This is a genomic window from Gemmatimonadota bacterium (assembly GCA_041390125.1).
Taxonomy (GTDB): Bacteria; Gemmatimonadota; Gemmatimonadetes; order Longimicrobiales; family Gaopeijiaceae; genus JAGQIF01.
The window spans coordinates 113,192-227,931 of the sequence record JAWKQN010000009.1 but is presented as its reverse complement, the minus strand read 5'-3'; the positions used below and the strand labels follow the sequence as shown (position 1 = coordinate 227,931).

General features: G+C 70.4%; 106 protein-coding genes and 2 tRNA genes (2 of these 108 running past the window's edge). 37 read left to right on the top strand and 71 right to left on the bottom strand.

What is annotated here, in order from left to right; genetic code table 11:
* The 3 genes from uvrC to R3E98_11555 form a co-directional block, all read left to right on the top strand.
* On the top strand, positions 1-576 hold the final stretch of the coding sequence (uvrC, locus tag R3E98_11565) for an excinuclease ABC subunit UvrC (protein MEZ4424043.1). Its footprint begins 1,263 nt before the window's first position; 576 of the gene's 1,839 nt are visible here — the last part of the coding sequence; its start codon lies beyond the left edge, outside the window; its stop codon occupies positions 574-576.
* A gap of 231 nt (positions 577-807) precedes the next feature.
* Positions 808-2,241 carry a tetratricopeptide repeat protein gene (locus R3E98_11560; GenBank protein ID MEZ4424042.1) on the top strand — a complete coding sequence of 478 codons (1,434 nt, stop codon included), beginning with the start codon at positions 808-810 and terminating at the stop codon, positions 2,239-2,241.
* A gap of 143 nt (positions 2,242-2,384) precedes the next feature.
* Positions 2,385-2,457: transfer RNA gene (locus R3E98_11555), tRNA-Gly, on the top strand.
* 222 nt (positions 2,458-2,679) lie between these two features.
* On the opposite strand, the gene R3E98_11550 is transcribed toward R3E98_11555, so the two are convergent.
* A complete protein-coding gene (locus R3E98_11550; protein ID MEZ4424041.1) occupies positions 2,680-2,844 on the bottom strand; it encodes a lasso RiPP family leader peptide-containing protein in 165 nt (54 codons plus the stop codon).
* A gap of 251 nt (positions 2,845-3,095) precedes the next feature.
* Between R3E98_11550 and R3E98_11545 the strand changes: the two genes are divergently transcribed.
* Positions 3,096-3,737, top strand: a complete 642-nt coding sequence (locus tag R3E98_11545; protein ID MEZ4424040.1) for a porin family protein — start codon at positions 3,096-3,098, stop codon at positions 3,735-3,737.
* A gap of 91 nt (positions 3,738-3,828) precedes the next feature.
* On the opposite strand, the gene R3E98_11540 is transcribed toward R3E98_11545, so the two are convergent.
* The gene (locus R3E98_11540; GenBank protein MEZ4424039.1) at positions 3,829-5,148 is read right to left on the bottom strand and encodes a peptidoglycan DD-metalloendopeptidase family protein; all 1,320 of its coding nucleotides are present in this window, start codon (positions 5,146-5,148) and stop codon (positions 3,829-3,831) included.
* Positions 5,149-5,312: 164 nt separating this feature from the next.
* Positions 5,313-5,447: a hypothetical protein gene (locus R3E98_11535; GenBank protein ID MEZ4424038.1), complete on the bottom strand. Its 135-nt coding sequence runs from the start codon at positions 5,445-5,447 to the stop codon at positions 5,313-5,315.
* Between R3E98_11535 and R3E98_11530 the strand changes: the two genes are divergently transcribed.
* Both R3E98_11530 and R3E98_11525 read left to right on the top strand, forming a co-directional pair.
* Positions 5,446-6,036 (top strand): gluconate 2-dehydrogenase subunit 3 family protein, encoded by a 591-nt coding sequence (locus R3E98_11530; GenBank protein ID MEZ4424037.1) that lies wholly within the window; start codon positions 5,446-5,448, stop codon positions 6,034-6,036. The genes R3E98_11535 and R3E98_11530 overlap by 2 nt on opposite strands.
* On the top strand, positions 6,033-7,700 hold the full coding sequence (locus R3E98_11525; GenBank protein MEZ4424036.1) for a GMC family oxidoreductase: 1,668 nt from the start codon (positions 6,033-6,035) through the stop codon (positions 7,698-7,700). Before R3E98_11530 ends, R3E98_11525 begins: the two co-directional genes overlap by 4 nt.
* A gap of 63 nt (positions 7,701-7,763) precedes the next feature.
* On the opposite strand, the gene R3E98_11520 is transcribed toward R3E98_11525, so the two are convergent.
* A complete protein-coding gene (locus R3E98_11520; protein MEZ4424035.1) occupies positions 7,764-8,216 on the bottom strand; it encodes a hypothetical protein in 453 nt (150 codons plus the stop codon).
* A 62-nt stretch (positions 8,217-8,278) separates the two neighbouring features.
* Between R3E98_11520 and R3E98_11515 the strand changes: the two genes are divergently transcribed.
* The 18 genes from R3E98_11515 to R3E98_11430 all read left to right on the top strand — a co-directional run bounded on the left by R3E98_11515 (position 8,279) and on the right by R3E98_11430 (position 25,730).
* Positions 8,279-9,277, top strand: coding sequence for a tetratricopeptide repeat protein (locus R3E98_11515; protein MEZ4424034.1), 999 nt, complete (start codon positions 8,279-8,281; stop codon positions 9,275-9,277).
* Positions 9,278-9,352: 75 nt separating this feature from the next.
* Positions 9,353-10,624: a DUF512 domain-containing protein gene (locus R3E98_11510; GenBank protein ID MEZ4424033.1), complete on the top strand. Its 1,272-nt coding sequence runs from the start codon at positions 9,353-9,355 to the stop codon at positions 10,622-10,624.
* 14 nt (positions 10,625-10,638) lie between these two features.
* Entirely contained in the window at positions 10,639-11,943 is a 1,305-nt protein-coding gene (gene der, locus R3E98_11505) for a ribosome biogenesis GTPase Der (protein MEZ4424032.1), read from the top strand.
* Complete coding sequence (gene plsY / locus R3E98_11500; GenBank protein ID MEZ4424031.1) at positions 11,940-12,560, top strand: glycerol-3-phosphate 1-O-acyltransferase PlsY; 621 nt, start codon at positions 11,940-11,942, stop codon at positions 12,558-12,560. Before der ends, plsY begins: the two co-directional genes overlap by 4 nt.
* Positions 12,557-13,573, top strand: a complete 1,017-nt coding sequence (locus tag R3E98_11495) for an NAD(P)H-dependent glycerol-3-phosphate dehydrogenase (GenBank protein MEZ4424030.1) — start codon at positions 12,557-12,559, stop codon at positions 13,571-13,573. Before plsY ends, R3E98_11495 begins: the two co-directional genes overlap by 4 nt.
* Positions 13,570-13,956, top strand: a complete 387-nt coding sequence (locus tag R3E98_11490) for a MerR family transcriptional regulator (GenBank protein ID MEZ4424029.1) — start codon at positions 13,570-13,572, stop codon at positions 13,954-13,956. The genes R3E98_11495 and R3E98_11490 overlap by 4 nt, the downstream gene beginning before the upstream one ends.
* On the top strand, positions 13,953-14,702 hold the full coding sequence (surE, locus tag R3E98_11485) for a 5'/3'-nucleotidase SurE (GenBank protein ID MEZ4424028.1): 750 nt from the start codon (positions 13,953-13,955) through the stop codon (positions 14,700-14,702). Before R3E98_11490 ends, surE begins: the two co-directional genes overlap by 4 nt.
* Positions 14,684-15,361 carry a protein-L-isoaspartate(D-aspartate) O-methyltransferase gene (locus tag R3E98_11480; GenBank protein ID MEZ4424027.1) on the top strand — a complete coding sequence of 226 codons (678 nt, stop codon included), beginning with the start codon at positions 14,684-14,686 and terminating at the stop codon, positions 15,359-15,361. The genes surE and R3E98_11480 overlap by 19 nt, the downstream gene beginning before the upstream one ends.
* Complete coding sequence (locus R3E98_11475) at positions 15,358-15,987, top strand: YqaA family protein (protein MEZ4424026.1); 630 nt, start codon at positions 15,358-15,360, stop codon at positions 15,985-15,987. The genes R3E98_11480 and R3E98_11475 overlap by 4 nt, the downstream gene beginning before the upstream one ends.
* Before the next feature lie 83 nt (positions 15,988-16,070).
* The gene (locus tag R3E98_11470; GenBank protein MEZ4424025.1) at positions 16,071-19,832 is read left to right on the top strand and encodes an ATP-binding protein; all 3,762 of its coding nucleotides are present in this window, start codon (positions 16,071-16,073) and stop codon (positions 19,830-19,832) included.
* Between the two features lie 108 nt (positions 19,833-19,940).
* Positions 19,941-20,014, top strand: a tRNA-Arg gene (locus R3E98_11465).
* Between the two features lie 93 nt (positions 20,015-20,107).
* Positions 20,108-20,560: a type II secretion system protein gene (locus R3E98_11460; GenBank protein ID MEZ4424024.1), complete on the top strand. Its 453-nt coding sequence runs from the start codon at positions 20,108-20,110 to the stop codon at positions 20,558-20,560.
* Positions 20,557-20,943 (top strand): prepilin-type N-terminal cleavage/methylation domain-containing protein, encoded by a 387-nt coding sequence (locus tag R3E98_11455; protein MEZ4424023.1) that lies wholly within the window; start codon positions 20,557-20,559, stop codon positions 20,941-20,943. The genes R3E98_11460 and R3E98_11455 overlap by 4 nt, the downstream gene beginning before the upstream one ends.
* Positions 20,940-21,782 (top strand): prepilin-type N-terminal cleavage/methylation domain-containing protein, encoded by an 843-nt coding sequence (locus tag R3E98_11450; protein ID MEZ4424022.1) that lies wholly within the window; start codon positions 20,940-20,942, stop codon positions 21,780-21,782. The genes R3E98_11455 and R3E98_11450 overlap by 4 nt, the downstream gene beginning before the upstream one ends.
* A gap of 70 nt (positions 21,783-21,852) precedes the next feature.
* Positions 21,853-22,962, top strand: coding sequence for a hypothetical protein (locus R3E98_11445; GenBank protein ID MEZ4424021.1), 1,110 nt, complete (start codon positions 21,853-21,855; stop codon positions 22,960-22,962).
* Positions 22,963-23,014: 52 nt separating this feature from the next.
* Positions 23,015-23,371 carry a hypothetical protein gene (locus R3E98_11440; GenBank protein ID MEZ4424020.1) on the top strand — a complete coding sequence of 119 codons (357 nt, stop codon included), beginning with the start codon at positions 23,015-23,017 and terminating at the stop codon, positions 23,369-23,371.
* Between the two features lie 24 nt (positions 23,372-23,395).
* Entirely contained in the window at positions 23,396-23,797 is a 402-nt protein-coding gene (locus tag R3E98_11435; GenBank protein MEZ4424019.1) for a hypothetical protein, read from the top strand.
* A 7-nt stretch (positions 23,798-23,804) separates the two neighbouring features.
* Positions 23,805-25,730 (top strand): hypothetical protein, encoded by a 1,926-nt coding sequence (locus tag R3E98_11430; protein MEZ4424018.1) that lies wholly within the window; start codon positions 23,805-23,807, stop codon positions 25,728-25,730.
* A gap of 172 nt (positions 25,731-25,902) precedes the next feature.
* Here R3E98_11430 and R3E98_11425 read toward each other — a convergent pair whose 3' ends face one another.
* The gene (locus R3E98_11425) at positions 25,903-28,485 is read right to left on the bottom strand and encodes a putative Ig domain-containing protein (protein MEZ4424017.1); all 2,583 of its coding nucleotides are present in this window, start codon (positions 28,483-28,485) and stop codon (positions 25,903-25,905) included.
* Between the two features lie 161 nt (positions 28,486-28,646).
* On the opposite strand from R3E98_11425, the gene R3E98_11420 reads away from it, so the two are divergent.
* The 8 genes from R3E98_11420 to R3E98_11385 all read left to right on the top strand — a co-directional run bounded on the left by R3E98_11420 (position 28,647) and on the right by R3E98_11385 (position 37,367).
* Positions 28,647-30,971: an aminotransferase class III-fold pyridoxal phosphate-dependent enzyme gene (locus R3E98_11420; protein ID MEZ4424016.1), complete on the top strand. Its 2,325-nt coding sequence runs from the start codon at positions 28,647-28,649 to the stop codon at positions 30,969-30,971.
* A 134-nt stretch (positions 30,972-31,105) separates the two neighbouring features.
* The gene (locus R3E98_11415) at positions 31,106-31,591 is read left to right on the top strand and encodes a hypothetical protein (GenBank protein ID MEZ4424015.1); all 486 of its coding nucleotides are present in this window, start codon (positions 31,106-31,108) and stop codon (positions 31,589-31,591) included.
* The gene (locus R3E98_11410) at positions 31,588-32,655 is read left to right on the top strand and encodes a hypothetical protein (protein MEZ4424014.1); all 1,068 of its coding nucleotides are present in this window, start codon (positions 31,588-31,590) and stop codon (positions 32,653-32,655) included. The genes R3E98_11415 and R3E98_11410 overlap by 4 nt, the downstream gene beginning before the upstream one ends.
* Complete coding sequence (argC, locus tag R3E98_11405) at positions 32,648-33,721, top strand: N-acetyl-gamma-glutamyl-phosphate reductase (GenBank protein MEZ4424013.1); 1,074 nt, start codon at positions 32,648-32,650, stop codon at positions 33,719-33,721. Before R3E98_11410 ends, argC begins: the two co-directional genes overlap by 8 nt.
* Entirely contained in the window at positions 33,712-34,860 is a 1,149-nt protein-coding gene (locus R3E98_11400; GenBank protein MEZ4424012.1) for an aminotransferase class III-fold pyridoxal phosphate-dependent enzyme, read from the top strand. Before argC ends, R3E98_11400 begins: the two co-directional genes overlap by 10 nt.
* A 23-nt stretch (positions 34,861-34,883) precedes the next feature.
* Positions 34,884-35,894 (top strand): N-acetylornithine carbamoyltransferase, encoded by a 1,011-nt coding sequence (locus tag R3E98_11395; GenBank protein MEZ4424011.1) that lies wholly within the window; start codon positions 34,884-34,886, stop codon positions 35,892-35,894.
* Positions 35,891-36,817 carry an acetylglutamate kinase gene (gene argB / locus R3E98_11390; protein ID MEZ4424010.1) on the top strand — a complete coding sequence of 309 codons (927 nt, stop codon included), beginning with the start codon at positions 35,891-35,893 and terminating at the stop codon, positions 36,815-36,817. The genes R3E98_11395 and argB overlap by 4 nt, the downstream gene beginning before the upstream one ends.
* Positions 36,818-36,935: 118 nt before the next feature.
* Positions 36,936-37,367, top strand: coding sequence for a hypothetical protein (locus R3E98_11385; protein ID MEZ4424009.1), 432 nt, complete (start codon positions 36,936-36,938; stop codon positions 37,365-37,367).
* 76 nt (positions 37,368-37,443) lie between these two features.
* On the opposite strand, the gene R3E98_11380 is transcribed toward R3E98_11385, so the two are convergent.
* Positions 37,444-37,851: a DUF423 domain-containing protein gene (locus R3E98_11380; protein ID MEZ4424008.1), complete on the bottom strand. Its 408-nt coding sequence runs from the start codon at positions 37,849-37,851 to the stop codon at positions 37,444-37,446.
* Positions 37,852-37,877: 26 nt separating this feature from the next.
* Entirely contained in the window at positions 37,878-39,623 is a 1,746-nt protein-coding gene (gene ggt / locus R3E98_11375) for a gamma-glutamyltransferase (protein MEZ4424007.1), read from the bottom strand.
* A 191-nt stretch (positions 39,624-39,814) separates the two neighbouring features.
* Between ggt and R3E98_11370 the strand changes: the two genes are divergently transcribed.
* Together R3E98_11370 and R3E98_11365 are read left to right on the top strand one after the other, a co-directional pair.
* Positions 39,815-41,026: an MFS transporter gene (locus R3E98_11370; GenBank protein MEZ4424006.1), complete on the top strand. Its 1,212-nt coding sequence runs from the start codon at positions 39,815-39,817 to the stop codon at positions 41,024-41,026.
* 139 nt (positions 41,027-41,165) lie between these two features.
* Positions 41,166-41,852, top strand: coding sequence for a tetratricopeptide repeat protein (locus tag R3E98_11365; GenBank protein MEZ4424005.1), 687 nt, complete (start codon positions 41,166-41,168; stop codon positions 41,850-41,852).
* Between the two features lie 24 nt (positions 41,853-41,876).
* On the opposite strand, the gene R3E98_11360 is transcribed toward R3E98_11365, so the two are convergent.
* The 23 genes from R3E98_11360 to R3E98_11250 form a co-directional block, all read right to left on the bottom strand.
* Positions 41,877-42,743 (bottom strand): class I SAM-dependent methyltransferase, encoded by an 867-nt coding sequence (locus tag R3E98_11360; GenBank protein MEZ4424004.1) that lies wholly within the window; start codon positions 42,741-42,743, stop codon positions 41,877-41,879.
* A 237-nt stretch (positions 42,744-42,980) separates the two neighbouring features.
* On the bottom strand, positions 42,981-43,556 hold the full coding sequence (locus R3E98_11355) for a hypothetical protein (protein MEZ4424003.1): 576 nt from the start codon (positions 43,554-43,556) through the stop codon (positions 42,981-42,983).
* 188 nt (positions 43,557-43,744) lie between these two features.
* Positions 43,745-44,611, bottom strand: coding sequence for a hypothetical protein (locus R3E98_11350; protein ID MEZ4424002.1), 867 nt, complete (start codon positions 44,609-44,611; stop codon positions 43,745-43,747).
* A gap of 119 nt (positions 44,612-44,730) precedes the next feature.
* The gene (locus tag R3E98_11345) at positions 44,731-46,992 is read right to left on the bottom strand and encodes a S9 family peptidase (protein ID MEZ4424001.1); all 2,262 of its coding nucleotides are present in this window, start codon (positions 46,990-46,992) and stop codon (positions 44,731-44,733) included.
* 142 nt (positions 46,993-47,134) lie between these two features.
* Entirely contained in the window at positions 47,135-47,848 is a 714-nt protein-coding gene (locus R3E98_11340) for a methyltransferase domain-containing protein (protein ID MEZ4424000.1), read from the bottom strand.
* Positions 47,845-48,570: a lysophospholipid acyltransferase family protein gene (locus R3E98_11335; protein MEZ4423999.1), complete on the bottom strand. Its 726-nt coding sequence runs from the start codon at positions 48,568-48,570 to the stop codon at positions 47,845-47,847. The genes R3E98_11340 and R3E98_11335 overlap by 4 nt, the downstream gene beginning before the upstream one ends.
* Positions 48,567-49,184: a hypothetical protein gene (locus tag R3E98_11330; GenBank protein MEZ4423998.1), complete on the bottom strand. Its 618-nt coding sequence runs from the start codon at positions 49,182-49,184 to the stop codon at positions 48,567-48,569. The genes R3E98_11335 and R3E98_11330 overlap by 4 nt, the downstream gene beginning before the upstream one ends.
* A gap of 32 nt (positions 49,185-49,216) precedes the next feature.
* On the bottom strand, positions 49,217-49,969 hold the full coding sequence (locus tag R3E98_11325; GenBank protein MEZ4423997.1) for a polyprenol monophosphomannose synthase: 753 nt from the start codon (positions 49,967-49,969) through the stop codon (positions 49,217-49,219).
* A complete protein-coding gene (locus R3E98_11320) occupies positions 49,966-50,934 on the bottom strand; it encodes a lysylphosphatidylglycerol synthase domain-containing protein (protein ID MEZ4423996.1) in 969 nt (322 codons plus the stop codon). The genes R3E98_11325 and R3E98_11320 overlap by 4 nt, the downstream gene beginning before the upstream one ends.
* Positions 50,931-53,393, bottom strand: a complete 2,463-nt coding sequence (locus R3E98_11315; protein ID MEZ4423995.1) for a hypothetical protein — start codon at positions 53,391-53,393, stop codon at positions 50,931-50,933. The genes R3E98_11320 and R3E98_11315 overlap by 4 nt, the downstream gene beginning before the upstream one ends.
* 13 nt (positions 53,394-53,406) lie before the next feature.
* On the bottom strand, positions 53,407-54,543 hold the full coding sequence (locus tag R3E98_11310; GenBank protein ID MEZ4423994.1) for a glycosyltransferase family 4 protein: 1,137 nt from the start codon (positions 54,541-54,543) through the stop codon (positions 53,407-53,409).
* Positions 54,540-55,700 carry a UDP-N-acetylglucosamine 2-epimerase (non-hydrolyzing) gene (gene wecB, locus R3E98_11305; protein MEZ4423993.1) on the bottom strand — a complete coding sequence of 387 codons (1,161 nt, stop codon included), beginning with the start codon at positions 55,698-55,700 and terminating at the stop codon, positions 54,540-54,542. Before wecB ends, R3E98_11310 begins: the two co-directional genes overlap by 4 nt.
* Positions 55,697-56,644: a glycosyltransferase gene (locus R3E98_11300; protein MEZ4423992.1), complete on the bottom strand. Its 948-nt coding sequence runs from the start codon at positions 56,642-56,644 to the stop codon at positions 55,697-55,699. The genes wecB and R3E98_11300 overlap by 4 nt, the downstream gene beginning before the upstream one ends.
* Before the next feature lie 8 nt (positions 56,645-56,652).
* Positions 56,653-58,161: an RNA polymerase factor sigma-54 gene (rpoN, locus tag R3E98_11295; protein ID MEZ4423991.1), complete on the bottom strand. Its 1,509-nt coding sequence runs from the start codon at positions 58,159-58,161 to the stop codon at positions 56,653-56,655.
* 26 nt (positions 58,162-58,187) lie between these two features.
* Entirely contained in the window at positions 58,188-59,039 is an 852-nt protein-coding gene (gene lptB, locus R3E98_11290; GenBank protein MEZ4423990.1) for an LPS export ABC transporter ATP-binding protein, read from the bottom strand.
* Entirely contained in the window at positions 59,036-60,886 is a 1,851-nt protein-coding gene (locus tag R3E98_11285) for a hypothetical protein (protein MEZ4423989.1), read from the bottom strand. The genes lptB and R3E98_11285 overlap by 4 nt, the downstream gene beginning before the upstream one ends.
* Positions 60,887-60,921: 35 nt before the next feature.
* Positions 60,922-61,467, bottom strand: coding sequence for an LPS export ABC transporter periplasmic protein LptC (gene lptC, locus R3E98_11280; GenBank protein ID MEZ4423988.1), 546 nt, complete (start codon positions 61,465-61,467; stop codon positions 60,922-60,924).
* Positions 61,464-62,507 (bottom strand): KpsF/GutQ family sugar-phosphate isomerase, encoded by a 1,044-nt coding sequence (locus tag R3E98_11275; protein ID MEZ4423987.1) that lies wholly within the window; start codon positions 62,505-62,507, stop codon positions 61,464-61,466. Before R3E98_11275 ends, lptC begins: the two co-directional genes overlap by 4 nt.
* Positions 62,494-63,090 carry an HAD-IIIA family hydrolase gene (locus tag R3E98_11270; protein MEZ4423986.1) on the bottom strand — a complete coding sequence of 199 codons (597 nt, stop codon included), beginning with the start codon at positions 63,088-63,090 and terminating at the stop codon, positions 62,494-62,496. Before R3E98_11270 ends, R3E98_11275 begins: the two co-directional genes overlap by 14 nt.
* Entirely contained in the window at positions 63,087-63,884 is a 798-nt protein-coding gene (kdsA, locus tag R3E98_11265) for a 3-deoxy-8-phosphooctulonate synthase (GenBank protein MEZ4423985.1), read from the bottom strand. Before kdsA ends, R3E98_11270 begins: the two co-directional genes overlap by 4 nt.
* Before the next feature lies 1 nt (position 63,885).
* Positions 63,886-65,586 (bottom strand): CTP synthase, encoded by a 1,701-nt coding sequence (locus R3E98_11260; GenBank protein MEZ4423984.1) that lies wholly within the window; start codon positions 65,584-65,586, stop codon positions 63,886-63,888.
* 51 nt (positions 65,587-65,637) lie between these two features.
* Complete coding sequence (gene kdsB, locus R3E98_11255; protein MEZ4423983.1) at positions 65,638-66,405, bottom strand: 3-deoxy-manno-octulosonate cytidylyltransferase; 768 nt, start codon at positions 66,403-66,405, stop codon at positions 65,638-65,640.
* A gap of 238 nt (positions 66,406-66,643) precedes the next feature.
* The gene (locus tag R3E98_11250) at positions 66,644-68,872 is read right to left on the bottom strand and encodes a S9 family peptidase (protein MEZ4423982.1); all 2,229 of its coding nucleotides are present in this window, start codon (positions 68,870-68,872) and stop codon (positions 66,644-66,646) included.
* A 145-nt stretch (positions 68,873-69,017) separates the two neighbouring features.
* On the opposite strand from R3E98_11250, the gene R3E98_11245 reads away from it, so the two are divergent.
* Complete coding sequence (locus R3E98_11245; GenBank protein ID MEZ4423981.1) at positions 69,018-70,046, top strand: hypothetical protein; 1,029 nt, start codon at positions 69,018-69,020, stop codon at positions 70,044-70,046.
* A 52-nt stretch (positions 70,047-70,098) separates the two neighbouring features.
* Here the strand turns inward: R3E98_11245 and nadE are convergent, their stop codons facing one another.
* Positions 70,099-71,877 (bottom strand): NAD(+) synthase, encoded by a 1,779-nt coding sequence (nadE, locus tag R3E98_11240; GenBank protein MEZ4423980.1) that lies wholly within the window; start codon positions 71,875-71,877, stop codon positions 70,099-70,101.
* Between the two features lie 124 nt (positions 71,878-72,001).
* On the opposite strand from nadE, the gene R3E98_11235 reads away from it, so the two are divergent.
* A complete protein-coding gene (locus R3E98_11235) occupies positions 72,002-73,639 on the top strand; it encodes a S41 family peptidase (GenBank protein ID MEZ4423979.1) in 1,638 nt (545 codons plus the stop codon).
* Between the two features lie 102 nt (positions 73,640-73,741).
* On the opposite strand, the gene xerD is transcribed toward R3E98_11235, so the two are convergent.
* The 31 genes from xerD to R3E98_11080 form a co-directional block, all read right to left on the bottom strand.
* Positions 73,742-74,653: a site-specific tyrosine recombinase XerD gene (gene xerD, locus R3E98_11230; protein ID MEZ4423978.1), complete on the bottom strand. Its 912-nt coding sequence runs from the start codon at positions 74,651-74,653 to the stop codon at positions 73,742-73,744.
* Positions 74,650-75,357 (bottom strand): DedA family protein, encoded by a 708-nt coding sequence (locus R3E98_11225; protein ID MEZ4423977.1) that lies wholly within the window; start codon positions 75,355-75,357, stop codon positions 74,650-74,652. The genes xerD and R3E98_11225 overlap by 4 nt, the downstream gene beginning before the upstream one ends.
* Before the next feature lie 27 nt (positions 75,358-75,384).
* Positions 75,385-75,858 (bottom strand): 2-C-methyl-D-erythritol 2,4-cyclodiphosphate synthase, encoded by a 474-nt coding sequence (gene ispF / locus R3E98_11220; GenBank protein ID MEZ4423976.1) that lies wholly within the window; start codon positions 75,856-75,858, stop codon positions 75,385-75,387.
* Positions 75,859-75,874: 16 nt separating this feature from the next.
* On the bottom strand, positions 75,875-77,134 hold the full coding sequence (fabF, locus tag R3E98_11215) for a beta-ketoacyl-ACP synthase II (protein ID MEZ4423975.1): 1,260 nt from the start codon (positions 77,132-77,134) through the stop codon (positions 75,875-75,877).
* Between the two features lie 20 nt (positions 77,135-77,154).
* Positions 77,155-77,403, bottom strand: a complete 249-nt coding sequence (locus R3E98_11210; GenBank protein ID MEZ4423974.1) for an acyl carrier protein — start codon at positions 77,401-77,403, stop codon at positions 77,155-77,157.
* Positions 77,404-77,461: 58 nt separating this feature from the next.
* The gene (gene fabG, locus R3E98_11205) at positions 77,462-78,202 is read right to left on the bottom strand and encodes a 3-oxoacyl-[acyl-carrier-protein] reductase (GenBank protein MEZ4423973.1); all 741 of its coding nucleotides are present in this window, start codon (positions 78,200-78,202) and stop codon (positions 77,462-77,464) included.
* A complete protein-coding gene (fabD, locus tag R3E98_11200; protein MEZ4423972.1) occupies positions 78,199-79,134 on the bottom strand; it encodes an ACP S-malonyltransferase in 936 nt (311 codons plus the stop codon). The genes fabG and fabD overlap by 4 nt, the downstream gene beginning before the upstream one ends.
* Positions 79,135-79,141: 7 nt before the next feature.
* Complete coding sequence (locus R3E98_11195) at positions 79,142-80,134, bottom strand: beta-ketoacyl-ACP synthase III (GenBank protein ID MEZ4423971.1); 993 nt, start codon at positions 80,132-80,134, stop codon at positions 79,142-79,144.
* The gene (gene plsX, locus R3E98_11190; GenBank protein ID MEZ4423970.1) at positions 80,131-81,126 is read right to left on the bottom strand and encodes a phosphate acyltransferase PlsX; all 996 of its coding nucleotides are present in this window, start codon (positions 81,124-81,126) and stop codon (positions 80,131-80,133) included. The genes R3E98_11195 and plsX overlap by 4 nt, the downstream gene beginning before the upstream one ends.
* A gap of 16 nt (positions 81,127-81,142) precedes the next feature.
* On the bottom strand, positions 81,143-81,325 hold the full coding sequence (gene rpmF / locus R3E98_11185) for a 50S ribosomal protein L32 (GenBank protein MEZ4423969.1): 183 nt from the start codon (positions 81,323-81,325) through the stop codon (positions 81,143-81,145).
* A gap of 7 nt (positions 81,326-81,332) precedes the next feature.
* Positions 81,333-81,833 carry a DUF177 domain-containing protein gene (locus tag R3E98_11180; GenBank protein ID MEZ4423968.1) on the bottom strand — a complete coding sequence of 167 codons (501 nt, stop codon included), beginning with the start codon at positions 81,831-81,833 and terminating at the stop codon, positions 81,333-81,335.
* A gap of 74 nt (positions 81,834-81,907) precedes the next feature.
* Entirely contained in the window at positions 81,908-82,333 is a 426-nt protein-coding gene (gene ndk / locus R3E98_11175; protein ID MEZ4423967.1) for a nucleoside-diphosphate kinase, read from the bottom strand.
* A 67-nt stretch (positions 82,334-82,400) separates the two neighbouring features.
* Positions 82,401-83,267, bottom strand: coding sequence for a CBS domain-containing protein (locus R3E98_11170; protein MEZ4423966.1), 867 nt, complete (start codon positions 83,265-83,267; stop codon positions 82,401-82,403).
* A 19-nt stretch (positions 83,268-83,286) separates the two neighbouring features.
* Complete coding sequence (sucD, locus tag R3E98_11165; protein MEZ4423965.1) at positions 83,287-84,174, bottom strand: succinate--CoA ligase subunit alpha; 888 nt, start codon at positions 84,172-84,174, stop codon at positions 83,287-83,289.
* 8 nt (positions 84,175-84,182) lie between these two features.
* Positions 84,183-85,316 carry an ADP-forming succinate--CoA ligase subunit beta gene (sucC, locus tag R3E98_11160; protein MEZ4423964.1) on the bottom strand — a complete coding sequence of 378 codons (1,134 nt, stop codon included), beginning with the start codon at positions 85,314-85,316 and terminating at the stop codon, positions 84,183-84,185.
* A 152-nt stretch (positions 85,317-85,468) separates the two neighbouring features.
* Positions 85,469-88,225 (bottom strand): UPF0182 family protein, encoded by a 2,757-nt coding sequence (locus tag R3E98_11155; protein ID MEZ4423963.1) that lies wholly within the window; start codon positions 88,223-88,225, stop codon positions 85,469-85,471.
* Complete coding sequence (locus R3E98_11150; protein MEZ4423962.1) at positions 88,203-89,567, bottom strand: phosphomannomutase/phosphoglucomutase; 1,365 nt, start codon at positions 89,565-89,567, stop codon at positions 88,203-88,205. The genes R3E98_11155 and R3E98_11150 overlap by 23 nt, the downstream gene beginning before the upstream one ends.
* 81 nt (positions 89,568-89,648) lie before the next feature.
* On the bottom strand, positions 89,649-91,157 hold the full coding sequence (locus R3E98_11145; GenBank protein ID MEZ4423961.1) for an NADH-quinone oxidoreductase subunit N: 1,509 nt from the start codon (positions 91,155-91,157) through the stop codon (positions 89,649-89,651).
* Position 91,158: 1 nt separating this feature from the next.
* Positions 91,159-92,853, bottom strand: coding sequence for an NADH-quinone oxidoreductase subunit M (locus R3E98_11140; GenBank protein MEZ4423960.1), 1,695 nt, complete (start codon positions 92,851-92,853; stop codon positions 91,159-91,161).
* 6 nt (positions 92,854-92,859) lie between these two features.
* Positions 92,860-95,001 carry an NADH-quinone oxidoreductase subunit L gene (gene nuoL / locus R3E98_11135; GenBank protein MEZ4423959.1) on the bottom strand — a complete coding sequence of 714 codons (2,142 nt, stop codon included), beginning with the start codon at positions 94,999-95,001 and terminating at the stop codon, positions 92,860-92,862.
* Positions 95,002-95,005: 4 nt separating this feature from the next.
* A complete protein-coding gene (gene nuoK / locus R3E98_11130) occupies positions 95,006-95,299 on the bottom strand; it encodes an NADH-quinone oxidoreductase subunit NuoK (GenBank protein ID MEZ4423958.1) in 294 nt (97 codons plus the stop codon).
* A 1-nt stretch (position 95,300) separates the two neighbouring features.
* Complete coding sequence (locus R3E98_11125; GenBank protein MEZ4423957.1) at positions 95,301-95,819, bottom strand: NADH-quinone oxidoreductase subunit J; 519 nt, start codon at positions 95,817-95,819, stop codon at positions 95,301-95,303.
* An 11-nt stretch (positions 95,820-95,830) separates the two neighbouring features.
* Entirely contained in the window at positions 95,831-96,331 is a 501-nt protein-coding gene (locus R3E98_11120; protein ID MEZ4423956.1) for an NADH-quinone oxidoreductase subunit I, read from the bottom strand.
* Complete coding sequence (gene nuoH / locus R3E98_11115; protein MEZ4423955.1) at positions 96,322-97,614, bottom strand: NADH-quinone oxidoreductase subunit NuoH; 1,293 nt, start codon at positions 97,612-97,614, stop codon at positions 96,322-96,324. Before nuoH ends, R3E98_11120 begins: the two co-directional genes overlap by 10 nt.
* The gene (locus R3E98_11110) at positions 97,615-99,222 is read right to left on the bottom strand and encodes a 2Fe-2S iron-sulfur cluster-binding protein (GenBank protein MEZ4423954.1); all 1,608 of its coding nucleotides are present in this window, start codon (positions 99,220-99,222) and stop codon (positions 97,615-97,617) included.
* Between the two features lie 19 nt (positions 99,223-99,241).
* Positions 99,242-100,534, bottom strand: coding sequence for an NADH-quinone oxidoreductase subunit NuoF (gene nuoF, locus R3E98_11105; protein MEZ4423953.1), 1,293 nt, complete (start codon positions 100,532-100,534; stop codon positions 99,242-99,244).
* 3 nt (positions 100,535-100,537) lie between these two features.
* Entirely contained in the window at positions 100,538-101,200 is a 663-nt protein-coding gene (nuoE, locus tag R3E98_11100) for an NADH-quinone oxidoreductase subunit NuoE (protein ID MEZ4423952.1), read from the bottom strand.
* Positions 101,197-102,474, bottom strand: coding sequence for an NADH dehydrogenase (quinone) subunit D (gene nuoD / locus R3E98_11095; GenBank protein ID MEZ4423951.1), 1,278 nt, complete (start codon positions 102,472-102,474; stop codon positions 101,197-101,199). Before nuoD ends, nuoE begins: the two co-directional genes overlap by 4 nt.
* Positions 102,471-103,163 carry an NADH-quinone oxidoreductase subunit C gene (locus tag R3E98_11090; protein ID MEZ4423950.1) on the bottom strand — a complete coding sequence of 231 codons (693 nt, stop codon included), beginning with the start codon at positions 103,161-103,163 and terminating at the stop codon, positions 102,471-102,473. Before R3E98_11090 ends, nuoD begins: the two co-directional genes overlap by 4 nt.
* 16 nt (positions 103,164-103,179) lie before the next feature.
* Complete coding sequence (locus tag R3E98_11085; GenBank protein ID MEZ4423949.1) at positions 103,180-103,848, bottom strand: NADH-quinone oxidoreductase subunit B; 669 nt, start codon at positions 103,846-103,848, stop codon at positions 103,180-103,182.
* Positions 103,839-104,078 carry an NADH-quinone oxidoreductase subunit A gene (locus R3E98_11080; protein ID MEZ4423948.1) on the bottom strand — a complete coding sequence of 80 codons (240 nt, stop codon included), beginning with the start codon at positions 104,076-104,078 and terminating at the stop codon, positions 103,839-103,841. The genes R3E98_11085 and R3E98_11080 overlap by 10 nt, the downstream gene beginning before the upstream one ends.
* A 398-nt stretch (positions 104,079-104,476) precedes the next feature.
* On the opposite strand from R3E98_11080, the gene dcd reads away from it, so the two are divergent.
* Positions 104,477-105,031 (top strand): dCTP deaminase, encoded by a 555-nt coding sequence (gene dcd, locus R3E98_11075; GenBank protein ID MEZ4423947.1) that lies wholly within the window; start codon positions 104,477-104,479, stop codon positions 105,029-105,031.
* 227 nt (positions 105,032-105,258) lie between these two features.
* Here dcd and R3E98_11070 read toward each other — a convergent pair whose 3' ends face one another.
* From R3E98_11070 to R3E98_11030, 9 genes are all read right to left on the bottom strand, one after another.
* On the bottom strand, positions 105,259-105,732 hold the full coding sequence (locus R3E98_11070) for an FKBP-type peptidyl-prolyl cis-trans isomerase (protein ID MEZ4423946.1): 474 nt from the start codon (positions 105,730-105,732) through the stop codon (positions 105,259-105,261).
* Positions 105,733-105,740: 8 nt separating this feature from the next.
* Positions 105,741-107,468 carry an amidohydrolase gene (locus R3E98_11065; protein MEZ4423945.1) on the bottom strand — a complete coding sequence of 576 codons (1,728 nt, stop codon included), beginning with the start codon at positions 107,466-107,468 and terminating at the stop codon, positions 105,741-105,743.
* Between the two features lie 302 nt (positions 107,469-107,770).
* A complete protein-coding gene (locus R3E98_11060; GenBank protein MEZ4423944.1) occupies positions 107,771-108,523 on the bottom strand; it encodes a succinate dehydrogenase/fumarate reductase iron-sulfur subunit in 753 nt (250 codons plus the stop codon).
* Positions 108,523-110,436, bottom strand: coding sequence for a fumarate reductase/succinate dehydrogenase flavoprotein subunit (locus R3E98_11055; GenBank protein MEZ4423943.1), 1,914 nt, complete (start codon positions 110,434-110,436; stop codon positions 108,523-108,525). The genes R3E98_11060 and R3E98_11055 overlap by 1 nt, the downstream gene beginning before the upstream one ends.
* A 5-nt stretch (positions 110,437-110,441) precedes the next feature.
* Positions 110,442-111,119 (bottom strand): succinate dehydrogenase cytochrome b subunit, encoded by a 678-nt coding sequence (locus R3E98_11050; GenBank protein MEZ4423942.1) that lies wholly within the window; start codon positions 111,117-111,119, stop codon positions 110,442-110,444.
* Positions 111,120-111,165: 46 nt separating this feature from the next.
* Positions 111,166-112,095, bottom strand: a complete 930-nt coding sequence (mdh, locus tag R3E98_11045; GenBank protein MEZ4423941.1) for a malate dehydrogenase — start codon at positions 112,093-112,095, stop codon at positions 111,166-111,168.
* A gap of 96 nt (positions 112,096-112,191) precedes the next feature.
* Positions 112,192-113,190: a GTP 3',8-cyclase MoaA gene (gene moaA, locus R3E98_11040; protein MEZ4423940.1), complete on the bottom strand. Its 999-nt coding sequence runs from the start codon at positions 113,188-113,190 to the stop codon at positions 112,192-112,194.
* Positions 113,187-113,609: a molybdenum cofactor biosynthesis protein MoaE gene (locus R3E98_11035; GenBank protein MEZ4423939.1), complete on the bottom strand. Its 423-nt coding sequence runs from the start codon at positions 113,607-113,609 to the stop codon at positions 113,187-113,189. The genes moaA and R3E98_11035 overlap by 4 nt, the downstream gene beginning before the upstream one ends.
* Positions 113,606-114,740, bottom strand: partial view of a glycosyltransferase family 9 protein gene (locus R3E98_11030; protein ID MEZ4423938.1) — the 3' portion only. It continues 14 nt past the right edge of the window; 1,135 of the gene's 1,149 nt are visible here — the last part of the coding sequence; its start codon lies off the right edge, out of view; the stop codon is at positions 113,606-113,608. The genes R3E98_11035 and R3E98_11030 overlap by 4 nt, the downstream gene beginning before the upstream one ends.

The following is a 114,740-nucleotide window of genomic DNA, read 5'->3' as shown; positions in this document are numbered from 1 at the left end:
AGCGCCGTCGTCTTCGAGAACGGGGCGCCCAAGAAATCGGACTACCGCCGCATGCGCATCCGCGGCGAGTGGGGCAACGACGACTTCCTGTCGATGGAGGAGGCGGTCCGGCGCTGGTTCCGCCGCCGCCAGGACGAGGAGCAGCCGCTGCCGGACCTGGCCCTGATCGATGGCGGGAAGGGACAGCTCGGCGCGGCGCGGCGTGCCCTGGAGGAGATGGGGTTCGGGGACCTGCCGGTGGCCGCCCTGGCCAAGCGCGAGGAGGAGGTCTTCCTGCCGGGACGGACCGAGCCCGTCCGCCTGGACCCCCGCCAGCGGGCGCTCCACCTCTTGCAGCGGATCCGGAACGAGGCGCACCGGTTCGCGATCTCCTACAACCGCAAGCTCCGGAGGCGGCGCACCCTGACCAGCGAGCTCCGCGACGTCCCCGGGATCGGAGAGCGGCGCCAGCGGGCGCTGCTGGAGCGCTTCGGCTCGATCCGGGGCCTCAAGAACGCCTCCGAGGAGGAGATCGCCCGCGTGCCCGGGATGAGTCGGGCGCTGGCCTCGCGGGTGCTGACCTGGCTGGCCCGGTGAGGCCCGGGGGGACCCTGACGTCCGTCGGGCTGGTAGGGTGTCCGGGGCTGCGCGCCGGTTTGACCCGGGGGCGGGCCGCCCTCTAGGTTTCCCGGCTTGGCCCCGTTCGATCGTCGGCGGGGTACCCTGACAAACGATGGACACGGACCGTCCGGTGCCTCCTCGCGAAGCCCCGGGGCCCCGATGCGTAGGGGGGCCGGTCCCACGATACGCACACAGGAGGCACTGGGGATGAGGTTCCGGTTCAAGCTCGGCGCGCTGGCCTTCATGGCGTCCCTCGCGGCGTGCGCGTCCGGCGGTGGCGGTGGCTCCACGCCCAGCCCGACCGAAGGGATGGAGGAGGGCACGCGCCCGTCCGAGAACAGCTCCACGCAGAACGCGCAGCTCATGCTGCTGCAGGCACAGGGACAGGAGGGCCCGCAGTCGGAGGCTCGCTATCGCGACGCGCTGACCGCCGCGCAGGCGAGCATCCAGACCGAGCCCGGCAATCCGCTCGGCTACTTCCTCGCCGGCCAGGCCATGATCGGCCTGGGCGACTACATGGCCGCCGACACCATGCTCGATCGCGCGGTCGAGCTCTACCCGGCCTACAGCCTGGAGACCCCGTCCATCCGCGAGGGGGCCTGGGTCGAGACGTACAACGCCGGGATCGGGCTGTTGCAGGGTGGCGATCCGCAGGCCGCGCTGACCGAGTTCGAGAAGGCGGGTGTGATCTACCGCGACCGGCCGGAAGCGCTCCTGCAGGTGGGCTCGCTCGCTTCGCAGCTCGGAGACAACGGGAAGGCCGCCGAGGCGTACGCCGGCTGCCTCGAGATCGTCCAGGGTCCCGGATACGGCGAGCAGACGCCGGAGACGCAAACCGACTGGGACGAGTGGGAGGAGATCTGCGCGCTCAACATGGCGCAGGCCTACCGGATGGACGAGAACTACGACCGTGCGGCGGACGCATACGCGACGTACCTCGAGGTCAACCCCGAGAGCGTGAACGCCGCCACGCAGCTGGCCAACGCCCTCATGCTGCAGGCGGGCGGAGCGGGGGCGGATTCGACGATGCTGGCGGATTCCGCCATGGCCATCTACGACGGACTGCTCGGTCGCACGAACCTCAACTCGCGCGAGATGTTCGTGGTGGGCATCGGCCTGTACCAGATTGACGCCTTCGAGCGGGCCGCGCGCGCCTTCGCCCGCTCGTCCGAGCTGAATCCCAGGAGCCGGGACGCCGCCTACAACTGGGCGCAGACGCTCTTCCTGGCCGAGTCGTACGACAACCTGCCCACCGCGGCGCGCCAGCTCATCGAGCTGGATCCGCAGAACTCCAACGCGTATCGCCTGCTGGCACAGGGGCTGTTGCAGACGGAGAGCTCCGAGGTGGCCATGGAAGTGATGGAGCAGATGGAGGCCCTGAGCTTCGAGGTGGTCGATCCGCTGTTCCAGCCGGTGCAGGGTGGGGGAGCCCGCCTCGACGGCGCCGTGCAGAACAACACGTTGAGCCCCGGCACGCCGGTGACGCTGCGCGTGCACTTCACGACGGCGGACGGGATGGAGGCCGGCACGCAGGACGTGACGGTCAATGCCCCGGCCGCGGAGTCGACGACGGACTTCTCGATCGACTTCGACTCCACCGAGGAGGTCGTGGGCTTCTGGTACGAGGTGGTGGCTCCGTGATCTGAAGGTGGGCCGTCCCTGACGGTCCGGAGGCCGGGTCCCCACGGGGGGCCCGGCCTCGTTTTCTTTTGGGGGGCGTCGCGCTGCTGGCCCCGAGCCCGGCGCTTGATTCCCGGCCGCCGCGGGGTAGATTCAGCGTCCTCGCGGGAGTAGCTCAGTTGGTAGAGCATCAGCTTCCCAAGCTGAGGGTCGCCGGTTCGAGCCCGGTCTCCCGCTCTGAGGCAAAGCACGGCCCCTCAACGGCTTCGGCGGTTGGGGGGCCGCGGTGCTTCACCCCGCCCCCACGTTTCCGCTGAAACGTCGGGGCACCCTCTGTTCCGTCCAACGACGGAGCCCCCCGGATCCTGCGGATCCGGGGGGCCTGTTTCCAGCGGGCACCGATGCAAGCCGACGATGTCGCGGGGGACGCTCGGCGATCGGCGCCGAAGCCTTCTAGGGTCAGCTGCGAGCGTTCCCGCCCGGGCAGGGCAGGTCACACGCGCCGTTGGGGTCTCCGATGACCGACATGCCGTCGAAGTTCTGCCCCGTTCCGACACGGGTGAGCTCGCGCAGGGTTCCGATGCGGCGAAGCTCGGGTCTGCGATAGGGCGAATGCATGTTCATCCCCTCGTTGATGGAACACTTCGTCAGGTTATAAACAGATGGAGCCGGCAGGGTCCGCTCTAGCAGGATCCTGCTAGGTGGCCTGTCATCACGTAGATCGCTCGACCTGGGGCTGCGAGGATCGACCGCGGGTCCGGGACTTCTCCCACCGTGCCATCGAATCGATCCTGACGGATCCGCGCCGCTCGCTGTGTGAGATTGCAGCCGGAGGCGGTCATGACCGGTTCGCCATGCTGCACGGAGGCGCGCCAATGAAGACGACCTGGAAGGGGGCGCTCATCGCGCTCCTGGTGGGCACTTCGCCCCTGTCGGCCCAGCAGCCCCGCATGGCGGTGGGCATCCTGGGTGGTTACTCGGCCGGCGACGTGAGGACGGACGACCCCGAGCTCGGCACGACGTCGCGCCGGGACGCCGGCGCCGCGGGCTTCTTCCTCGAGTTCCGCGCGAACGACCGGATCTCGGTCCGTCCGAACCTCCTCTATCAGCAGCAGGGCTTCCTGACCCGCGACGCCACCACCGACGCGACGGTCGCGCTGGAGTACGTGACGCTGCCGCTCCTGCTCCAGGTGCACCTGCTGAAGGAGGGCCGCGTGCGGCCGCGGGTGTTCGCGGGTCCGTCGATCGGCTTCGAGGCCGTGTGCACGGTGACGGGCACGGTGGACGGTGAAGACGACGAGTTCGACTGCGACGAGGAGGAGATCGACGTCGCCACCGCCAGCACCGTCTATGCGGCGGTGTTCGGGGCCGGTGTCGATGTCGGCACCGGGCGCTGGCTGCTGGGCGTCGAGGGTCGCTACGACTGGGGTCTGACCGACCTGGACGTGGACCCGGGGCCGTTCGAGCTCGAAGCCCGCACCTACTCGATCCTGGTGAGCCTGGGCGTGGCCTTCTGATCCACGGCCCGAATCGGGGAGGTGACGCTTCGCGACCGATGAGGGAAGGCGCTGCCGCGGCCCGACGGGTCGCGGCCATCCTGCGCCGCGATCAACTGCCCGCCATGGGCACCCAGCCCTCGGCGCCGCGTTCGTCCAGCACCAGGCCGTAGCGCTCGAAGAGCCCGACAACGGGCAGCGACTCCCCGTCCGTGACGCGCCGTCGGAGGGGTGCTTCGTCCGACGGAAGCACCCGGATGGGGATCCCCGGCTCCGAAGCGAGCATCACCAGCGCGTCGGTCGCGGGCTGCAGGCTGCGCTGGGGCGCGTAGCCTTCGCGGCCGTCCGGCATCCGCACGCGGTAGAAGGTCTCGCTGGCCGCGAGGACCTGCAGCGCGGCGCCGCGCTCCACCCGCTCGATGGTCTCGCCCCGGGTGGAGGGAGAGCCTCGCACGACGACGTCGTCCACGCGCGCACGCGCCCAGGCGCCCACCAGCGAGCGCGCCAGGGAATCGGCGGGCGTGACGTTCGTGCGTTGAGGTTCCACGAACCAGTACGGATCCAGCGCGCCCTCACCCCTGCGGTATACGCCGAAATGCAGGTGCGGTGGCGTCGTGCGGGCGTTGCCGGTGTTGCCGACGAGGCCCAACGTGTCGCCGGGGCGCACGCGCTGACCTTCGGTCACGAGCTGGCGGTCGAGGTGCGCGTAGTAGAGGCGATGCCCACCCCGTTCTTCGGTCATCCAGACCACGTACCCACCCAGATTGGTGGTATCGACGCGGGTGACCCGCCCCGCCTCGGCGGCGAGGACCGGAGTCCCGCGCGGCGCGAAGATATCCACGCCGCGATGCTGACGGCGGCCTCCATCGCGCTCGGCCCCGAAGCGGCTGAGGATCGCACCCTGGTCCCTGCCTTCGACCGGGAAGGCGAGGGTGGGGAGCACGCGCAGCTCGAGCGCGAACGCGCCACCGCGCAGGAGCTCGGGCTGCACGCGCAGCAGGTAGTCACCCGTGCGCGGAGCGTCGAACTCCAGGGTGGACGAATCGGGAGGTAGATCCAACTCGTGGAAGAGCTCGCTCGTGGAATCACCAGGGATGCGGAAGAGATCGACGAAGAGCCGTCCGGGCCGCACCTCGTCCCTCACCAGGTCCAGCCGCAGCCGCTGTCCCCGCCGGAGTGGGAAGCGGTACCCGAGCGCGGTCGGGGTGACCGGGTCCAGGTATCCGTCTTCCCGGTGGGGCAGGTCGACCGCGAGCGGTGCGGCCAGCGCGCGCCGACCCTCCCCGATCCAGTCTCCGCCGGCGGCCGTGGAGTCCAGCCCGGCCTGGGCCAGGGACGCCGCGTAGCGCTCATGGGACGTCGGATCGCGGAAGACCTCCTGGATCTGATCCGGGACGTCGCAGCCCGCGAGGAGGAGCAGGAGCCCGACCACGGGAGTCCGCCATGCGCCCCGGGTCCGTGGGGCCGTGTCCGTTGAGCCCAGCGCCGGAGCCCCGGGCGAGCCAGACTCCGCGACCGCCGCCCGCTCGACAGCGGCCGGGGCCGCGGCGTATGCTCGGACTCTGCGGAGGGAGGGGATCCGTGGCCGAAGTCGTCTCATGCGTCGTCGTGGCGCGGGGGGTGATGATCGAGATCGGCCGGGAAGGCCCACTCCAGGACGTACCCGACAGACGCCGGGAGGATCGTCTCCACCGGCCGGGCGTCCTCCGCCCACCCCGGGAGCGAGAGCATGGTCGTGGATCCCGTCTGGAGTCGGCGTCGGTTCATGGAGGCCAGCGGCGCAGGGTTGAGCGCGCTGTGGCTGTTGGGCCTGTCGGCCTGCGGACCGATGGCGGAGGAGGCCGGGCGGGCGGCGGCCCGGGGGGACGCGTTCACGACCTTCGAACCGCAGGAGGGGGCGCAGCTCGAAGAGATCGCCGCGCTCATCCTGCCTTCCGACGACGGACCCGGCGCCCGGGAAGCGGGAGCGGCCCACTTCATCGATCGCGCGTTCGGCGCCGAGCAGGCCGACAGCCTGGGCTTCTTCCGGAGCGGGCTCGCCGACGTGGGGGAGCGGGCGCGTTCGTCGGGCGCTCCCAGCGGCCAGCTGGCGGAGCTGCCGGCCGCAGCCCGCATCGAGGTCCTTCGCGCGGTGGAAGCCGAGAACGCTGACTTCTTCGGCTACGTCCATTTCCTGGTGCTGCTCGGGACGTTCAGCCATCCCGACTGGGGGGGCAACCGCGATCACGTGGGCTGGGCGATGGTCGGCCTGGAGCACGCCGACACCTACGCGCCCCCGTACGGCTTCTATGACGCCGAGGCGAACGGAGGCGCATCGTGAGTTCGCGCCAGGAGAGCGTACGCTACGGCAACGACGACGAGGTCGACTTCGTCGTCGTCGGAGCCGGCTCCGCCGGAGGAATCCTCGCCAAGGAGCTGTCGAGCGCCGGGCACCGGGTGGTGGTGCTGGAGCAGGGACCGTACCGGCGCGCGAGCGAGTTCCGGCACGACGAGTACGGCGTATGGTTGCAGGGTGAGCTGCTGGGCGCGCAGGATGCCGGCGCCACCTTCCGCGCCACCGAGGACGTGGAGGCGGGTCCTCCGCCCGACATCTTCCCGCCGGCCGTCTACGCACGCGGTGTCGGCGGGTCGTCCGTCCATTTCACCGCCAACTTCTGGCGCTTCCGTCCGCTGGACTTCCAGGAGCGCTCGTTGCTCGGCCCCATCGCGGGCACGGGCTTCGCAGACTGGCCGCTCACGTACGACGAGCTCGAGCCGTACTACACGAAGGTGGATTGGGACATCGGGGTCTCGGGCGCCCCCGGTCCCAACGATCCTCCGCGCTCGCGCCCGTATCCGATGCCGCCTCTGCCGGTGAAGAGCTCCGGAGTGCTGCTCGAGCGCGGTGCTCGGGCGCTCGGATGGGCGGCGCACCCGGCGCCCATGGCCATCCTCTCGCAGCCGCACAACGGACGGGGCGCCTGTCAGAACTGCGGGTGGTGCATCGGCTATGGCTGCGAGTTCGGCGCCAAGTCCTCCACGCTGGCCGCCATGATCCCGCTCGCCGAGGCGACCGGCCGCTGCGAGATCCGGCCGCTGTCCACGGTCTTCCGGATCGTGACGGACGACGCGGGCCGCGTGCGCGAGGTGCTGTATTTCGACGCCGATGGTCGTGAGCAACGCCAGCGCGCGCGGGCCGTGGTGCTGTCCGCCAACGGTGCCGAATCGGCGCGTTTGCTGCTCCTCTCCGAATCCAGCCGCTTCCCGCAGGGTCTGGCCAACTCCAGCGGCCTGGTGGGGAAGTACCTGATGTTCAACGGGAACGGACAGGTCTCCGGCGTCTTCCCCGAACCGTTGAACGAATACAAGGGCGCGCTCGTGACCCGGCTGGTCACGGATCCGTTCTACGCATCCGATCCGGCACGGGGGTTCTACGGCGGCGGCGCGCTGGACGGTCGCTTCGGCCCCGGTCCTCTGATCTACGCGCTGGGCGGTCTGCCGGACGGCTCACCGCGTTGGGGCCCGGAGTTCAAGGCCATGCTGGCCGACTACTTCCCGCGCACGATGGACGTGTTCTGCCACGGGACGTCGCTGCCTCTCGAGTCGAACAACATCACCCTCGATCCGACCGCGAAGGATCGGTACGGTCTGCCCTCGCTCCGGGTCACCTACCAGGACCACCCGGACGACCTGGCGCAGATCCGCTTCCTCCAGGAGCGGGCCGTCGAGCTGCTGGAGGCGGCCGGCGCCCGGCGCACCTGGTACCGGCCGGCGATGGCCCAGACGGCCGGCTTCCATCTCCTCGGAACGGCGCGCATGGGGGACGACCCTCGGACCTCGGTGGTGGACCGCTACCACCGCGCGCACGACGTGCCCAACCTGTTCATCTGCGACGGGAGCAGCCTGGTGTCGGCCGGCCGGGGCCAACCGACCATGACCATCATGGCGTTGGCGTTCCGGGCGGCGGAGCATCTCGACGGGTTCGCGCGGCGGGGCGAGGTCTAGGGCAGAGCCGGATGCAGGGCAGGTACACGACCGGGGGCGGCCGCCCGCCCCCGGTCGCGTGGCTCAACGCAGGTCCTCGACGTCCACCAGGGTGGCGCCCCAGGGGCAGTAGCGCCCGATCTGGAGGAAGTCGGCCAGATGCGCCTCCACGTACGAGGGCTGGCCGTCACACACCTCGATGGTGTTCTCCGCCATCTGGATGTCCTGCGGATCCAGGTGCCAGCTCCACGGCGCGTTGTGGCTCGCCAGGCCGGAACCCTGCTTGATGGCCCCGTTGGGGATGTTCGCGAGCGACGTGCCGCTCTCCAGGGCCAGCAGCGACGCCACCGCCGCGGAGTCCACCGTCCACACCTTGAACTGCTCCGTCCCCACCCGGAAGGTGGCGAGCACGCCGCCCTCCAGACCCAGGTCCGCATCGACCGGATCCTCGTCACAAGCCACGATCCCCCCGCCGAGCACGAGCGCTGCCGCCAGCCACACCCCGCCGTCCCGGAACCCCCTTCGCCTCATCATCATCCCTTGTCCTATACTTGAAGGACGTGTCGTCCGTGATCGCCTCGTCACCCAGGAGTACACCGATGCCGAATCGTCGCACCGTGGCCTTCCTCAGCCTCGTGAGCCTCCTGTGGGTGGGGAACGCCTGTGCCGGTCCGGATGCGACACCCGACGCCGCGCCGCAGGAGGCGGCGGAGCGGGACCAGGCCCTCACGGCGGAGACCGAGGCCACGTCCCTCCTGGGCGAGCCGCTCTCCCGGCCCGAGGCCCCGGCGGAGGTGGAGGCCGAACGGCGGCAGCAGCTGGAGGAGGCCGAAGCCACGCTGGCGGCCGACTCCTCCAGCCTGGACGCCTGGATCTGGGCGGGGCGGCGCCAGGCCTACCCGGGCCACTTCCGGCAGGCCATCGCCACCTACTCGGCGGCCCTGGAGCGCTTCCCGGACGAGCCCCACCTGCTCCGCCACCGGGGACACCGCTACATCACGGTCCGCGAGCTGGACGAGGCGGTTGCCGACCTGTCGCGGGCGGCCGAGGTCGTGGCCGGCACGGAGGACGAGGTCGAGCCCGACGGACAACCGAACGCGCTCGGGATCCCCACCAGCACGCTGCAGTTCAACATCTGGTACCACCTGGGTCTGGCCCACTACCTCCAGGGCGATTTCGAGGCCGCGCTGGAGGCCTACCGGAACTGCATGGCGGTCTCCCGGCACGACGACTCGGTGGTGGCCACGGCCCACTGGCTCTACATGACGCTGCGGCGCCTCGGTCGGGAGCAGGAGGCGGCCCAGGTCCTGGCGGACCTGCCCGAGAACCCGGACGTCATCGAAAGCACGGCCTACCTGGACCTGCTGCGGATGTACCAGGGCCGTCGCACGCCGGAGGACCTCCTGGGGCCGGGGGGCGAGGACGCCACGTTGACCGGCACCACCGCGGCCTACGGGGTGGGGAACTGGTACCTCTACAACGGGGACGCGACGCGTGCCCGCAGCGTCTTCGAGCGCATCCTGACCGGACGGTCCCAGTGGCCGGCGTTCGGGTACGTGGCCGCCGAGGCCGAGTTGGCCCGTATGGGAGATCGTTGAGCAGGATCCCGCCCGCGGCTAACTTTCAAGGCTCCGTCGCAGGCGCCCCACACCCCGAGCCCAGGCCGTCCGCCCGTGGTCCGCATCGCCCAGATCGAAGCCGGCAGCATCGCCGAGGCGCTCGAGCTGCGCATCGGCACGCGGGTCGTGCGTATCAACGGCCAGCGGGTCCGTGACGGGATCGACCTGACGTTCCTGCTGGCCGACACCGACCTGGAGATCGAGACGCTCACCCCCGAAGGGGACGAGGAGCTCTACGAGATCCAGCGTTCGCCGGGGGAGCCGCTCGGCATCGTGCCCCAACCGGACACGGTGCGGGAGTGCGCGAACAAGTGTGTCTTCTGCTTCATCGACGGGAACCCGCCGGGGGTGCGCGACGCGCTCTGGCTGCGTGACGACGACTTCCGGCTCTCGTTCACGTACGGCAGCTACGTCACGCTCACCAACCTGGGGCCCAAGGGCTTCCAGCGCCTGGTGGATCAGCGCATCTCGCCGCTGTACGTCAGCGTGCACGCCACCGAGCCCGACGTGCGGGAGCGTCTGTTGGTCAATGCGCGCGCGGGCGAGATCCTCGATCGGCTGCGGACGCTGACGGAGGCGGGGCTCGAAGTGCACACGCAGGTCGTGCTGTGTCCGGAATGGAACGACGGCATCCACCTCGAGCGCACCATCGAGGACCTCTGGGCCCTCGGGCCGCGGGTGCGGACGCTCTCCGTGGTGCCGGTGGGTCTCACCCGCTACAACCTCGATCGTCCGGTGCGGCTCCTCCGGCCCGACGAGGCCGCAACGGCCGTCGCGCAGGTCGAACGCGCCCGCGCCCGCGCCCACGCGCAGCGGGGAACGGGGTGGGCCTACGCAGCCGACGAGATGTTCCTCACGGCCGGCCAGCCCCTCCCGGCGCGCGCCTACTACGACGACCTCGAGCTCATCGAGAACGGCGTGGGCGCGGTGCGGCACCTCGTCGACGAGCTCGACGCAGGGCTCGCGCGTCTGCCCGAGCTGCGCGGGCGGCGGCTCCGGATCTTCACCGGCACCTCGATGGCGCCCTTCTTCGAGTCACGACGCGCCGCGTTGGCCTCCCGTACGGGCGCGGCGGTCGAGGTGCACGCCGTCGTCAACCGCTTCTTCGGCGAGACCGTCACCATCGCCGGGCTGATGGCGGGACAGGATCTGCTGGACGCCGCCTCCGATCCCCGGCCGGAGGACGTGATCCTCTGCCCGGCGGAAGCCCTCAACGGCGACGGGCTGTTCATCGACAGCGTGCCGTTCGCAGAGGTCGCGCGGAGGCTCGCGCCCGCGCGGGTGGTCGCAGCGAAGAGCCTCACCCGCGCCCTGCACGGCCTGTGACCGAGCGCCTTCCCGTGGTCGCCGTCGTCGGGCGGCCCAACGTGGGCAAGTCCACGTTCTTCAACCGGGTGCTGGGCGCTCGGGTCGCGATCGTCGACGATCGTCCCGGCGTCACCCGCGACCGCAACTTCGCGCGTGCGGAATGGGCCGGGCACCGGTTCCAGATCGTCGACACGGGAGGCATCGTCGAGGGTTCGGACGAGCCGATGGACCGGCAGATCCGCGCGCAGGCCCTGCACGCGGTGGACGAAGCCGACGTCATCGTGTTCATGGTGGACACCAAGGTGGGGATCCACCCCCTGGACGAGCGCCTGGCCGAGGTGCTGCGCACGGCCGGGCGTCCCGTGGTGCTGGTGGCCAACAAGGCGGACGAGCTTCCGGCGGTGACCTCGCACCACGAGTTCTGGTCGCTCGGCCTGGGCGAGCCCGTTCCGGTCAGCTCCAACTCGGGGAAGGGATCGGGAGATCTGCTGGACCGCATCGTGGCGCTGTTCGCCGGACGCGATGACGACCCCGCCGCGGAGGCCGCGGTGCGCATCGCCGTCATCGGGAAGCCCAACGTGGGCAAGTCCAGCCTGGTCAACCGGCTCTTCGGCGAGGACCGGGTCGTCGTCAGCGACGTGCCGGGAACCACGCGCGACCCGGTGGACTCCTCGCTGCGCTATCACGGGCATACGCTGACCTTCGTCGACACCGCCGGGCTGCGGCGTCATGCCCGCATCAAGGACTCGGTCGAGTTCTACTCCGCGCTGCGCACGGACCGCGTCATCCGCGAAGCCGACGTCTGCGTGCTGGTCGTCGACGCCACCGAGGGGATGGGGGTCCAGGACCTGAAGATCGGCGAGGCGGCCTGGAACGCCGGGTGCGGTCTGGTGATCCTGATCAACAAGTGGGATCTGGTGGAGAAGGAGACGCAGACCGCCGCCACGTTCGAACGTGAGTTCAAGCGGCGCGCGCCTTCGCTCGAACCGGTGCCGGTCTTGTTCGTCTCCGCGCTGACCGGACAGCGTGTACACAAGCTGCTGGACCTGGTGGTCGAGGTCTGGGAGCAGCGCCGCCACCGCGTCTCCACACCCGAGGCCAACGAGGTGCTGGAGCTGGCGGTGCGCCGTCAGCCACCCCCCCATCACCGGGGGCGGCCGGTCAAGCTCAAATACATGACCCAGATGGCGATCGAGCCACCCACCTTCGTCGTCTTCGCCAACTATCCCGACGCCGTTCCCGAGCACTACATTCGCTACATGCACCACGCGATCCGCAACCGCTGGCCCTTCACGGGCGTGCCGATCCGCATCCGGATGCGCGGGAGCAGCGAGTGATTCCCTGGCTCCTCTGCCTGGCGGCGTACGGGCTCGGGGCCACCCCCACGTCCTTCTGGGTGGGAAAGGCGCGCGGCGTCGACCTGCGCAACGAGGGCAGCGGGAATCTGGGCGCCACCAACGCGTTCCGTGTCCTGGGCTGGCAGGCCGCCCTGGTGGTGATGGTCGTCGACGTGCTCAAGGGCTGGTTCCCCGTGTGGTACTTCCCGCGTCTGGACGGCGGGGCGGCGTGGGGTTGGACGCTGGCCTACGGGGCCGCCGCCATCGTCGGGCACGTCTTCTCCTTCTGGGTCCGCTTCCGCGGAGGGAAGGGAGTAGCCACGAGCGGCGGGGTGTTCATCGCGTTGGCCCCGCTGGCCGCGCTGGGAGGCTTCGTGGTCTGGCTGGGGATGGTGGCGCTCACCCGGATCGTCTCCGTGGGCTCCATCGCGGCCGCCCTGGCGTTGCCCGTCCTGGTGGCCGTGACCGTCCCCACGGCCGGCACCGGTCTGGTGGCCTTCACGGTCGGGCTGTCCGCGTTCGTGATCTGGAAGCACCGCTCCAACCTGACGCGCCTGTTCCGGGGGGAGGAGCCCCGGATCGGACAGAAGCGGCCCGCCGCCCGGGCGGCCTCGTGAGCGCTCCCGACCGCATCGCGGTCCTGGGCGGGGGCAGCTGGGGCACCGCCCTGGCCGGGCTGCTCGCCGGCAAGGGTCGGCAGGTCCATCTGTGGGCGCGTGAGCCCCAGGTGGTCGAAGCCATTCGCGCCACCCGGACCAACCCGGTCTTCCTCCCGGGGCGCACCCTGCCGGAGGGAGTCGAGGCGAGCACGGACCTGGAGTCCGTGGTGCGGGATGCGGACCTCGTGGTGTCGGTCACGCCGGCTCAGCACGTGCGGGCCGTGGTGCAGGCGTGTGCGCCTGTGCTGCGCCCGGACGTCCACATCGTCAGCGCCTCCAAGGGCATCGAGATCCGCAGCCTGGAGCGCATGGACGGCGTGTTCGCGTCCCTCGTCGGTCCGGAGCGGATGCGGCGCTTCACCGTGTTGTCGGGTCCGAGCTTCGCCGCGGAGGTCGCCGCCGGCGAGCCCACCGCGGTCGTCGTGGCCAGCGCCGACACGCAAGCGGCGCTCGACGCGCAGTCCGTCTTCCAGACGGAGACCTTCCGCGTCTACACGTCGGGCGACGTCGTCGGCGTGGAGCTGGCGGGCGCGCTCAAGAACGTGATCGCGCTCGCCAGCGGCGTGGTCGCCGGCCTGGGCTTCGGGCACAACACGCGCGCGGCGGTGATGACGCGGGGTCTGGCCGAGATCGCACGGCTGGGCCTGCGGCTCGGCGCGCAACCGGGTACCTTCGCCGGGCTGGCCGGGATGGGAGACCTCGTGCTGACCTGCACGGGGGAGTTGAGCCGGAACCGCACCGTAGGCTACCGTCTGGGTCGGGGCGAAGCGCTCGACGCCATTCTGGGCGAGATGACGTCGGTGGCCGAAGGGGTGGCCACCGTACAGGCCGTCGTGGCGCTCGCGGGCCGCGAAGGCGTCGACATGCCGATCGCCAGCGAGGTGCACGCGATCCTGACGGAGGGCCGTCCGCCCCAGGAGGCCATCCGCCGTCTGATGAGCCGAGACCCGAAACCCGAGGAGTGGTCGTGAGCCAGCTCGACGAACCCATCGCCAAGAAGGCCTACTACTCGATCGGCGATGTCTGCGAGCTGACGGGGCTGAAGCCCCACGTGCTGCGCTACTGGGAGACCCAGTTCGAGCCGTTGCGCCCGACCAAGAACCGCGCCGGCAACCGCGTGTTCAAACCCGCCGACATCGAGCTGGTGCTGCTCATCAAGCATCTGCTCTACGATCAGAAGTACACGATCAACGGCGCGCGCCGGCACCTGAAGCAGACGAGACGCAGCGCCGAGATGGCGGAGGAACGCAAGCAGGTGGTCACGCCGAGCCTCATGGAGGAGATCCGTACCGAGCTGGACGGCCTGCTGGAGATCCTGACTCCGGCCGCCTCGGGTGGAAGCTCGAACGGATGAACATCCTCTGCACGAACGACGACGGATACCTGGCCGAAGGGCTGCACGTTCTCGCCGAGGCGGCCCGGAGCATCGGAGCGGTGACCGTGGTCGCTCCCGACCGGGAGCAGAGCGCCACGTCCCATTCGCTCACGCTGCATCACCCATTGCGCGTACGCCGCGCCACGGACGGCACGCACATCGTCGACGGCACGCCCACGGACTGCGTCCTGCTCGCCCTGAACGAGCTCGTGGATGGCACGCCGGACTTCTGTCTCTCCGGCGTGAACCATGGCCCCAACATGGGCGAGGACGTGCTGTACTCCGGCACCGTGGCCGCCGCGATGGAGGCGACCGTGCTGGGGATCCGCTCGGTGGCCGTGTCCTACACGGGCGAGCACTTCGAGGAGATCGAGCTGTGGACGGAGACGCTCGCGCGCCTCTTCCAGAGCCTGGCGCGCAACGAGCGCTTTCCGGATCACACCCTGCTCAACGTGAACCTGCCCGCCATCGACCCCGCGCGGCTGAACGGGGTGCGGATCACGAGCCTGGGACGGCGCCGCTACCAGGACTCCATCACCCGCGCCCAGGATCCGCGCGGACGCGAGTACTTCTGGATCGGCGGCGGCGTGGCGAGCTGGGAGGGCGGTGACGACTCCGACTTCCGCGCGGTGCAGGAGGGCTGGATCTCCGTCACGCCGATCCACCTGGACCTGACCAACTATGCGCTCATGGAGGAGCTCCGCTCGTGGGAGCTGAGCCGGTAGACGGGTTCCGTTTCGTCGGGCAGCGCCGGCGGCTGATCGAGCGGATCCGCGCGGCCGGGATCGACGATCTGGCGCTGCTGGAGCTGTTCGACCGCATCCCCCGGCACCTGTTCCTGCCGGAGGGGGTGGTGAACCGCGCCTACGAGGACGCGCCGGTGCCCATCGGATTCGGGCAGACCGCGTCGCAACCGTCCCTGCAGGCACTCACACTGCGCGTGCTGGATCCCCGACCGACCGACAAGGTGCTGGAGATCGGCACGGGCAGTGGCTACCTGACGGCGCTGCTCTCCCGGATGGCGGAGCGCGTCTATTCGGTCGAGCGCGAGCGGGCCCTGTCCCAGCGGGCGCGGGCGGCGCTCGATCAGTTGGAGATCCGCAACGTGGCGTTGCTCGTAGGCGACGGCACCATCGGCTGGCGCAAGTACGCGCCCTTCGACGTCATCGTCGTCTCGGCCGGCGCGCCGGCCGTCCCCGAGGCCCTGAGCGACCAGTTGGCGGAAGGGGGACGCATGTTGATCCCGGTCGGGGACCGCGAGGAACAGCGCCTGGTCCTGGTCCGGCGGCAGGGGGGCCGGATCTTGCAGGAGGACGCCGAGATCCCCTGCCGGTTCGTCCCCCTGGTGGGCAAGTTCGGATGGAGCAAGGAGCTCGACACGTGACGCGTTCGGCGCCCGAAGTCACCCCCGCCCGCAAGGGTCCGGTCCGCCGCCTGTACGACTGGATGCTGCACTGGGCGGAGACGCCCCACGGTCCGGTCGCGCTGGCCGGCCTGTCGGCCGCCGAGTCTTCCTTCTTTCCGATCCCCCCCGATCCACTCCTGGTCGCGCTGGCGCTCGGGGCGAGCAAGAAGGCGCTCCGTTTCGCGGCCATCTGCACGGCCGCATCCGTCGTGGGCGGTCTGATCGGCTACCTGATCGGCGCCGGCCTCTGGGGCGCCCTGGCCGAGCCCTTCTTCCGGTACGTGCCGGGGGTCACCCCCGAGGCCTTCGAGCGCGTCCGATCACTCTACGATCGCTACGATTTCTGGGCCATCTTCCTGGCCGGCCTCACGCCCTTGCCCTACAAGGTGTTCACGATCTCCGCGGGCGTCTTCGGCGTGAACCTGGGCATCTTCGTGGTCGCGAGCATCCTCTCGCGCGGCCTGCGCTTCTTCCTGGTCGCGGGCCTGATCTACCGCTTCGGCCCGCCGGTGAAGGAGTTCATCGATCGGCATTTCAATACGCTGACCTGGGCGTTCGGGGTGCTGTTGATCCTCGGCTTCGTGGTGATCGAGCTGGTGTTGTAGGACGCGAGGGGAAGTGACCGCCATTGTCCCCCGGGCGGATCGCTGTGAGTGTTCGACGGTCCGGAAACGCTGGAGGGGGCAGGATGGATGACCACGGCGTCGGAGCGGCGCGTTCCTGGTTCGCCCATGGGGGCGACATGGCCGCCCGGATCGAACGCTTCGATTGGACCCAGACGCCGCTCGGCCCTCTCTCGAGCTGGCCGGCGAGCCTCGTCACCGCGGTCCGCCTTCTGCTGGCCTCCCGCTATCCGATGTTCTTGTGGTGGGGAGACCACCTGGTCAACCTCTACAACGACGCCTACGTGCCCATCCTGGGTGCGCGGCACCCGGAGGCGTTGGGAGCAAGCGCGCCGCAGATCTGGCCGGACGTGTGGCCGGTCGTGGGTCCCCAGGCCCATCGCGTCCTACGCCACGGTGAGGCCTCCTGGAACGAGGAGTTGTTGCTGGTCATGGACCGCAACGGCTTCCCGGAGGAGACCTACTTCACCTTCTCGTACAGCCCCGCGCCCGACGACGGCGGTGGGATCGGTGGCGTGTTCTGCACCTGCACCGAAGACACGCGTCGAGTGCTGGGCCAGCGTCGCCTTCGCGTGCTGCGCGAGCTTTCGGAGCGGTCCGCCCGGGCGACGACGGTGCTCGATGCGTGCGAGGCCGCAGGAAGCGTGCTTGCAGACGAACCGCGCGACATCGCGTTCGCCCTCATCTATCTGTTGGAGGCGGATCAGGACTCCGCGCACCTGGCGGCGGTCGCGGGGATCGAGCCGGAGCAGACCGCGCGGCTGCGGCAGGTCGCCGTCGACGACGCATCGGCGGCCTGGCCGTTGCGTACGGACCCCGAGGGCGGGCCCACGCCGGTGGCGGACCTCGAGCGTCGCTTCGGGCACCTGCCCCGCGGTGTGTGGCCCGAGCCGCCGGAGCGCGCGATCGTGCTGCCCCTCCTGCCGACCGGCGAGAGCCGGCCCGATGGGTTTCTCGTCATCGGCCTGAGTCCCCGACTGGTCTTCGACGACGACTACGGGGGCTTCGCCACCCTGCTGGCGACCCATGTGGAGACGGCGATCACCCAGGCGCGGGCGTTCCAGCAGGAGCAGCGCCGGGCCCAGGCCCTTGCCGAGCTGGATCGGGCCAAGACCACGTTCTTCAGCAACGTCAGTCACGAGTTCCGGACTCCGCTCACACTGATGCTGGGGCCGCTCGAGGACCTGTTGGACGATCGCGAAGGGCCGTTGGCGCCGGAGATCCGGTCCCAGGTGGAGCGTGTGCATCGGAACAGCGTGAGGCTGCTCAAGCTCGTCAACACCATGCTGTCGTTCTCACGCGTCGAGGCCGGCCGCGCGGACGCGCGCTTCGAACGCACCGACATCGCCGCCCTCACGCGCGATCTCGCGAGTGTGTTCCGCTCGACCGTGGAGGCGGGCGGCCTCTTCCTCCACGTGGACTGTCCCCCCGTGACGGCGCCCGTCCATGTCGACCGCGACCTCTGGGAGAAGATCGTCCTCAACCTCGTCTCGAACGCCTTCAAGTTCACGTTCGAAGGCGGGATCACGGTCCGCCTGAAGGAAACCGCTTCCGAGGTGCAGCTGGAGGTGGAGGACACCGGCGTGGGAATCTCCGACGCCGAGTTGCCACGCGTCTTCGAACGCTTCCATCGGATCGAGGGTGCCCGAAGGCGATCCCACGAAGGCACCGGCATCGGGCTGGCCCTGGTGGATGCGCTGGCGCGGGTGCACGGTGGCCAGGTGCAGGTCCGCAGCCGCGAAGGGCAGGGGAGTACGTTCACGGTCTCGATCCCCCTTGGAGCGGATCACCTCCCCCCGGACCGGCTGGTGACCACGGACGCGCCGCCGCGCGTCGACGATGCTCGCGGGTACGTGGAGGAGGCGCTGCGCTGGCTCCCACCCGCTCCGTCGTCCGACGGCGAGCAGGACAGCGAGGTGCACCGGGGCGTGCGCGGCAGCGGCCCGACCGCCCGCCCGCGCGTGCTCTGGGCGGACGACAACGCCGACCTGCGCGCCTATGTGACCGAGCTGCTCTCGCCCCGCTTCGACGTCGAGGCGGCCGCGGACGGCGAGGCGGCGTTGAGCGCGGCGCGGCAAAGGCGGCCCGACCTCGTGCTGGCGGACGTCATGATGCCCGGGTTGAACGGCTTCGAGCTCCTCGCCGCGCTGCGCGCCGACCCCGACCTCGGTGACGTGCCGGTGATCCTCCTCTCCGCTCGAGCGGGCGAGGAGGCACGGCTCGGTGCCGCGGAAGCGGGAGCCGACGACTACCTGACCAAGCCGTTCAGCGCGCGTGAGCTGGTGGTGCGTGTAGGTGCGCAGCTCGAGCTGGCGAGCGTGCGTCGGGAAGCGCAGCGTGCCATTGCCGAGAGTGAGCAGCGGTTCCGGGTCATGGCCCACACCGCACCCGCCATGCTGTGGATGACCGATCCAACGGGTGCCTGCGTCTTCCTCTCGCGGGGATGGCACACCTTCACCGGCCAGAGGGAGGAGGAGAGCCTGGGATTCGGATGGCTCGAGGCCGTCCACCCGGACGACCGGCGGCGATCGGAGCGGATCTTCCTGGAGAGCAACGCGCGGCGCGAGGCCTTCCAGCTGGACTACCGGATCCGTCGTGCGGACGGTGCCTACCGTTGGGCCATCGACGCAGGCGCTCCGCGCTTCGGAGCCGATGGTGCGTTCGAGGGCTTCAGTGGCTCCGTGATCGACGTGCACGAGCGCAAGGTGGCGGAGGAAGCGCTGCGCGAGGGGGACCGTCGGAAGGACGAGTTCCTGGCCACGCTGGCGCACGAGCTGCGGAATCCGCTCGCCCCGATCCGCAGCGCCGTGGAGATCCTCAACACCCTGGGGCCGGAGGATCCGAGCCTCCAACGCGCGCGGGACGTCATCGGACGCCAGGTCGGGCACATGGTGCGCCTGATCGACGACCTTCTCGATCTCTCGCGCCTCAGCCGCGGCACGGTCGTCCTGCGCCGCACCCGGGTCGATCTGCGCGCGGTCGTGACCCACGCCGTCGAGAACGCCCGGTCCGCCGTGGAACGTGGAGGCCACACGCTGACGCTACGGATGCCGGAGACGCCGGTATGGGTGTGGGGAGACGACGTGCGGCTGGTGCAGGTCGTGACCAACCTGCTCGACAACGCGGCCAAGTACACGCCACAGGGGGGACGCGTGACTCTGCACGTCGGGATGGACGACGCGAGGGCGCACGTATCCGTCCACGACGACGGGCGGGGAATCGCAGCCGACATGGCCGAGCGCATCTTCGACATGTTCACACAGGGACAGGGGAGTGGCGCGACCGGGCTGGGGATCGGTCTTTCCCTGGTACGCACCCTCGTGGAGATGCATGGGGGCGCGGTCCGCGTGGACAGCCCGGGCGTGGGTGAGGGAAGCACGTTCACGGTCACGCTCCCCCTCGATTCGGGGCACCACACTCCCGTGGGCGAGGAGACCGTGGACACCCGTCAGGCGACCGCCGCAGGCCACCGACGGATCCTGGTCGTCGACGACAACGCCGACGCGGGTCAGACCCTGGCAACCCTGCTCGGGCTCCGCGGTCATGTCACGCAGAGTGTGGCGGACGGGACCGACGCGCTGCGCGTGGTGGATTCCTTTCGGCCGGACGTCGTGCTGCTGGACCTCGGCATGCCCGGGATGGACGGCTTGGAGGTGGCCCGCCGGCTACGGGCGGCCCGGCAAGGGCACGACCTCCTGCTGGTCGCCCTCACCGGCTGGGGTCAGGACGAGGATCGTCGACGGAGCCGAGCCGCCGGGTTCGACGCCCACCTGGTCAAGCCGGTGGACGTGACGGACCTGGAAGCCGTGTTGCGCGGCGCCGTCTGAGACGCGCTCGAGCCGACGGCTGTCGTCCGGTTGGACGCCGCTGCGCCAACCCCTACCTTTCCCCCCGGCGTCACCCGGACGGAACCCCCGTCGCCCGGACCGCCTGCGGTCCCCGTAGCTCAGGTGGATAGAGCGATTGCCTCCTAAGCAATAGGTCGCGCGTTCGAGTCGCGCCGGGGACATGAAGAGGGCCGGGGAGGACCCGGCCGACGACCCCGGGCCCGGCCGGACCGACTCCGGCCGGGTCGGTTGACGCGCAAAGGGGGATACCGGCGATGCGGGACCGCCGCGGCTTCACCCTGCTCGAGATCACGCTCGTCGTGGCCCTCTCGGCGACCCTCCTCGGAGTGGCCTGGGCGGCCATGGGCAGGGCCCGCGCTTCCTACGCCGTGCGGGCCTCCCGGACCGCGTTCGCCGGGTTGGCGGCGCGCGCCCGGGCCACCGCAGTGGAGCGGGGCCACCGGATACGACTGGAGCTGGACGCCGATGGAGACAGCGCCTGGGTGGTGGACGGCACGGAGGTGATCGAAGTCCTGCGCTTCGGCGTCACCGCGGACGTGGAGGTCGAGCCCACGTTGGTGCAGTGCTTCGGTCCGCGGGGCGTGGCCACACCGCCGTGCGGCTCGGTCCCCGACCCGGTGGTCGTGCGCTTCACCCGCGACGGGCGATGGGCGGAGGGGATGCTCCTCCCGCTCGGGCAGTTCCTTCCAGGGCCGCAGGGGTCGTGAGGTCCCCGAGCTCCGAGGCCGGCTTCACCCTGGTGGAGCTGGTGGTGGCGGTCGTGATCCTGGCCGTCGGGATCCTCGGCTTCCTGGGCACGTCGGCGTTGTTGGTGCGCCAGGGCGCGGACGCGGATCTGCGCACCGAGCGCGCGGCAGCCCGCCAGAGCGCCATCGAGCGACTGCGAGCGGCTCCGTACGACTCCGTGATCGACGGGGCGGCACTCCTGGGCCGCTTCGACGTGCGCTGGGTCGTGGAGGACTTCCCGCGGGTCAAGAACATCCGGGTGATCACGGTGGGGCCCGGCCTGGCCGCGCCCGCCCCGGGGGAGGTTCCCACCCTGATGCCCGCGGTGGCGGATACGGCGTTCTACCGGATCCCGCGTCCGTGAGGCGAGGCGTGCCCGGGCGCCACCGGGCGGGAGTGCCGGGGAGCGGACGCGCCGGCTTCACGCTGGTGGAGCTGGTCCTGGCGACCGCGCTGGGCGCGTTGCTGCTGCTCGCCATCTACCAGGTCGTGCTGGTCAACGAGCGCACCTTCTCCCGCACGGCGGCGCGTCTGACGACGCAACAGACCGTCCGGGCCGCCGCGGACGTGCTGACGGCGACGCTGCGCGAGGCCAGCGCGGCGGCGGGAGACCTCATCGGCTTCGGCCCCGACAGCGTGCGGGTGCGCAGCGCCATGGCGTTCCGGATCGCCTGCGACGTGGGCGCGGCGCCCAGCGTGGTCTTCGAGCCCTACGCGGGCACGGTGGCGCCGGGCGACTCCGTGATGGTGTGGGCCGAGAACGACCCGGCCAGCGCCCACGACGACCGGTGGCTGATCGGGGTCGCAGGCCCCGTGGACACCACCGTCGGGTGTCCGGGCGGGGGCGCCGGGGAGCGGGTCGAGCTCCTGGCCCTGTCGCCGACGCTCGGGACCAACACCCTCGCGGTGGGCGCTCCCCTCCGGACCTTCCGGGTCGACACGTACGGGCTCCGCCCCCTCCTGGATGGGTGGTATCTGGCGCGTTGGACCGCGGGCACGGCACCGGTCCCCCTGGTGGGGCCGTTGGACCCGACCGGCTCCGGCCTGGAGCTCCGGTTCCTGGACGGGCTCGGGCACACGGTGGCGGATCCCCTTCTCGTCGCGCAGATTGAGCTGACTGTACGGACGTCGTCACCCGTGCTGGACACCGATGGGTCCCCGATCGCCGATTCCCTCACCACACGCGTCTCGCTGCGCAACTGACCCGCCCGGGTCGGGTGCGGGCGGTCCTGCAGGTGGACCCGAAGCGGCTCGATGGCCGGACGAGCGGGGAGTGGCGTTCCTGCTGGCGCTGGTCGCGCTTTCGATCCTCGGGCTCGTGGTGACCGGCGGCTTCTACGCTGCGCGGCAGGAGACGCGGATCTCCATGGCCAGCGACCGCGCCCAGCGCGCGCTGGACGTCGCCGAGACCGGCATCGCCGAGGTGCTGTCCAACTGGCAGGGGGAGCGCTTCGGACTGCTTCCCCCGGGCCAGACGGACCAGATCACCAGCCTGGCCCGGGAGGGCAGCGCCACCATCGACGTGCGCCGGGTCTCCGAGCGCCTGTACCTGCTGGACAGTCGGGGCGGCCTCTTCGCCGATCCCGGCATCGAACACCGCATCGCAGTCCTCACGCGCCTGAACAGCCCCCTGTTCACCGCCGGCTCTGCCGCGCTCAGTCTGTCGGGCCTCGCGTTGGAGGGCGACGTGGGCGTGACGGGCGCCGACTTCACCCCGTTGTCCTGGGCCCCGGTCTGCGGAGCGGCTGGGGGCGGCATGGCCGGCGTGATCCTGCCGGACGATTCGGCGGTCACGACCGCCGGACCGGCCGTTGTGTCGGGGGTGCCTCCCGTGGTGGAGGATCCCGCGCTGACCGCGGCCGCCCTGACCAGCTATGGGGGGCTGACGTGGGCAGAGCTCGTAGCGGTGGCGGACGTGCGCGTCACCGGCGGCGCCTTCGGTCCCGCCACGCCGCAGCTCGATGCCAACGGGCTGTGCCAGGAGGCCAGCGCCACCAATTGGGGCGCCCCGACCGACCCGATGGGGCCCTGCGGGCGCTATTTCCCGGTCGTGCATTCCACGGGCAGCCTGCAGCTCGCGGCCGGGACGGTGGGGCAGGGCATCCTGCTGGTCGAAGGGGACCTGATGGTGGGAGAGGACGTCCGCTTCTACGGAGCGGTCGTCGTCCAGGGCACCCTGACCATCGACGGCGGAGGGGTGCTGTTGGCGGGCAACGTCCGGGCGGCGGACATCCATGCGCGCAACCCCAGCACGGTGCGGGAGGTCTGGATCGCAAGCTCCCGGTGCGCCATCGACCGCGCGATCCTGAACAATCCCGCGTTGACGCGGGCTGAACCGATCCCGGCCAGGAGCTGGCTCGACTTCACCGCGTTGGAAGGCTGATCCATTGGGTATCCAGGGGCTGCGCATCGAGCGCGGGGGACGGACATGGGAGGTGACGTCGGCGGTGCGGGAGGGCCCGCAGTGGCGTGTGATGCTCAAGGGGGTGGATGACCCCCGGTGTCGCCTGCAGGCCATCGTCGAAGGGGCGCGCCCGCCCGTGGCCAGCACGCTGACCATCGCCGTCCAGAATCCCCAGTACCGGTGGTTCGTCGACCGTGAGGAGCGCACCTGGCGGGCGGAGGTCAGCCCCCGCTACGAGTACGGACAGTTGATCGGGAACGTGGTGGTCTTCTCCTCGGAGTCCAGCCAGGACCGCTACCGCTATCCCCACCCCGGCTCGGACGCCCTCGGACTCATGCCCGACATCAAGCTCCTCGAGCTGTTGCTCCGGGCCCAGAAGGGACTCTGAGCACCACCCCACACCGGAGGCCTCATGACCAGTCGCTTCGTTCGCACGATTCCCCTCTTCCTGTTCCTCCTGCTCGCGTCCGCGGTGGGCGGGTGCGCCTCGGGATCCTCGGGCGGATCGGGCAGCAGCGCTGCCCGCGGGGGGCGCAACCTGATCACCGAGTCCGAGCTGGCGGAGATCCCCTCCATGTCCGCGCTCGAGGCCGTGCAGAGATTGCGCGCTGGCTGGCTGACGAGCCGCACCGGTGCCATCGGTCCCCAGGTCCACATCGACGGCCGGCCGGTCGCCGGGGGCCTGCAGGTGCTGAGCTCCGTGCGCTCCTCCGATGTGCGCGAGATGCGCTTCCGGAACGGACGCGACGCCACGACCCTGTACGGCACCAACTATTCCAACGGCGTCATCGAGGTGACGACCCGAACCCGGTAGGCCCGCCATGCTGCTGCCGTTCCTGATGGGCGCGGTCCTCCAGGCCGCGCAGGACCCGGGTCCGCGCGTGGTGGCCGAGCCCGCCGTGATCGAGCTGACGGTCGGCGACTCCGCCACGTTGGCCGCCACCGTGCGGGATGCCGGCGGTGGCGCGCGCGCCGGAGCGGGCGTGCGGTGGTTCACCACCGACACGGACGTGATCGCGCTGTCCGCCGACGGGAGCGTGCGCGCGCTCGCATCCGGTCGCGCGGAGGCTCGCGCGCTCGCGCTCGGGCAGACGGGCGTCGCACCCGCCGTGGTGATCGTCCGGGTGGCACCGCTGCCGGCGGCCGAACTCGCGGCCACCGCGCCCGCGCTCCGGCTGGCCGTGGGTACGTCGGTCCCCATCCGCCTCACGGCGCGGGATCGGCAGGGTGGCGCCCTGGAGGAGGTCGCCGCGCGCTATGCCTCCAGTGCGGAAGGTGTGGCCCGGGTGGACGCGCTGGGTCGGGTGTGGGCGGTGGGTCCCGGGGTGGCCCGGGTGCACGTGACGAGTGGGGACGCGTCGGCCACCCTGGACTTCACCGTGACGGACGACGGGCCGCTCACGCTGTCGGTCGAAGGAGCGCCCCCCGCCACGGAGCTCGTGCGCACGGGGGATGTGGTGCGCCTTCGGGTGACGGCCCGGGGCCAGGGAGGAGCGGCGGCCGTCCATCCCTCGTGGAGCGTCGGCGGGAGTGGCGCGCAGATCGACGACGAGGACGGAACAGGCGTGTTCGTGGCCGAGCGGCCAGGCCGCTACGTGGTCACTGCCCTGGTGGGGGAGGGCGCGGCCACCACCACCGTGCTGGACGTCGAAGCCCGCACGTCGGAGGAGACCCTGGTGCAGGTGGGACGGGGCGGGATCGCCACCCACCACTCCGGGGACATGTGGGTCTTCGAAGGCCTGGACGGACGGGACTACGTCTACGTAGGCACCTTCATGCACGACTGGATGAAGGTGTGGGACGTGACCGACGCGGCGCGGCCCGTGCTGACGGACTCGCTGCAGCTCGACGCGCGCCGGATCAACGACGTGAAGATCCACCCGAACCGGCGCGTCGGCATCGTGACCCGGGAGGGCGCCTCCAACCGGCGCAACGGCATCGTGATGCTGGACCTCGCCACGCCCGCCCACCCCCGTGTGATCTCCCACTACGAGGAGACGGTCACGGGTGGAGTGCACAACGTCTGGATCGACGGGGAGCGCGACCTCGTCTACGCGGTGCACAACGGCACGTCCGACATCCACATCCTGGACATCTCCGATCCGGGCGCGCTGGTGGAGGTCGGTCGGTGGGGCCTCGACAAGCAGGGCAAGACGCTGCACGACGTGATCGTCCAGGACGGGTACGCCTTCCTCTCCTACTGGGACGACGGCGTCGTCATCCTGGATGTCGGCGCCGGCACCCACGGCGGGACGCCGCGCACGCCCACGTTCGTGAGCCGTTACGCGTACCCGATCGGCAACACGCACGTCGCATGGCGCTCCGGCCGCTACCTCTTCCTGGGAGACGAGATCTTCCCGGACGGATGGAACGCCGATCGGCCCATCGAGGCGCGTGGCTACATCCACGTGGTGGACGTAGCGGACATCGAGAACCCGGTCGAGGTGGCCTTCTACGAGGTCCCGGAGGCGGGCGCGCACAATGTGTGGGTGGAGGACGACCGGCTCTACGTGGGCTACTACCAGGCCGGGTTGCGCGTGGTGGACATCTCCGGCGAGCTGCGCGGGGATCTGTACGCCCAGGGCCGCGAGATCGCCGCGCTCCGCACCACGGACGCCGAAACGACCGTGGCCAACTGGCCGATGGCCTGGGGCGCGCAGATCCACAAGGGACGGATCTACTCGTCGGACCTGAACAGCGGGATCTGGATCACCCAGTTGGTGCCGAAGACCCGGCCGGTGTCCTGACCGGGCCGGACCGCGGGACCGGGCCCAGCCTCGAACGATCGGACGGCGCGGCAACGGCACGCCACGCACGACGAGGTGGTCGTCGACCGCGTCGCCGCTGACGGGATGGACGAAGGCCGCGGGGACCCGGAGGTCTCCGCGGCCTCGTCCGCGTCCGGGGCGGGCGGGCTTCCTACCGCACGCGGGCCACGATCACCTTGATGCCCGAGGGGGCGGTGACGTCCACCTGCGCCCCGGTTCCCGTCCCGTTGGACTCGAACTCGTGGATCCGCACGCCCCCCGGTCCCAGCGCGCCGGGATAGGCGTGGTCCCCGAACTGGGCGGCGTGCACGACCCCGTCATCGGTGTCGGTGTTCGAGGAGTCCAGGCTGGTGGGGCAGGGCAATCCGTTGCAGGTCTTCGTGACCGGCCACGGGAACGTCCCCGCCGGATCCGGATTCCGGAACAGCTCGGCGGCCGTCGGGAAGTCATAGGTCGTGAAGGTCCGGGCCGGAGCCTGCGGCGTCCCTTCATAGGTGAGCGCCACGGCGTACTCCAGCAGCACGTCCGTGTACGACTTGCCGCCGACGAAGGTGGGGAAGCCCGTGAAGCCGCTCGCGGTGGCGGAGTCGTTCTGGGTGCGGAAGAGGGTCTGGTCCGCCAGGGCCGACGCCGCGGCGTTGCCGTACGCATCGCCGACGAAGCGGTGGAACAACCAACCCGATCCGTAGATCCCGTTCTGCTGCGAGGTGAGGGACGCGCTCACGCCGTTGGGCTGAGAGGAGAGATACCAGGCGACCCGCGCCATGCGCAGGAAGATCCCGTAGTTCTCGGGGGTCACGTCGATCTGGTTCCCCGACACGAAATCCTGCCGGGTGACCTTCTCCCCCACCGCGGGCCCGCCCGTGGCCGCCCAGGCCAGGCGCGTGGCCATCTCACCGGCGATCTCCGCCGTGCCCTCCTCGATGAAGGAGGGGTGGAACGGCTGCGTGGCCACTCGCTTGTACAGCGACGAGACGTGCTTGGCTTCGTGCACGAACGTGGCCAGCGCCTGATAGCTGGAGCCGTCGTCCATGTCGTTGATGACATCGGCGTTGAAATAGATCATCTCCCGCTCGTTCGACGCGGGGCAGACTCCAGGCGAGTTGTCGAAGAAGTCGCCGCTCCAGACGAACGCGGCGATCTGCGCCCCCACGTCCGGGGTGGCCAGGACGGTGAGGATGCCGTCGCCGTTCACGTCGGAGGTGCCCCCGAAGTACTGCTGGATGACGGGATCGCCATAGTTCTCGTAGAAATCGAGCATCATGTTGACGCTCGCCGTGGAGATGGGCGCCGTGGTCCGCTGCGAGACCGTCTGGTAGATGGCCACGTGCTGGTTCTCACCCAGCTTCACGGCGGTGTTGGACCTGGCGGTCGAGAGGTCGCAGGAGGTCGCGTCCACCGGCACGTTCAGCACCAGCGTATCGGGCGCCGCCTGGAAGGCCGCGTACGCAGCCCGCAGCCGGGGGCCCTGCGGCGCGAGGAGTCCCTCCCGGGGCAGGCGGGCCAGCAACCGGGCCTCGTCCGCCCGGAGCGCCTCGTGGAAGCGCTCGGTGGCCTCGGCGCGCGCGACCGAGCGCTCGATCCCGCGCTGGAGGGTCGAGGGCGCCTGCAGGGCGGGCTCGGCCGCCGCGGCCAGGGCAGGGGAGGCCGCAGCCGCGGTGGCGCTCACGCCGTCCCCCTCCATGGTCAGGCTGACCGAGGTGGAGGTGGCGTTCACGTCCGTGGAGGGCCGATGCAGCGTGATGCGGTACGCCGCCCCGTTCGCCGACGGCAGGTAGACCCCGCAGGTGCCCACGGCCGAAGCGTCCAGGATGGTATTGGCGCCCAGCGCCAGCTGCAGGGGTGGCTCGCACACCGTCAGGGTGAGCGCCCGGGTGGCGCTGCCGCCCCCGCCGTCCTGCACGCGGAACGTGGGGGTGAAGGTGCCGGCCGTGGTCGGCGTACCCGCCAGCGCCCCGCCCTGCGTGAGCGTGAGGCCCGGAGGCAGGGTGCCACTGGCGATCGACCACGTGTAGCCGCCGCCGTTGCCCCCCTTGGCCTGCAGGGAGGTCGTGTAGGGCAGGGTCTGGCGCGCGCGATCCAGCGCGGTCGTGCTGACCGACAGGATCCCCACCTGACCCGTCGCCGTGAACTCGACCTCCAGGGTGCCCACGCGAGCGCGCAGGGTCTGCGCGCCCACCGTGCCTCCGAGCGTCCACGTGGTGGACGCCCGTCCCGTGGCGCCGGTCAGGACCGTCTGCGTGGCCACCGTGCCGCCGCCGCCCACGACCTCGAACGTGACGGAGGCGCCGACCACGGGTGCCCCGAGGGCATCCTTGACCTCGACCGTCGGGCTGATGGGCAGGGGATCGCCCGCCTCGCCGGTCTGGGCGTCGCCGGCGGTCTTGCTGATCGATTCGGGAACCTGGTCGACGGTGATGGACGCCGAGCCGGTGATCCCCTCGGCGGTGGCCCGGATCTGCGCCGTGCCGTTGCCGCTGGCCGTCACCACACCCGCACTCGTGACGTTGGCCACCCCGATGTCGCTGGAGGCCCACGAGACGGTGACGCCGGTCATCGGGGAGCCGTTCTGGTCCCGCACCTCGGCGCTGAACTGTTCCGTCTGCCCCACGGACGCGAAGGCCGCGGTGCCCGGGGTCACGACCACCGTGGTCGCCACCGGAGGGGGAGTGCCGCCGTCGCAGGCGGCCAGGACGCCGGCCGCGAGGAAGAACGCCGCCAGGAATCGAGTCATGGATCCAGCCTCTCGAACGCGCGGGCTCGCCGCGCTCTATTATGGGTGCTCGAGGACCCGCGGGTGGCGCGGGGTCGACCGGCCCGTCGGGAGCGGCAGGGCCGGTCGGAGCGTGGGCAGTGCAAGAGAAAGACCCGAACCCGAACGCCAAGGTTCCTCGCATGACGCAGGCCCTGGAGCTCCCCGCGCCCCGCGCCGACGGGCGCCCGTCCCTGTCGGTCGCGGACGCCTCCCGGCTCGCGCGCCAGCTGTTCGGGCAGGAGGGGCCCGCGGAGGAGCTCCCGAGCTACGCCGACCAGAACTTCCGGATCGGCCCCCGGGTCCTCAAGGTGGCCCACGTGGATACCGATCCGGAGGCGCTCGCCGCCCAGGACGCGGCGGTACGACGGGTCGCGGCGGCCGTCCCGGCGCTGGCCCTCCCCATGCCCGTGGAGGACGCACCGCGGCGCGTCGCCTGCCAGGACGGGCGGGTCCTCCACGTCCGCCTGGTGGATTGGGTCGACGGGGTACCGCTGGCGGACGCGGCCGCGCCGGGGCCGGAGCGGCACCGCGCGCTCGGGGTGCTGGCCGCTGAGCTCCGGCAGGCCCTGGAGCGCTTTGCGCATCCGGGCGCGCACCGCACGATCGACTGGGACCTGCTGCGCGGCGCTGCGGTCGTGGAACGTGGGCTCCCCCACATCGGCGATCCCGCCCTGCGCCGGCTCGTCGAGGAGGAGACGGACCGGGTCGCCCGCAGCGCAGGGCCCCTGCTGCCGTCCCTCCCGACCGGGGTGGTGCACAACGACCTGAACGACCACAACGTGTTGGTGGCCGGCCCCGGAGCGACCCGCATCGTCGGCCTGCTCGACTTCGGGGACCTGGTCCACACCGTGCGCGTGGCCGAGCCGATCATCGCGGCCACCTACGCCCTCCTGGACGCCCCCGATCCGGTGGGGGTCCTTGCCTCCGTCCTGGAGGGGTACCGGAGCCTGGTGCCCCTCTCCGATGTCGAGCTGGAATGCATGCTTCCGCTCGTTCGTCTACGGTTGTGCGTGAGCGTGGCACAGGCGGCGCGCACGACCGCCGAGCGCGGTGGGGGGGATGCCTACCTGGACGTCAGCCAGGGCGGCGTGCGGCGTACCCTGGCGGCCCTCGCCCTGGTCGACGACGGGCGGGCCCTGGCCCGCCTCGAGCCGCGCGATCGTCCGCGCGGCCGGGTCACGCCGCCCCCCTCGGGCGCGATCCGGGAGGCCCGGGCCCGCACGGCCGGACCGGCGCTCAGCCTCGCCTACACGGCGCCGCTGCACATCGTGCGGGGCAGGGGCGCCCGGCTGTACGACCACAGCGGCCGGGCCTACCTCGACTGCGTCAACAACGTGGCCCACGTGGGGCACGAGCACCCGCGGGTGGTGGCCGCGCTGGCCGAACAGGCGGCCCTGCTCAACACCAACACCCGCTATCTGCACGAGCTCCTGCCCCGGTACGGGGAGCGCCTGCTGGAGCGGTTCGGGCCCCCCTTCGAGGTGTGTTGGCTCGTGTGTTCGGGCAGCGAGGCCAACGAGCTGGCCCTGCGGATGGCGCGGGCCGCCACCGGTGGACGGAACGTGGTCGTGCTCGACGGCGCCTACCACGGGAACACGTCCGCACTGGTGGAGATGAGCCCGTACAAGTACAAGGGGCCAGGGGGCTTCGCTCGTCCGGCCTGGGTGCAGGAGGCGCCGCTTCCCGACCCGTTCCGCGGTCGCTTCCGCGACCCGAACACGGCGGCGGACCGCTACCTGGAGGAGACGGCGGCGGCGCTCGATCGGGCCCGAACCGCGCCGGGCGGGCTGGCCGCGTTCTTCGCGGAGGCCATGCCGAGCTGCGGCGGCCAGGTGGTCCCCCCGGCGGGATGGCTCGCCCGGGCGTTCGACGCGGCCCGGGCGGCCGGTGGGGTCGCCGTGGCCGACGAGGTCCAGGTGGGCTTCGGCCGGGTGGGCAGCCACTGGTGGGGATTCGAGGCGGAGGGGGCCGTTCCGGACATCGTGACCCTGGGCAAGCCCATCGGGAACGGGCATCCCCTGGGGGCGGTGGTCACCACCCGCGCCGTGGCAGAGGCCTTCAGCAACGGGATGGAGTACTTCAACACGTTCGGGGGCAACCCGGTCTCCTGCGCCGTGGGCCTGGCGGTGCTGGATGTGCTCGAGGACGAGGGACTGCGGGCGCACGCGGCGCAGGTGGGGGACGCGCTGCTGGGGCGTCTGCGCCCGCTGGCGGAGCGGGTAGGCGGGCAGGCGCGGGGCAGGGGGCTCTTCCTGGGGCTCGAGCTCACCCGCGACGGGCGCTCCCCCGATCCCGAGCGGGCCGCCCGGGTGGTCGAGACGCTGGTGGAACGGGACGGGATCCTGCTCTCCACCGACGGGCCCGACCACAACGTCCTGAAGATCAAGCCGCCCCTCGTCTTCTCCCACGCCGACGCCGCCCGCCTCGTCGAGGCGCTGGAGCGAGCGCTCGAACACGATCCGTGAACCCGGCCCCTTGCAGACCTTCGGGGAAGCCTGCATAATATGCGTATAGGTACGCATGAAGCGGCCCGCCGGAGATGCTGGCGGGCCGCTCGTCGTTGGTGCCCGCGAAGGCGGGCCGGGCACGGGGGCCCGACATGGACGACCGGGAGATCCGCCACCAGGCCATCCGGGCCCTGCTGACGCGCGAGCGCATCCGCCGTCAGTCCGAGCTCGTGGGCCGCCTCCGGGAGCAGGGCTTCGAGACGACCCAGGCGTCGGTCTCGCGCGACCTGCGTGCCCTGGGGGTGACCAAGGTGCGCGGGGCCTACCGGTTGCCCGACGATCCCCGGCAGATCCCGCCGTCCATCCTGGGACTCATCGAGTCGGCGATGCCCGCCGGCGATCACCTCCTCGTGGTCCACACGCGGGTGGGCGCCGCCCAGCCGGTGGGGGTGGCGATCGACGAGGCCGAGTGGCCGGAGGTGGTGGGGACCATCGCAGGCGACGACACGATCTTCGTGGCGGTCGCGGAGCCCAGCGGATTGCCGATGGTTCGGAATCGACTCGAGGTCTGGGCCACCAAACATGGGCGGGACAACCGTTTGAGCAGCCAGAGAGGGGCGGGAGGCAACCAGGCGTGAGGCAGTTGGTGGTCGACAAGATCGCGTCCGTCACCCGGAACGCGCAGGTGGCGCGCTCGGTGTGGGTGGGCGACACCTACCCCTGCACCGAGGGGGACGTGGTGGCGGTGCGGGTGCTCAGCCGCAAGAGCACCTACAACCAACTCGAGCTGCCGAGCGGTCGCTTCTCGCTCCTCAAGCCCGGAGACGTGGTGGTGGGCGCCCTGGGACATCGCCGAGCGCTCGGTGGCTACGCGGGGCACATCCCGGAGCGCCTGTCCACCGGGGCCGGCGTCCACATCCTCAACCTGGGCGGCGTCATCGGCACCTGCACGTCCTGGAGTCCCGAGGTGGGACCCCCGTTCGAGTGCGAGGTGCTGGGCCAGGTGCTGACCTTCCCCTATCTGGGCGAGCGCATCGGCCTGCCGGCCAACATCCGCGGCAACGCCCTGCCCATGCCCGCGCGCCTGGACGTCCAGGGCATTCCGGTGGTCGCCGTCGTGGGCACTTCGATGAACGCCGGCAAGACGGCCGCCTGCTCCAGCCTCATCCAGGCCCTGGCCCACCGGAGCCTCCGGGTCCACGGCGGCAAGACCACGGGCGTCAGCCTCCGGCGTGACGTGCTCCACATGGAGGACTCCGGCGCCCAGCGCACGGCCGTCTTCACGGACTTCGGGGTCGTCACCACCAGCCGGGCCAATGCCCCGCAGTTGGCGCGGGCCATCCTGACCACCCTGGCCGACGAGCGTCCCGACGTCCTGGTGCTGGAGCTGGGCGACGGCCTGTTCGGCGACTACGGGGTCGACGCGATCCTCGCGGACGAGGGGCTCCGCGGCTGTTTCAGCGCCGTGGTGCTGGCCGCCACCGATCCGGTCGGCGCCTACGGCGGCCTGCGGGTCCTCGAAGAGACCTACGGTATCCGCGCGACGGTCGTGACCGGCCCGGCCACGGACAATGCCGCCGGCACCGAGGTGATCGAGTCCCGCTTCGGGGTCCGGGCCATCAACGCCCGGGTGGCGGCGGCCGAGCTGGCCGACGTGGTGCTCGGTGCCGTGGGCGTTGCGGCGGGAGGCCCCCGTGTCTGAGCCCATCCCCACCTGGGTGCTGGGCGGGAGTGGCTACGTGGGCGCCGAGGTCATGCGCCTGCTGTTCGGCCATCCCGGCTTGGAGCTCCGCGGTGCCTTCGCGCACGGCCAGGCCGGAGAGTCCATCGAGGGGCTGTTCCCCCACCTGACGGGCGTCCTCCCCGGGGCCACGTTCCTGCCGCAGGCCGACGTCACGTCGATCGTGGGACGGGACGGGCCGGGGCGGGTGGCCGTCTTCTCCTGCCTTCCGCACGGCGCCACCGCCACGGTCCTGGACGAGCTGCTGACCGCAGCGGACTCCGCCGGGCACGAGCTGCTGCTCGTGGACCTGTCCGCGGACTTCCGCCTGCCCACCGCCGAGGCCTACCGTGCGGTCTACGGTCACGAGCACCCGGCGCCGGGGCGGATCGACGCCTTCACCTGCGCGCTGCCCGAGCTGACCCCCGAGACGCCTGCGGGACCGGTGGCCCACCCGGGCTGCTTCACCACGTGCGTCACGCTGGGGGCGGCGCCGCTGGTGGCGGCCGGCCTCCTGGCCGGGCCCGTCCGGGTGAGCGCCGTCACCGGCAGCACCGGCAGTGGCCGCTCACCGACGCCGGGCACGCACCACCCCGACCGCCACGGCTCCATGCGGGTCTACAACCCGCTTGGGCACCGGCACCGGCCGGAGATGGAGATGCTGCTCGGGCGTCTTGCGTCCGATGGGTCCGATCCGCGCGTGCTGTTCGTCCCGACGTCGGGCCCGTTCGCGCGCGGAATCCACGCGACCCTCCACGTCGAGCTCACGCAGCGCATGAGCTCGAGAGACCTGACTGATTTGCTGACAAGGTTCTACGCCGATCACCCGTTCGTGACGGTGCGGCCCTCGCCTCCGTCCCTCAAGGAAGTGGTGGGGAGCAACCGCTGCTGCATGTCGGCGGTGGCCGACGGGGATCAGGCGGTCGTGGTCTCCACGTTGGACAACCTGATCAAGGGAGCCTCGGGCGGAGCGCTCCAGTGGATGAACCGTCTGGCCGGGCTGCCCGAGTCCACCGGCCTCCTCACGCCGGGCCTGGGATGGAGCTGACCACGTCGAGGGCGGAGCTCCCGGTCTATGCACGACTGGGCATCGAGATCAACGAAGGCGACGGGGTGGAGGTGGTCGCCAGCACGGGTGAGCGCTACCTCGACTTCTACGGCGGACACGCCACGGCGCTCCTGGGCTACGGTCACCCGGCGCTGGTCCGGGCGCTGACCGATCAGGCGGGCCGGCTCTTCTTCCAGACCAACCTGGTGGACATCGAGGTCCGCCGGCGGGCCCATGAGCGGTTGGCCGCCCTGGCTCCCGACGGGCTGGAGCGGGTCTTCCTGGTCAACTCCGGGGCCGAGGCCAACGAGAACGCGCTCCGGCTCGCGCTCCGCGCCACGGGACGGACGCGGGTCGTGGCCCTCGAAGGGTCCTTCCACGGTCGCACCGCGGCGTCGGCAGCGGTGACGTATGGCAGCGCGGCCTGGTACGGCTTCCCCCGCACGCCCTTCGACGTGACCTGGGTCGCCGTCGGGGACGTGGACGGGCTGGACCAGGCACTCGCCGGTGGGGACGTCGCCGCGGTGATCGTCGAGGCGGTGCAGGGGGTCCAGGGCGCGCGCGACCTGCCCGACGCGTTCCTCCAGGCGGTGCGGGAGCGGTCCCGGGCAGCCGGCGCCCTTCTCATCGCGGATGAGATCCAGTGCGGGATGGCGCGGTCCGGCAAGATGTTCGCGTTCGAGCACGCGGGGGTCGATCCCGACCTCGTCACGACCGCCAAGGGCTTGGCCGGGGGCTTTCCGGCCGGCGCGGTCCTCATGACCGAGGCGGTGGGCGCGACCGTCGCCTCGGGCGATCTGGGCACGACGTTCGGGGGCGGCCCGCTGGCCGCCGCCCTCATCGTGGCCGTGGCGGACGCGCTGTCGGCGCCGGGCTTCCTGGACCACGTGGCGGAGATGGGCGCCCGCATCCGGTCCACCTGCCGGGTCGGACCGGTCGTGGACATCCAGGGTCGCGGACTCCTGGTCGGACTGCGCTGCAGCCGCCCCGCCAAGGAGGTGGTCGGCGCGCTCCGGGACCAGGGCATCCTGACGGGCACGTCCAAGGACCCTGCCGTCGTGCGCCTCATGCCGCCCCTCGTGATCGACGAGACGCACGTCGACCGGCTGGCGAGCGCCCTGCTCTCCATCCCCGGCTGAGACCCGCAAGGACGACCACACCCGTGCGCCACTTCACCGATCTGGGGGCTCTGCAGCCCTCCGCCGTGGAGGCCCTCCTGGCTTCCGCCTCCGAGCTCGAGCGGCACCCGCGCCGGGACGATCTGCGCGGCCGGGTCCTGGGCCTGCTGTTCTTCAACCCCTCGCTGCGCACCCTGTCCTCCTTCCAGGCCGGGATGGCCCAGCTCGGCGGGAGCAGCTTCGTGCTGGCTCCCGGTCAGGGCACCTGGAAGCTGGAGCTCCGGGAGGGCGTGACCATGGACGGCGAGGCCGCCGAGCACATCCGCGAAGCCATCCCGGTGCTGGGTGAGTACTGCGACGTGCTGGGGGTGCGGGCGTTCCCGGAGGGCTGCTCCCTCGTGCTCGACCAGGCCGAGCCCCTGATGGGTGCGGTCGTGCGCCATTCCAGCGTGCCGGTGGTCAACCTCGAGTCCGCCATGAACCACCCCTGCCAGGCGCTCGGCGACTGGAAGACCCTGGACGACCTCGAGGTCCCGCGGGCGGGGGGTCGCTTCGTGCTGTCGTGGGCCTACCACCCCAAGGCGCTGCCGCTGGCCGTCCCGTCCGCGGTGGTGCGCATGGCGGCGATGCGAGGCATGGACGTCACGGTGCTGCGTCCCGACGGCTTCGGGTTGCCGGATCCTGTTATGGACAGCGCCCGCGCCCTGGCGGCCGCGTCCGGCGGCACCGTGCGCGAGACCGACGACCGCGAGGCCGCCCTGGACGGCGCCCACGTCCTGTACGCCAAGTCCTGGCAGTCGCCCCGCCACTACGGTGAGGCCGAGGCCGAGCGTGGTCTCCGGGCCGGCCTGCGGGACTGGTGTGTGCGCGAGTCGTGGTTCCGGCCGGCCCGCCCGGAGGCCGTCTTCATGCACTGCCTGCCCGTCCGCCGCAACGTGGTGGTGGCCGACGAGATCCTCGACGGCCCTCGCTCCCGCGTCGTCCGTCAGGCCGGCAACCGTCTGCACGTCCAGAAAGCCATTCTCCTCGACCTGCTCGGAGGCTCTTCGCGATGACCCCCGGTTCCGACGGCTCCGCCAGCGCCGTGCTGGCGCTCCGCCGCGCCGTTCCCTATCTGCGCCTGTTCCAGGGCAAGACGTTCGTCATCAAGGCCGGTGGCGAGGTCTTCACCGATCCCGCGCTCGGCCGCTCGCTGCTGGAGCAGGTGGGAATCCTCCACCGGCTCGGCATCCGCGTGGTGCTGGTCCACGGCGGGGGCCGCCAGATGACCGAGGTGGCCCAGAGCATGGGGGTCGACAGCCCGTTCGTGGACGGCCGGCGCGTCACCGACGGCCCCATGCGGGACGTGGCGACCATGGTGCTCAACGGGACCGTGAACACGGCCATCGTGGCGCGGTGCCGGGAGCTGGACGTGCCCGCCCTGGGCATCTCGGGCGTGGATGCGGGCCTCATCCGGGCGGTGCGGCGTCCGCCGAAGCGGACCGCCTCCGGCGACCCGGTGGACTACGGCTACGTCGGGGACATCGTCTCGGTGGACGCCAACGTGCTGCGTCGCATCCTGGAGGAAGGCTTCGTCCCGGTGGTGAGCCCCATCTCCGCCGACGACCAGGGCGAGATCCTCAACATCAACGCCGACACCATCGCCTCCGCGCTGGCCGGGGCCATCCAGGCCGAGAAGTGGATCATCCTGACCGGTGCCCCGGGCGTGCTGCGCGACGCGGCCGATCCCGACTCCCTCGTCTCCTACACGGACCTGGACGGGCTCGACCGCCTGGCGGAAGCCGGCTCGCTCGCGGGCGGCATGCTGCCCAAGGCGGCCGCCATCCGGTCGGCGATCGACGCCGGGGTGCGCCGCGTGCACGTGATCTCGTACAAGGTGCCCGACTCGCTCCTGCTCGAGGTGTTCACCAACGAGGGGTCCGGAACCCTGGTCGTCCCGGACGTGTCCCAGATGGCACCGGCCGAGGTGAGCGCGTAGGCTGGCTGCCGCGGGCGACACCGGAACGCCCGGCTTCGCGGCGGTCGGCCTCGTCGGCATGCCGCGTGGGTGCCGACCCGCCTCCGCGAACCCAGGGGACGGGAAGGAGGGGTCGAAGATGCGAGCCGTGACCATCCGTTCGTGGGGCCGCGCGGCCCGACGTCGCGTCGGGCGTGCGGTGCTCCTGTCCGGGCTCGGGCTCTTCGCCGTCGGCTGCGCCAGCCAGGGAGCGCCCGCGCCCGACCCCGACCCCTTCGACGGGTTCGTGGGCGGAGAGGCACTCACCCTGACCATCGAGAACGACTTCGAGATGGCCGTCGCGGTGCGCATGCAGTGGGGCGTGGGCGTCGACACCGAGCTGCTGGCCACGGTCGATCCGGGTCGCAGCCTGGACGTCCCGCTCTACCGCGACGGACCCACCGCCCGGGCGCTGATCATCAATGCCGGCGGGCGGCGGACCACGTCCAACCGGATCGAGGAGGTCGGACCGGACGCCCGGCTACGACTGGTGATCGATCCGAACTACCGGGCCGTGCTGCGGGCGCGTTGAACGGCGGGGGTGCCCCTGGGGCGGGATACCGAACGTCCTCGGGGCGGGCGGGGACGACGTCGGGATCGCGTCGGCCTCAGCCGCCGCGGTTCCTCCCCAGCGCCAGGAAGTGCGCCCCCACGGCCATCCAGCCCGCGAGGAGCAGGATCCCCCCCAGAGGGGTGACCGCGCCCAGGACGGGCAGGTCGAGCAGGACGAGCAGGTAGAGCGTGCCCGCGAAGACCAGCACGCCCACCGGCAACAGGACGCCGGCCAGCGCCAGCGCACGGGTGGGGGCCGTGCGGGCCAGAACGGCCACCGCCACGAGCACGACGGCGTGGATGAGGTGGTAGCGCACCGCGGTCTCCCACGTCTCCAGCCGCGGAGGCGGGACCGTTCCCCCCAGTGCGTGCGTTCCGAAGGCGCCCAACGCCACACCCGTGAACCCCAGCACGGCCGCGATCACGCCCACGCGGCTCTCCAGGCGCATTCCGTCTCCCGCCATCGCGCTCGTCCCGTCTCCTCTGCCGATCAGTAGGCCAATCCGTAGGCTTCGCGCCGGGGATCGGACGCCACGGTCCGGACCCCGTTGTCGCGGTCCAGCACGATCATCTGGGCGCCTCCGAAGGTGGCCGTCCAGCCATGCACCAGGCGGATGCGATGGCCCCTCCGCTCCAGCTCGGCTCGCAGGGCGGCCGGGAAGCGGTCCTCCAACGAGACGGACGTGCCGGAGTTCGATCGGTAGCGGGGCGCCTCGATCGCCTGTTGGGGCGTCATCCCGAAGAGCAGCAGGTTGTTGGTGATCGCGAGCAGCGACTGCGTCTGCGAGTCCCCTCCGGGTGTGCCCATGGTGAAGGCGAAGGTGCCGTCCCCGTGCAGGGCCATCATCGGCGACAGCGTGTGGTAGGGCCGCTTGCCCGGCGCCACCTGGTTCGGATGGCCCTCCTCGAGCGTGAACAGCGCGCCCCGGTTCTGCAGCATGACGCCGGTCTCGGGATCGAAGACCCCCGACCCGAACCCTGCGAACAGGCTCTGGATCCAGCTCACGGCGTTGCCCCACTGGTCCACGACCGTGAGGTAGACGGTGTCCCCCCCGTCGGCCTCGTCGCCGTGCGCCGAGGCGTCCGCCGCGACACCCGGTCGCGGGACCCCCGTCGTCACGTCCGTGGCGGCATGCTCCGGGTCCACCATGCTCGCGCGTTGCCTCAGATAATCAGGGTCAAGCAGTTGATCGATCGGGAGTTCGGCCATGTCCGGGTCGGCGGCCCAGGCGTCCCGGTCGGCGAAGGCCAGCTTCTTCAGCTCGATCAGCGTGTGCCAGTAGTCCGCGCTCTGGGGACCCATGCCCACGAGGTCGAATTCCTCCGCCATGGCGAATTGCTGGAGCTGCGCGAACCCTTGCGTGTTGGGCGGCATGACCAGCATGCGGTAGCCCTGGTACGTCATCGACAGCGGATCGACCCATTGCGAGCGATGGGAGGCCAGATCGCCGGTCCGCAGGTAGCCGCCCCGGGACTCCAGGAGGTCGGCGATGCTTCGCGCGACCGGCCCCTCGTAGAAGCCCCCGGAGCCCTGGGTCGCGATGCGCTCCAGCGTCTCGGCCAGGGCCGGGTTCTTGAGCAGGCTGCCCACCGCCGGAGGGACGCCGCCCGGCAGGTACTGGGCCCGACCGGCATCGTCCAGGTCGCCGCCCTGTTCCTCGATGTCCTGGGCCAGGCGCGTGGAGACGGGAAAGCCGTCCCGGGCATAGTGGATGGCCGGCTGGAGCGCCTCGGCGAGGGAGAGGGTGCCGAAGCGCGCCAGCGCGTCCTCCCAGGCCCGCACGGCGCCCGGAACGCTCACGCTGCGGGGACCGACCTGCGGCATGGCCGTGTCCCCGGCTTGCGCGAAGAAGGCGGGCGTCGCCAGGGCGCCCGCGGCCCCACTCCCGTTGAGCGCGGAGACCGTGCCGCTCTCGGCGTCGTAGATCAACGCGAAGGCGTCACCGCCCACCCCGTTCATGTGCGGGCGGGTCACGGCGAGGACCCCGGCCATGGTGATGGCCGCATCCATGGCGTTGCCCCCGCGGCGCAGGACCTCGTACCCGGCGGCGGTGGCGAGCGGGTGGTCGGAGGACAGCGCGCCCGACAGCCCGCGCACGTCGGGACGGTTCTGGTCGGGGAAGACGGGGCCTTCGTCCGCCTGGGCCGCACCGGCGTCGGCGGCCGGGGCGGTGCAGGACGTGAGCGCGGCGAGCGCGATCAGGACGGAGGCGCCCGCAGAGGCGGACCGGGCCATGCGTTCTTCTCCCGTGGAGGCGGAGCGTGGGGCGAACGGGGCAGGGGAGCGGCAGGCAGCGTCGCCCCTGGGACCCCAAGCTGAGCCCCGGGAACCGCTCGCGCCAGACGGGGTTCCCGAGCGCTTCGCGCGCGTCCCCTGCGATCCCTTGCGACCCGCGCGCCCCACTGCCCGTCCCACGCCGGAGCCCCGTGGCCGTCCGCACCGCCGAGCCCGCCGACCCCTCCGTCCAGCGCCTGGCGGTCCGCACCACCCAGGCGGCCTTTGCCATCGCCCTGGCGCATGGCGTCACCGACGCCTACGTGGGCTTCCTGGCCCCGCTGCTCCCGGACCTGATGGACAAGCACGGCCTGTCCATCGCGCGGGCCGCCAGCCTGGCGATGCTGCTCTCCCTGGCCACCTCGTTTCCCCAGCCCTTCCTGGGGTACCTGGCCGATCGGGTCGGGCGCAAGCCGTTCGTCCTGCTGGGCCCGGCGCTTTCGGCCGTCTTCCTCTCCCTGATCGGGCTGGCGCCCAGCTATCCGCTGCTGGTGGCCCTTCTCCTGGTCGGTGGTCTGGGCGCGGCCGCGTTCCACCCCCCGGGCGCCTCCCTCGCCACCCGGGTCGCGGACGGGCGGGGCAGCGGCGTGCGCCTGTCCATCTTCTCGTTCGGAGGCGCGGCCGGGTATGCCGTGGGCCCGTTCCTGGCCGTGACCACGGTCGCCGCCTTCGGGCTGGGCGGGCTGTGGCTGGCGATGATCCCGGGCCTGGTGCTGTGCCTGGCGCTCTGGCCGCTGGTCCCGGGCGGTGCGGCGGATGGGCGGGCGCCCCGGCCGCCCATGCCGCTCGAGGTGATCCGCACGCTCAAGGGCCCCCTGGGCCTCCTGTTCGGCATCAGCGCGCTGTCGGCGTTCGTGCAGCGCACGTTCCTCACGCTGGAGCCGATCATCGTCGATCAGGCGGGGGGCTCGCAGAACGCCCGCGCGCTCGCCCTCACGCTCTATCTGGGCGCGCAGGCCCTGGGCACGCTGACCTCGGGGGTGCTGACGGACCGCATGGACCGGGGCCGTCTGATGGTCATCCTGACGCTGCTGGGCGCGCCCGCGCACTTCCTGGCGCTCACGCTGCCCCCGGGGAGCCCCGGCGGCGTGGTGGCCATCCTGGCGGCCGGGTTCCTCAACATGGCGCTGCTGCCACCCATCGTGGTCATGGCGCAGGAGCTCCTGCCGACCGGCGCCGCCGTCGGAGCGGGCATCGTGATGGGGCTGGCCTGGTCCGTGGCCTCCGTGGCGCTCATGGTGCCCGGGTGGTTGGGCGACCTGTACGGGCCCGTGCGAGCCGGCCAGCTCTGCGCGCCCGTCCTGCTGCTGGGGACGCTCCTCGCGCTGCACCCGGCGCTGCGGCGGGGTCCGGCGGCGGGGTAGGGGGTCCGGAAGCGCGGCGCTCCCGCGTCCTCGAGGCAGGGCCGGTTCGCGTGGATGCGGGCGCTTGGATTGACCCTGGACGGGCGCCCCTTAGCTTAGACGGTCTGTCCTCCGACCCTTTTCGAGACCGATCGCTCCGATGGCCAAGCGCCCCACAGCCGCGACCCCGCAACGGGTCGAAGACAATCCGGACGACGCCTTCATCAGCGGCGTGGTCCAAGCCTCCGACTGGGCGCAGAAGAACCGTCAGCTCCTGACCATCGCCGGCGTGGTGCTGGTGGTGCTCATCGGGGGCCTGTGGTATTGGCGGTCCTTCCAGCAGGGCGTGGACCTCCAGGCCGTGGGGGAGCTCGAGCGCATCCAGGCCACCATCGGCATGGGCGACCGCGACGCCGCCCGTGGAGAGCTGAACACCTTCCTGGAGCGCTTCGGCGGAACCCCGTCCGCGGCCGAGGCCCGTCTGCTGCTCGGTCAGCTCCATCTGGACTCGGGCGATCCGGCGCAGGCCATCGTCGTGCTGGAGCCGACCGTCAGCGACCTGGACGATCCGGTCAACCTGCAGGGTGGGATGCTGCTCGGTGCCGCCTACGAGAACGCCGGACGCATGGACGACGCCATCCGGGTGTACCGCCGCGTGGCGGATGCCGCGGACCTGCCGTTCCAGGCCACGGAGGCCCGGTTGGACGCCGCCCGGTTGCTGGCCCAGGAAGGCGACAATTCGGGTGCAGCCGCGCTCTACCAGCGCGTGCTCGACGACCTCGAGGAAGGCGACCTGCAGCGCCCGATGGTGGAGATGCGGCTGGCCGAGGTGCGGGCGCGCAGCTGACCCGCCGGGATCCGGACGCAGCAGTCAGCGTCGGGCCCGCACGCAGAGGAAGCAGGGTCTGCGCGACAGCTCCTCGTAGTGCCGCGGATCCGCACGCGCGAACTCCTCCGTGGGACGCGGCTCCACGATCCGCTCCAGCACGAAGCCCGCGTCCAGCAGCGGGGTGAGCGTCTCCTCCAGGGAACGCCGGATGCTGGGCATCCGGATGCGGGGGCCGAATCCGGTCCAGACGCTCGCCACGTGCTCGACCCGGAAATAGTCGTCCGACTCGAAGTAGACGGAGTCGAAGAAGGGATGGGTGACCGAGAACACGAGGTGGCCACCCGGCCGTAGCAGCCGGTGGAACTCGCCGAACGGCACCCGCCAGTCCTCGACGTACTCCAGGACGAGTGGACACAGCACCAGGTCGAACGACCGGTCTGCCAAGAACGGCAGGGGCCGTCCCAGGTCGGCCACGCGGAGGTCGACCGCAGGCCCCAGCCGGTCTCGGGCCAACTCGACCATGCGGGGGCTGGCGTCGACGGCAACGACCTCCGCGCCACGTGCGATCAGCCACTCGCTGTAGACGCCCGGGCCACAACCGGCGTCGAGGACCCGCGCGCCACGGACCGGTGGAAGCAACGAGAGCGTCGCGGGTCGCTCGTAGTAGGCGTTGTGCGGCTTCGTGTCGATGCGGGACGCATACGCGTCCGCCAGCGCCTCGTAGGCCTCGAACGCGAGCGGAGCCACCCGTGGGTCGTCCGCCGGAGCGCGGTCCTCCTCTGATCCCGCCGGCGCGTCGGTCGTCGCGGGAACCCGCGCGTCGGTCGTCGCGTGATCCTCGTCGTTCGCCCGGGCGTCGTTCGCGGGGTCCCCGGCGTCATGGCGGGGTTCGTTCAGGGCGTCGTTCATCGCGCATGATCGCCCTGGAATGCCCGCTCCTTCAATGTCGCATAATGTATATTATGTAAAGCTACCGTTCGGACCCGTCCGCTTCGACCCGCTCTTCCGGGCACCGCGCTCCCCTCCCAGCACAGCGAACCCCGCCCGTCCCTTCGCCGCCAAGGGTGCTCCGCCGAGGCGAGAGAGCGGCGCGGACGACACGCCACGACCGGAACCACGGCCGCGTCCTTGACGTCGCGATCACGCTCAGGGAGCGGCGGAAGCCGGCTGCGCGATCCAGATCAGCTGCGAGCGGGTCGTCCCCCGGAACTCCCACGCGTCGCGGAGATCCCTGCGGGTCTCGGTGATCTCCAGGCGGACCCTCCAGGGACCGGCACCGGGCACGAAGGCCGCTCCGATGTCGAGGGGGCGCGGCGGCGGGCCCTGCCCCTGCATGACGAGACGACGACGCGGCGCTCCGGGCGGACCGGGGTCGCTCGGTTCGACGGTGAGGAGCCAGCTCCCGGCGTCCGTGGAGTCGTTCGCTGGGCCGCCACCCGACTCCCACTCCACCCGGAGCGCTCCCGTGGAATCCTGGATCAGGTCCTGCGCGCTCCGCCAGTGGAGCGACGGGAGCTCTCCTTCCGGCGCCTGCGCACCGTCCGGGAGCGAGGGCCCGCGGACCCGCAGGCCCATTTGCGCCTCCAAAGGTCCGGGACCGATCGGGATCGAGCCTTCGTACGTCCCGATCTCGGCGTCCACACGCGGTCGCAGGGGGATCCTGTAGGCCCCTACGGTGAACGCCGGATCGTCCACCTCAACGACGGCGCCGTCGACGTCCATCGCAGATCGGAAGATTCCGGCGAGCTCGGAGCTTTCCGTTCCCAGCGAATCGGTGTACGTGAGGAATACCGCCGCCAGCGCGGGCCGGAGGGCGGACACTTCTTCGAAGGTGACGTCGCACCCAGACGAACCGAGCACACAGACCACCACCCCGCCAGCCTTCGCCCGGATGATCCACCCGGCACGGATCATCGTCTCCCCGCCAGCAGCCTCGCCTCCTTCTCGAAGGGGCCGCTTCCCGGTGCGTCCCACAGCACGGCGTTGAGCGTACTCCACCCGGTGTTTGCGATGAGACCGAGAGGCCCGAGGCGACGGAGCCCTTCCGCCCCGACTTGCTCCAGGAGCCAGGTCTCCAAGGGATCGCCGATCGCGCTCTGCAGCAGGTCGCCTTGGAGGACGTGCGCCACCTCGTGCGCCAATACATCCTCGTAGGGGCTCGCTCGGATGCCCGCGATCACCGTGACTCCCTCCAGCTCGAAACCGTTGACGTCCCGGCCGTTGCGGATCACCCTTCGCCGCGGCGCATCGAACACCATGGCGCCCGTAGACAGCGATGTGCCCGCATCCAGCTCGAGATCGTCACTGGCCACCGCCCACGTGAGTGCCGCGACCTCGGACCACTGGACCCCGGGACGCAGCCGACCTCGCGTGCGGTCCCACTCCAGCCGGGCGAACCACAGGGGGAAGGTGAGGCGCGCGAAGGCGGACTCCCCTGCCCCGGCGTTGCGGGTGAACGAATGCCCGACCGCCGCGATCTGCCGGCCGGACAGGCCCGCTCCGTCGAACCGGCGGGTGGCCACCCACTTTCCCCCGTAGGAAAGACCGCCGCCGAGCGCGCCGAGCGTGAAGGCTTCCCGGAACGAGCCGCCGCGCAGCTCGCGGGATACGCCGGAGATCACTCCGCCGACGACAGCGTTGAGCGCCAGCGCGCCGGCATGCGCGTAGGCATCCGGCTCTCCGTCCGGGGCCTGCGCGACGGCCGGGCCCGCCTGCCCCACCAGCAGCGCGCCCGCCGCCAGCGCGACCCCGCTTGCGCACCCTATCCGCCTCTGCATCCGCGTGGTACCCGGAGCGTGGCCGGAGGCTCCCGTGGCCGTGAAATGCAGCGGCGGCCCCACCTACAGGGGATGGGACCGCCGCTGCGCTTCGCGTCGAGGCGCTCGGGGAGGTCAGGTCAACGCGCGCCCTCGTCCGTCGCGGCCCGCGGGCGCTCGCCGTTGCCCGGCAGCGTCTCCAGCACCTGGCGCCACTGGAACTTCTCACCGATCCCGCGCACGTAGTAGTCCATCCAGGCCATCTCGCTCACCGACTTGACCAGGCGGTTGCGCGCGTCCGGGATGCCGTGGCTGAAGCCCGGGTAGAGGAACAGCTCCGTGGGCACGTCGAGCTTCTTCAGCGCCATGTGCAGCTCGATGGACTGCGGGCTGGGCACGCGTGGATCGCCCTGCACCACGTGCACCATGGTGGGCGTCTTGGCATTGGCGATGTACTTGAGCGGGGACTGGTCCCAGTAGGGATCGAAGTTCTCGTACATCAACTCGTCACCCAGGTAGAACTGACGGTTCCGTTGCACGTCGCTCTGGGCGTACATGCTGATCCAGTTCATGGTGCCCGCGCCGGAGCTGATGGCCTTGAAGCGGTCCGTGTGCGTGAGGATCCAGTTGGACCAGTGCCCGCCGGCGCTCCAGCCCAGCACGCCCATGCGGTCTTCGTCCACGATCCCTTCCGCGATCAGGTGATCGACACCGGTCATGATGTCGTCATACCCCTGCGGGAAGTAGTTCCCCACGATGGCCGTACGATGCGCGTTGCCATAGTTGGTCGAGCCGCGGTAGTTGGGCTTGAGGACCGCGTACCCCGCCCCCGCATAGGCCTGCGCGCCATAGCCGCCATTGAACCCGAGCACGTCCGCGGAGGCCGGGCCGCCGTGGATGGCCACGATCAGGGGATAGCGCTGCCCCTCCTGGTAGCCCACGGGCTTCACCAGCACACCCCCGACCTGCTTGCCGTCGGTGGAAGTCCAGGTGATCTCCTCTTCTTCGCCCAATGCGAAGTCACGGACCTGCGGGTTCACGTCGATCAGCTGCGTCCACTCCGCCCGGCGTGCCACCCGGTCGAGGCGCGCCACCGTGAACAGGGTGGGCGGGGTGCGCGGATCCTGGTAGTTGATCAGGAGGACGCCGGTATCCTCGTCCCGGTCGACGGACAGCGCGGCGCGCTCGTCCGTGACCTGACGCACCTCGTCCTTGGCCACATCCAGCGCGAAGAGCTGCCGCGTCGCCCGCCACCCCTCGTTGAAGTAGAGGGTCTTGGCGTCCTCGGACCAGAACGCGATCGAGACGTCCCCGTCGAACCCGCTCCCCAGCTTCCGGAACGGCGCGCCCGTCGCCCCGGTCTCGCGCAGGTACACACGATCGTTGCTCATCGTGTAGCGCGTGAGGTCGTCGGGCGCCGAGAAGGCCACCCAGCGGCTGTCGGGCGAGAAGGACGGTCCGTTCTCCCCCACTTCCTCATTGTCGGTGAGACGCTCGACCTGACCGGTGGCCACCTCCAGCAGGAACAGGTCCGCGTTGATGCCCTCCTCGGTGATGTTGCGCTCGTAGCGCTCCGCAGATCCGCCGCGGAAGCCCACCCAGCGGCTGTCGGGAGACACCTGGAAGCGATCCACCGAGATCGACGGGTCGCGGGTCAGCCGGTTGACGGCGCCGGAGGCGACGTCGATGGCCCACAGGCTGGACAGCGGCGTCTCGGCGTTCTGGATGTTGACCGTGAAGCCCTTCTCCCGTCGCAGCTCCTCGTCCTTGTCGCGCGCGTCGGGCGTGGTGAAGTAGATGCGCTTCCCGTCCGGAGCGAACGCCCACTGCTCCACGCCCGCTTCGGTCTCGGTCATCTTCTCCGCTTCGGCTTCGAAGACGGTGGCCATCGGCAGACGGTAGAGCTGCGCATCGAGCTCGCGGCCCGCGCGGTAGACGAGCCAGGCGCCGTCCGGGCTGAACGCGAAGTTGCCTACGCCGCCCTCGGCGTCCGTGATCTTGCGCGCCTCACCGCCGTCCGGTCGCATCAGATAGACCTGGTTGCGACGCCCTTCGCGGCCGTTCCCGCTGGCATCCCGGTCCGACAGGAAGGCGAACCAGGCGCCGTCGGGGGTCCAGGCGGGAGACTCCTCGTTCTTGTCTTCCGTGAAGGTGAGCTGCCGCTCGGACGGCAGTCCCTCCGCGAGGGAGACGAGGTGGATGTCGGATTGCTGCCGGTCCTCCTCCCAGTCGGGCGTGGTGACCGTGTACAGCAACCAGGCACCGTCGGGACTCGGCGCCCACGACCCGGCACGGTTGAGGTACTGCATGTCCAGGAAGGTCATGGGCCGCTGCTGGGCCTCCACCGGCGCCGGGCCGGCCAGGAGGACCGCGGAAGCCGCGGCCATCAGGAATCGCTTCATCGATGGTACGGGCATGGGTCTCTGGGATCGATGGGAAAGGCCCCCGGACACCGCGAGGGCCGGGCACGCCGGTGACACTCAGTTTAGCATGGGGCGAACGGCCCGGCACGCCGGTCGGACGGGCCTCCGGGGCCGGCCGTCGCTACAGGGCGCGGAACGGCTTGCGGGCCAGCAGGGCGATCCGGCGGCGCAGGAGTGGGACGGCCCCCTGGAGGGCGCGCTCCACCAGGGACAGCCCCGGCACGTGTGACTCCGCGTAGTAGGCCCGCTCCACGTCGAAGCCGGCCTCCGTCGCATAGCTCTTCAGCCGCGCCATGGACTTGTAGTCCACGTGGCTGATGTCGCGCTCGAGCAGGATCTCGTTGTTCTTGAGCACCTCGAGGATGTGCCCGCGGTGCGGGGTCCAGACGGCGAAGCGCCCCCCGGGCGCCAACAGGCGGAAGGCCTCCGCGAAGACCCGCGCCGAGTCGTCGGGATACAGGTGCTCGAAGAGGTCGGCCGCCAGCACCATGTCCCAGACCCCGGCGGGTAGCCCCGTGTCCCCACCGTCCGCGCACACGAAGCGGACGTTGTCGAAGGGCGCCTGCGCGAGCCGCTTCTCGCAGAGCTCGATGGACTTCTCGGAGAAGTCGACGCCCACGATCTCCTTCACCGCGGGCGCGAGCGCAAAGCAGAACGTGCCCCAGCCGCATCCCAGGTCCACGACGCGGTCCTCGGCCACGGGCCGATGGATCTCCAGCACCTTCCGGATGCGGTATTGCTGGAAGGGGCTGTCCAGGTCGGTCAGGTGCCCGGTACCGCCTTCGAAGTAGTCGGAGCGGTCGTAGTACTCCTTGCCGATGATCCGCTCGCTCACGCCCAGCGCTCCTTGGCGTCGGGCAGGCTGCGGTCCGGCACGCGCGCATCCCCTTCCCGCGCTCCGCTGGTCTCGTCGATCAGCTCCCGCAGGGCCGCCTCCAGCCGCTTGCGGGCCGCCGGCAGCGCCGCCTCCCGCGCGAGCCGATCCGCGTGTGCACCGAAGACGATGGGCGCCCCGTAGCGCAGACGGACACGGCAGCGGCGCGGTCGCTTGCTCCAGCGCGGCCATACGTCGTATGAGCCCGCGATCCCCACCGGGATGATGGGCACACCCGCCTTGAGCAGGACGCGGATCGTGCCTCGCCGCAGCGGTTGGAGCTGTCCGTCCCAGGAGCGCTCCCCTTCGGGGTAGATGCCGACGCCCTTCCCTTCCTCGATCAGCCGCAGCACGGTGCGGACCGCCTGCGCGTCCGTGCGGTAGCGCCGCACCGGGAAGGCGCCGATGCGGGGCAGCAGCCAACGCATCAGGCGACCGGTGAACTGCGTGCTCTTGGTCATGGAGTAGACCGGCCGGCGGCAGAGGGCCTGCACGATCAGCGGGTCGAGCACGCTCTGATGATTCGGGATCAGGAAGAAGGGGCCGTCCGCCGGGATGTGCTCGCGACCCTCCACGTCCACGCGCGCCAGGAGCGGCATCAACACCCACCGCATGAGGCGCTGCACGGGCGCGTACAGGGACGCACGCCAGGGCGGCACGGAGGACGGGAAGCGCTCGCTCATGCCGCCACGATCCGGGGCTGGAACTCCACGATCTCCAGGCCCTCGCGCGCATAGGCCTGCACGAGCAGCGTCCGCAGCAGGTCCTCCCACCGGAACGGCGAGTCGGCCACGAAGCGGAACTGGACGACCGGACCGTCCTGCGGCGAGATCTGCAGCGCCGCGGAGCTGGTCTGGACGGCCTTGAGGCCGCGCAGCCGCCAGTGCTCCTCGGTCGGCTCGTCCGCGGGCCGGAAGGTCAGCGCGTCGTCCGTGATGGTCAGCACGCCGGGGACGGGATCGCTCATCCGTTCGATATACCCCAGCAGGCGCCCTTCGTGCACGACGGCGTCTTCGGACAGCGCCCGGGTCACCCGGACATCGGCGCTGTACTCCACCGTGCCGTCCGCGCGCCGGGCCACCGACAGCGAGCCGCCCTGGCGCTCGATGTCTCCCACCAGGGTCTGGACCAGCGCGTTCTCGACGCGCCCCTCGCGGTCGAGGATGCGGATGCGCCTGCCCTCGCGGACCCGCACGTACGTGCGGCCGCACGAGGGACACAGCGCGCGGTCCCGCTCCCCTGTGGTCGGGTCGGCGCCGCACCGCGGACAGCGATAGAGCAGATGATGGAGCGCCAAGGCGCGCTACCCTCGGGGTCTGGGCCGGCCGCTCAGAGCCGGCCGAAGAGGTCCATCAGGCGGAGCTGCCATACCCTCCAGACGGCCTCGCGCACGATGCGCTTGGACATCTTGGATTCGCCCTCCGCCCGCTCGGTGAAGATCACCGGAATCTCGCAGACACGGAACCCCTTCCGCCACGCTCGGAGCTTGAGCTCGATCTGGAACGTGTAGCCCGTGGACTGGATGCGGTCGACGTCGATGGCTTCGAGCACCTCCCGCTTGAAGCAGTTGAATCCGCCCGTGGCGTCGGATAGCGGAAGTCTCGTTATGACACGAGCATACAGACTTCCAAAGAGAGAAAGCATGAGGCGCGAGAGCGGCCAGTTGACCACCGCCACCCGCCCGCCCACGTACCGGGAGCCCACGATCACGTCGCACTCGGCGGACTTGGCGATGAACGCCGGGATCTGATCCGCCGGATGCGAGAGATCGGCGTCCATCTCGAAGAACAGCGCGAAATCTCGCTCGAGGCCCCACTTGAAGCCGGCGATGTACGCCTGGCCCAACCCGCCCTTCCCTTCCCGGTGCAGCACGTGGATCCGGGGGTTGTCGCGTGCGAGGCGGTCCGCCTCCTGCCCGGTGCCGTCGGGGGAGTTGTCGTCGACGATCAGGACGTGCACGCGCGGGTCCTGCCCCGCCACGAGCGGGACGACCATCGACACGTTGCGACGCTCGTTGTAGGTCGGGATGACGACCAGGAACCGCTCGTCACCATTCCCGTGCGTGCCGCCGTTGCCGCTCATGACGCCTCTCCCGCCACCGCCCTCGCCTCCCGCAGCACCCCTCCGCCCAACGCCAGCGCGGCCACGACCTCCACGAGCGTGAGCCACACGCGGGACAGCGCGGCGACGGCCACCGCCCCCGCCCCCAGGAACGGGCTGAGCAAGGCCACCAGGACGCCTTCCCGCACTCCGATGCCCGCGGGAGCGAACAGGGCCAGGTAGCCGAGCAGCCAGGAGGCCACGAAGCCCGACGCCGTCGGCACCCAGGGAACGTCCACGCCGAAGGCGCTCGCGAACACCACGAAGGCGACCCCGTAGGCGATCCAGTTGAGCGCATACGCGGCCGCCCACCGAAGCCCGAACGTGGGGCCCGGCACCTGGGGCGTCTCCCGGGCGCGGAGCACGCGCGACCAGAGGGCCAGGGCCTTCTCCATGAAGCTCCTCGAGAGCGTGAGCAGGATGCCGAGCGCGACCGCTCCCAGCACCCACGGCGCCAGCGTGCGTTCCGCGCCGTCCGCCCCGAAGAGCGCCACCGCGCCGACGAGCGCTGCGCCGGCCAGGGAGAGCGCCTGCCCCAGAACGGCGGCCGACGTCGCCACGGTGGGCGGGACGCCGGCCCGCCCGGCGAGCCACGCCAGGCCCAGGATCTGCCAGACCTTGCCCGGAACGTAGCGGCCCAGATTGGCCACGAGGTAGATCCCGATGCCCCGGCGGTGTCCCAGTCCGCCTCCGCCCAGCTCCCGCACCATGCCGCCCCAGAGCGCGCCGGAGAGCGCGTAGGCCGCAGCCAGGAGGAGGGACGAGAGGACGAGCGGGCCCGCCTGCGGTCGCCACCAGCGCGGGTCGAGGTCGCGCACGGCGCCGAGGGAGAGGCCGAGCCGGTCGAGGATGAACCACGTCACCAGCACGGTGGCACCGAGCTGGAGGACGCGCACCAGGAGACGGCGGGACCTGGAGCCGGTCCCGGCGCGGACGTTCCTGCTCACGCGGCCGACTCGCCGTCCCCGCTCCGGCCGCGGCGCAGCGCCGGCCACACCAGCGCCACCCCCAGCAGGAGAAGCGAGACCAGGCTCAGCAGGAAGGGTCCACGCAGCGAAGCCGTGTCGTAGTACATCTCGACCGTGCTCTCCCCGGCCGGGACGGGCACGGCCCGCAGCGTGTGATAGGCACGGAGCACCGGTGCCGCCTGCCCATCCACGCGCGCGCTCCACGCCGGATACCAGTTGTCGGCCACGACCAGCAGGGCCTCGCGGTCGGAGCGCACCCGGAGCGTCATCGCGTTGATCCCGCGCGTCTCCCAGGTCACCTCCCCCTGCACCGGTCCGCCCGGAAGCGGCCGGGGCGGCGTCTCGGGCAGCACCACCTGCGTGGTCGGGTCGAACGCGGGCGACATCATGTACGCCACGGCCTGATCGTCCGGCTGGATGACCGCATCCGCGACCAGACGCGCCCTCGGCAGATCGTTCCAGGGGTAGACCGCCTCGTAGATCCGCCCGTCCTGCAGCTGGGTGGCCGCCAGGGGCTGGACGCCCTCCATGGGCGGGCCGCCCAGCTGCGCCTGCGGCCACAGCAGGTACCGCACGTTGAGGAGGCGCAGCAGCGTGGGATTGGCCAACAGGTTCTCGGGGCGCCCGCTGCCCTGCATCCCGATCAGCTCACGGTAGCGGGCCAGGTCATTGGGATGATGCCCCGCGGCCAGCTCCAGCCCGTAGAGCGCCGGCTTGACGTCCTGCCCGATCGGAGGCGCGAGCGAGAGCAGGCGCCATGGGTCCGTCGCCGATTCCTGTCCCTCGAGGAAGCGCATGTTCGGATCGGGAGCCGCCCACGTCCGCACGTCGAAGGTCGTGATGAACGTGTCGTCGATGCGGATGGCGTCGATGCCCACGAGCAGCGCGAGGCCGGCGATCAGGCCCCCGGCCGACACGCGCGCGTCCCGGTACAGCACCATCAAGCCCGCGGAGAGGCCCGCGAGCACCGTGGAGACGGCGAAGCCTCGCACCAGGTAGGGCTGCAGCCGGGTCAGGCGGTCGATGCGGCCCGGGTCGGCCTGCGGGTAGACCACGGCCAACCAGAAGGATTGCAGGATCCCGGACGCGGCCAGCACGGTCAGCAGACCCAACAGGCCCACGAGCCCCCACATCCAGCGCTGCACGCCCTTCCAGCGCAGCCCGTCGGGCGCGAGCAGCGCGTCCAGGCCCAGGCCGGCCAGGGTGACCGCCGCGAAGCCGGTCAGGAACACCACCATGTCCGGCGCGCGGAACAACGAGATGCCCGGGACGACCTCGTAGAACACGCGCCAGACCGGCGTGTGGGTACCGAGCCCGTAGAGGAACGCCACGGTCCCGATCCCGAAGAGCGTCCAGTGCACCACACCCCGAGCACGGACCAGCAGACCGACGCCGGCAAGCAGCAGCACCACGACGCCGAAGTAGGGATGACCGAGCTTGATGGGATTGCGACCCCAGTAGGTCCCGCTCGCCCAGTCCGCGCCGTCCGCGACGCCGTTGCCGACGAACTCCGGCGCGAGGAAGCCCAGCGCCTCCTCCGGATGCAGGGAATAGCTGCTGGAGTACGCCACGCCCTCGACGTCGGAGGTGGCGGCCGTCGTCGTGGCGGTGCGCCGCGACGACTCGGTCACGTAGTCCACGGCCGGCAGGAGCTGGACCGCCGCGACGCCCGCCCCGAGAAGCGCGGCCCCGAGGAACAGCAGCGCCCGCCGCCCGGCCGCGGCTCCCTCCCCCACCCGCGCCGCCGCGGCGGTGCGCACGATCATGTACACACCCAGGGCGCCGAACAGGAAATACGCCATCTGGAAATGCGTGGACAGGATGACGACGCCCACGGTGCCCGCCAGGGCGGCGAACCAACGCGCACCGCCACCCGTCAGCACGCGCTCCGCCGCCCAGAACGCCAACGGCGTCAGCGCGGTGACGAACAGCTTGCCGTCGTGGCCGGGATACACGAGGGACACCATGAACGGCGCCATCAGGTAGGCCAGGCCGGCCACCAGGGCGGCGGGACGGCCCGACCCGAGCGCCCGGAGCCAGCCGTACATGAACAGACCGGCCAGGAAGACGTGCACGACCAGCTTCCACCCGAGCGCCCGGTACGGCTCCACGAACAGAAGCAGCAGCGAGGTCGGATACAGCGAGTCACCCCCTGCCAGGGATTCGAGGAAGGGCGTCCCACCCAGGATCAGCGGATTCCAGAACGGGAAGGTGCCGGCCCGCAGCGCCTCGGCATAGAACAACCGGGCGGCGTATCCCAACGAGAGCGTGTCGGACCCGTACAGCATGTCCGACGAAAAGATGAAGGCCCGGAACAGCACCAGCGTCGCCACGGCGTAGACCGCCGCGGGCACCCAACGCGGCCAGGTGCCGGGCGCGGCCGGATGCGCCGCCGCGGGGGCGGTCTTCGCGGACGTGCGGGCAGCTCGTTTGGCCATGCGTCGGGCTCCGTCAGCTCGGGTGCGCCGCGCTCCAGGCGCGGCCGCGCGCGCGGCGCAGGAGATCCTGGTACACCTCGATGTGGCGCTCGGCCAGGCGGCGGTTGCTCCACTGCTCTTCCACGCGACGGCGCGCCCGCCTGCCCAGGTCGGCCAGGTCCGGGCGGGCCAACAGCTCCAGCACCACGCGCGCGAGGTCCTCGGGGTCGGCGGGCTCGAAGAGGCCGCCCACCTCGTCATCGACGATCTCGGGCAGACCGCCGACGCGCGAGGCCGCGACCGGGCGCTCGCACGCCATGCTCTCCAGCGCGGCCACCGAGGTGGCCTCCATCAGGGACGGGAAGACGGCCAGCTCGGCGGAGCACAGGAGCGCGGGCATGTCCGCGTTGACCTGCCGCCCCAGGAAGCGCACGCGTTCGGCCACCCCCAGCTCCCGCGCCAGCGCTTCCAGGCGCTCGCGCTCGGGCCCATCCCCCACCAGGAGCGCTTCCACGTCGGCGCCGCGCGCGATGTGCGGCAGGGCCCGGATGAAGTACTCGACGCCATTCTTGGGGAAGAGTCGCCGCGGCACGACGAGGCGGCGGCGTGCTCCCGGGGGGAACGCCGGCTTGACCGGCTTGAAGAGGTCCGTCTCCACCCCGTTCGTGAGTGGCTCGACCCGCACGCCGGGCGCCAGGGACTCCGCGACCGCAGCGATCTCCGAGCTGGCCGCGAAGACGTGGTGGGGGGCGGTCACGACGCGGCGCAGGACGGGCTGCCAGGCCGGCTTCTGCGCGCGCACCAGGAAGTGGGACGTGTGCAGCGTGGCCACCAGGGGCGTGTTCTGACCGCGCACGCCCCAGGCACAGGGAGGGACGGACTGGAAGGCCTGGGCGTGCACCACGTCGGCCCGGTAGGCGAGCTTGCGCGTGGTCGGTAGGGAACCCAGCGCGTGGAGGATCCAGCCGGCCGGGTTGCGGGCCGGGAACCAGGTGCGGTGGACCTCGATCCCCTCCATGACCTCGTAGGGGGGCGCTTCGGGAAGCGACCGCGACGTCACCACGCTCACGGAGTGGCCGGCGCGCACGAGGGCGCGGCAGAGGTAGTAGACGTGGCTCTCGAGCCCGCCCACCTCCGGCGGGAAGTAGACGCAGTGCATCAGGACGTTCATGGCGCCCGCCACTCCTGCAGACGCCGCGGCGTCCCGGCCAGACCGGCGATCAACGCATCGGCGATGCGCTCGCCGGCACGCCCGTCCCCGTACGGGTTCGACGTGACGCGTGCTGCCCCCTTCCCGCTCAACAGGCGGGCCGCCTCTCGCTCGATGCGCTGGGCATCGGTCCCGACGAGCGTCGCTACGCCCGCCCGCACGCCCTCGGGTCGCTCCGTCACGTCGCGAAGCACGAGCACCGGGGTCCCGAACGTGGGAGCCTCCTCCTGGATGCCTCCGGAGTCGGTGAGCACCAGGCGGGCGCGCTCGAGCACCCGCACCAGGTCCACGTACCCGAGCGGCTCGGTCAGGTGGATCCGCGGATGGTCGGCCAGCAGCTCCTGGGCGGGTCCGCGGACGTTCGGATTGGGGTGCACGGGGTAGAGCAGGTCGATCTCCGGATGCGCATCCACGATGCGGCGCACCGCGCCGAACACGGCGCGCAGCGGCTCCCCGAACGCCTCGCGTCGATGCGCGGTGAGCAGGACCAGCCGTCGCCCCGACGCCAGCAGCGCACGTACGCGGGGATGGGTGGCGGTCCGGTCGGAGGCCGAGACCTGGCGCAGCGCATCCACGACCGTGTTGCCGGTCACGAAGACCTGGTCGGGAGGCACGTCCTCGGCGAGCAGGTTGTTGCGCGCCCCGGCCGTGGGCGCAAAGTAGAAGTCCGTGACCACGTCCGTCAGACGGCGGAAGATCTCCTCCGGCCAGGGCGCCCACTTGTCGTGGCTGCGCAGACCGGCTTCCACGTGGCCCACCCGCACGCGCTCGAAGAACGCGACCAGTGCCCCGAAGAAGACCGTGGCCGTGTCGCCCTGGACGACCAGCGCGTCGGGCCGCACCTCCTGGACCACGCGCCGCAGTCCGGCCAGACATCCGTCCGCGACGTCGTAGAGGGTCTGCCCGTCCCGCATCAGCTCCAGGTCGTACGCCGGCGCGTAGCCGAACACCTCCAGGACCTGGTCCACCATGTCGGTGTGTTGACCGGTGAGCGCGACGGTCACGTCCACCTCGTCCGCACGCGCCTCGAGCGCGGAGATGACGGGCGCCATCTTGATCGCTTCCGGGCGCGTGCCCACGACCGCGAGGACGCGCGGCCGCGCAGCGCCTGCGCTCACGGCCGGCCCTCCGACCCCGGGCGCAGCGTCCGGTCGAGGTCCCGTTTGACCCGCTCCAGCTCCGTCCGGAGCTGGGCGATCATCTCCGACACGAGGCCGAAGCCCAGCAGCAGGAAGCCCACCGTCTCCAGGAGGATGACCAGGTAGAGCAGCGGCCGGAACCCCTGCCCCATGACGAAGCGCAGGTAGAACGCCACCAGCGCGACGGTCAGGCCCAGACCCACGAGCACCAGGCCGCTGACCCCGAACAGGATGAGTGGCTTGCGCGAGAACAGCAGCAGGAACCAGACGGACACGAGGTCCAGCAGACCCACGATGACCCGGAACGGCCCCCGGTACTTGGATTCGCCCGCCCGCCGGGGGTGGAGGGTCACGTCGATCTCGCTGACGCTGTAGCCGCGCGCGTAGGCCATCACCACGAAGAACCGATGCCAATCGTGGCGCAACGGGATCTCGGTCAGCACTTCCCGCCGGAAGGCCTTCATGGAGTTGAGATCCTGGACCGGCACCCGGAAGATCCAGCGGCTGAGACGGTTGTAGACGGAGGACACCGCCCGCTTGTCGTACGCGCCGATCTTACGGCCGGTCACGATGTCCCAGCCCTCGTCGATCTTCTCCAGGAAGCGGGGGATCTCGTCCGGCGTGTGCTGCAGGTCGGCATCGAAGAGGACGAGCACCGAGCGCTCCGTGGCCTCGGCCGCCGTGACCATGGCTTCGGTCTTCCCGCGGTTCACCCGATGGCGAAGCACCCGGAAGTTGGGCCAGCCGGCGGCCTCGCGTTCGGCGAGCTCGGCAGTCCCGTCGGACGACCCGTCGTCTACGAGGAGGACCTCACCATCCAGCTCGTGCGCGGCGAACGCGGCCTTGAGCTCGCGGACGAGGTCGGGGATGACGGCCGCCTCGTTGTAGGCGGGCACCACGACCGCGAAGTCGTGTCGGCGCACGTCCGGGCTCAGACCCGCTTCCGCATCCGCGCGGGGAGGATCCCGAGCTGGTCGCGGTACTTGGCCACGGTACGACGCGCGATCTTCACCCCGTCCGACTTGAGCAGGTTCACGATGGTCTGATCCGTGAGCGGCTTCTTGGGATCTTCCTCGTCCACCAGCTTCTTGATCTTCGCCTTCACGCCGCGGGCGGAGATGTCCTCACCCGTGGCGGTAGAGAGGCCGCTGGAGAAGAAGAACTTGAGGGAATACACGCCGCGAGGCGTCTGCACGAACTTCTCGTTGGTCACCCGGGAGACGGTGGACTCGTGCATGTCGATATGCTCGGCCACCTCGCGCAGGGTGAGCGGCTTCAGGTGTTGCACGCCCTTGTCGAAGAACGCCCGCTGCCGGTCCACGATGTAGTTCATGACCTTGAGCATCGTCTGACGACGTTGCTCGATGGCCTGGATCATCCAGTTGGCCGAGTTCAGCTTGGAGGAGATGAACTCCTTGTTCTCCCCCTTGAACTGGTTCTTGTCGCGGGCCACCTCCCGGTACGCCTGCGAGATCCGCAGACGCGGCAGGCTGGTGTCGTTCACGAACACCATGTACTCCCCGTCGATCTCCTCCACGATCAGGTCCGGGATGACGTAGTGATCGGGTGCGGCCGAGTACTTGAGGCCCGGCTTGGGGTCGAGCTTGGAGATCTCGTCCGCGGCGTCCTGCACCTCCTTGGGCGAGATGGACAGCGTCTTGGCGATGTCCGACCACCGGTGGTTCAGCAGGTCGTCGAAGTGGTGCTCCACGATCTTCGCGGCGAGCGTATCCTGCTCCCCCAGCTGACGGAGCTGGATCAGGATGGACTCACGCAGGTCGCGCGCGGCCACGCCGGGCGGATCGAAGTTCTGGATGACCTTGAGGACGCTCTCGGCGTCCTCGACCGTGTAGGGGTGGAAGATCTCGTCCAGAAGCGCCAGCTCGTTGCGATACTCGATCTCGTCCTCGTCCGCGAGGCCGGCGATGCGATCCCGGGAGACGGCGCGGGCTTCGTCCAGCCAATCGTTGACGCCGGTGACGACCTGGTCCAGACCACAGGAGAGGGAGCCGTCATCGTCGATGTTGCCGATGATCTCCTCGCCCATGCGCATGTCGCGCTCGGCGAGGTCGGAGTGCCGCAGCTGCTCGAAGAGGTGGTCCTGGAGGTCCTGGGAGGCCACGGGCGTGGGCTGGAAGAACTCGCGCTGCTCGTATTGCTGGCGCCGCCCCCCCACGTCGAAGCCGTCCAGGAGGATCTCCTCCCAGTCCATCTCGTCTTCGTCCTTCTCCTCCTTGCCCTCCTCCGTGACCTCGACGTCCTCCTCGACGTCGGCCTCCTGCATCTCCAGGAAGGGGTTCTCGGCCATCTCGGTCTTGAGATGCTGCTGCAGGTCCAGCAGGGGCATGTAGAGCAACTCCATCGCCTGGTACAGGCGAGGGTTGATCTTCATCTCCTGCTTGAGCTGCGCGCTCTGGTACAGCTTCGTATTGAAAGCCATGGCCTGCCCCGCTCCGAGTCCTTTCCCTAGGGTCTGGCGTACCGCTGGCGCATGCGCGCCGTCAGCGTGGGGCCGAGGTAGATCTCGGCCACCTCGTCGTTCCAGACCAGCTCCGAGACCGACCCGGAAACGCGGATGCGGCCTTCATACATGATGTATGCCCGGTCCACGATCTCAAGGGTCTGCTCCACGTTGTGGTCCGAGATGATGACCCCGATGTTCCGGGTCTTCAGCTCCCGGACGATCGTCTGGATGTCGTTGACCGCGATGGGATCGATCCCGGCGAACGGCTCGTCCAGCAGCATGAACTTGGGCCGCTGCACGAGCGCCCGCGTGATCTCCAGCCGGCGTCGCTCCCCTCCAGACAGAGAATACGCCCTGGAGTCACGCAGGTGCGAGAGGGACAGCTCGGCGAGGAGCTCCTCCAGCCGGGCGCGCTCGTCCGCCTTGGAGAGCTTGAGGGTCTCCAGGATGGCCAGAACGTTGTCCTCCACCGTCAGCTTGCGGAAGACCGAAGGCTCCTGCGCCAGATAGCCCACCCCCAGGCGGGCGCGGCGGTACATGGGGACGTCGGTGAGGTCGCGCTCGTCCAGGTGGACCTGACCCCGGTCCGGCGGGATCAGGCCCACGATCATATAGAACGTGGTGGTCTTCCCTGCCCCGTTGGGACCCAGCAGGCCCACGATCTCGCCCTGCTGCACGTGGATGGCCACGCCATCGACGACCCTGCGCTTGCGGTAGACCTTGGTCAGGCCCTCGGCCCACAGACGGCTTCCGGTGTCCTCCACGGTGACCAGGGCGGACGCGTCCGACGACAGCCCCGCTGTCCGCGGTGCCTCCCCGTCCTGCCAGGACCCGGGGGTCTGCTCGTCGCTCATCGTTCCATCCTCGCACGTCGGTCTTCGGGTCGCGCCACCCGCGGCAGCTCCGCGGGCACGGGCGGTCCCGGCGTCCGGGGCGCAGGGGCCTCTCCCACCCGCACGGTGTCGGGCGTCACGCGGGCCGTGTCCCCTCGGAGGCTGTCCGCGGCGGCGGTGTCCGCCGGCAGCGCCATCGGCTCCAGGTGGAGCCCCTGTGTCTGTCCATGAACTTCCATGCGATCGACCTCCCCGTCCACCATCGTGATCGCGATGGTGTCCCCCACCACGTAGTGGACGGCCAGGCGACGGTCGGTCGCGGCCCGCGTGGTGTCGCTGGGCTCGAGGCGGTAGAGGCTCCGGGCGCCGCCTTGCGCCACCAGGCGCTCCAGCACGTACCCCGCGGGATCCGTCCCGGCGGAGTCCGCCGTGGCGGGCGCCGTCGAGTCGGGCGCGAAGAGGGCCACGATGGTGTCTCCCTCGAGCCAGTCGTTGCGGACGAGCTCGGGCGTCTCGGCGGCATTCAGGGAGTCGCGGGAGAACGAGTCGCCCCGCGCGCGCCCGATGGCGGTGACCCGCTCCAGCTGTTCCTCCGGCGTGAGGACGTCCAGCGAATCCGCGGAGAGGTGGAAGTCCTCCGCGCGCGCGACGGCGCGGGCGCTGTCCCCGGGAGCGGGTTCGAGGGAGCTCCACAGGACCGCGCCTTCGGGGCCCTGGCTTCCCACGACCGGCACCGTGTCCGTGGGCCCCAGAAGCCCTGCGGCCAGCCGCGTGACGGTCGAATCGGCCACGAACAGCCGGATCCGGGGCGCATCCACCTCCAGGTCGTCCGTGGCGAGGCGGGCCCGGTCGCGGGCCACCACCTGGTCCACCTCTTGGTCGCGCAGGTAGAGCGCGATGGCGTCCGCGGTCAGCCGATACCGCTCCCCCTCGCTCCGGGCCGCGCCGAGCAGGTGGAGCTGCTCCCAGTCCTCGTCGTACCGGAGCCGCTCCCCGAAGGCGTGCAGGCCCTCACGCTCGACCTCCACCTGACCCTCCGCCTCGAAGGCGCTCTCGCCGTCGAGCACGATCCGCCGGTGGGCGGTGACGTGATACGGGGCCTGCGGTGGGCCCGCGGGCGCGAGCGCGGCGTCGACCGCGGGCGGTGCGGGCCGGCGGGTCGTGTCGGGCCCGACGAGGGAGTCGGGGCGGGCGGCCGTGTCCGCCGGCTCGGGACCGAGCGCCGCGCGGTCGGGGGTGCCGCCCGGCGTCACCACGCCCTCCTGGACCAGGCGCTGCAGGATCCACTGCCAGAGCCAGTGGAAGGGAAAGCTGCGGGGCACGGGCGCGGCGACAGGGGGGCTGTCGGAGACACCGGCCGTGTCCGACGGCAACGAATCCACGGGCGCGGCCACGGAGTCGGAGACCTCCGGACGGCGGGGTCGGGGCTGCGGCCGCAGCGTGGCCCGGACCTCCGGCCCGGTCACCGTGATCCGCTGCCGCGGGCGGGTGTCGCCGGAACGCAGGTAGAGCAACTCGTCCCCCTCGACGCGCGAGCCCTGGGCGGAGTCCACCAGCACCACCGAGCCCCACGCCTGGAGACGATCGTCGCGGGAGTAGTAGTCGGCGCGGTCCGCCGTGAGCAGGCGGCCGCCCTCGTCGAAGCGCACGTCCCGGAAGAGCCGCGAGACGCTCTGGCTGGGCACGACCACCGCCGAATCCGCGCGGATGACGAGCCCATCCGCGCACACCACGGTGACGCCGGTGAAGATGTGGGTCTCGTTGGGCGTCCCCGACGCGAAGATCCGCCAGAGGTTGAAGTTCGGCACGTCGCACGAGTTCTGCGCCGCGAGCCGACCGCCGCCCAGGAGCGTCAGCGCGAGCAGCACCGGGAACGCCGTCCTGCCCACGCGTCCCGGCCCGATCAGAAGCGGATCACGCCCCGGCCGCGCACGCTGCCGTTGCGCACCGTGACGTTGGTGAAGTTCAGGTCGGCCTCGAATCCCGTGCCGCGCGTCACCCGGCCCGCCTCCGTGAACACCGTCGCGGAGTCGCTCCAGAACTTCTCGTTGACGGGGTCGTAATGCAGCTCCGGCGTCTCGAGGCGACCGTCCCGGTCGGGGAGGAGCAGGACCACGTTGCGACGCGCGATCATCGCCTCCGTGGACTCGACCAGCTCGCCCCACTCCGACGTCATCGTGGCGCGCTCCACTCCCGTGGTCGTGTAGACCGTGAGCTGCACCTGGTGGAGGTCGTACTTGCCCTCCGCCTGGTAGTAGAACGCCGTATCCGCCTCCAGGGTGGCGTAGCGCACCCCGCCCTGCGTCATCTCGTGCTCCATGCCCAACACGAGGTTGTCCGCGTCCAGACCCACCAACTCCGGTGGCACCACGTTGGTCGTGGCCGCCTCCTCGCAGCCGACGAGCACCAGCGCCGCCACCAGCACCGCTCCCGCGCCTCCGTACCTCACAGCACCCCCGCCCGCATCAGATCGTGGAGATGGACCACACCGCACAGGTGCTCGTCTTCGTCCAGCACCGGCAGCGCCATGACGCCGTAGGCCTGCATCACCCGGGCGGCCGCCGAGCCCAGGTCGGCCTGGCGCGCCACCTTGGGGGCGCGGGTCATGACGTCGACGACCGGCACGCCCAGGAAGTCCGGCTCGCGCTCCATGAGGCGCGTCAGGTCTCCCGCCGTCACCACCCCCACCACGTGGCGATCCTCATCCACGATGGGGACGGTGCCCCTCATCTCGGCGAGCGGGACGATGCAGTCCTTCATGGACGCGCCCGCCGGCAGGGCGGGATAGGCGTCGGCGACCATCACGTCGGCGACCCGCACGGTCAGGCGCCGACCGAGGGCGCCCCCGGGGTGCAGCCGCGCGAAGTCCTCGGCGGCGAAGCCCTTCCGCTCGAGGACGGCCATGGCCAGCGCGTCCCCCATGGCCAGGGCCGCGGTGGTGGAGGACGTCGGGGCCAGGTCCATGGGGCAGGCCTCGGCGGGCACGGTGCAATCGAGGACGACCGTGGCATGACGGGCCAGGGCCGATCCCGGGCGGGTCAAGGCGACGACCGGCACGCCGCCGCGCGTGAGGAAGCTGAGCAGCGGGTGGAGCTCGTCCGTCTCCCCGCTCCGCGAGACCAGGATCGCGACGTCGTGCTCGCCCACGATGCCGAGGTCTCCGTGGAGCCCGTCGACCGGGTGGAGGAACAGGGCGGGCGTCCCGGTGGACGTCAGCGTGGCGGCGATCTTCCGCGCCACGATGCCGCTCTTGCCCACGCCGGAGACGACCACGCGGCCGCTGCAGCCTTCGAGCAGGTCCACGGCGTCGGCGAACGCTCCGTCCAGCCGTTCCGCCAGGGCGAGGACCGAGCGGCCCTCGAGCTCGAGCACGCGCCGGCCCCGGGCCACCACGCCCTCCCGGTCCTCCGGGTGGGCACGGCCCCGCCCCCGCCCGGACGCGGGCGTCCCGGCGACGGCGCGCCCCGCGCTGGTCTCAAGCGTCTCCATTCCGCTCCCTGCAGTACTGGTCCACGAGGTCGGGCCAGACGCCCCGCGCCCGCAGGATCGCCTCGGCGAACTCCCGGGCGGCGCCCCGTCCTCCCGGGCGGGTCCCCACCCACCGGGCCACCTCCACCACCTCCGGGACGGCATCCCGGACGGCAGCCGGCAGTCCTACCCGCCGGAGCGCCGGAAGGTCGGGCAGATCATCCCCCAGGAGGGCCACGTCGGCCCAGGTCAGCCCCATCCGCTCCAGGAGGCCCGCGATGACGGGCACCTTGCGTGCCCCGGGATCCTGGTGGCATTCCCGCACCCCCAGCTCCTTCGCCCGCTGCGCCGTGGCCCCCGACACGCGGCCCGACACGAAGGCCACCTCCAGCCCGGCGGTCATCAGCATCTTGATGCCCAGGCCGTCCACGATATCGAAGCGCTTGAGCTCGACGGGCTCGCCGTCGTCGGGTCCGGGGCGGACATAGATGCCCCCGTCCGTGAGCACGCCGTCCACGTCGAAGACGACGAGGCGGACCGCGGCGGCCCAGGCGGGATCGAGCGCCGGGGGCAGCCCGCGGCCCCCCTTGGAGCCCGCGCTCACGCCCCGGAGCCGTGTCCGGCGGCCGCCCGGATCTCGAGCACCCGCTCGAGCAGGGGCCGCAGCCGGTCCAGGGGCAGCATGGTGGTGGCGTCCGACGGCGCGCGGGCCGGCTCCGGGTGGGTCTCCAGGAACAGCCCATCCGCGCCGGCCGCGACGGCCGCCTGGACGAGCGCCGGGATGTGCTCGGGGTCCCCGCCACTGCGTCCGCCGCCCCGACCGGGTCGCTGCACCGAATGGGTGCCGTCGAAGATGCACGGGACGCCCGCGGCACCCCGGACGCGCGCGAAGGCACGCATGTCCACCACGAGGTCGCCGTATCCGAAGAACGTGCCTCGTTCGGTGACGGCCACGTCGGCGGCCCCGGCGTCGCGGACCTTGTCGACCGCCCCCGCCATCTCCTCGGGCTCCATCCACTGACCCTTCTTCACGTTGACCGGTCGCCCCGTGGCCCCGGCGGCCAGCAGCAGGTCCGTCTGCCGGCACAGGAACGCCGGGATCTGCAGGACCTGCACCACCTCCGCGGCGGGGACAGCCTGGTCGGCCTCGTGGATGTCCGTCAGCACGGGCAGGCCGGTCGCCTCGCGCACGCGGGCCAGCGCCTGGAGTCCCGCATCGAGGCCGGGCCCCCGGGCCGCGCCCAGCCGCGAGCGGTTGGCCTTGTCGAACGAGGCCTTGAAGACGATGGGCAGTCCCAGGTCGTCCCCGATCCGCACCAGCGCCTCCGCCACGCCCAGGTTCAAGGCGTCGTCCTCGAGGACGCAGGGACCGGCGATGAGAAAGAACCGCTCGAACACCTCAGACCGCCGGGGCGTCCGCCGTGCGGCCGATCTCGACGGGGGCCGCGCCGCCCTCGTCGGCACCGCGCCGTCCCGGGACCACCCCGTCCCGGCGCCGCACCGCAGCGGCGATGAACGAGGCGAACAGGGGGTGCGGGCGCATGGGCCGGCTCTTGAGCTCGGGATGGAACTGCCCGGCCAGGAACCAGGGGTGGTCCGGAAGCTCGACGATCTCCACGAGCCCGCCGTCGGGCCAGACCGCGCTCACCTTGAGGCCGTGCTCCTCCAGGAGCGCCCGGTACTCGTTGTTGACCTCGAAGCGATGGCGGTGCCGCTCGCTGATGGAGGACTGCCCGTAGATGCGCGCCGCGAGCGAGCCGGGCTCCAGCGCCGCCCGGTAGGCACCGAGGCGCATGGTGCCGCCCTTCCGCGTGACGTTCTGCTGGGAGTCCATGAGGCAGATCACGGGATGTCCCGTGTCCTCCGAGAACTCCATGGAGTGGGCCTCGCCGAGACGGCACACGTGGCGTGCGAACTCGATGACGGCGCATTGCAGACCCAGGCAGATGCCGAAGAACGGCAGCCCGCTCTCGCGCGCATGCCGGATGGCTGCGACCATGCCCTCCACACCGCGAGGTCCGAACCCGCCCGGGATCAACAGGCCGTCGTAGGCGGCGAGCCGGGACGCGGCCGAGTCCTCGTCGAAGCTCTCGCTGTTGAGCCAGTCGATCTCGACGGCGACGTCGTTGGCGATCCCGCCATGGAGCAGCGCCTGCTGCACGGACTTGTAGGAGTCGACGAGGGCCGTGTACTTCCCCACCACCGCGATGCGTACCTTTCCGCGCCCCGGGTGCATGGAGGTTTCCACCATGTCGGTCCAGGGGCCGAGGTCGGGCGGAGGGAGATCCAGACCGAGCCGGCGGACGACGACGTCGTCCAGGCGCTGCTTCCGGAGCTCCATCGGGACCTGGTAGATGCTCTCCACGTCGCGGGCTTCGATGACGGCGTCCGGCTCCACGTTCGTGAACAGGGCGATCTTCCGTCGGATATCCGCATCCACCGGATGCTCCGAGCGGCAGATGAGGATGTCGGGTTGGATCCCGATCTCCATCAGCTCGCGCACGGAATGCTGGGTGGGCTTGGTCTTGAGCTCGCCCGCCGCCGCGATGTACGGAACGAGGGTGAGGTGGATGAAGAGCACGTTCTCGCGCCCGACGTCCTGTCGGAACTGGCGGATGGCCTCCAGGAACGGCAGGGATTCGATGTCGCCCACCGTTCCGCCGATCTCGGTGATGACCACGTCGTGGTCGACCGACAGACGGCGGATGGCGCGTTTGATCTCGTCGGTGATGTGCGGGATCACCTGGACCGTCGAACCGAGGTAGTCGCCGCGGCGCTCCTTGGTGATGACGGTCTGGTAGATGCGACCGGTCGTGATGTTGTTGGCCTGCGAGAGAGACTGATCCAGGTAGCGCTCGTAGTGACCCAGATCCAGGTCGGTCTCGGCGCCGTCGTCGGTGACGAAGACCTCGCCGTGCTGGAAAGGCGACAGCGTGCCGGGATCCACGTTGATGTACGGATCGAACTTCTGCAGGGTGACCCTGAGGCCCCGCTCCTTGAGGAGCAGGCCCAGGGACGCGGCAGCGATCCCCTTCCCCAGGGACGACACCACGCCGCCGGTCACGAAGATGTACTTGGTCGTCTGCGTCGTCTCGGTCATCTCGCCTCGCTGGCAGGCGCGCCGGCTTCCTCCGGGCGCCCCTCGTAGACCTCAAACATAACCCGACTCCATGTCCTGGATCAGCCGCCGTTCCACGCGGAGCGCATCCTCGGGCGTATCGACGCCGCCCTCCGCCTCCGGTACCACCGCGACCCCGATGCCGATGCCGGCTTCGAGCGGTCGCAGCTGCTCCAGCCGCTCCACCCCCTCCAGCCGGCTGGGGGGCAGAGCCACCCAGGCCTCGAGCGCTCCGCGCCGGTAGGCGTACACGCCCAGATGCCGGAGCCAGGGCGCCGCGCCCCATTCGGGCGCGCCCTCGCGTGGATGCGGGATCGCGGCCCGGGAGAAGTAGAGGGCCCGCCCGCGGTCCCCGGTCACGACCTTCACGACGGCGGGGTCCACCCACTCCTCGGGGCCGCGGAGGGGTGTGGCGCAGGTGCCCACGTCCCATCCGTGGGTGGACACCTGCCGCACCGCGCCTTCGACGGTGGCGCGCGTGACCAGGGGCTCGTCCCCCTGCACGTTGACCACGACGTCGTAGCGACTCCAGGCGGCCCGCGCGGCCACCTCGGCGACCCGATCGGTTCCCGAGGGGTGCTCGGCGGACGTCATCTCCACGGTAGCGCCGAAGCCCGCGCACACGGAGGCGATCTCCTGCGAGTCGGTGGCCACGAGCAGGGCGTCGAAGACGCCGAGGGCCTGGGCGCGGCGCCATACCCACTCGATGAGGGGGCGACCAGCCAGGAGGTGCAGCGGCTTACGGGGGAGACGGGTGGAAGCGATCCGCGCCGGGACGATGCCCAGCACTCGATCACTCATCGGGCGCCTCGAGCGCCGAGAGCGGAAGCGCGCCCGGTGTCTTGCACGCCCGTCAAGGTAGGGGGAGCCGCACGCCCGCGGCAACACCCGCGGGGGCCGCGTCGGCGCAATGCGCCGGATCGCAGGCCGGACCGCGTCCGGGGGACCCGGGCGCAGGGCTGCCTCTGCGCGTCAGGGCCGCTGACGGGGGCTCCGTCTCCCACCGCGTCCCGGACGCGCGCCGGAGCCGGGGTGCGGCTCAGGAGACCGGGGTGCCCGGCCCCAGGTGCTCCTGGAGCCAGCCCAACATCATGCGGTACAGGTGCATCTGCGAGCGCGTCCCCTCGATCGCGTGGGTCCGGTTGGGATAGATCATGAGGTCGAAGTCCTTCCCGGCCTGCTGCAGGGCGTCGACGAGCTGCACCGAGTTCTGGAAGTGCACGTTGTCGTCGCCCGTCCCGTGCACCAGCAGCAGGTCGTCCTCCAGCAGGTCCACGTTCTCGAGTGGCGCATAGGCCGCGTACCCGGCCGCGTTGGTCTGTGGCGTGCGCAGGAAGCGTTCGGTGTAGATCGTGTCGTAGAACTTGAAGTGCGTCACCGGCGCCACGGCGATGCCGGCCGCGAAGACGTCCGCGCCGTGCTCGAGGGCGTTGAGCGTCATGTAGCCGCCATAGCTCCAGCCCCAGATGCCGATCCGGTCCGGATCCACCCACGGGCGCGTCGCGAGCCAGCGGGCCGCCGCGATCTGGTCGTGCGTCTCCCAGCGTCCCAGCTCCAGGTACGTCGTCTTCTGGAAGTCGCGCCCACGGGCCCCGGTGCCGCGACCGTCCACGCTGACGATCACGAATCCGCGCTGGGCCAGCACCTGGTGCCAGTACCAGCGCGTCCCGCCCCAGGAATCCAGCACGGTCTGCGAGCCGGGGCCGCCGTAGACGTACATCAGGACGGGATAGCGGCGAGCGGGATCGAAGCCGGGCGGCCGGATCATCCAGCCGTTCAGATCCACCCCGTCCTCCGTGGTGAAGTGGAAGAACTCCTCCGACCCCAGGCCCAGCGTGTCCAGGCGTTGGGCCAGATCGGCGTTGTCGGAGAGCACGCGCACCGTCTCCCCGTTCCCACGGTGCATCGCGTACGCGGGCGGACGACCCAGGCTCGACCAGGCGTCGATGTAGAACGCACCTGTGGGCGACAGGTCCACGTCGTGGGTTCCTTCGCCTTCGGAGACACGCTCGAGCTCCCCACCCGTCAGACGCACCCGCTCGAGCTGCCGGCCCAGCGGACTCTGGCGCGTGGTGGTGACCCAGACCCAACCCTGCTCCGGATCGACTCCTTCCAGGGCCGTCACCTCGAACTCGCCGCGGGTGAGCTGGCGCTCCACGGTGCCGTCCCGACGGTACAGATAGACGTGCTCCCACCCGTCACGGTCGGAGGTCCACAGGAAGCGATCGTCGTCGACCCAGGTGAGGGCGTCGTCGACATCCACCCAGGTCTCCGACTCCTCGACGAACAGCGTACGGGTGGCACCGGTCGCGGGATCGCCCTCCAGCACATCCAATCGGTTCTGCAGGCGGTTGAGGCGTTGCAGCAGCACCCGGCCATCCGGCGTCCAGTCCATACGGGCGACGTAGATGTCGGGGTCGGTCCCCAGGTCCAGCCAGCGCGGATCGCCCCCGCTGGCGGCGACGACCCCGACCCGCACGCTGCTGTTCTGCTCGCCCGCCTTCGGATAGCGCACCGGCACCGTGGCCGCGTAGTCCTGCAGGTCGTCGATCATGAAGAACGTCCGGACCGCGCTCTGGTCCAGCCGCCAGAACGCGATCGACTCCCCGTCCGGGCTCCACCGCCACCCGTCCTGCAACCCCAGCTCCTCCTCGTAGACCCAGTCGAACGTCCCGTTGATGACGTCCTCGCTGCCGTCGTGGGTGAGTCGGGTCTCCGTGTCGGCCACGAGGTCCTTGACCCAGAGATCGTGTGCGCGCACGAAGCCCACCCGCGTCCCGTCGGGTGAGAACTTGGCGAACTGCTGGAAGCCGGGATCGTCCGAGAGCGCGCGCAGGCGGCCGTCCGCCAGATCCAGCACGTAGTAGAAGCCCTTGGTGTTCTCCCGCCACACCCGCTCGCTGCGCGTATAGAGCAACAGCCGTCCACCGTCCGGACTCCAGTCGTAGCCTTCGATGGCGATCGGAGCGTCCTCTCCGTCCGGGACCAGGGTCGCCCCTCGCACGAGGAGCCGGCCCTCGCCGCTGGCGACGTCGATGGCCACCAGGTCCGTCGTGCCATCCGGGCCGCCCTGGATGAAGCTCAGCGAGCCGCCGTCGGGCATCCACTCCAGGTCGGGCAGACCCACCGGGTAGAGGTCACGATCGGTCAGGAAGCGCTCCACGGTGAGGCTCTGGGCGGCCACCGGTGGGGCGCCGAGCGCGGGAGCGGCGAGGGCCACCAGCAGGAGGGCTGGCCGCAGGGGGACGCGGGGGATGGGACGACGCATGGGATCCTCGACTGGGGACGTGGGCGGCACGCGGGCCGGGGAGCGGCCGGGACGACGAAACCCTCGTGGCTCGACGTAGTTACCATAGAGGCACGCCCGGCGCCATGGAGTTGCCGGGCCCCTTTCCTACAGTCGGGACCGGTCCGTGTTCGCACGCTGCCTGATCTGCTCCACCCCGTTCGAAGCGAACGAGGTGCTCGAGCACTTCCCGCACGGACGGCGCATCGCCTTCGACCCCGCACGGGGTCGCCTGTGGGCCATCTGCCGGAGCTGCAAGCGCTGGACGCTCGCCCCCATCGAGGAGCGGTGGGAGGCGCTGGAGGAACTGGAGAAGCTCACCACCGACAAGGCCCGGCTGCTGTCCCAGACGGAGAACATCGCGCTGCTCCGCTCCGGGCCGCTGGAGATCGTGCGCGTCGGCCGCGCCAACCTCACCGAGGAGGCGTGGTGGCGCTATGGCCGGCAGCTCCTGGAGCGTCGGCGCAGCTACCGCCGCATCAGCGTGGGCGCCTCCGTGGGTGTGATGACCCTGCTGGCGGGCGGGATCTGGGGCGGCATGGGGTGGATGGGGGCCTGGATGCTCTGGGAGCACGCGCCCGAGGGCGTGGTGAAGGGCGCGCGCTGGTTGCGCTTCGGCTCCTCGGCCTGGCGGGGCCGCCAGGTGTGCGCCGAGTGCGGTCATGTCTTCGACCGGGTGGCCTTCACCGAGCGCGAATCGCTCATCCTCGCCCCCGGTACCGGACCGCAGACGCTCGTCCTGCGCCAGCGCTGTCCCCGGTGCCGGAGCGTGCGCGGCGGTGGGCTCGCGCTCGAAGGACGCGAGGCGGAGCGCACCGCACAGCGACTCCTGGCCTTCCACCACTTCTCCGGCGCCTCGGAGGGCCGGGTGCGCTCCGCGGCGCGGCTGATCAGCGAGGCCGGCTCGCCCGCGCACGTGAAGCGGTTGGTGCTCGGAGCGGAGGGACGGCGTCTGGGCGATCTGCGGCGCACGGGAGCGATCGCGCTCGAGATCGCAGCCAACGAAGCCAGCGAGCAGAGACTCCTGGAGCTGGAGTTGGCGGAGCTGGAGACCCACTGGCGCGAAGAGGAGGAGCTGGCGGACATCATCGACGGAGAGCTCACGCCGCTGCCGGCCATCGAATCGCTGCGCCGCCGGGTGGCCGGTTGGCTGTGATCATCGGTCGGATCCGCGCCTTACCGGCTGGGATCCTTCCGATCGCGGCCGCTCAGTAGTCCACGGGCCGCAGGTAGAACTCGCCGATCGCGCTGGAGGAGAGCACCGCCACGGTGGGGAGCTCGCGTTTCCAGTGCGTGCTGTCGAGTCGTCGGAGCACGATGCGCACGGCGTCGGGGTCGAAACCCGCTTCCTCCAGCTCCGGCGCCGTATGGCCCTTCAGCACCCAGTGCAGGATCGCGTCGGCGACCGGGTATCCGATGCCCAGCTCGTCCTCGTCGTGCACGCCCACCACCAGATCCGCGCTCGCCGGCTTGTCGATGATCGGGTCGGGCACGCCGAGGTGGCGGGCCAGAGCCCAGACCTGCGTCTTGAAGAGGTCGCCGAGCGGGTTGATGGGTGGAGAGTCGTCGGCGTGCCACGTGTAGTAGCCGAGCAGACGCTCGCTCTTGTTCCCGGTCCCGAGCGGCAAGGCGTGCAGCTTGGCCGACTGGTCGAACAGCGTGACCGCGCGCAGGCGCGCGCACAGGTTGCCGCGCCGCAGGGGCGTGACGTCCGGCTCGAAGGCGTCGATGTAGGCGTCCACCGGCGCGGTGATGTCGATGGTGCGTTCCTGCGCGCCCACGGCGGCCAGCGCCAGCGCCGCATGGTCGAGCGAATCCTGGCTCGACGTGCGATACGGGAGCCGGAAGCCGAAGACGTTCTCCGGTCCGAGGGCGCGCGCTGCGAGGAAGAGCGCGACGGCCGAGTCCACGCCACCGGAGACCCCCAGCACGACGCGCTCGAAGCCCCGACGGCGCACCACCTCGTCCCGGATGAATTCGACCAGGGTGCGCTCCACCAGATCGAGGTCGAGGTCCAGCATCCGCCGGTCTCGCGGATCGGGATCATCGCTGCCACGCGCGCCCCCGCCCCGCAGCCCCGGAGCCGGTGGCGAACCGGGCTCCTGCAGGCCGCGGCGGAACGCCCGATCCAGGGAGCGCTGCAGGTGTGGGAGCACACGCTCGAGGTCACCCAGGAGCGGGGCATCGAAGCGGACGCGGTCGAGCACCCGCCCGTCCAGCCGGGCCTCGATGTCGGCCTCCTCCATGAGCGGGCCCCGCTCCAGGATCCTGCCGTCCGGGGCCACCACGATGGAGCCGCCCGGGAAGAACTTGCCTCCCTCCGAGCCGACGAGCTGTGCGACGGCCACGTAGACGCCGTGCTCGCGGGCGAGCCCGGGCGCGACCGCATCCCAGCGCTCCAGGTTGCCGGGTCGACCGGCGCCGGGCCCGTAGTCCCGGGCCGGGGACGCGCTCACCACCACGACCAGCTCCGCTCCGCCCACCGCCAGGATGGCGCCGGGCAGGCTGTGCCACGCCTCCTCGCAGACGAGCAGGCCCAGGCGCCCGAAGCGCGTGTCGTAGGGGGCGAGCGAGGCGCCGGCCTCGACGAACCGATCCTCGTCGAAGACGCCGTAGGTCGGCAGGAACATCTTCCGGTGGACATGCACGATGTGCCATCGATCGTCCACGGGCGTGAGGTGGGCCACCGCGTTGTAGTGCCGGTGGCGCCAGCGCTCGTAGAAGCCGACGACGACGTCGGGCGCGTCGGCCGGAGGCTTCCCCAGCCGCCCGGCGAGCTCCTCCGCCTCCAGGGCCACCTCCAGCACGCCGCCCTCGAGGAAGTAGCCGCTGAGCGCGGTTTCCGGGAAAACCAGGAGGTCCGTCCGGCCGGCATGGGCGCCGATCCGGTCGCGTACGCGGGCGAGGTTCCCCTCGACGTCCGCCTTGGTCGGCTTGAATTGCGCGAGCGCGAGCCGTAGGGTGGCTCGGCCGGAGTGGTCCTGCACGACGTCCTTCCGTCTGGAGGGCTCGGTTCTTGCGCCGCGCCGGGCACGGGCCCGGAGCCACGGAACGCGCTTCGCCGCCCCGGGGTTTCACCCTCACACATGGCTTCAACCCGCGAGTCGACGCATGGCCGGTAAGATAGCGACCGCAGCCCTCCTGGGTATCCTGATCCTCCCGCAGGCGGGCGTCAGCCAGCAGCCGGACCGCATGTCGACGCGGGCCAGGAACCAGGCCGGCGCCGCGGGCAACGAAGCCCAGGTCTTCCAGCAGACGTTCGAGACCATCCGCGACTACTATATCCAGTCGCTCGGGGATTCGGCGCTGTGGGAGAAGGCCATCCAGGGCCTGATCGACGGCATCGAGGATCCGTACGCCACCGTCTTCACGCCGGACGAGCTCGCCGAGTTCCGCGAGGAGACCACCGGCGACTATGCGGGCATCGGCGTCCAGATCTCCCAGCTCGAGGAGTCCATCACGATCACGATCGTCTTCAAGGGCACCCCCGCGGAGGACGTGGGGCTGCTCGTGGGCGACCGGATCGTCGAGGTGGAGGGAGAGACCACCGAGGGCTGGACCACGACGGACACGTCCGATCGCATCCGCGGCAAACCGGGAACCACGGTGGACGTGAAGATCCGGCGGGAGGGGGTCACGACCCCGCTGGCCTTCACCATCTCCCGCTCGAACGTGCACGTGCAGGCGGTCCACGCGGACGTGGTCCACGACTCCATCGGCTACATCCTGCTGGACCGGGTCGCGCGCGGCTCGGCGGACGAGATCGCCGCCGCGTTCCAGGAGATGAGCGGCACCAAAGGTGTCATCCTCGACCTGCGCCGGAACCTCGGTGGATACCTGGACGAATCGCTGTGGATCTCGGACCTGCTGCTGGCCCCCGGCCAGCGCCTGGCCAGCACGCGCAGCCGTGCGATCGGCCGCGGCGGCGACCGGGCCGAAGAGTCCTGGGACGATCGCCGACCCGCCGTGCTGCCCAACACACCCGTGGTCGTGCTCGTGGACGAGAACACCGCCTCGGCCGCCGAGATCGTCGCTGGCGCCTGGCAGGATCACGACCGGGCCCTGATCATCGGCAGCCGCACGTTCGGCAAGGGCGTGGTGCAGACGTTGCTTCCGCTACCGGCGGGCCGGGTCATCCGGCTCACGACCGGCGAGTGGTATACGCCGCTCGGCCGCTCGCTGCACCGTCCGCGGGACAAACAGGGGCACGTCGTCGAGCAGGACATCGACACGCTGCCGACGGTCTCCACTGCGCTCGGGCGCGAGATCCAGGCCGGGGGTGGGGTCTTCCCCGATCTGCCCATCGCCGACGACACGCTCACGCTCGCCGAGCGTGAGCTGTTCACCGCCGCGGCGCAGGCCGAGGTGCCGCTCAACCTGCGCGTGGCCGAGTTCGCGCTCCGCATCGCACGCCGCAGCCAGTCGGACGGTTCGGGCCCGGAGGTGAGCCGGGCCGAGTTCGACGAGTTCGCCGCCGCGCTCATCGCGGAGGGTCTGCCCACCGCCGCGCTCGATGCGACGGGGGTGCGCGACTACCTGTACTGGCGGACGCGGATCGCCGCGGCCGAACGGGCGGATGCCCTGGGGCTGGCCATGGCGTACCGGATGGAGCGCGACCCCGTGCTCACCGCGGCCATCGAGCTGCTGGAGAAGGCCAGCTCGCAGCGGGAGCTGTTCTCCGACGCGATGGTGTGGAGCGGCGGGACGGGCTCGACCCCGAGTCGCACGGGAGCACGCCCCGGCCGCTGACCGCTCCGGCGCACCGGATGGGCGCATCTGCGGCCCGTCGGACCCTCCGCGGTCCGGCGGGCCGTCGTCGCATCCGGGCGGATCGCGGAGCGGTGCGCGTGCTCAGGCGCTGCGGGGGTGGTACGTGCGGTGCACGTCTCGCAGGTAGGCGCGGTCGACGTGCGTGTAGATCTGGGTGGTGGAGATGTCGGCATGACCCAGCAGCTCCTGCACTGCGGCCAGATCGGCGCCGCCTTCGAGGAGGTGCGTGGCGAACGAGTGCCGGAGCGTGTGCGGGGAGATGCGCTGCGTGAGCCCGGCGCGGTCGCGGTGGGCACGCACCACGTTCCATACGGTCATCCGGGTCAGGGGGCGGCCGTTCTGGTTCAGGAACACGATCCCGCCCCCCTGGCCGCGATCGAGCTCCGGCCGCACGGCGCGCAGGTAGCGCTCCACCGCGCCCAGCGCCGGTGTCCCCAACGGCACCATGCGCTCCTTGGACCCTTTCCCGAACACGAGGCAGATGCCCTCCTCCAGATCCAGGTCGACGACCCGGAGCCCCGTCAGCTCGGAGACGCGCAGCCCCCCGCCGTAGAGCACCTCCAGCATCGCCCGGTCGCGCCAGTAGAGGAGGTGGTCGGCATCTCCCGCTTCGATCAGTCGGACCACGTCCTCCACCGAGAGCACGCGCGGGAGGCGCCGCCACACGCGCGGCGATTCGAGACGATCCGACGGATCGTGCTCCAGCCGCCCCTCGGCCACGAGGAACCCGAAGTACGAGCGCAGCGACGACTGGACCCGGCGGACGGAGGATCCTTCGCGGCCCTCCTGCGTCAGCGCGACCACGTAGTCGCGCAGATGGCTCGAGTCGACGGCCTCGACCCGGGTGACCCCCTGCCCGAGGAGCCATTCGACCAGCCGTCGCACGTCGCCCTCGTACGCGGATACGGTGCGATCGGACAGGCCCCGCTCGAAGCGCAGGTACTCGCCATAGGCGGCGAACGCGAACGGGCGGTCGGGAGCGGCGTCCGTCATCTCGGCTCCGGTCGGTCCCGGCGCCGCGAGCGGCGCCACCACCACCCCAGGACAGCGCCCACGGCCACCGCGAGGACGAGCAGACCGCGGTTCACCCCGGCGAGCGTGTCCAGGACGGCGGGCAGGTTGGCGCCCGCCACGGTGCCCGCCCAGGTCAGCGTGCCGTACCACACCGCCGAAGCCGCGGCGAGGGTCGGCACCACCACGAGAGGGCGCAGACGGCTCACGCCGGCGAAGCCCGGCACGACGGCGCGCACGCCGGGCAGGAAACGGGTGAGGATGAGCGCAGGGACGCCCCAGCGCCGGAAGAAGCCCTCCACCTGTTCGAGCTGTCCAGGGGAGAGGAGCCGCCGACCGAGGCGACCCTGGAAGAAGCGGGCGCCGTAGCGCCGCCCTGCCGCGTACACCAGGAGCGCCGAGGCCACGTTCGCGGACCAGGTCACGACGAAGACCCATTCGGCGCCGAGCGTTCCGCGGGCGGCGAGCACGCCGCCCACGACGACGAACGTGTCGGCCGGGATCGGCGGCACGATGTTCTCGAGCGCGGCACCCAGGGCCAGGAGCAGATACAGCAGCGCGGGCGCCAGCTCCAGGGCCCAGCCCAGCACTCCCATGCCCTCGCTCATGCGCACCTTCCCCTCGTCCGCCGTCCCCGCACGCTTCCCGTCGTGGCCCGCCCACCCGAGCCCCAGCGGTGCCGCCACTCGACGAACGTCTGGGGAAGCGCGACCTCAGGTCGGGCGGACGAGCGCCACGGCGTACGCGGCCAACCCGACCCCCTCCCCCGTCCAGCCCATGCCTTCGTTGGTCTTGCCCTTCACGGAGACGGCGTCCACCGCCACGCCGAGCGTCGTGGCCAGCACGGTCCGCATGGCATCCGCGTGGGGCGCGATGCGCACGCGCTCGGTGACCACCGTGACGTCCACGTTCCCGACCGCGTACCCCCGGTCGTGGAGCAGCGCGACGGCGCGACGCAGCAGGTCGATGGAATCGGCGTCCTTCCAGGCCGGATCACCCGGCGGGAAATGGCGGCCGATGTCCCCCAGCGCCGCGGCCCCGAGCACGGCGTCCGTCACGGCATGCGCGATGGCGTCCGCGTCCGAGTGACCGGCCAGACCCGGTGCATCCGCGATCCGCACGCCCCCCAGGACCAGGGGTCGGTCCGGGTCGAAGCGGTGCGAATCGTAGCCGAAGCCGACCCTCACCGGTCCGAACGGAGGCTCAGGAGTCCCACCGCTTCAAGGCCAGACAGACGTTGTGCCCGCCGAACCCGAAGGAATTCGAAAGCACGACGCGCACGTCGCGCTCGACGGCGCCGCCATGGGCGTAGTCGAGGTCGCACTCGGGGTCGCGCGCGCTGCAGTTGATGGTGGGCGGGATCACACCACTCTCGCACACCTTCACCGAGACCGCGGCCTCGAGTCCGCCCGCCGCCCCGAGCAGATGCCCCGTCATGGACTTGGTGGAGCTGACCACCATCCGGTATGCGTGGTCGCCGAAGACCGCCTTGATGGCCTCCGTTTCGCGCGCGTCGTTCAGCTGCGTCGACGTCCCGTGCGCGTTGATGTAGTCCACGTCGGTGGGGGCCAGCGCCGCGTCCGAAAGCGCCGTGCGCATGGCCACCTGGGCGCCGGCGTGCTCCGGTGCCGGGCTGGTGATGTGGTAGGCGTCCGCCGAGGCGCCGTAGCCGACCACCTCGGCCAGCGGGGTGGCGCCGCGCGCCTCCGCATGCTCCAGCGATTCCAGCACCACGGTGCCCGCGCCTTCCCCGATCACGAATCCGTCCCGCTCTGCGCAGAACGGCCGGCTGGCTGTGCCGGGGTCGTCATTGCGGGTGGACATGGCCTTCATGGCCGCGAAGCCCGCGATGGTCAACGGCGTGATGGTCGCTTCGGTGCCCCCGGCCACCATCGCATCGGCGTCCCCGCGCTGGATGGTGCGGAGCGCCTCGCCGATGGCGTGCGCCGAGGAGGCGCATGCCGACACCGTGGCGTAGTTGGCGCCCTGCAGGCCCCAGCGGATGGAGATCAGGCCCGCGGCGATGTCCGGGATGAACATCGGCACGAAGAAGGGGCTGACGCGCTTGGGGCCCCGTTCGATCAGCGTGCGACACTGCTCTTCGAACGTCTGGATCCCACCGATGCCGCTCCCGTAGATCACGCCGAAGCGTGCGGGGTCGGTGCCCGGGACGGGACCTTCCAGCCCCGCGTGCGCCATGGCCTCCTGCGTGGCCACGAGCGCGAACTGCGCGAACCGATCGTAGCGGCGCGCCTCCTTGGCATCCAACACGCCGGAGGCGTCGAACCCCTTCACCTCACACGCGATGCGTGTGGGGTAGTCCTCGCTCGGTTCGAAGTGGGTGATGGGCCCACCCCCGCTGGTGCCCGCGACGAGCGCGCGCCAGGTCGGCTCGACGCCGATCCCGACCGGGGAGACCACTCCGATCCCGGTGATGACGACCCGTCTGCGGGCTGTGTCCATGATGTGCGGGCCAGGCCGGATCAGTCGGCGCTGGCCGCGTTCTTCTCGAGATAGTCGATGGCGTCCCCGACGGTGCGCATCTGCTCCGCGTCCTCGTCGGGGATGTCGATCCCGAACTCCTCCTCGAACGCCATGACGAGCTCGACCGTGTCGAGGGAGTCCGCCCCGAGATCCTCGACGAACGAGGCGCTCCGGGAGACCTTCTCGGCCTCGACGCCCAGCTCGTTCACGATGATCTCCCTGACCTTCGACTCCACGCTGTCCGCCATGCTTCCACCTTTCAGGATTGAGGTTCGGGGGGCCGGCAGGAAGGCCGACCCGAAGGTCCTACATGACCATGCCGCCGTCCACGGCGATCACCTGGCCGGTAATGTAATGAGCGTCCGGTCCCGCCAGGAAGCGCACTAACCCCGCTACGTCCCGGGGTTCCCCCAGCCGTCCCAGCGGGATGCGGCCCTTGAGGGCCTCGGCCGCGTCGGGGCCCAGGTCGGCCGTCATGTCGGTGTCGATGTAGCCCGGGGCCACCGCGTTGCAGCGGATCCCACGGGACGCGAGCTCCCGCGCCACGCTCTTGGTCAGGCCCAGGAGCCCGGCCTTGGAGGCCGCGTAGTTGGCCTGGCCGGCGTTGCCCATCAATCCCACGACGGACGAGATGTTCACGATGACCCCGGCCCTGCGCTTCATCATCCCGCGGCTGACCGCGCGGATCATGTGGAAGGCCCCTTTCAGGTTCGTGTCGAGCACCTGGTCCCAGGCGTCGGCGTCGATGCGCATCACGAGGTTGTCGCGCGTGACCCCGGCGTTGTTGACGAGCACGGCGATATCCCCGACCTCCTTCTGCACCAACGCCACGGTGTCGGCGACCTGGGCGTCGTCGGCCACGTCGCAGGCGTATCCGGCGTGTCCCTCGCCGGGAAGCGCCGCCGCCGTCTGCCGGGCACGGGTCTCGTCACGGGCCACCACGGCAACGCGCGCGCCGGCCTCCGCGAGCGCTTCGGCGATGGCCCGTCCGATCCCGCGCGACCCGCCCGTCACCAGCGCGACCTGCCCGGCGAGCTCCTGGCTCATGCCGTCTCCTCGTTCAGGAAGGCTTCGATGTCGTCTGCCGTACCGAGCGCCCGGGCCGGCACGCCTCGCGCGTTGCGCTTGCTGAGGCCGGTCAACACGGAGCCAGGACCGATCTCGACGAAGCGGTCTGCGCCGTGCGCCACCTGTGCGTGCACGATCTCCGCCCAGCGAACGGGTGCGGTCAGCTGCTCCACGAGACGGACCCGTGCCTCGGCGCCCACGGTCACCGGCTGCGCCGTGACGTTGGCGAACACCGGCACCGTGGGATCGTGGAAGGTCACGGCGTCGAGGTGGCGCGCCAGACCCTCCTGGGCCGGCTCCATCAGCGGTGAATGGAACGCCCCGGAGACCTGCAGCTCGATCACCCGCTTGGCGCCCGCGGCCTGCAGGGCCGGGATCGCCCGGGTGACCGCAGTGCGGTCCCCGCTCACGACCACCTGCCCGGCGGAGTTGAAGTTGGCCGGCACGACGACGTCCCCGTCGATGGTCACGTCCCGGCACACGTCGGCGATCACGTCGTCGTCGAGCCCGAGCACCGCGGCCATGCTGCCCGGGCGGGCCAGCCCGGCGTCGTACATCAGGGTGCCGCGGAGGCGCACTGCCCGTAGCGCGTCTGCGAAGCTCAGCGTCCCGGCGCACACGTGGGCGGAGAATTCGCCCAGGGAATGGCCGGCCGCCGAGCCCACCGCACCCAAGCGGGCACCGAGCACACGCAACACGGCCACCGAGTGCACGAGGATGGCCGGCTGGGCGTTGCGGGTGGCGGTCAGCTCGTCGAGCGGGCCCTCGAAGGCGAGCCGGGACAGGGGTGCCTCCAGGACGGCGTCCGCCTCGTCGAACGTGGCGCGCGCCTCCGGGAAGCGCGCGACCAGATCGGCGCCCATGCCGACGGCTTGCGACCCCTGGCCGGGGAACATCACTGCGAGGGACATGGGCAGCCTACCAGCGGAACGTCATGGCGCCCCAGGTCAGACCGGCCCCGAAGGCCGCGCTGAGGACGATGGCGCCGGGGCCGAGGCGCCCCTGCTCCTGGGCTTCATCCAGCGCGACCGGCACGGTCGCCGAGCTCATGTTGCCGTACCGGTCCACGTTGACGAACACCTTGTCCATCGGGATGCCTGCGTATCGCGCCGTGGCCTCGATGATGCGGATGTTGGCCTGGTGCGGCACCATCAGATCCACGTCGGCTGCCGTGAGTCCGGCCTTCTGCAACGCGATCTCGGACGCCTCGGCCATGTTGCGGACCGCGTTCTTGAAGACCTCGCGCCCGTGCATCTTGAGCATGTGATCCTTGCGCTCCAGGGCCTCGAGGTCGAGCGCCTGGCGGACTCCGCCGGCCGGGCGGTACAGCAGCTCCGCGAGCGCCCCGTCCGAGCCATGATGGCTCGACAGGATGCCGCGCTCGTCCTCCGAGCGACGCAACACGGCCGCTCCCGCGCCGTCTCCGAACAGCACGCAGGTGGAGCGATCCGTCCAGTCGACGATCGCGCTCATCTTCTCGGTCGAGACGACGAGCGCGACGTCGCCGCGCCCGGCCGCCAGGAACCCTTCGCCCATGGACACGCCGTAGAGGAAGCCCGTGCAGGCCGCGCTCAGGTCGTAGGCGAAGGCGTTGCTCGCGCCCAGCAGGGACTGGAGGTCGCAGGCCGTGGACGGCAACCACCGGTCCGGCGTGGCCGTGGTCACGATCAACACGTCCACCTCGCCCGGAGCCACACCCGCCCGTTCGAGCGCCTGGCGCGCGGCCAACTCGCCCATCTCGGCCGCCAGCATCGCTTCGGGGGCGATGCGACGCTCCGCGATCCCGGTGCGTTCGCGGATCCACTCATCCGAGGTCTCGACGAGCTTCGACAGGTCGTCGTTCGTGACCACCCGTTCGGGCAGATAGCGCCCGGTGGCCGCGATGCGCACGATCGGGGTGGGGCTCTTCATCGTTCCTCTCCGGAGGGTGCCCCGTCCGCCAGCTCCCGGGCCATGTCACCGACCATGTCGGTCTCGACCGCACGCGCCGCCAGCTTGATCGCGTTCAGGATGGCCTTCGGGGGGGAGCGGCCGTGACAGATGACGGAGACCCCGTTGACGCCGAGCAGCGGGGCTCCCCCGTACTCCGCATAGTCGAGGACCCGGAAGACCGGTTCCAGGTCCAGCTCCTTCAGCACGGCCTCGGCCTGCCGGCGCAGGAGCTGCGCGATGAAGGCCGCGACCGACTCGTAGAACTTGAGCAGGACGTTGCCCACGAATCCGTCGCAGACGAAGACGTCACATCGGCCGTGGATGAGATCGCTTCCTTCCACGTTGCCGACGAAGTTGAGGCCGCTCTCCCGCAGGAGCCGATGGGTCTCCACGGCGACCTCGTTCCCCTTCTCCTCTTCTTCGCCGATGTTCAGCAGACCCACGCGCGGGTGCTCGATCCCCATCAGGTCCTGCGCGTAGATGTGCCCGAGCCGGGCGAACTGGACCAGGTGGGCCGGACGGCAGTCCACATTGGCCCCCGCGTCCAGCATCAGGACCGGGCGGTCGGCGGTCGGAAGGAGCGTGCCGATCGCGGGCCGGTCCACGCCCGGAAGGGGGCGCAGCGTCAGGAGGGAGCCGGCCATCACCGCGCCGGTGGACCCGGCGGATACGAAGGCGTCGGCCTGCCGCTCCTTGAGGAGGCGCAGCCCGAGGGCGATCGACGAGTGTGGCTTCTTCCGGAAGGCCTGCGTCGGCGCCTCGCCGGGGAGGATGCGCTCGGGCGCATGCACGAGGTGCAGGCGCTCGGGCGGCGTGTCGGTGTGGCGGCTCAGCTCGGTTCGGACCGCGCCTTCGTCCCCGACGAGGACGATGTGGGTGTCCGAAGGAAGCTCGTGGAGGGCCAGCAACGCCCCGGCCACTTCCGGACCGGGGGCGCTGTCGGTCCCCATCGCGTCGATGGCGATCCGCACAGGGCCGACGCCCGCGTCAGTCGACGTCGACGTTCAGGACGGCTTCGTCCCCGTAGAATCCGCAGGTCCCACACACGTAGTGGGGCCGCTTCGGATCTCCACACTTCGGGCACGCCGCCACCGTGGGGACCTCGGCCTTGTAGTGCGTGCGGCGCTTCCGCTTGCGCTGCTTCGATACCCGTCGCTTCGGGACAGCCATCCTCGTCTCACTCGTTCAGGGTCCGGAGCGCGGCCCAGCGAGGATCGATCTCCTCGTCCGAGCAATCGCACCGTGCCTCGTTCAGGTTCGCTCCGCACTTCGGGCATAGCCCGGCGCACGCTTCTTCACACACCAGATGGGTCGGCAGGGTGAGCAGCAGCTCCTCCCGCAGCGCGGGCACCAGATCCACCGTCGTGGCTTCCGGCGCCAACGGCCGCACCTCCCCGTCATCCTCGTCCGCTTCGGCCGAGTAGTACAGATCGAAAGCGGAACGGACGGGCGTACGCACCGGTGCCAGGCACCGCGCACACTCGCCGACCACTTCCCCCGCGACATCGACCCGGACGAGCACATCGTCCCCGGTCAGGGCCTGAGCCCTTCCCCGGACGAGCGGCGGCTGGTCGAACCGTAGCCCGTCCAGGTCCCAATCGGGACCCTCTACCGGGAGCGTGCCTTCGATCGGCAGCGATCCCGCCCGGCTCAATGCCACCAGATTCAACTGGAGCATAGTCCGGAAAGGTAGCCGAGGGGGGTAGGAGGGTCAACGAAAACAGGCCCACCCCTCCGGCCGCCGGGGACCGGTCAGCGCCCCAGGCCGATCCGGGTCCGCTCCGGGAAGAAGAAGGCGATCTCCCGGGCCGCGTTCTCGTCCGAGTCGGAGGCGTGGATGGCGTTCCGCTCCTTCGACTCGGCGTAGAGCTTCCGGACCGTCCCCTCGGCCGCCTCGGCCGGGTCGGTGGCGCCGATCGCGCTCCGCAGCGCCGCCACGGCCCCGTCCGCCTCGAGGACCATCGGGATCGCCGGACCCGAGGTCATGAACTCCACCAGGGAGCCGTAGAAGGGACGCTCCCGGTGCACCTCGTAGAAGGCCTCGGCCTGGGCTCGGGTCAGGCGCACCATCTCGAGCGCGCGCACGGTGAAGCCGTTGCCCTCCAGGTGGGCCAGGATCTTCCCGGCCTTGCCGGCGGCGACGGCGTCGGGCTTGATGATCGCCAGGGTCTGTCTCATGCCGTGTTCCTGCGGTTGTGGTCCAGGGTCGGCGGACGGCCGTCCACCGGTCCGATCGGGTCGGCTCTCAGATCTCGCTCAGCGTCTTGAGCAGCGTGTCGCGCGCCACGAACCCCACGAGCTGGCCCTCGCGCACCACCGGCAGCTGCTCCACGCCCCGTTTCACCATCAGATGGGCGGCCTCCAGCAGCTGCTGGCTCTCGCCCACGCACATCACCGTCCGCGTCATGACGTCGCGTGCGGTCCTTCCCTTCTTCTCCGGCGTCTCCTCCTCATCGCCGGACATGCGGTCCGGCAGCAGCTCGCTCAAGGCATCCCCCGCGGTGATGAGGCCGAGGAGCTCGTGACCCTCCCCCACCACCGGTACCGCCGGGACGGAACGGCGCACGATCAGGTCGATGACCTCGGAGACCGGCGTGTCCGGGTAGACGCGGTACGAGAGGGGCGCCATCACGTCCTCGACCAGCAACTGCCTGCGCAGGGACGTGCCCATCAAGGGCTCGAGGCCCTGCAGGGCCGAGGGAGTGCGCGCGGACAACAGCCGGGCGGTCGTGTCGCCTTCCCGTACCGCCCGGATGATGGCCGGGAACCACTGCACCTTCAGGGTCTTGAGCGACCCCGGGACCCGCAGCACCAGGACCGCCCGGGCCACGGCATCCTCCACCGGCACCGGCGCCGAGAACGGGCGCGCGGCGACCAGGAGCGCAGCCTCGGGGGCGGAGACCCCATCGGTGGCGGCCGCGATCAGCACCTGCTCGTTGGCCCGGACCACCACGCCGCCCTGCCCCTCCAGCAGCGCGCGGGCGCGCGTGACGGCCCCCTCCGCGGACGGCGCCGACAGCACGGCGAGACACTCGGCCAACGCAGACGCGAGATCGTCCGGCTCCCGATCCAACAGGATCCGGTCCGGTCCGAGCAACTCGGAGAGCCTCATGGGACCGGACCGGACGCGCTCAGCGCCCGAGCGCCTGCTGGATGAGGCCTACGATGTCGGCCGGACGCTTGGCCACCGGGATGCCGTTCTCCTCGAACGCGGCCATCTTCTCGGCCGCGGTGCCCGACGAGCCGGAGATGATGGCGCCCGCGTGTCCCATCCGGCGTCCCGGAGGCGCCGTCTGTCCCGCGATGAACCCGACGACCGGGATGTCCAGGTTGGCCTTGACGAAGGCCGCGGCCTCCTGCTCGTCGGTGCCGCCGATCTCGCCGATCATCACGACCGCCTCGGTCTCGGGATCGTCCGAGAAGGCGCTCAGGCAGTCCACGAAGTTCGTGCCGATCAGGGGGTCGCCACCGATGCCCACGCACGTGGTCTGGCCGATCCCGGCCTGCGTGAGCTGATAGACGGCCTCGTACGTGAGCGTCCCCGATCGCGACACCACGCCAACCGGACCCGGCGTGACGATCTGGGCCGGCAGGATGCCCACCTTGCTCTTGCCGGGCGAGATGAGCCCGGGACAGTTGGGGCCGAGCACCCGCGCGCCACGGTCGCGGGCATAGGCGTGCGCGCGCGCCATGTCCTGCACGGGGATCCCTTCGGTGATCGCGACGATGAAGCTGATGCCGGCGTCCGCCGCCTCCATGATCGCGCTCGCGGCGAAGGCCGGTGGGACGTAGATGACGGAGGTGTTGGCGCCCGCCTCTCGCACGGCTTCGTTCACGCCGTGGAAGATGGGGACCTGGACGCCGCCCGGCCCGTCGAACGTCTGGCCTCCCTTCCCCGGCGTGACCCCGGCCACCACCTGGGTGCCGTACTCGATCATCTGGGTGGTGTGGAAGGACCCGTCGCGGCCGGTGATGCCCTGGACGACGAGGCGCGTGTTCTTGTCGATGAAGATGGACATCGGGGGCCTTACCTTCCCGCGAGCTCGACCGCCTTCTCGACGACCGAATCCATGGACGTGTACGCGCTGAATCCCGCTTCGCTCAGGATGCGCAGGGCTTCTTCCTCATTGGTGCCGGTCAGCCGGATCACGATCGGAGGCTCGATCTTGATGCGGTCCATGGCCGTGACGATGCCGCGAGCGACGTCGTCACAGCGGGTGATGCCGCCGAAGATGTTGAAAAGGATCACCTTCACGTTCGGGTCGGCCGTGATGATCTCCAACGCCGCGACCACCTTGTCCGGATTGGACGAACCGCCGATGTCCAGGAAGTTCGCCGGCTGACCCCCGTAGAACTTCACCAGATCCATGGTGGCCATGGCCAGGCCGGCGCCGTTGACACAGCAGCCCACGTCCCCGTCCAGCTTCACGAAGCTCAACCCGGCTTCGCGCGCCTTGGTCTCGGCGACGGGCTCGGCCGAGAGATCCCGGTATTCCGCGATCTGGGGACGGCGGAACAGCTCGTTGTCATCCACGCTCAGCTTGGCGTCGATGGCCTTGAGCTCACCGGCCGGGGTGGTGATGAGCGGGTTGATCTCGACCATGCTCGCGCCGGACTTCACGAACGACTCGTAGAGCTGCCGCATGATCCGGGCGGCCTGCTTGATGTGGGACGGGTCGTCGTAGAGCGACCGCGCCAGCCACTCCGCCTGGTGTCCCAGGAGCCCGTAGCGGGGATCGACCGCGAGGCGGACGATGGCGTCGGGCTTGGTGGCGGCCACCTCTTCGATGTCCATGCCCCCTTCGCGCGAGACCATGAAGATCGGGGACTGGGAGACGCGGTCCATCAACAGGCCCACATAGGCCTCGGACGCGATGTCCTCCGCCGTGGTGACGAGCACCGTCTCCACGGTCAGGCCCTTGATGTCCATCCCCAGGATCTTCTCGGCATGGGCACGCGCTTCGGCCGGCGTCTTCGCCAGCTTGACGCCCCCGGCCTTGCCCCGCCCCCCCGAGTGCACCTGGGCCTTGACCACCACGGGGCCGCCGTACTCGGTGGCGAGCCGCTCGGCTTCGTCGGGGGTGGTCGCGATGTCGCCGGGGGGGACGGGCATCCCCACCGATCGGAAGATCTCTTTGGCCTGGTACTCGTGGATGTTCATGTCGACTCGGGTTGGGCGCCTCGCCTACGGCGCACCCCCCAGGTCGGGAGGCCCGCCACGTGCGCCGGGCGGGCCCGGCCGGGCCGCGCGGCGCCCCAAGGTAGAGCGGCCCCGGAGGGCGATCAATGGTCGGGGGACGCCGGAGCGGCGCCTCAGGAAGCCCCGCCCCGGGACCGCTCCAGCAACTCGCGCAGGCGCTCCATCTGGGCCCCGTACCCCGCAAAGTCCCCGTTTCGCAGGGCGCGCTCGGCCTGGTCGAGCAACTCCAGGGCGCGGAGCGGGAGCGTGGATCGGGCTCCCTCCGGGTCCTCTGCCTGCTCGTTCGGAGAGCCTCCGCCGCGCTGACCGGAGAGCGCGGCCACGGCCTCGGGGAGGGTCGGCTCCATCACCGCGCGCTGTCCGTCGCTCACGACGAAGCGCCGCAGCTCGGGGATGGCCCCGGCCTCGGCGGCCAGGTAGATGGGCTCCACGTACAGGAGGGACCCCGCGACCGGCACCACGTGGAGGTGCCCCAGCCACACCTGGCTACCCCCCTGACGCCACAGCGAGAACTGCTGCGAGATGACGGGATCCTGCTCCACGCGCGCCTCGACGATCTCGGGGCCCGGGAACTCGGTCCCGACGGGCAACTCGATCAGCTTGAGCTGGCCGTAGACGCCCGGATCGGAACGGCCCACCAGGAGCGCGGCCAGGTTCTGCCGGTTGACCGGCACCATCACCGTCGTGAGCAGGAACTCGGGGTCGGGTTCGCCCGGGAGTCGGTACCACGCGTACTCGGGGAAGTACGGTTGGGGCACGGATCCCTCGGTGGTCTGCTGGGCCGGGGCCCAGACGTCCTGCTGCGCGTGGAACTGGGCTGCGGTCTCCTGGTGATAGCGGAACAGCACCTGGGCCTGCAGCGCCAGCAACTCGCGTGGATAGCGCAGATGCTCCTCGAGCTGCGCGGGCATGGATTCCAGGTCCGTGAAGAGCGACGGGAAGACCCGACGGTAGGCCCCGAGGATCGGATCATCCGGGTCCACCACGTACAGGTGCACCTCACCCGAGATCGCATCCACCGTGGCCTTCACGGAGTTGCGCAGATACCGGATGGCCCGCCGCTCTTCGAAGGAATAGGCCGCCGACAAAGGGAACTCCCGGCTTTGCGTATAGCCTTCGAGCACCCAGACGATCCGCCCGTCGAGGAGCACGGGGTACGGCGCCGACGGAAACCGCAGGAAAGGAGCAACTGCCTCCAGCCGCTCGGAGACGCTGCGGCGGAAGACGAACCGCGACGAGTCGCCCACTTCTGCGGCGAACAACAGGTTGGCGTCCCGGAACCGCCACGCCAACAACAGCGTGCGCAGCCAGGAGTCCAGCCGGATCCCGCGGGGAAAGTCGACGCCTTCCACCCCGACGGTGGAGTCGGGCGCCAGGAACACGCTGTCGGACGGCGTTACGATGGCGTAGGGCTGGGTGCGCGCGCCGAAGAAGACCGCGGAGCGATCGAGCCGCACGTGGGCCGGCGCGGTGGGGGCGGCCCGCGGCGGGATGCCCGAGAGCAGCAGGCGCGGGCTGTAGTCGACGGGCGAACCGGCCACCACGGCCATGACCGCCCCCATCCCACGGACGAACCGCTCGCGCAGGTGCAGGTTCTGCCAGTTGGGATCCGGGATCCGGGTGGCATCGATCTCCCGTACCGAGAGCGCGGTGGGCACGATGCCGTCGGGCCCCGGATAGCGGTCGATCCCGACCACCGAGAAGTCGTAGTACCCGAAGCGCGCCTCTCGCCGCTGGAACGTGTTGCCGAGCGCCGAGCGACTCCACACCGGAAGTCCGTCCAGCTGAGGCAGGGCCTGAGCCCAGGTCTCCGACGAGGGCGGCCCCGGTGTATAGCGCTCGCGTTGGATCCCCCCGAGCCCCCACGCCTCGCGGGTGAGCCGGAGATTGGCCTCGATGTAGGGTGTCTCGGCGGCGAGCTCGTTCGGCTGTACCCGGAACTGCTGGATGAGCGCCGGATAGGCCTGGGCCAGGATGAGCCATCCGGCCGCCAGGCTCCCCACCGCACCGACCGCCACGGCCACCCGGTCGCGGAAGGCGGCCCACCCGATCGCCAGCGCGGCCAGCAACGCCACACCGGTGAGCCCGCTCAGCGCGGGGAGCCGGGCCACCGCGTCCGTGTAGCCGAAGATGCCCTCCACGTCGGAGGAGCCCTCGACGAGGAGGTGGTAGCGCTGGAGTGCGAAGCGGACCGCCAGCAGCCCGACGAACGTGGCGACCAGCAGGAGGAGATGCCGGGTGGCGTCGCGCGAGACGCGCAGACGACCGCGTTCCAGGGTCAGCGCACCTGTGGCCGCATAGCCGGCCACGCAGAGCGCCACCAGGAGGAAGACCAGGGCCAGCGCCAACGCCACCGCGCCCCGCAGCAGGGGGAGCGCGAAGACGTAGAATCCCAGGTCGCGCTCGAAGAACGGGTCCGTCTGTCCCCACGCCGGTGCCCGGATCGCCACCAGCGCGTCGATCCCGGTGCCGCCCGGGAGCGCGGCCCCGAACCAGAGGCCGAAGAGGACCGCGATGACCGTCAGCCCCAACAGGACGGTCCGCCGAGGGACCTGCTCGGAGATCTCGAGGTCCCCGAAGCGGCGGCGGATCCGGATGGCACCGAGCGTGGCGGCGACCCCGCGCAGGTTGATCAGGGCCGCCAGGGCGGCGACCCCGGTCACGCTGAGCCGGGCCGTGATCTCCCAGAGCGTGCGGGTCCAGAAGGTGTCGGCGTGGCCGACACTGTCGAACCAGAGGACCTCGACCAGGAAGCCCGAGAGGAGGCGGAGCAGGAGCAGCCCCCCGACGACCGCGGCCAGCACCCACAGCAGGGTGCGGCCCGTCGGGAAGCGCCGGCGCCCACCCTCAGGCATCGACCCCTTGATCACGCAGCCACTCCTCGAAGGTCGCCCGGATCTCGGCCAGGCGCTCCTCGGTGCGGGCCTCGTAGCGGGCCACCAGGACCGGCTGGGTGTTGGAGGCGCGGAGCAGGCCCCACCCATCCCCGAACTGCACGCGCACGCCGTCCACGTCGATGACCTCGTAGCGCGCGCGGAAGTGCTCCATGGCGCGCTCCACCAGCCCGAACTTCACGTCCTCGGTGACGTCGATCCGGATCTCCGGCGTGGAGACGTACCGCGGGAACCGGTCCACAGCGGCAGACAGCGGCTCCGGCAGACGCGAGACGATCTCCAACAGACGACAGGCATCGAACAGCGCGTCGTCGAATCCCAGGTAGTTGTCGGCGATGCAGATATGCCCCGACAGCTCACCTGCGATCGGAGCTCCGGTCTCGCGCATCTTCTCCTTCATGAGGGAGTGTCCGGTCTTCCACATGATGGCTTCCCCGCCCCGTGCCTCGAAGACCTCCGGCAGGACCTGCGAGCACTTCACGTCGAAGACGAGCTTTTGGCCCGGGCCTTTGCGCTCCAGCAGGTCCAGACCGAAGAGGAGGAGCAGGATGTCGCCTCGCACCACCCGCCCGCGATCATCCACGGCGCCCAGGCGGTCTGCGTCCCCGTCGAAGCCGAGGCCCAGCTCCAGCCCCTTGTCCTGGACCGTCTGGATCAGGTCGACGAGGTATTCGTCCACGGTCGGATCCGGGTGGTGGTTGGGAAAGGTCCCGTCGGACTCGCAGTAGAGAGGGGTGACCTCCGCCCCCACGGCCTCCAGCAGGGACACCGCGAGCAGGGCTCCCGTTCCGTTGCCGCAGTCCACCGCCACCCGGACGGGCCGCTCGAGCTTCACCCGTCCCCGGATGTCCTCGATGTAGCGGCCCACGATGTCCTCGGAGCGGTGTGCTCCCGCCCCGGTGGCGTAGTCCTGTCGCCCGATGCGCTCCCGCAGCCCCTGGATCCGATCGCCATGGAGGGATCGGGTCCCCACGGTCATCTTGATGCCGTTGTACTCCGCCGGGTTGTGCGAGCCGGTGACCTGGAGCCCTCCGTCGGTGCCCAGCGTCTTCTCTGCCCAGTACACGAGCGGGGTCGGGACCGTCCCCACGTCCACGACGTCCACTCCGCTGGTGCGGAGGCCGTCGATGAGGGCATCCGCCAGGCCCGGAGAGCTGGGGCGGTTGTCCTGCCCCACCACCACGGTCGGCCGGTCCTTCTCCCTCCGGATCTCCGTGCCGTAGGCACGCCCGACCGCCCGGGCGACCTCCTCGGTGAGGTCGGTGCCGACCACGCCCCGGATGTCGTACTGCCGGAAGATATGCGGTGCAAACGCCATCGTGGTTCGCTCGTTCGCGAGGATGGAGCCGCCGGCGGACCGCCGCCGAGGGCGCCCCACGCGGGCGGACGCTACGTCAGGCTACTGACCGAGGCCCGGGACCGGGAAGGCCTGCGCTCCCCACTGCGCCACGCTGCGTCCCGCGACCTCGAGCGCCGCCCCGGGAAAGAGCCCGGAGAGCAGGATGAGGATCACGGCCGCCGCGAGCGCGAAGCGCATGGACAACGGGGCGAAGACGGACCGGTGGGTGTCGGGGCTGCGCCCCTCGCGCATCCACATGGTCCAGGCCAGGCGGAGGTAGTACCAGTACGACGCGATCGTCGTCAGGACCAGCAGCACCGCCAGCGTCCACAACTCGGCGTCACGCGCGCCGAGCAGCAGGTAGACCTTGGCCATGAAGCCCCCGGTGCCCGGGAACCCGGCGAGCGAGAGCAGGAATACGGTGAGGAAGACCGCCAGCGCCGGCTGCTGCCATCCGAAGCCCGCATAGTCCTCGATCCGGAGGCGCTCCTCACCGTGGTGCGACACGGCGATGACGACGGCGAAGGCACCCAGGTTCATCACGGTATAGACGAAGACGTAGAAGAGCAGCGCCGCCGCCGCGGTCTCGTTCAGGGCCACGATCGCCACCAGCAGGTAGCCCGCATGGGCGACCGAGCTGTAGGCCAGCATGCGTTTCACGTTGCTCTGGGCCAGCGCCATCAGGTTGGCGCCGACCATCGTCAACGCCGCCAGCCACCACAGCACCGAATGCCACGTCTCGGCCATGCCGCCGAACGCGGTAGTGAAGACGCGCAGGAAGGCGATGAACGCCGTTGCCTTGACGGCAGCCGACATGAAGGCGGTGACGGGCGTGGGCGAGCCCTCGTAGACGTCGGGCGTCCACATGTGGAACGGAACCAGGGAGACCTTGAAGCCGAACCCGACCGCGAGCATCACGGCACCCAGTGTCAGCAGCCCGCGGTTGGCCGTACCCGCCGCCAGCGATGCGCCCACGACCTCCAGGTTGGTGCTTCCGACCGCACCGTAGACCAGCGCCACCCCGTACAGGAAGAATCCGGAGGAGAAGGCGCCGAGCAGGAAGTACTTGAGCCCGGCCTCCGCGGACCGCCGGTCGCGTCGATTGAATGCCGCCAGGACGTAGATGGCGATGGACATGACCTCGAGCCCGATGAACATCAGCATGAGGTCGCGCGTGCCCGCCATGGTCATCATGCCCACGGCGCTGAACAGCATCAGACCGTAGAACTCGGCGGCCTGCAGGCGCTGACGGCTCACGTAGTCCAGCGACGTCAGGATGCCCAGCGCCAGCGCCAGGAGGATGACCCAGTTGGCGAACAGGCGCACTCCATCGGTGGCCACCATCGCGCTGGTGCCGACCTCGGTCACGCCGTGGAGCCAGCCGTTGGCCGCCGCCGCCAGCGCCACCCCGATGAGCGACATCCACCCCAACCACTCGTCGTCCGTCGCCACGTCCCCGCGCGGGGGCCGGGCGCCTGCGAGCAGCACGCCGATCCCCCAGATCGACAGGACGATCTCGGGCATGAGGGCCCACACGTAGTGGAGCTGACGGCTGAAGTCGAGCGTCACCTCAGTCCTCCGACGATTCGACGGACGCCGGGAGGGACTCCTCCGCGGTCTCCTTGTCCACCTGCCCGGCGCGGATGCCTCCGGTCTCCGGTGCCGCAGCGCCCGGCTCCGGCCGCACCGCGTCCAGCTGCGCGGCGTCCACCTGCCCCAGCAGGAGGCCGGCCTGCCCCGGGTCCGCCGCATCCGCACGTCGATCCTCGAGCCGCTCCACGACGCCTCGCACCGAAGGCTCCATGCGGGACAGGAAAGGCGTCGGCTGTACCCCGATCCAGATCATCAACGCGAGCAGCGGGGTCAGAACCGCCAACTCGCGTCCGGAGAGGTCGGGGATGGTTCGATTCTCGGGCCGATCGAGCCGGTTGAAGAACACGCGCTGCACCATCGGGAGCATGTAGTAGGCGGCGAAGATGACCCCCGTCGACGCCAGGATGGCCAGCCCGGGCCGGGTCTCGAACGTCCCGAGCAGCGCCAGGAACTCACCGACGAATCCGCTCGTGCCCGGAAGCCCGATCGACGCCAGCGCCGTGATCACGAACGCGGTGGCCAACCAAGGTGCGACCCGCCCCAGGCCACCGAACTCGTCGATGGCCCGCGTGTGGCGCCGCTCGTACAGCATGCCCAGCAGGAGGAACAGGGCCCCCGTCGAGACCCCGTGCGAGATCATGACGAGCAGGCCGCCCTGCAACCCGTTGACGGTCAGCGCAAAGGTGCCGATGACCACGAAGCCCATGTGGGCCACGGAGGTGTAGGCCACGAGCTTCTTGGCGTCGGGTTGCACCGCGGCCACCCACGCGGCGTAGACGATACCGACCACCCCCAGCACCAGCATGACGGTCACGACGGTCGGGTGCTGCGCTGCATCCGGGAACAACGGAAGCAGGAAGCGGACGAAGCCGTACGTGCCCATCTTGAGCAACACGGCCGCCAGCACCACCGAGCCGGGCGTCGGCGCCTCTACGTGGGCGTCCGGCAACCAGGTGTGCAGCGGGAAGACCGGGACCTTGATGGCGAAGGCCAGCGCGAACGCGCTGAACAGCAGAAGCTGCTCCCGCATCGTCAGCGGGAGCGTCAGGAAATCCTGGTATCCGAACGTGGGCGTACCGAGCGCGTTGCGAGCCCGCCAGGACAGGTAGAGGATCGCCACCAGCATCAGCAGCGACCCGAACGCCGTGTACAGGAAGAACTTGATGGCCGCGTACACGCGCCGTTCGCCGCCCCACACCCCCACGATGAAGTACATCGGGACCAGCGTGAGTTCGAAGAACACGTAGAAGAGGAACAGGTCGGTGGCGGCGAAGACGCCGACGACGCCGGTCTCGAGCAGCAGCATGAGCGCGTAGAACGCCTTCTCACGCTTCTGGATGTAGTTGAACGAGCCCAGGATCGCGATCGGTGTGGTCAGCGTGGTGAGCAGGATCATGAACAGCGAGATCCCGTCCACCCCGAGCGCATAGTGGATGCCCCACATCCCGATCCAGGGGGTGGAGCTCACCATCTGCATGTCGGCACTGCCGGGCGTGTACGCCCACCACAGCCCGACGCTCAGCACGAACAGCCCGAGCGACCAACCGAAGGCGACGGTCTTGGCCCGCTCCTCCGGAAGGGCCAGCACGACCCCCATACCGACCAGGGGGAGCCAGATGAGGGCGTGGAGGATCCAGGCCTCGTACCCGAGCTGGGTCAGGAACGTGGTCATCGTCGCCTACCAGATCACCGTGCCCAGGATCGCCAGGACCCCGAGCGTGAGCACGAGCGCGTAGGTGTTGACCGATCCGGTCTGGACCAGGGTCACCACCCAGCCCATCACCCGGGCCAGGTATCCCACCGCGTTGACGAACCCGTCGATGATCGTGGCGTCGATCACCTTCCAGGCGAAGCGCGAAGCACCGACGAGCGGACGGACCACGATGCGGTCGTACAGCTCGTCCACATACCACTTGTTGTAGAGGATCCGACCGAAGCCACTGGGCTCGGCGTCCTGTCCGGCCGGCACGACCTTCTGGCGGCCGACGAGCACGACCGCTGTGACCACGACCACCGCGGCCAGCGCCGTGGAGACCAGGGCCCACAGCACCTCGCCTCCGCCGAACGGGGCGGCATGGGCCATCTCCCCCATCTGCGCCACCCGGATCTCGTCCGCCGTGTGCGTGAGCGGCTCCAACCAGTGGTGCAGCCACTCGCTCATGGGCAACGCGCCGAACAGACCGAAGAAGGAATGGTGGATCTCCTCCGGCACGTTGATCCAGCCCCCGAAGATCGACAGGACGGCCAGCACCGCCAGTGGGATCCACATGACCGCCGGCGCGCGGTGCAGGTGCTTGCTCTCCTCGTCCCCGGTGCGGTTGGGGCCGTGGAAGGTCATGATCATCATCCGCGTCATGTAGAACGCGGTGAGCAGCGCGGCCGCCAGCGCGATGAGCCAGTAGACCGTGTAGAGGGCGCCGAACGGATTCTCCGCCGCGCCCGCCCAGGCCGCGGCCGACCAGATGATCTCGTCCTTGGAGAAGAACCCGGCGAAAGGCCACACCCCGGCGATGGCCAGGGTCGCGATCCACATGGTGATCCAGGTGATCGGCAGGTAGCGCTTGAGCCCACCCATGTTCCGCATGTCCTGCGGGTCCTCATGGGAGTGCGTGTGATGCAACGCGTGGTGCATGGAGTGGATGACCGCCCCCGACCCCATGAACAGCAAGGCCTTGAAGAAGGCATGCGTCATCAGGTGGAACACACCCGCCGCATACGCACCCACGCCGACGCCCAGGAACATGTAGCCCAGCTGGGAGACCGTGGAGTAGGCCAACACCTTCTTGATGTCGTACTGCTTGAGCGCGATGGTGGCCGCGAAGAGCGCCGTCAGCGCCCCGATCCCGGCCACCGCCGCCGATCCCACCGGCGCCAGGGCGAACAGCACCGCGGAGCGCGCCACCAGGTAGACCCCGGCCGTCACCATGGTGGCCGCGTGGATCAGCGCCGATACGGGCGTCGGGCCCGCCATCGCGTCCGGCAGCCAGACGTACAGGGGGACCTGGGCGCTCTTCCCGGCGCAGCCGAGCAGGAAGGCCAGTGTGATCCAGGTGACCAGGCTGCCGCCGTACTCCAGCGTACCGGGCGCGGCCTCGAAGACCGAGACGAAGTCCAGGGTCCCGAACGCGCGGTACAGCAGGAACATCGCGATCAGGAAGCCGAAGTCGCCGATGCGGTTGACGATGAACGCCTTCTTGCCGGCGTCGGACTTCTCCCGGTCACTGAACCAGAATCCGATCAGCAGGTAGCTGCAGAGCCCGACGCCCTCCCAGCCCACGAAGAGCACGGGATAGCTGGAGCCGGTGACCAGCACCAGCATGAAGAAGACGAACAGGTTCAGGTAGGCGAAGTACCGGGGGTACCCCGGGTCCTCCTTCATGTAGCCCACGCTGAACACGTGGATCAGGAAGCCCACGCCGGTCACGACCATCATCATGACCATGGACAGCTGATCCAGCTGGAGCGCCCAGTCCACGGTGAAGGTGCCCGTGGCCATCCAGGTGCCGTAGTGCAGGACGGCCGGATCGTGGAGCTCCACCCCGAGCATGCGGGCGAAGTTGACCGCCGTGATCAGGAAGGCACCCAGCATGACGCCCGGCCCGATCCAGGTCGGAAGCGTGTGCGTGGACGGCTTCGGATCCAGCGAGAGCTCGCCGCCGCCCCGCACCGCCGCCGCCGAACGCCGTGCGTGCTGGAGCGCGAGCGCGCCATTGAGCAGGAAGCCGAGGAGCGGCAACAGGACCACCCAGCCCACGAGAAACGGCTCGAAGGATCCGGTGGCAGCGTGCTCCTGCGGGAAGGCCAGGGCGGAGAGGATCATCGCCCTACCACTTCAGCTGATTGAACGAGTCCACGTCGACGGTCTCGTAGTGGCGGAAGATGGAGATGATGATGGCGAGCCCGACCGCCGCTTCGGCGGCGGCGACCGTCATCACGAAGAACACGAAGACCTGGCCGTCGATGCCCCACAGCCGGGACAGGGCCACGAAGGCGAGGTTCACGGCGTTGAGCTGGAGCTCGACGCTGAGGAACATGATGATGGCGTTGCGGCGGACGATCACGCCCAACGTGCCGATCGCGAACAGGATGGCGCTCACCCAGAGCGACGGGACGACCACGTCAGACCCTCCGCTTGGCCAGGGCGATGGCACCGACCACCGCGATGAGGAGCAGGATGCCGGTCAACTCGAACGGCACCACGTAGGTGGTGAACAACGGATCGGCGATCACGCCCACGGCTCCCTTCTCCAGGACCATGGCGTCGAGCATCTGGGCGGCCGGGCCCGTCGTGCCATCCATGTCCGATCGTCCGAGCGCCGTGAGCACGGCGCCCACCACGCCACCGCAGAGCGCGAAGCCCGCGATCATCCACGCGCCGGTGCGCAGGTCGGAGCGGGCCTCGTGCCCGAGGTTCAGCAACATGATCACGAAAAGGAACAGCACCATGATGGCGCCGGCGTAGACCAGGACCTGGATGGCCGCCAGGAAGTGCGCCTCCAGCAGCACGAAGATGCCGGCCACGCTCGCCAGCGACGCCACCATTGCCAGCAGGCTGGCCACCGGATTGCGCGCCACCACGACCCCGACGCCGCATCCGATGGCGATGGCGCCGAACACGTAGAAGAGGATCTGGACCAAGGACGGGCTCCTTACTCGGACCGGGGATCGGAAGGATCCCAGAGCAGCGTCGTCGGATGATCCTGATCCATCAGCCGGTCCAGGTCGTAGACGAACCGCTCGCGCGTGTACTCGGCGTTCTCGAAGTGGCGACCGACGTGGATGGCCTCCACGGGGCACACCTCCTGACACATCCCGCAGAAGATGCAGCGGAACTCGTCGATCTCGTAGACGATGGGATACCGGACGCCCTGGTCGTCCTCCCCGCCCACGAGCCGGATGCAGTTGGCCGGACAGACCGTCGGGCACAGGCCACACGCGACGCACTTGGGCCGCCCGTCCGCGTGGACCTCCATCCGGTGCGTGCCTCGCCAACGCGGCGACAGTTGCGTCGGCTCCTCCGGATACTGCTGCGTGATCTTGTCCGGCCGGATCATGTGCTTGAACGTCAGCGCCATCCCCTTCAGGGTGGCCCTGAGGTACGAGTTCTTCTCCGGCTCCGGCCGGCGGAGAACCTTGACCGTTACCGCCATGCGTCACCCCCTGCCTGCGGTAGCAGTTGAACGTCTCGCTCAGGCACGACCGGCTTGGCCGCCGCGCCCTTGATGATGCGTCCCCGATCGAGGAAGAACATGAACGCCAGCAGCGCCGCGAGGCTCACTCCGGACAGCACGAGCCCGAACACGAGCCCGTACTGCACGCCCAGCTGGTCCAGGACCAGGATGGTGCCGGCGACGAGCATGGTGTAGGCGAGCGAGACGGGGAGCATGACCTTCCAGCCCAGGCTCATCACCTGGTCGTAGCGGAACCGGGGCAGCGTCCAGCGCACCCAGATGTAGACCACCACGAAGAACAGCGTCTTGGCGGTGAACGCACCCAGCGTGAGGAGCGTCTTCCACCAGGCCGGATTTGCCGCGATGGGCGCGCCGCTGGCGTCGAATCCCGAGATGAGCATGCCCTGGTACCAGAACGCGTCGTCCCACTGCCCGGGCAGATCCCAACCGCCGAAGAACAAGGTGGCCATCAAGGCCGAGGACGTCAGCACGTGCGCGTACTCGGCGATGAAGAACATCGAGAACTTCATGGCCGAGTACTCGGTGTGGTATCCGGTCACCAGCTCGGACTCGGCCTCCGGCATGTCGAACGGGAGACGGTTGGTCTCCGCAAAGGCCGAGATCATGAAGAAGAGGAAGCCGAGCGACAGCGGCAGTGCGAACCAGAGGTCCAGCTGCTGCTGCTGCCAGATGATCTGGGACATGGTCACGTTGCCGGCGAGCATCAGGACCGTGATCAGACTCAACCCGAGCGCGACCTCGTAGCTGACCATCTGGGCAGAGGAGCGCAGCGCACCCAGGAAGGCGTACTTGTTGTTGGAGGCCCACCCACCCAGGAACAGGCCGTACACACCCAGGGAGGCGAAGGCCAGGACGAAGAGGATCCCGATGGGCAGATCGGCGACCACCATGTCGATGACGCCGACCGGCGTGGGAAGCGGCGCCGCGAACGGGATGACCGCCCAGGTCACCACCGCCGGGATCACCGAGAGCATCGGGCCCAGGATGAAGTAGAACTTGGCCGACGTGGCCGGGAGCGTCTCCTCCTTGAGAATGTTCTTGATCCCGTCTGCGATAGGCTGCAGAAGCCCGAAGGGGCCCACACGGTTGGGCCCGAGGCGGTCCTGGATGAAGGCGGAGATGCGGCGCTCCGCCAGTGTGGTGTAGGCCACGCCCACCATCACGGCTGTGAAGCCCGCGATCACCTTGATGAGCATCGCGACCCAGTACCACAGGCCGTCCGCGAGTGTGATCGGCTCCATCTATCCTCTCGCCAGCTCGATGGGTTCGTTCAGCAGCGCGCCGCGGTCGCCGATCTCGAGGTACGTGAGGCCACGGAACTCGGGGGCCACCTGACCGGCTCGCTCGAACGCCAGATCCACCCGCGCGGGCGACTCCGTGTCTCCCAGCGCAGCCTCGACGGCCCCGAGCACGAACCAGGCGGGCCGCGCCGCGCCCGGCTCGTCCAGGCCCTTGTGGAAGCGCTGCACGCGCCCTTCGTGGTTGGTGAAGGTCCCGTCCATCTCCGCGAACGTGCAGATGGGCAGCACGAAGTCCGCGGCGGCTTCCACACCGGAGGGGTACCAGCCGAGGTAGAGGACCAGGTCCGCACCCTCCAGCTGACCGGGGGGCAGATCCACGAGGGGATCTCCGAGGATCACCACCGTGCCCCCACGTATCGCCTCCAGGCCGCCCTTGCCGTCGTCGTCCCCGGTGCGGGTGAAGCCCAGCACGTCGGCGCCGCGTTCGTTGGGCGTGAGCTGTCCCCGCCGCACCAGCGCGGGGAACCCCGGCAGGGGGATCTCCTCGGCGGTTCGACGCGAGCGGTAGACACGGGTGGACGCGCCGCCCAGCGTCTCGCCGAAGCGCCGGAGGGCGGCGAGATCTTCATTGGAGGCCAGCGGGCTCGCGATCAGCGTGACCGGTCCGCCGTTCCCGGCTGCGACCCGCTCGTAGAGTGCGCCCAGGGCGTCGCTCCAGTCGGTGGCCACCAGGCCGGTGCCGCGCCGCACCCGCGGCACCTCCAGGCGGTCGGCATGGTTGATCCACTCGTAGCGGAGTCGACCGTAGTCGCACATCCAGAAGCTGTTGACCTGCGGATTCTCGCGTGGCTTCAAGCGCTGCACGAGATTGTCGCGGGTATGCAGCTCGATGTTGCAGCCCTGGCTGCAGTTGGGGCACACGGACGGCGTATGGTCCAGGTCCCAGGCCCTTGCCTTGTGCAGGAAGTCCTTGGAGACCAGCGCGCCTACCGGACAGATGTCGACGATGTTGCCCGCGAACGCGGCCCCCTCCAGCCCCCGCTCGAAGAACGTGTCGATCACCGAGCGGCCGCCCCGCTCCACGACCGTCAGGCGTGTATCGCGGTGGACCTCGTCCATGAAGCGCACGCAACGCGTGCACATCACGCAGCGATCCCCGTAGAAGAGCACATCTCCGCCGAAATCGTCACGACCGAAGATGCGCTTGGGCTCGCGGCTGCGTCCGTGGCCCCGCCCTTCCTTGTTGACGTAGTCCTGGAGCTTGCACTCACCCGACTGATCGCAGATGGGGCAGTCGAGTGGGTGATTGACCAGATAGAACTCGAGGACGCCACGCCGCATGTCCAGCGACTTGTCGCTGTGCGTGTGCACGACCTGCCCCGGCATGGCCTGGGTGACGCAGGAGGGCTGCAGCTTGGGCGCGCCTTCCACCTCGACGAGGCAGAGCCGGCACATGGCCGGGGACGAGAGCCCGGGATGGTAGCAGTAATGGGGGACGGTCGTCCCCATCGACTGGGCAGCCTCGAGCAGGGTGGTGCCCTTGGGCACCGACACCTCGCGGCCGTCGATGGTGAGCGTGACCGTCTCCGTCGTGCCGTTGTCGCTCATGAGATCCCGTATGCGGTGATCACGCCGCACCCACCCGCTCACCCCTGCGGATGAGCGCGAGGTACTCGTCCTTGAACTTGGCGATGGAGGAGACGACAGGTGCGGCGGCCGAATCCGACAGCACGCAGATGGTGGTCCCGGTCATCTGCTCGCTCATCTCCAGCAGCGTGTCGAGGTCTTCCTCGGTGCCGCGGCCGTCCTCGATGCGCTGGAGGACCCTGGTCATCCACGCGGTCCCTTCCCGGCACGGCGTGCACTGCCCGCAGGACTCGTGGGCGTAGAACTGCACCATGCGACGGACTTGTCGAACGATGTCGGTCGAGTCGTCCATGATGATCACGGACGCGCAGCCCAGCATGGACCCGCAGGCCGCCACGCCTTCGTAGTCGAGCGCGCAGGTCTGACAGTCGTCCACGTTCATCAGCGGAACCGAGGAGCCACCCGGGATGACCGCCTTGAGGGTCCGGCCCTCCCGCATGCCTCCGCAGACGTCGTTGATGAGGTCCATCAACGGGAAGCCCAGGGGAAGCTCGTAGTTGCCGGGGCGCTTCACGTGCCCGCTCACGCAGAAGAGCTTGGTGCCGGGGCTCTTCTCCGTGCCCCACTGCCGGTACCACGCACCGCCGTTCAGGACGATGTGGGGCACCGCGCACAGCGTCTCCACGTTGTTGATCGTCGTGGGCATCCCGAAGGCGCCCACGGCCGCCGGGAACGGAGGCTTCACGCGCGGCTGGCCGCGGCGGCCCTCCAACGAGTTCATCAGACCGGTCTCTTCACCGCAGATGTAGGCGCCCGCGCCCACGTGCAGGGTGACGTCGAGCCGCTCGCCGGAGCCCAGAACGTCCTCACCCGCCAGCCCGGCTGCGTAGGCTTCCTCCACGGCCTTGGCCAACACCTGCGTGGCCTCGAAGAACTCCCCTCGCAGGTAGATGTAGGCATGCTGCGCCCCGATGGCGTAGGCACCGATCAGGCACCCCTCGATGAGCTGGTGCGGGGTCCACCGGATCAGCTCGCGATCCTTGAAGGTCCCCGGCTCGGATTCGTCCGCGTTGCAGCAGAGGTAGTGGGGCTTGCCGCTGTTCTTGGGCATGAAGCCCCACTTCACGCCGGTCGGGAAGCCGGCACCGCCGCGACCGCGCAGACCGGAGGCCTTCACCTCGTCGATCACCTTCTCGCGGCCCAGCTCCAGCGCCCGCTTCAGCCCCTTGTAGCCCCCGCGCGCCTGCCAGGACGCCAGCGAGCGCGCCTCGGGATCACCGAAGTGCTCGCTGAGCAGCCGGACCTCACTCGGATGTCGGTACGGGTAGGCCATCGCTCATTCCCCCCGCTCGCGCAGGCGTGCCATCAACTCCGGCACCTGCTCGGCGGTGACGTTCTCGTAGTAGCGCGAGTTGACCTGCACGCAGGTCGGGAATCCGCAAGCCGCCAGGCACTCGGCCTCCACGACCGTGAAGTCCCCGTCTGCGCTGGTCAGACCGAGCTCGGTGTCGGCGTGCTCGAGGAACGCGGCCAGCACGTCCTCCGCGCCACAGAGGTTGCAGGAGATGTTGGTGCACACCTGCACCAGGAAGCGGCCGACGGGCCGCTTGTTGTACATGGTGTAGAAGGTGGCGACACCTCGCACGTATGCCTCGGGAAGGCCGAGCAGCCGCGCGACTTCGTCCATGGTTTCGGGCGACACGTGCCCCCGCACCTCCTGCGCGAGATTCAGCGACGGCAGGAGTGCCGCGCGGGCGTTGGGATAGCGCGTGCGGATCTTCTCGAAGCGCGCCTGGAACGGGCCCTCGAACAGCGGCGCCTCCGGGTGCTTCTCCACCTTCATGTAGGGGTAGCTGGCGGAGACGGAGGGATGGCCTCCGTCCAGCGGGCGCAGGCCGACGTAGCTGTCGCCACGCACCTGCTCCTCGGCCAGATCGAACTCGCCGGTGTTCCCGGCCCACCCCGGGTTCCGGAAGGGGACGTCGCTACCCGCGCTCACCGGTCGATCTCCCCCAGCACGATGTCCAGGCTCGCATTGATCATGATCAGGTCGGACACCAGGTGGCCTTCGGCCAGCTTGGGGATGACGGACAGGTTCACGAAGGACGGCGGGCGGATCCGCCAGCGCACCGGCTTGCTCCCCCCGTCCGACGCCAGGTACATGCCCAGCTCACCCTTGGACCCTTCGACGGCGAAGTAGCAGTCGCCGGGCGGCGCCTTGATGCCTTCCATGATCAACTTGAAGTGATGGATCATGGACTCCATGTCGTTCATGCAGTCCGTCTTGGATGGCAGCGAGATCCGAGGGTCCTCCACGTTGATCGGGCCACCGGGCAGTCGCTCGAGCGCCTGGTGCAGGATACGCACGCTCTGCCGCATCTCCTCGAAGCGCACGAGGTATCGGTCGTAGCAGTCGCCGTGCGTGCCGACCGGGACCTCGAAGTCGTACGTCTCGTAGTCGTAGTACGGCTTGTCCTTGCGGATGTCGTACGTGACGCCCGACGCCCGCAGGTTGGGGCCGCTGAAGCCGTAGTTCACGGCGTCGTCGGCCGAGATCACGCCGACGTCCTGGGTCCGCCCCAGGTGGATGGCGTTGTTCGTAAGGAGCCGATCGACCTCGTCCAGCGTGGTCGGGAAGTGTTGCAGGAAGTCGCGCAGCCCGTCGGTCCAGCCTTCCGGTAGATCCGCCATCATGCCGCCGATGCGGGTGGCGGACGTGGTGATGCGGGCGCCGGTCAGGGCCTCGTGCAGCTTGTAGATCTTCTCACGCTGCTGGAAGCAGTACAGGAACGGTGTGAAGGCCCCCACGTCGATGGCGGTGGTCCCCAGCCACAGCAGGTGGCTGAAGATGCGATCCATCTCCATGCAGATCACCCGTACGACCTTGCAGCGTTCGGTGACCTCGATGCCCATGAGCTTCTCGACGGCCATGGCGTAGGCGCAGTTGTAGATCAACGGCGCCAGATAGTCCATGCGGTCGGTCAGCGGGACGATCTGATTCCAGGTGCGGTACTCGCCCAGCTTCTCGAAGGACGAATGCAGGTACCCGATGTGGGGAATGACCTTGACCACGGTCTCCCCGTCCAGCTCACACACGAGGCGTAGCACGCCGTGGGTGGCGGGGTGCTGCGGACCGATGTTGATCAGCATGTGCTCCGAGCCCAGTTCGGGCTCGGGTGCGTCCACCGGTGCCAGCGGCCCCCAGGCGGGACGTCCGTCCACGCCCAGCTCGGGACCGCGGGTCACCGCGTATTCGACGGTACGGTTGCTCATCTCGAATCTCCGTCGTCCGGCTGCGGGCCCACGAGCTGAGGTGCACCGCCCGCACCCGCTTCGAACGACGTGTAGTCGGCGTAGGGATCGTCCTGCTGCAGCGCACGGCGGGTCTGCTCGGCCCGCGAGAAGCGGCCGCGCAGCGGGAAGTCCTTCCGCAGGGGATGCCCCTCCGCGTAGGTCTCCGGCATCAGGATGCGCCGCAGGTCCGGGTGTCCCTCGAAGGTGATCCCGAACAGGTCGTACACCTCGCGCTCCAGCCAGTCGGCGGATCTCCACAGCGGCACGACCGAGCGGATGTGCAGCGCCTCGAGCGCCAGCTCGCACTTGACCCGCAGCCCGCGCCGATGCGGGATCGACCAGAGTTGATACACGACCTGCAGGGGCGCGCCGCCGCCGTAGTCCACGGCGGTGACGTCCGCGAGGAAGTCGTAGTGCTGATCCGGATCCGTCTTCAGGAACGTGAGGATCTCCACGTTCCGGTCGGGAGCCACGTAGACGACGTCCTGGTCGCCCGAGCAGACCTCATGACGCACGACCGCGTCGGCGAAGTGCGCCAGCAGCGCCTCGACCGACGGGTGGCCCGAGGGCGCGGCTCCGGCCGGGGGCACGGCGGCCTGGGGAATCCCCGGGCGCGTCGGACCGGCCGAGACGTGGCTGAAGTCGGGACGACGTGCTTCGGCGCTCATGTCCACCCTCCGTGGGTCACGGAATGCGGTCCTTGGGTCGGCTCTGCGCGTCCGTCTCCACGAGGCCGCTGACCCGGTTCTGACGGGTGGAGTTGCCGAAGGGACCGGTCAGCTCCACGACCTGCTGCTCGGACGCACGCGGCCGGCCGGCCGCCATGGCCTCCTCGGCCCGCAGGACGTCGCGATGGGTCAGGCTCTCCTCGCGGATCTTCTCCTGGATCATCATGAGGCCGTAGATGAGGCCCTCGGGCCGCGGCGGGCAGCCAGGGACGTAGACATCCACGGGGATGATGGTGTCGATCCCCTGCACCATCGAATAGACGTCGAACACCCCGCCCGAGCTGGCGCAGGCGCCCATCGACACGCACCACTTGGGCTGCGGCATCTGGTCCCAGATGCGCCGCAGCACGGGCGCGAGCTTGTAGGGCACCCGCCCCGCGCAGATGAGCACGTCCGCCTGGCGCGGGCTGAACGACATACGCTCCATCCCGAAGCGCGCCAGGTCGAAGTTGCTGGCCGCCGAGGCCATCATCTCGATGGCGCAGCAGGCGGTTCCGAACGGCATGGGCCACAGCGAGTTGCGCCGCGCCCAGTTGATGACGAAGTCCAGCTTGGTGGTCAGGAACGTCGGGCTTCCTTCCCCGACGATGCCCTGCCCTTTCACGTCCGTGGGATTCAGTCCCATTCCAGGCCTCCCTTCTTCCATTCGTAGACCAGCCCCAGGGTCAGAACGACCACGAAGAGGCTGACGGCCAGGAAGGGGCCCCACCCCAGCTCGCGCATGCGCACGGCCCACGGGATGAGGAACACGGCCTCGAGATCGAAGACGATGAAGCTGATGGCGACCAGGTAGAACTTCACCGAGAAGCGGTGTCGGGTCGATCCCAGCGGGACCATCCCCGATTCGTATGGCATCTCCTTCTCTGGGGTCGGTCTGCGGTCCGACAGGATGTGCGAGACGACGACCATGCCCACGGCCTGTGCGACCGAGAGGCCCAGAAGGATGAGTACCGGGACGTACGTTCCCGACATGCCCCCGCGCTTTTATGTGAAATCGTTCACGAGTCGGAGCGGCGAGAATCTACCGGCGACAGGGGGTGCCGGCAAGCCGATCCACCCCCCGTGAACGGGCGTCCGACCCCCCATATCTTGGGTTTGCCGGCATCCGAGGCCCCATCTATCTTGCCGCCCGCCCCTTCCTCCTGTGCGTACCCCGCCGGGAGACCCCGGTTCGGAACCCGGACCCACCGATCCGTGCCCCCGGGAGCCCTCCCGGCCCGGCGCCGGAGACCCGCGACCCACCAGGAGACGAGATGTCCATCCAGAGCGACCGCTGGATCCGCCGTATGGCCGAGGAGCACGGCATGATCGAGCCCTTCGAAGCCGGCCAGGTGCGCTCCGGCGTGATCTCCTACGGGCTGTCGTCCTACGGCTACGACATCCGGGTCGCCCCCGAGTTCAAGGTCTTCACCAACGTGCACAACGTGGTGGTGGACCCCAAGCAGTTCGACGACCGCTCCTTCGTGGACGTGATGGCGGACGAATGCATCATCCCACCGAACTCGTTCGCGCTGGCGCGCACGGTGGAGTACTTCCGCATCCCCCGCGACGTGCTGGTGATCTGCCTGGGCAAGTCCACCTACGCGCGCTGCGGCATCATCGTGAACGTGACGCCGCTGGAGCCCACCTGGGAGGGCTACCTGACGTTGGAGATCTCCAACACCACGCCGCTGCCCGCCAAGATCTACGCGAACGAAGGCATCAGTCAGCTGCTGTTCTTCCGTGGCACCGAGGAGCCGGAGATCGCGTATGCGGACCGGAAGGGGAAGTACCAGAAGCAGGTGGGGGTGACGCTGCCCCGCATGTGATCGGGCATGGCGGTCTGCCCGCCCCCAGGCGGGCGTGGGGGGACCGCGCAGTCGCGCCGGACCTGGTTGCCTGGAAGGCGTGGGAGACCGCGCAGGGTCACCCCGACCTGGTTGCCTGGAAGGCGTAGGGGACCGCGCAGGGGCACCCCGGACCCGTGGCCCTGAAGGCGCGCGGAGGGTCCCCCGCATGGCGGAGGACCCCGTTCGGCGGCGAGGGAGCCGGCCCGCTAGGGAACGATCTCGAGCAGCTCCACGTCGAAGACCAGCACGGACTTGGCCGGGATGGGCCCGTTCGGCTGGTTTCCGTACCCCAGCGCGGACGGGATGACCAGCTTCCGCGTCCCTCCCACGCGCATGCCGGGGATGCCGATCTCCCAGCCTTCGATCACCCGCCCCTCACCCAACACGAAAGGCGTGAGCGTCCCGCCATCGAACAGCGTCCCGTCCGGCAGCCAGCCCGAGTACCCCATCCGCACCCGGTCCCCCACCTGCGCCTCCGCGCCGGTCCCCACCGTGAGGTCCCGGTAGTAGAGGCCGCTGGGCAACCGGGTCATCTGCGACAGGTCCACGCCCAGGATGGGGCTGAACGTCGTCTGCTCCGGCGTCTCCGTTCCCACGGGGTCGCTGTCGTCCCCGCACGCGCCCACGGCCAGGGCGCACAGCACCAGCAGACCGTACTTCACCGACGTCCTTCCGACCATCCGTCCTCTCAGCGTTGGTGGACGACCCGTCCGTCCACGATGGTGTAGTCGACCCGAATGTCCTTGAGCGTCGCCGGCTCCGCCGTCAGCGGATCGGCCTCCAGCACCACGAGGTCGGCGAGCTTGCCCACCTCGAGGGTTCCCTTCCGGTCCTCTTCCCCGGCCGCGAACGCGTTGTTGACGGTATACGCGCGCAGCGCGGTCTCCACGTCGATGCGCTCCTCGGGGAACCAGCCCTCGGCCGGCTGTCCGTCCAGCGTCTGCCGCGTCACGGCGGCGTACATCCCCTGCAGCGGATCGGCCGTGTACCAGGCCGCGTTGGTCCCGGGCCAGTCGCTGCCGAACGACAGCACCACGCCCGCATCGTGGAGGGTGCGGAACGCGTAGGCCCACCGCGAACGGGCGCCGATCCGCTCCTCCATCCAGCGCATGTCGTCGATGGTGTGGTACGGCTGCACCTCCGCGATGATCCCCAGGCGGGCCATCCGCTCCGCGGCCTCGGCGCCGGAGAGAACCTGGGTATGGATGATGGCGAAGCGGCGATCCGGCCGCGGACCGTGCTCACGGATCACCTTCTCCATGAGATCGATGAGCGTATCGACGGCCTGATCGCCGATGGCGTGCACCCGCGGGGACAGCCCGATCGAGTCCGCGCCGAACAGCAGCCGCTCCATGTTGCCGGCCGGCTCGAGGCCGGAGCCCTGGCCCGTGACGTGGCCCGTGTTGCCGGCGTCACGCCAGCTGCCCCGCACGCCGGTGGTGAGGTAGGGCTCGTAGAAGTGGGCGCTCGAGTTGCCCATGATGCCGTCCACGAACCCCTTGAGTCCGCCGAAGCGGATCCAGTCGTCCCCGAAGCCGTGGCCGATCCCGACGGCGGCCAGCTCGTCCCAGGAATCCAGCACCGGACGCACGTTCACGCGCGCCGTGAGCTCTCCGCCCTCGCGCAGCGCCTCGTAGACCGGCAACTGCTCCGGCGGCGTGATGTCGAAGAACGTCGTGACCCCCAGCTCCCGGAGCTGCTGCAGGGCCACCCGCGCCTCGGCCAGGCGCTGCTCCAGGGTCTTGGGCGGCATGGCGGCCTGGATGCGTGCGGCCGCGTCCGCGGAGACGCGACCCGTGGGGACACCGTCCCCGCACTCGACACCCGCCCAGGCACAGGTGGCGCCCGCGGCCGCCAGGGCCGCGCCGTTGGCGAGGTGCTGGCTGCGGTCCCAGTTCCAGAGCAGCGCGGGGTTGGCGTCGGATACGGCGTCGATGCCGCTCCGCTCCGGCCGGAAGGGCGGGCCGGTGGGGCCGTCGCCGCCCCGGCCGGTCGAGCTCTGGCCCCACTGCTCGTAGGCGCCCCACATGCCGCCCACCATCCACGCCCCGTCGGGGAGCCGCTCGGCGGCCTCTCCGACCCGGCGCACCAGCCCCTCCTCGTCCGCCACGTCCAGCAGGTTCACGCCGAGCAGGAGCTCACCGGCCCGGTTGAAGTGCGTGTGGTTGTCGATGAAGCCGGGCGCCACGAAGCGGCCGTCCAGTTCCAGGACACGTGTGGAGGGCCCCACCAGGCGCCGGGCGCCCGCAGAGGAGCCCACGTAGACGATCCGGCCGCCCCGGGCGGCCACGGCCTCGGCGTAGGGGGCGCCCTGCACCCCGGTCCAGACGGTCCCGTCCACCAGGAGCAGGTCCACGCCCTCTCCGGCCGGCGCCTGGACACAGGAGGGAGCCAGGAACAGGATCGGCAGCGTCATCGCCAGCCGGGCGCAGGACCGGCGGGAGAGCCTGTTCGTCCGGGACCGGACCGGGAGGACCGGGCCCGCCGGGGGCCGCGTCGCGCGGGCCGGGGGATGGAACGGGACGGGCATCATGGGCGGAAGTCCTCCGGGGAACGATCCGGGGACGGTAGGTCCGCCGGGCCCGGGGCTGCAAGCGCAGGCCGCGATCGATCCGGCCGGCCGTTCCGGGGGCCACCCGCGCGGCCGCGGCGGGACGCGCTCCGCATCGGCGACCGGACGGGAGGGAAGGACGTTCGCGCGGGGCGCGCCGCCCTCGCTCAGGTACGCGGACCGACCAGCCCGGCGCGCAGCACGTCCCGGTTCAGGCGCGCGATGTTCGCGAGCGTGATCCCCTTGGGACACGCGTTCTCGCAGGCGCCGTGGTTGGTGCAGTTGCCGAAGCCCTCGTCGTCGTGCTGGGCCACCATGGCCACCACGCGCGTGTAGCGCTCCGGCTGACCCTGCGGCAGCAGGCCGAGGTGGCTCACCTTGGCGGACGTGAAGAGCATGGCGGACGCGTTGGGGCAGGCCGCCACACACGCTCCACAACTGATGCAGGCCGCCGCGTCGAACGCCGCCTCGGCGTTCTCCTTCCCCACCGGCAATGCGTTGGCGTCCGGCGCGCTGCCGGTCCGCACCGAGATGTAGCCGCCCGCCTCGATGATCCGGTCGAACGCGGTCCGGTCCACGACCAGATCCCGGATGACCGGGAAGGCATCGGCCCGGAACGGCTCGATCCAGATCTCGTCCCCGTCCTTGAAGGAGCGCATGTGCAGCTGACACGCCGTGGTGCGGGCATTGGGCCCGTGGGCGCGTCCGTTGATCATCATGCCGCACGAGCCGCAGATGCCCTCGCGGCAGTCATGCTCGAACTGGATGGGCTCCCCCCCGCCGGCCATGATCTGCTCGTTGACCAGGTCGAGCATGTCCAGGAACGACATGTCCGGGGAGATGTCCTGCGCGCTGTAGCGCTCGAAGCGCCCGCGCGTCGTGGGCGAGTCCTGCCGCCAGACCCGGAGAGTCAGGTTCACTACTTGTAGCTCCGCTGCGAGAAGGGCACGTAGTCGAAGACCAGCTCCTCCTGGTGGCGCACCGGCGCCGAAGGATCCCCGGTCCACTCCCAGGCGGCCACGTGCGCGAACTCGTCGTCCTCGCGCCGGGCCTCACCCTCGTCTGTCGTATACTCCACCCGGTAGTGGGCCCCGCACGACTCCTCCCGGGTGAGCGCGTCGCGACACATCAGCTCTGCGAGCTCGAAGTAGTCGGCGACGCGACCTGCCTTTTCAATCGATTCGTTGAGCGTGTCCCCGCTCCCGGGCACGTTGACCTCCTTCCAGAAGGTCTCCCGTAGCGCCGGAAGCTTCTCCAGGGCGTCCAGAAGCCCTTCGCGCGAGCGCTCCATCCCGCACGCGTTCCACATGAGGCGGCCGAGCTCCATGTGGAGGGAGTCCACCGACCGGGTTCCCTTGTTGTCGAGCAGGCGGCGCGTGCGCTCGCTCACCTGCGCCTCCGTGTCCACGAACGCGGAGTGGTGCACGTCCACGTCGTCCTGCTTGGTGCGTGCCAGGTAGTTGCCGATCGTCAACGGCATGATGAAGTAGCCGTCCGCCAGGCCCTGCATCAACGCGGAGGCTCCGAGGCGGTTGGCGCCGTGATCGGAGAAGTTGGCTTCACCGATGGCGAACAGCCCGGGCACCGTGGTCATGAGGTCGTAGTCCACCCACAGGCCGCCCATGGTGTAGTGCGGGGCTGGATAGATGCGCATGGGCGTACGGTACGGGTCCTCGCCGGTGATCTTCTCGTACATGGCGAAGAGATTCCCGTAGCGCTCGGACACGGCATTGCGTCCGATCCGCTGGATGGCATCCCGGAAGTCCAGGTAGACGCCATTCTGCAGCGGCCCCACTCCGTGACCGGAGTCGACCATCTCCTTGGCCCGGCGCGACGCGATGTCGCGCGGGCTGAGGTTGCCGAAGCTCGGGTAGATGCGCTCCAGGTAGTAGTCGCGCTCGGCATCGGGGATCTGATCCGGCGGCCGCCGATCTCCCTCCGCCGCGGGCACCCAGATGCGCCCGTCGTTGCGGAGCGATTCGCTCATCAGCGTGAGCTTGGACTGATACTCCCCGTTGGGCGGGATGCAGGTCGGATGGATCTGGGTGAAGCAGGGGTTCGCGAACGCGGCTCCGCGCCGGTGGGCCCGCCACGCCGCGGTGACGTTGGACTTCTTGGCGTTGGTGGAGAGGAAGAAGACGTTGGAGTATCCCCCCGTGGCCAGGATCACGGCATCGGCGGCATGCGACTCCACCCGACCCGACAGGAGGTCGCGCGTCACGATGCCACGGGCGCGCCCGTCGACGAGCACGACGTCCAGCATCTCCTGGCGCGGGTGCAGCTCCACGGTTCCCAGCGCCACCTGCCGCATGAGGGCCTGATAGGCGCCCAACAGCAGCTGCTGACCGGTCTGACCGCGGGCATAGAAGGTGCGCGACACCTGCGCACCCCCGAAGGACCGGTTGGCGAGCAGCCCGCCGTATTCACGTGCGAACGGCACGCCCTGCGCCACGGCCTGGTCGATGATCTCGAGGCTGAGCTCGGCCAGGCGGTAGACGTTGGCCTCGCGGGAACGGAAGTCTCCGCCCTTGACCGTGTCGTAGAACAGACGGAAGACGGAGTCCCCGTCGCTCTGGTAGTTCTTGGCGGCATTGATGCCGCCCTGCGCCGCGATGGAGTGGGCCCGCCGCGGCGAATCGTGGAAGGTGAAGGTCTTCACCCGATAGCCGAGCTCGGCCAGGGTAGCCGAGGCGGCACCACCGGCCAGGCCGGTGCCCACGACGATCACGTCGAAGCGCCTCTTGTTGGCCGGGTTGACCAGCTTCATCTCGAAGCGGTGACGCTCCCACTTCTCCTGGATCGGCCCGGTCGGGATCCGTGCGTCGAGGTTCATGGCGCTCATGGAAGGGTGATGAGCCCCAGCAGGACTCCGAAGGGGACGGCCATGAAGCCGACGAAGAGCACCCCGGCGACGCCGGCCGCCACCGACCTGCGCCAGGGCGTGCGCGCGGAGCCCGCGATGCCGAAGGTCTGGAAGACGCTCCAGATGCCGTGATACAGATGGAAGCTCAAGGCGGCGATGGCCAGCAGGTAGACCCCCACGACCAACGGGCTCGAGAACCCGACCACGAGGTTGCGGTAGGGCTCGCCCGCGACGAAGTCCCGGTGCGCGGTGCCGGTCGTGAAGTGCAGGATGTGGTACACCACGAAGAGTGCGATGATGACGCCACCCCAGCGCATGGTGCGCGACGCGTACGAGAACGTGAGGGAGTCCTCCTTCTCGTAGCCCTGGGGACGGGCCGCGCGGCTACGGCGCGCGAGCTGTACGGCCGCCACGATGTGCACGACCACCGCGGCGAGGAGCACGACCCGCGCGAGCCACAGCGCCACGCCACGCGGCAGGGCGGGCTCCCCGACCACCCGGAGCCATTCCGCGTAGTGGTTGAACGAGTCGGGGCCCAGGAAGGCCTTCAGGTTCCCCGCCATGTGGCCGAGCACGAAGCCGACGAGCAACAGGCCGGTCGCGGCCATCGCCACCTTCTTGCCGACCGTGGTCTCCCAGAGCCCTCGGCTCACAGGCACCGGTCTCCTCCCTTCCGTGTCGCTCCTGGGGTGGGACGGTTCAGCGGACGACGTCGATGGTGCTGCGCACCGCTTCGGCGCTGGCCTTCAGCTCGGCCTTCTCGGCGTCCGTGAGCTCCACCTCGAGGATCTGCTGCAGGCCGCCCGCGCCGAGCTTGCACGGCACGCCGAGGAAGATGTCGTCCTCGCCATACTCGCCCGTCAGGTATGCGGCGCAGGGCAGGATGCGGCGCCGATCCTGGACGATGGCTTCCACCATCTGGACGGCTGCGGAGGAAGGGGCGTAGTAGGCGCTGCCCGTCTTCAGGTAGCCCACGATCTCGGCGCCGCCCTTGCGGGTCCGGTCCACCAGCGCGTCGATCCGGTCCTGGGGAAGCAGCTGCGTGAGCGGGATGCCGGAGACCGAGGTGTAGGAGGCGAGCGGCACCATGGTGTCGCCGTGGCCGCCCAGGACGAGCGCCTGGATGTCGGCGACGGAGACGTTCAGCTCCAGCGCGATGAAGGAGCGGTAGCGGGCCGTGTCCAGCACGCCGGCCATGCCGATCACGCGCTCACGCGGGAAGCCTGTCTCCTTCATGGCCACCCAGGACATCACGTCGAGCGGGTTGGACACCATGATGATGATGGAGTCCGGCGCCACCCGCGCGATCTCCTTGGAGACCGACGAGACGATACCCGCGTTCGTCTTGAGGAGGTCGTCGCGGCTCATCCCGGGCTTGCGCGCGATCCCGGCCGTGACGACGAAGATGTCCGACCCGGCGGCGGGCTCGTAGTCGTTGGCACCGATCACCCGCGTGTCGAAGCCTTCGATCGGAGCGCTCTCCCACTGATCGAGCCCCTTCCCCTGCGGGACGCCCTCGACGATGTCGATGAGGACGACCTCGCGGGCCAGGGACTTCTCCGCGATGCGCTGTGCGCAGGTCGCTCCGACGTGGCCGGCTCCGACGACGGTGATCTTACCGGTGCTCATGGGCTTCGAATTCCTTCCTGTGGCTGACGTTGGGGTGCGTCCCCGGATTTTCGGCACGGCGCTCCGCTACCCGGGGTCCGGAGAGACGTTCCCGCCTCATCCGCCGGTCTGGGAGAGGGCGACGAGGCCTCCCGATCCGAGGGTGGATCCCTGGACGAGGTGGTGGCGTTCGGGCTTGATGCGGAGCGTCTCCTCGATCCGGGGGACGAGGTCTTCGCCGCGCCGCAGAGGATCGCGGAGATTGGTCTGCAGGTCACCGAAGAGACAGGGCCGCAGGTGCCCGTCCGCGGTCAGGCGCATGCGGTTGCAGCGATGGCAGAAGTTGTGGCTCATGGGGGTGATGACCCCGATGGTCCCGGCCGCATCCGGGAAGCGGTAGTAGGTGGCCGGTCCGTTTCCTCCCGGCCCGTCGACCGGCTCGATGCGCCCGATCCGCCGTACCCGCTCCAACGCCTCCTGGCAGGACACGAAGCCGTCCACGCTCAGGTCGAGGTTGGACCCGGTGGGCATGACCTCGATGAACCGCACGTGCCACGGGCGCGTGCGGGTCATCTCGGCGAACGCTTCGATCTCGTCGTCGTTCTGACCCCGCATCAGGACGCAGTTGATCTTGATGGGGTCGAAGCCCACGCGCTCGGCCGCTGCCAGCCCCTCCATGATGGCAGCGAAGGATCCAGGCCTCCGGACGATCCGATCCAGCCGTTCGGCCACGAGGGAATCGAGGGACACGTTCACCCGCTGCACGCCCGCGTCGCGGAGCGCGTCCGCCTGTGCGGCCAACAGGACGGCGTTGGTGGACAACGAGAGGTCCTCGATGCCGGGGACGCGAGCGATCGCGGCCACCAGATGGTGGAGCTCCTTGCGGACGAGCGGCTCGCCCCCCGTGATGCGCACGCGCTTGAGGCCCATCCCCGCCATGACCTCCACCACGCGCGCGATCTCCTCATACCGCAGGATCTCGTCCCGGGTGAGCCAGTTGAGCCCTTCCTCCGGCATGCAGTACACGCAGCGGAGGTTGCACTTGTCGGTGACCGAGATGCGGAGGTATTCGATGCGGCGGCCGAAGCCGTCCACCATGTCCGGTGCGCGTGTCATGGCTGCGGCTCCTTGCCGGCGACCCATTCCCGTTCGCCGCCGACGTAGCGCTCCTCCTTCCAGACCGGGAGGCGCTGCTTCAGCTCCTCCATCACGTAGCGGGCGGCGTCGAACGCCTCTCCCCGATGCGGGGCGGAGACGGCCACCGCAACGGCCACGTCGCCGATGTCGAGGGCGCCGATGCGGTGGACGACCGCAACCCGCGGCCCGCCGAAGCGCTCCCGCGCTTCCGCCACGATCTCCTCGAGGACGGAGATGGCCATCTCCGGGTAGGCCTCGTATCGGAGGCCATCCACGGAGCGTCCCTCGTTGTGGTTGCGCACCGTGCCCAGGAACAGGATCTGTGCTCCATCGGAGAGGGCACCGACCTGCTCCAGCACCGCGCTCGGGTCGATCTCGCGATCGGTGATCCGGATCATGGGTGGGCGAGGGTGGGGTGCGGACGCGGTGAAGCCAATGCGGCCTCGAGCGCCGTCACGGCTTCCTCCCATGGAAGCTCGCGCATGCACGGGTGTCCCGCCACCAGGCAGGCCTCGTTGCGGAAGCGGTTGTCCTCGCAGACGGTGCACGTGGCCCGGCTCCGGAGCACCCGCACGTGGCCCACGCGTGGCGCCCAGAGATGGAGTGGGCTGGCGCCGTGGCCCTCGGCGTCGTTGCCGAAGAGGGCCACGGTGGGGCACCCGACGGCGGCCGCCACGTGCAGGGGCCCGGCGTCGACCGTCACCAGCGCTCGGGCCCGTTCGAGGGCTCCGGCCAGCTCCAGCAAGGGCGTCCGGCCGCGGAGGTCCACGACGGTCCCGGCCTCGAGGAGGCGATCCTCGTCCTCCCCCGCGTGGTAGAGCGCGCGCTGGCGGTCGGGTGCGCTGCCGATCAGTCCCAGCGAGAGCCCCTGCTGTCGGCACCAGGCCGTCAAGCGCAGCCAGTGGGCCAGCGGCCACATCTTGGCGCTGCGCGTCGTGGTCACGTGCAGCAGCACATCGGGGACCGGGAAGGCGGGGGGTGCGCTGCCCAGCTCCAGCCGGAAGAAGTCGGTGGTGACGAAGGCCATCCGGCAGAAGATCTCGGCGATGTAGTTCGTCTCCAGGACGCCCTGGTACCGCCGCAGGAAATCGGGGCTGTTCCAGTCGGGATCGGCCAGCATGCGCTGCTCCGGCCGCTCCCCCGGCGGCAGCTTGCCGGTGAGCGCCGGCGCGAGGGCAGCGCCGGCGATGTACCGGGGCGCCAGCGCCGTCACGGCCACCAGATTGAGCTCGGCGAACTCGTCGCAGTTGACCGCCAGGTCGTACGGCCCGTGTGCGGCGCGCCGACGGGCCAGCGCGTCGAGGAAGTCAGGCAGGAAGTCGGGTCCGGAACCGTAGAGCGAGTGGCGGAAGTCGATGTGGGGGTTGGACTCCTCGAAGCCGCGCGTGACCTCGCTGCCGAAGAAGTCGAGCGTGGCGCCCGGGTACTTCTCCTTGAGGCCCCGCAGAAGGGGGGTCAGGACCACGTAGTTCCCGACCTTGGTGGAGGAGAAGACCGCCAGGTGGGGACGCGCGCCGAGCGGCTGGTCC

Bases quoted from the DNA above. Each gene is read 5' to 3' on its own strand.
- R3E98_11085 (MEZ4423949.1), bottom strand. From the start codon at position 103,848: ATGGGACTGAATCCCACGGACGTGAAAGGGCAGGGCATCGTCGGGGAA.
- fabF (MEZ4423975.1), bottom strand. From the start codon at position 77,134: ATGGACACAGCCCGCAGACGGGTCGTCATCACCGGGATCGGAGTGGTC.
- R3E98_11530 (MEZ4424037.1), top strand. From the start codon at position 5,446: ATGGTCGTGGATCCCGTCTGGAGTCGGCGTCGGTTCATGGAGGCCAGC.
- surE (MEZ4424028.1), top strand. From the start codon at position 13,953: ATGAACATCCTCTGCACGAACGACGACGGATACCTGGCCGAAGGGCTG.
- nuoH (MEZ4423955.1), bottom strand. From the start codon at position 97,614: ATGGAGCCGATCACACTCGCGGACGGCCTGTGGTACTGGGTCGCGATG.
- nuoD (MEZ4423951.1), bottom strand. From the start codon at position 102,474: ATGAGCAACCGTACCGTCGAATACGCGGTGACCCGCGGTCCCGAGCTG.
- R3E98_11325 (MEZ4423997.1), bottom strand. From the start codon at position 49,969: ATGAGCGGCAACGGCGGCACGCACGGGAATGGTGACGAGCGGTTCCTG.
- moaA (MEZ4423940.1), bottom strand. From the start codon at position 113,190: ATGACACGCGCACCGGACATGGTGGACGGCTTCGGCCGCCGCATCGAA.
- R3E98_11120 (MEZ4423956.1), bottom strand. From the start codon at position 96,331: ATGGCGGTAACGGTCAAGGTTCTCCGCCGGCCGGAGCCGGAGAAGAAC.
- R3E98_11380 (MEZ4424008.1), bottom strand. From the start codon at position 37,851: ATGGCGGGAGACGGAATGCGCCTGGAGAGCCGCGTGGGCGTGATCGCG.
- R3E98_11110 (MEZ4423954.1), bottom strand. From the start codon at position 99,222: ATGAGCGACAACGGCACGACGGAGACGGTCACGCTCACCATCGACGGC.
- R3E98_11385 (MEZ4424009.1), top strand. From the start codon at position 36,936: ATGCGAGCCGTGACCATCCGTTCGTGGGGCCGCGCGGCCCGACGTCGC.
- R3E98_11065 (MEZ4423945.1), bottom strand. From the start codon at position 107,468: ATGACGCTGCCGATCCTGTTCCTGGCTCCCTCCTGTGTCCAGGCGCCG.
- R3E98_11515 (MEZ4424034.1), top strand. From the start codon at position 8,279: ATGCCGAATCGTCGCACCGTGGCCTTCCTCAGCCTCGTGAGCCTCCTG.
- R3E98_11520 (MEZ4424035.1), bottom strand. From the start codon at position 8,216: ATGATGATGAGGCGAAGGGGGTTCCGGGACGGCGGGGTGTGGCTGGCG.
- R3E98_11170 (MEZ4423966.1), bottom strand. From the start codon at position 83,267: ATGAGGCTCTCCGAGTTGCTCGGACCGGACCGGATCCTGTTGGATCGG.
- R3E98_11550 (MEZ4424041.1), bottom strand. From the start codon at position 2,844: ATGAACATGCATTCGCCCTATCGCAGACCCGAGCTTCGCCGCATCGGA.
- R3E98_11070 (MEZ4423946.1), bottom strand. From the start codon at position 105,732: ATGGTCGGAAGGACGTCGGTGAAGTACGGTCTGCTGGTGCTGTGCGCC.
- kdsB (MEZ4423983.1), bottom strand. From the start codon at position 66,405: ATGAGTGATCGAGTGCTGGGCATCGTCCCGGCGCGGATCGCTTCCACC.
- R3E98_11560 (MEZ4424042.1), top strand. From the start codon at position 808: ATGAGGTTCCGGTTCAAGCTCGGCGCGCTGGCCTTCATGGCGTCCCTC.
- R3E98_11460 (MEZ4424024.1), top strand. From the start codon at position 20,108: ATGCGGGACCGCCGCGGCTTCACCCTGCTCGAGATCACGCTCGTCGTG.
- nuoF (MEZ4423953.1), bottom strand. From the start codon at position 100,534: ATGGCCTACCCGTACCGACATCCGAGTGAGGTCCGGCTGCTCAGCGAG.
- R3E98_11420 (MEZ4424016.1), top strand. From the start codon at position 28,647: ATGACGCAGGCCCTGGAGCTCCCCGCGCCCCGCGCCGACGGGCGCCCG.
- rpoN (MEZ4423991.1), bottom strand. From the start codon at position 58,161: ATGGCTTTCAATACGAAGCTGTACCAGAGCGCGCAGCTCAAGCAGGAG.
- nuoL (MEZ4423959.1), bottom strand. From the start codon at position 95,001: ATGATCCTCTCCGCCCTGGCCTTCCCGCAGGAGCACGCTGCCACCGGA.
- ggt (MEZ4424007.1), bottom strand. From the start codon at position 39,623: ATGGCCCGGTCCGCCTCTGCGGGCGCCTCCGTCCTGATCGCGCTCGCC.
- sucC (MEZ4423964.1), bottom strand. From the start codon at position 85,316: ATGAACATCCACGAGTACCAGGCCAAAGAGATCTTCCGATCGGTGGGG.
- R3E98_11080 (MEZ4423948.1), bottom strand. From the start codon at position 104,078: ATGCCATACGAATCGGGGATGGTCCCGCTGGGATCGACCCGACACCGC.
- R3E98_11260 (MEZ4423984.1), bottom strand. From the start codon at position 65,586: ATGACCGAGACGACGCAGACGACCAAGTACATCTTCGTGACCGGCGGC.
- fabD (MEZ4423972.1), bottom strand. From the start codon at position 79,134: ATGTCCCTCGCAGTGATGTTCCCCGGCCAGGGGTCGCAAGCCGTCGGC.
- R3E98_11180 (MEZ4423968.1), bottom strand. From the start codon at position 81,833: ATGCTCCAGTTGAATCTGGTGGCATTGAGCCGGGCGGGATCGCTGCCG.
- R3E98_11350 (MEZ4424002.1), bottom strand. From the start codon at position 44,611: ATGCAGAGGCGGATAGGGTGCGCAAGCGGGGTCGCGCTGGCGGCGGGC.
- R3E98_11415 (MEZ4424015.1), top strand. From the start codon at position 31,106: ATGGACGACCGGGAGATCCGCCACCAGGCCATCCGGGCCCTGCTGACG.
- dcd (MEZ4423947.1), top strand. From the start codon at position 104,477: ATGTCCATCCAGAGCGACCGCTGGATCCGCCGTATGGCCGAGGAGCAC.
- rpmF (MEZ4423969.1), bottom strand. From the start codon at position 81,325: ATGGCTGTCCCGAAGCGACGGGTATCGAAGCAGCGCAAGCGGAAGCGC.
- R3E98_11055 (MEZ4423943.1), bottom strand. From the start codon at position 110,436: ATGAACCTCGACGCACGGATCCCGACCGGGCCGATCCAGGAGAAGTGG.
- R3E98_11400 (MEZ4424012.1), top strand. From the start codon at position 33,712: ATGGAGCTGACCACGTCGAGGGCGGAGCTCCCGGTCTATGCACGACTG.
- R3E98_11360 (MEZ4424004.1), bottom strand. From the start codon at position 42,743: ATGAACGACGCCCTGAACGAACCCCGCCATGACGCCGGGGACCCCGCG.
- lptB (MEZ4423990.1), bottom strand. From the start codon at position 59,039: ATGAGCGACGAGCAGACCCCCGGGTCCTGGCAGGACGGGGAGGCACCG.
- mdh (MEZ4423941.1), bottom strand. From the start codon at position 112,095: ATGAGCACCGGTAAGATCACCGTCGTCGGAGCCGGCCACGTCGGAGCG.
- R3E98_11310 (MEZ4423994.1), bottom strand. From the start codon at position 54,543: ATGAACGTCCTGATGCACTGCGTCTACTTCCCGCCGGAGGTGGGCGGG.
- R3E98_11315 (MEZ4423995.1), bottom strand. From the start codon at position 53,393: ATGGCCAAACGAGCTGCCCGCACGTCCGCGAAGACCGCCCCCGCGGCG.
- R3E98_11140 (MEZ4423960.1), bottom strand. From the start codon at position 92,853: ATGACCACGTTCCTGACCCAGCTCGGGTACGAGGCCTGGATCCTCCAC.
- R3E98_11335 (MEZ4423999.1), bottom strand. From the start codon at position 48,570: ATGAGCGAGCGCTTCCCGTCCTCCGTGCCGCCCTGGCGTGCGTCCCTG.
- argB (MEZ4424010.1), top strand. From the start codon at position 35,891: ATGACCCCCGGTTCCGACGGCTCCGCCAGCGCCGTGCTGGCGCTCCGC.
- R3E98_11345 (MEZ4424001.1), bottom strand. From the start codon at position 46,992: ATGAAGCGATTCCTGATGGCCGCGGCTTCCGCGGTCCTCCTGGCCGGC.
- R3E98_11365 (MEZ4424005.1), top strand. From the start codon at position 41,166: ATGGCCAAGCGCCCCACAGCCGCGACCCCGCAACGGGTCGAAGACAAT.
- R3E98_11035 (MEZ4423939.1), bottom strand. From the start codon at position 113,609: ATGATCCGGATCACCGATCGCGAGATCGACCCGAGCGCGGTGCTGGAG.
- R3E98_11150 (MEZ4423962.1), bottom strand. From the start codon at position 89,567: ATGGCGTTTGCACCGCATATCTTCCGGCAGTACGACATCCGGGGCGTG.
- R3E98_11545 (MEZ4424040.1), top strand. From the start codon at position 3,096: ATGAAGACGACCTGGAAGGGGGCGCTCATCGCGCTCCTGGTGGGCACT.
- R3E98_11435 (MEZ4424019.1), top strand. From the start codon at position 23,396: ATGACCAGTCGCTTCGTTCGCACGATTCCCCTCTTCCTGTTCCTCCTG.
- R3E98_11430 (MEZ4424018.1), top strand. From the start codon at position 23,805: ATGCTGCTGCCGTTCCTGATGGGCGCGGTCCTCCAGGCCGCGCAGGAC.
- R3E98_11425 (MEZ4424017.1), bottom strand. From the start codon at position 28,485: ATGACTCGATTCCTGGCGGCGTTCTTCCTCGCGGCCGGCGTCCTGGCC.
- R3E98_11275 (MEZ4423987.1), bottom strand. From the start codon at position 62,507: ATGGAGACGCTTGAGACCAGCGCGGGGCGCGCCGTCGCCGGGACGCCC.
- fabG (MEZ4423973.1), bottom strand. From the start codon at position 78,202: ATGAGCCAGGAGCTCGCCGGGCAGGTCGCGCTGGTGACGGGCGGGTCG.
- R3E98_11090 (MEZ4423950.1), bottom strand. From the start codon at position 103,163: ATGAGCGCCGAAGCACGTCGTCCCGACTTCAGCCACGTCTCGGCCGGT.
- R3E98_11210 (MEZ4423974.1), bottom strand. From the start codon at position 77,403: ATGGCGGACAGCGTGGAGTCGAAGGTCAGGGAGATCATCGTGAACGAG.
- sucD (MEZ4423965.1), bottom strand. From the start codon at position 84,174: ATGTCCATCTTCATCGACAAGAACACGCGCCTCGTCGTCCAGGGCATC.
- R3E98_11355 (MEZ4424003.1), bottom strand. From the start codon at position 43,556: ATGGACGTCGACGGCGCCGTCGTTGAGGTGGACGATCCGGCGTTCACC.
- ndk (MEZ4423967.1), bottom strand. From the start codon at position 82,333: ATGAGACAGACCCTGGCGATCATCAAGCCCGACGCCGTCGCCGCCGGC.
- R3E98_11470 (MEZ4424025.1), top strand. From the start codon at position 16,071: ATGGATGACCACGGCGTCGGAGCGGCGCGTTCCTGGTTCGCCCATGGG.
- R3E98_11535 (MEZ4424038.1), bottom strand. From the start codon at position 5,447: ATGCTCTCGCTCCCGGGGTGGGCGGAGGACGCCCGGCCGGTGGAGACG.
- xerD (MEZ4423978.1), bottom strand. From the start codon at position 74,653: ATGACGGACGCCGCTCCCGACCGCCCGTTCGCGTTCGCCGCCTATGGC.
- R3E98_11235 (MEZ4423979.1), top strand. From the start codon at position 72,002: ATGGCCGGTAAGATAGCGACCGCAGCCCTCCTGGGTATCCTGATCCTC.
- R3E98_11250 (MEZ4423982.1), bottom strand. From the start codon at position 68,872: ATGCGTCGTCCCATCCCCCGCGTCCCCCTGCGGCCAGCCCTCCTGCTG.
- R3E98_11195 (MEZ4423971.1), bottom strand. From the start codon at position 80,134: ATGAAGAGCCCCACCCCGATCGTGCGCATCGCGGCCACCGGGCGCTAT.